114 protein-coding genes, 1 tRNA gene and 1 other RNA gene (2 of these 116 only partly in view) are annotated in these 115,343 nt (G+C 34.6%); 46 read left to right on the top strand and 70 right to left on the bottom strand.

All coding sequences use genetic code 11. From position 1 onward, the window contains the following. A protein-coding gene (locus I5168_RS07645) for an exonuclease domain-containing protein (protein WP_431471396.1) crosses the window boundary here: on the top strand, positions 1-1,123 show its 3' portion. 281 nt of this gene lie to the left of the window's left edge; 1,123 of the gene's 1,404 nt are visible here — the last part of the coding sequence; its start codon lies off the left edge, out of view; its stop codon occupies positions 1,121-1,123. Positions 1,124-1,202: 79 nt separating this feature from the next. Here I5168_RS07645 and I5168_RS07640 read toward each other — a convergent pair whose 3' ends face one another. Beyond that, positions 1,203-1,637: a hemerythrin domain-containing protein gene (locus tag I5168_RS07640; protein WP_431471395.1), complete on the bottom strand. Its 435-nt coding sequence runs from the start codon at positions 1,635-1,637 to the stop codon at positions 1,203-1,205. Positions 1,638-1,647: 10 nt separating this feature from the next. Next, entirely contained in the window at positions 1,648-2,139 is a 492-nt protein-coding gene (locus tag I5168_RS07635; protein ID WP_431471394.1) for a pyridoxamine 5'-phosphate oxidase family protein, read from the bottom strand. A gap of 217 nt (positions 2,140-2,356) precedes the next feature. Here I5168_RS07635 and I5168_RS07630 point away from each other — a divergent pair, with 217 nt between their 5' ends. Then, positions 2,357-2,491 (top strand): hypothetical protein, encoded by a 135-nt coding sequence (locus I5168_RS07630; protein ID WP_258150540.1) that lies wholly within the window; start codon positions 2,357-2,359, stop codon positions 2,489-2,491. A 48-nt stretch (positions 2,492-2,539) separates the two neighbouring features. Here I5168_RS07630 and I5168_RS07625 read toward each other — a convergent pair whose 3' ends face one another. Next, positions 2,540-4,207, bottom strand: a complete 1,668-nt coding sequence (locus I5168_RS07625) for an alpha-amylase family glycosyl hydrolase (RefSeq protein WP_431471393.1) — start codon at positions 4,205-4,207, stop codon at positions 2,540-2,542. Positions 4,208-4,323: 116 nt separating this feature from the next. Here I5168_RS07625 and I5168_RS07620 point away from each other — a divergent pair, with 116 nt between their 5' ends. Continuing rightward, on the top strand, positions 4,324-5,202 hold the full coding sequence (locus tag I5168_RS07620) for a sterol desaturase family protein (protein ID WP_431471392.1): 879 nt from the start codon (positions 4,324-4,326) through the stop codon (positions 5,200-5,202). Here the strand turns inward: I5168_RS07620 and I5168_RS07615 are convergent, their stop codons facing one another. The 3 genes from I5168_RS07615 to ffs form a co-directional block, all read right to left on the bottom strand. Next, positions 5,203-5,679 (bottom strand): hypothetical protein, encoded by a 477-nt coding sequence (locus I5168_RS07615; protein WP_060524408.1) that lies wholly within the window; start codon positions 5,677-5,679, stop codon positions 5,203-5,205. Further along, complete coding sequence (locus tag I5168_RS07610) at positions 5,679-6,482, bottom strand: SDR family oxidoreductase (protein ID WP_431471391.1); 804 nt, start codon at positions 6,480-6,482, stop codon at positions 5,679-5,681. The genes I5168_RS07615 and I5168_RS07610 overlap by 1 nt, the downstream gene beginning before the upstream one ends. 45 nt (positions 6,483-6,527) lie before the next feature. Then, positions 6,528-6,627, bottom strand: an RNA gene (gene ffs / locus I5168_RS07605) — signal recognition particle sRNA small type. 86 nt (positions 6,628-6,713) lie between these two features. Here ffs and I5168_RS07600 point away from each other — a divergent pair. From I5168_RS07600 to I5168_RS07585, 4 genes are read left to right on the top strand one after another with little or no spacing between them, the layout of a single operon-like run. After that, on the top strand, positions 6,714-7,760 hold the full coding sequence (locus tag I5168_RS07600) for a glutaminyl-peptide cyclotransferase (RefSeq protein ID WP_431471390.1): 1,047 nt from the start codon (positions 6,714-6,716) through the stop codon (positions 7,758-7,760). After that, positions 7,760-8,164: an acyl-CoA thioesterase gene (locus I5168_RS07595; RefSeq protein ID WP_235783955.1), complete on the top strand. Its 405-nt coding sequence runs from the start codon at positions 7,760-7,762 to the stop codon at positions 8,162-8,164. The genes I5168_RS07600 and I5168_RS07595 overlap by 1 nt, the downstream gene beginning before the upstream one ends. 1 nt (position 8,165) lies before the next feature. Continuing rightward, positions 8,166-9,701, top strand: a complete 1,536-nt coding sequence (locus tag I5168_RS07590) for a hypothetical protein (protein WP_167342289.1) — start codon at positions 8,166-8,168, stop codon at positions 9,699-9,701. A 27-nt stretch (positions 9,702-9,728) separates the two neighbouring features. Beyond that, on the top strand, positions 9,729-10,601 hold the full coding sequence (locus I5168_RS07585; protein WP_167342290.1) for a DUF6252 family protein: 873 nt from the start codon (positions 9,729-9,731) through the stop codon (positions 10,599-10,601). 46 nt (positions 10,602-10,647) lie between these two features. On the opposite strand, the gene I5168_RS07580 is transcribed toward I5168_RS07585, so the two are convergent. From I5168_RS07580 to pfkA, 3 genes are all read right to left on the bottom strand, one after another. Beyond that, complete coding sequence (locus I5168_RS07580; RefSeq protein ID WP_431471389.1) at positions 10,648-11,520, bottom strand: BadF/BadG/BcrA/BcrD ATPase family protein; 873 nt, start codon at positions 11,518-11,520, stop codon at positions 10,648-10,650. Positions 11,521-11,592: 72 nt separating this feature from the next. Then, entirely contained in the window at positions 11,593-12,597 is a 1,005-nt protein-coding gene (gene gap, locus I5168_RS07575) for a type I glyceraldehyde-3-phosphate dehydrogenase (protein WP_431471388.1), read from the bottom strand. Positions 12,598-12,676: 79 nt separating this feature from the next. Continuing rightward, complete coding sequence (pfkA, locus tag I5168_RS07570; RefSeq protein WP_105019381.1) at positions 12,677-13,663, bottom strand: 6-phosphofructokinase; 987 nt, start codon at positions 13,661-13,663, stop codon at positions 12,677-12,679. A gap of 116 nt (positions 13,664-13,779) precedes the next feature. Between pfkA and I5168_RS07565 the strand changes: the two genes are divergently transcribed. The 3 genes from I5168_RS07565 (at position 13,780) to I5168_RS07555 (ending at position 17,969) form a co-directional block, all read left to right on the top strand. Then, positions 13,780-15,522, top strand: coding sequence for a sodium:solute symporter family protein (locus I5168_RS07565; protein WP_431471387.1), 1,743 nt, complete (start codon positions 13,780-13,782; stop codon positions 15,520-15,522). A 151-nt stretch (positions 15,523-15,673) separates the two neighbouring features. Then, the gene (locus I5168_RS07560) at positions 15,674-17,521 is read left to right on the top strand and encodes a cystathionine beta-synthase (protein ID WP_431471386.1); all 1,848 of its coding nucleotides are present in this window, start codon (positions 15,674-15,676) and stop codon (positions 17,519-17,521) included. Positions 17,522-17,591: 70 nt separating this feature from the next. Continuing rightward, positions 17,592-17,969, top strand: a complete 378-nt coding sequence (locus I5168_RS07555; protein WP_431471385.1) for a hypothetical protein — start codon at positions 17,592-17,594, stop codon at positions 17,967-17,969. Here I5168_RS07555 and I5168_RS07550 read toward each other — a convergent pair. From I5168_RS07550 to pheT, 3 genes are all read right to left on the bottom strand, one after another. Then, positions 17,966-19,135 carry a GlmU family protein gene (locus I5168_RS07550; RefSeq protein WP_431471384.1) on the bottom strand — a complete coding sequence of 390 codons (1,170 nt, stop codon included), beginning with the start codon at positions 19,133-19,135 and terminating at the stop codon, positions 17,966-17,968. The two genes, I5168_RS07555 and I5168_RS07550, sit on opposite strands and share 4 nt — an antisense overlap. A 280-nt stretch (positions 19,136-19,415) precedes the next feature. Further along, positions 19,416-20,135 (bottom strand): hypothetical protein, encoded by a 720-nt coding sequence (locus I5168_RS07545; protein ID WP_431471383.1) that lies wholly within the window; start codon positions 20,133-20,135, stop codon positions 19,416-19,418. Positions 20,136-20,240: 105 nt separating this feature from the next. Then, positions 20,241-22,667 carry a phenylalanine--tRNA ligase subunit beta gene (gene pheT / locus I5168_RS07540; protein WP_431471382.1) on the bottom strand — a complete coding sequence of 809 codons (2,427 nt, stop codon included), beginning with the start codon at positions 22,665-22,667 and terminating at the stop codon, positions 20,241-20,243. A 111-nt stretch (positions 22,668-22,778) separates the two neighbouring features. On the opposite strand from pheT, the gene I5168_RS07535 reads away from it, so the two are divergent. From I5168_RS07535 to I5168_RS07515, 5 genes are all read left to right on the top strand, one after another. Further along, positions 22,779-23,474 (top strand): SIR2 family NAD-dependent protein deacylase, encoded by a 696-nt coding sequence (locus I5168_RS07535; protein WP_431471381.1) that lies wholly within the window; start codon positions 22,779-22,781, stop codon positions 23,472-23,474. Then, on the top strand, positions 23,458-24,024 hold the full coding sequence (locus I5168_RS07530; protein ID WP_431471380.1) for an adenylosuccinate lyase: 567 nt from the start codon (positions 23,458-23,460) through the stop codon (positions 24,022-24,024). The genes I5168_RS07535 and I5168_RS07530 overlap by 17 nt, the downstream gene beginning before the upstream one ends. A 48-nt stretch (positions 24,025-24,072) precedes the next feature. Next, positions 24,073-25,413, top strand: a complete 1,341-nt coding sequence (gene purB, locus I5168_RS07525) for an adenylosuccinate lyase (protein ID WP_431471379.1) — start codon at positions 24,073-24,075, stop codon at positions 25,411-25,413. Positions 25,414-25,661: 248 nt separating this feature from the next. Further along, positions 25,662-25,817: a YqaE/Pmp3 family membrane protein gene (locus I5168_RS07520; protein WP_082586957.1), complete on the top strand. Its 156-nt coding sequence runs from the start codon at positions 25,662-25,664 to the stop codon at positions 25,815-25,817. 50 nt (positions 25,818-25,867) lie between these two features. Further along, a complete protein-coding gene (locus I5168_RS07515) occupies positions 25,868-26,443 on the top strand; it encodes a hypothetical protein (protein WP_431471378.1) in 576 nt (191 codons plus the stop codon). Positions 26,444-26,477: 34 nt separating this feature from the next. Here the strand turns inward: I5168_RS07515 and I5168_RS07510 are convergent, their stop codons facing one another. The 11 genes from I5168_RS07510 to I5168_RS07460 form a co-directional block, all read right to left on the bottom strand. Further along, complete coding sequence (locus I5168_RS07510) at positions 26,478-27,071, bottom strand: hypothetical protein (protein WP_431471377.1); 594 nt, start codon at positions 27,069-27,071, stop codon at positions 26,478-26,480. A 107-nt stretch (positions 27,072-27,178) separates the two neighbouring features. After that, a complete protein-coding gene (locus I5168_RS07505) occupies positions 27,179-27,877 on the bottom strand; it encodes a hypothetical protein (protein ID WP_431471376.1) in 699 nt (232 codons plus the stop codon). 94 nt (positions 27,878-27,971) lie between these two features. After that, positions 27,972-28,100, bottom strand: a complete 129-nt coding sequence (locus I5168_RS07500; protein ID WP_262496541.1) for a hypothetical protein — start codon at positions 28,098-28,100, stop codon at positions 27,972-27,974. Between the two features lie 17 nt (positions 28,101-28,117). After that, positions 28,118-28,825 carry a sulfite exporter TauE/SafE family protein gene (locus I5168_RS07495; protein WP_105019391.1) on the bottom strand — a complete coding sequence of 236 codons (708 nt, stop codon included), beginning with the start codon at positions 28,823-28,825 and terminating at the stop codon, positions 28,118-28,120. Next, on the bottom strand, positions 28,825-29,271 hold the full coding sequence (locus I5168_RS07490) for a FixH family protein (protein WP_085775040.1): 447 nt from the start codon (positions 29,269-29,271) through the stop codon (positions 28,825-28,827). Before I5168_RS07490 ends, I5168_RS07495 begins: the two co-directional genes overlap by 1 nt. 144 nt (positions 29,272-29,415) lie before the next feature. Further along, positions 29,416-30,834, bottom strand: coding sequence for a cytochrome c oxidase accessory protein CcoG (ccoG, locus tag I5168_RS07485; RefSeq protein ID WP_167342303.1), 1,419 nt, complete (start codon positions 30,832-30,834; stop codon positions 29,416-29,418). Positions 30,835-30,959: 125 nt separating this feature from the next. Continuing rightward, positions 30,960-31,931: a cbb3-type cytochrome c oxidase N-terminal domain-containing protein gene (locus I5168_RS07480; RefSeq protein ID WP_431471375.1), complete on the bottom strand. Its 972-nt coding sequence runs from the start codon at positions 31,929-31,931 to the stop codon at positions 30,960-30,962. Continuing rightward, positions 31,928-32,122: a CcoQ/FixQ family Cbb3-type cytochrome c oxidase assembly chaperone gene (locus I5168_RS07475; RefSeq protein WP_042277839.1), complete on the bottom strand. Its 195-nt coding sequence runs from the start codon at positions 32,120-32,122 to the stop codon at positions 31,928-31,930. Before I5168_RS07475 ends, I5168_RS07480 begins: the two co-directional genes overlap by 4 nt. A 6-nt stretch (positions 32,123-32,128) precedes the next feature. Beyond that, a complete protein-coding gene (gene ccoN / locus I5168_RS07470; RefSeq protein ID WP_060524368.1) occupies positions 32,129-34,327 on the bottom strand; it encodes a cytochrome-c oxidase, cbb3-type subunit I in 2,199 nt (732 codons plus the stop codon). A gap of 34 nt (positions 34,328-34,361) precedes the next feature. Then, entirely contained in the window at positions 34,362-34,517 is a 156-nt protein-coding gene (ccoS, locus tag I5168_RS07465) for a cbb3-type cytochrome oxidase assembly protein CcoS (protein WP_082586956.1), read from the bottom strand. A gap of 343 nt (positions 34,518-34,860) precedes the next feature. Next, positions 34,861-37,323 (bottom strand): heavy metal translocating P-type ATPase, encoded by a 2,463-nt coding sequence (locus I5168_RS07460; RefSeq protein WP_431471374.1) that lies wholly within the window; start codon positions 37,321-37,323, stop codon positions 34,861-34,863. Positions 37,324-37,472: 149 nt separating this feature from the next. Between I5168_RS07460 and I5168_RS07455 the strand changes: the two genes are divergently transcribed. Together I5168_RS07455 and I5168_RS07450 are read left to right on the top strand one after the other, a co-directional pair. Continuing rightward, entirely contained in the window at positions 37,473-37,694 is a 222-nt protein-coding gene (locus I5168_RS07455; RefSeq protein WP_105019397.1) for a hypothetical protein, read from the top strand. 109 nt (positions 37,695-37,803) lie between these two features. Beyond that, a complete protein-coding gene (locus I5168_RS07450) occupies positions 37,804-38,505 on the top strand; it encodes a Crp/Fnr family transcriptional regulator (RefSeq protein ID WP_060524360.1) in 702 nt (233 codons plus the stop codon). On the opposite strand, the gene pdxH is transcribed toward I5168_RS07450, so the two are convergent. Then, on the bottom strand, positions 38,502-39,095 hold the full coding sequence (gene pdxH / locus I5168_RS07445) for a pyridoxamine 5'-phosphate oxidase (RefSeq protein ID WP_431471373.1): 594 nt from the start codon (positions 39,093-39,095) through the stop codon (positions 38,502-38,504). The two genes, I5168_RS07450 and pdxH, sit on opposite strands and share 4 nt — an antisense overlap. A 2-nt stretch (positions 39,096-39,097) precedes the next feature. Then, positions 39,098-39,937 carry a universal stress protein gene (locus tag I5168_RS07440; RefSeq protein WP_431471372.1) on the bottom strand — a complete coding sequence of 280 codons (840 nt, stop codon included), beginning with the start codon at positions 39,935-39,937 and terminating at the stop codon, positions 39,098-39,100. Between the two features lie 118 nt (positions 39,938-40,055). Here I5168_RS07440 and I5168_RS07435 point away from each other — a divergent pair, with 118 nt between their 5' ends. Continuing rightward, the gene (locus I5168_RS07435) at positions 40,056-40,328 is read left to right on the top strand and encodes a heavy-metal-associated domain-containing protein (protein ID WP_431471371.1); all 273 of its coding nucleotides are present in this window, start codon (positions 40,056-40,058) and stop codon (positions 40,326-40,328) included. 67 nt (positions 40,329-40,395) lie between these two features. Here I5168_RS07435 and I5168_RS07430 read toward each other — a convergent pair whose 3' ends face one another. Both I5168_RS07430 and I5168_RS07425 read right to left on the bottom strand, forming a co-directional pair. After that, entirely contained in the window at positions 40,396-40,965 is a 570-nt protein-coding gene (locus I5168_RS07430; RefSeq protein ID WP_431471370.1) for a CopD family protein, read from the bottom strand. Positions 40,966-41,014: 49 nt separating this feature from the next. After that, positions 41,015-41,983: an NAD(P)H-dependent flavin oxidoreductase gene (locus I5168_RS07425; RefSeq protein ID WP_060524355.1), complete on the bottom strand. Its 969-nt coding sequence runs from the start codon at positions 41,981-41,983 to the stop codon at positions 41,015-41,017. A gap of 153 nt (positions 41,984-42,136) precedes the next feature. On the opposite strand from I5168_RS07425, the gene I5168_RS07420 reads away from it, so the two are divergent. Together I5168_RS07420 and I5168_RS07415 are read left to right on the top strand one after the other, a co-directional pair. After that, positions 42,137-44,494, top strand: coding sequence for a TonB-dependent receptor (locus tag I5168_RS07420; protein WP_431471369.1), 2,358 nt, complete (start codon positions 42,137-42,139; stop codon positions 44,492-44,494). A gap of 3 nt (positions 44,495-44,497) precedes the next feature. Continuing rightward, complete coding sequence (locus tag I5168_RS07415; protein WP_105019403.1) at positions 44,498-45,295, top strand: DUF4249 family protein; 798 nt, start codon at positions 44,498-44,500, stop codon at positions 45,293-45,295. An 8-nt stretch (positions 45,296-45,303) separates the two neighbouring features. On the opposite strand, the gene I5168_RS07410 is transcribed toward I5168_RS07415, so the two are convergent. Further along, entirely contained in the window at positions 45,304-45,807 is a 504-nt protein-coding gene (locus tag I5168_RS07410) for a thioredoxin family protein (RefSeq protein ID WP_431471368.1), read from the bottom strand. Between the two features lie 60 nt (positions 45,808-45,867). After that, positions 45,868-46,494 carry an NAD(P)H-dependent oxidoreductase gene (locus I5168_RS07405; RefSeq protein WP_060524347.1) on the bottom strand — a complete coding sequence of 209 codons (627 nt, stop codon included), beginning with the start codon at positions 46,492-46,494 and terminating at the stop codon, positions 45,868-45,870. A gap of 147 nt (positions 46,495-46,641) precedes the next feature. Between I5168_RS07405 and I5168_RS07400 the strand changes: the two genes are divergently transcribed. From I5168_RS07400 to I5168_RS07390, 3 genes are all read left to right on the top strand, one after another. Beyond that, on the top strand, positions 46,642-47,028 hold the full coding sequence (locus I5168_RS07400; RefSeq protein ID WP_042277818.1) for an acyl-CoA thioesterase: 387 nt from the start codon (positions 46,642-46,644) through the stop codon (positions 47,026-47,028). Beyond that, entirely contained in the window at positions 47,028-47,684 is a 657-nt protein-coding gene (locus tag I5168_RS07395; protein WP_431471367.1) for a SanA/YdcF family protein, read from the top strand. The genes I5168_RS07400 and I5168_RS07395 overlap by 1 nt, the downstream gene beginning before the upstream one ends. An 84-nt stretch (positions 47,685-47,768) precedes the next feature. Beyond that, a tRNA-Ser gene (locus I5168_RS07390) sits at positions 47,769-47,853 on the top strand. A gap of 65 nt (positions 47,854-47,918) precedes the next feature. On the opposite strand, the gene I5168_RS07385 is transcribed toward I5168_RS07390, so the two are convergent. After that, a complete protein-coding gene (locus tag I5168_RS07385; RefSeq protein ID WP_431471366.1) occupies positions 47,919-50,009 on the bottom strand; it encodes a M1 family metallopeptidase in 2,091 nt (696 codons plus the stop codon). Between the two features lie 108 nt (positions 50,010-50,117). Between I5168_RS07385 and I5168_RS07380 the strand changes: the two genes are divergently transcribed. Continuing rightward, complete coding sequence (locus tag I5168_RS07380; RefSeq protein WP_431471365.1) at positions 50,118-50,639, top strand: methyltransferase; 522 nt, start codon at positions 50,118-50,120, stop codon at positions 50,637-50,639. A 1-nt stretch (position 50,640) separates the two neighbouring features. Here I5168_RS07380 and I5168_RS07375 read toward each other — a convergent pair whose 3' ends face one another. Both I5168_RS07375 and I5168_RS07370 read right to left on the bottom strand, forming a co-directional pair. Continuing rightward, positions 50,641-51,387, bottom strand: coding sequence for a zinc-dependent peptidase (locus I5168_RS07375; protein WP_431471364.1), 747 nt, complete (start codon positions 51,385-51,387; stop codon positions 50,641-50,643). A gap of 103 nt (positions 51,388-51,490) precedes the next feature. Continuing rightward, positions 51,491-52,213, bottom strand: a complete 723-nt coding sequence (locus I5168_RS07370; RefSeq protein WP_431471363.1) for a Bax inhibitor-1/YccA family protein — start codon at positions 52,211-52,213, stop codon at positions 51,491-51,493. Positions 52,214-52,413: 200 nt separating this feature from the next. Here I5168_RS07370 and I5168_RS07365 point away from each other — a divergent pair, with 200 nt between their 5' ends. The 4 genes from I5168_RS07365 (at position 52,414) to I5168_RS07350 (ending at position 54,480) form a co-directional block, all read left to right on the top strand. Next, positions 52,414-52,980, top strand: a complete 567-nt coding sequence (locus tag I5168_RS07365) for an RNA polymerase sigma factor (RefSeq protein WP_085775054.1) — start codon at positions 52,414-52,416, stop codon at positions 52,978-52,980. Between the two features lie 15 nt (positions 52,981-52,995). After that, positions 52,996-53,493, top strand: a complete 498-nt coding sequence (locus I5168_RS07360; RefSeq protein ID WP_431471362.1) for a hypothetical protein — start codon at positions 52,996-52,998, stop codon at positions 53,491-53,493. Continuing rightward, entirely contained in the window at positions 53,490-53,948 is a 459-nt protein-coding gene (locus I5168_RS07355) for a hypothetical protein (RefSeq protein WP_042277805.1), read from the top strand. Before I5168_RS07360 ends, I5168_RS07355 begins: the two co-directional genes overlap by 4 nt. A 187-nt stretch (positions 53,949-54,135) precedes the next feature. Further along, positions 54,136-54,480 carry a hypothetical protein gene (locus tag I5168_RS07350; protein ID WP_042277804.1) on the top strand — a complete coding sequence of 115 codons (345 nt, stop codon included), beginning with the start codon at positions 54,136-54,138 and terminating at the stop codon, positions 54,478-54,480. On the opposite strand, the gene I5168_RS07345 is transcribed toward I5168_RS07350, so the two are convergent. Together I5168_RS07345 and I5168_RS07340 are read right to left on the bottom strand one after the other, a co-directional pair. Continuing rightward, positions 54,477-55,091 carry a DUF4230 domain-containing protein gene (locus I5168_RS07345; protein ID WP_060524334.1) on the bottom strand — a complete coding sequence of 205 codons (615 nt, stop codon included), beginning with the start codon at positions 55,089-55,091 and terminating at the stop codon, positions 54,477-54,479. The genes I5168_RS07350 and I5168_RS07345 overlap by 4 nt on opposite strands. Continuing rightward, positions 55,088-56,005, bottom strand: a complete 918-nt coding sequence (locus I5168_RS07340) for a GSCFA domain-containing protein (RefSeq protein WP_431471361.1) — start codon at positions 56,003-56,005, stop codon at positions 55,088-55,090. The genes I5168_RS07345 and I5168_RS07340 overlap by 4 nt, the downstream gene beginning before the upstream one ends. 83 nt (positions 56,006-56,088) lie before the next feature. On the opposite strand from I5168_RS07340, the gene I5168_RS07335 reads away from it, so the two are divergent. Beyond that, positions 56,089-56,946 carry a glycosyltransferase gene (locus tag I5168_RS07335; RefSeq protein ID WP_431471360.1) on the top strand — a complete coding sequence of 286 codons (858 nt, stop codon included), beginning with the start codon at positions 56,089-56,091 and terminating at the stop codon, positions 56,944-56,946. On the opposite strand, the gene I5168_RS07330 is transcribed toward I5168_RS07335, so the two are convergent. After that, positions 56,936-57,427, bottom strand: a complete 492-nt coding sequence (locus I5168_RS07330; RefSeq protein ID WP_042277798.1) for a DUF6646 family protein — start codon at positions 57,425-57,427, stop codon at positions 56,936-56,938. The genes I5168_RS07335 and I5168_RS07330 overlap by 11 nt on opposite strands. Before the next feature lie 49 nt (positions 57,428-57,476). Then, positions 57,477-59,153 (bottom strand): alkaline phosphatase PafA, encoded by a 1,677-nt coding sequence (pafA, locus tag I5168_RS07325; protein ID WP_431471359.1) that lies wholly within the window; start codon positions 59,151-59,153, stop codon positions 57,477-57,479. Between the two features lie 97 nt (positions 59,154-59,250). Between pafA and I5168_RS07320 the strand changes: the two genes are divergently transcribed. Both I5168_RS07320 and I5168_RS07315 read left to right on the top strand, forming a co-directional pair. Beyond that, the gene (locus I5168_RS07320) at positions 59,251-59,988 is read left to right on the top strand and encodes an MlaE family ABC transporter permease (RefSeq protein ID WP_042277797.1); all 738 of its coding nucleotides are present in this window, start codon (positions 59,251-59,253) and stop codon (positions 59,986-59,988) included. After that, positions 59,985-60,749 carry an ABC transporter ATP-binding protein gene (locus tag I5168_RS07315; RefSeq protein WP_060524318.1) on the top strand — a complete coding sequence of 255 codons (765 nt, stop codon included), beginning with the start codon at positions 59,985-59,987 and terminating at the stop codon, positions 60,747-60,749. The genes I5168_RS07320 and I5168_RS07315 overlap by 4 nt, the downstream gene beginning before the upstream one ends. On the opposite strand, the gene I5168_RS07310 is transcribed toward I5168_RS07315, so the two are convergent. The 25 genes from I5168_RS07310 to I5168_RS07190 form a co-directional block, all read right to left on the bottom strand. After that, complete coding sequence (locus I5168_RS07310) at positions 60,746-61,861, bottom strand: glycosyltransferase (RefSeq protein ID WP_431471358.1); 1,116 nt, start codon at positions 61,859-61,861, stop codon at positions 60,746-60,748. The two genes, I5168_RS07315 and I5168_RS07310, sit on opposite strands and share 4 nt — an antisense overlap. Further along, positions 61,858-62,403: a serine O-acetyltransferase gene (locus tag I5168_RS07305; RefSeq protein ID WP_431471357.1), complete on the bottom strand. Its 546-nt coding sequence runs from the start codon at positions 62,401-62,403 to the stop codon at positions 61,858-61,860. The genes I5168_RS07310 and I5168_RS07305 overlap by 4 nt, the downstream gene beginning before the upstream one ends. Next, on the bottom strand, positions 62,403-63,392 hold the full coding sequence (locus I5168_RS07300) for a glycosyltransferase family 2 protein (protein ID WP_431471356.1): 990 nt from the start codon (positions 63,390-63,392) through the stop codon (positions 62,403-62,405). Before I5168_RS07300 ends, I5168_RS07305 begins: the two co-directional genes overlap by 1 nt. Then, positions 63,389-64,411, bottom strand: a complete 1,023-nt coding sequence (locus I5168_RS07295) for an exostosin domain-containing protein (RefSeq protein ID WP_167342326.1) — start codon at positions 64,409-64,411, stop codon at positions 63,389-63,391. Before I5168_RS07295 ends, I5168_RS07300 begins: the two co-directional genes overlap by 4 nt. After that, a complete protein-coding gene (locus I5168_RS07290; RefSeq protein WP_431471355.1) occupies positions 64,408-65,889 on the bottom strand; it encodes a glycosyltransferase family 2 protein in 1,482 nt (493 codons plus the stop codon). Before I5168_RS07290 ends, I5168_RS07295 begins: the two co-directional genes overlap by 4 nt. Before the next feature lie 3 nt (positions 65,890-65,892). Beyond that, positions 65,893-67,041, bottom strand: coding sequence for a glycosyltransferase family 4 protein (locus I5168_RS07285; RefSeq protein ID WP_431471354.1), 1,149 nt, complete (start codon positions 67,039-67,041; stop codon positions 65,893-65,895). After that, the gene (locus I5168_RS07280) at positions 67,042-68,436 is read right to left on the bottom strand and encodes a UDP-glycosyltransferase (RefSeq protein WP_431471353.1); all 1,395 of its coding nucleotides are present in this window, start codon (positions 68,434-68,436) and stop codon (positions 67,042-67,044) included. It abuts the gene before it with no gap. A 1-nt stretch (position 68,437) separates the two neighbouring features. Further along, positions 68,438-69,307 carry an N-acetylneuraminate synthase family protein gene (locus I5168_RS07275; RefSeq protein ID WP_431471352.1) on the bottom strand — a complete coding sequence of 290 codons (870 nt, stop codon included), beginning with the start codon at positions 69,305-69,307 and terminating at the stop codon, positions 68,438-68,440. 80 nt (positions 69,308-69,387) lie between these two features. Beyond that, positions 69,388-70,623 carry a mechanosensitive ion channel family protein gene (locus tag I5168_RS07270; protein ID WP_431471351.1) on the bottom strand — a complete coding sequence of 412 codons (1,236 nt, stop codon included), beginning with the start codon at positions 70,621-70,623 and terminating at the stop codon, positions 69,388-69,390. A gap of 115 nt (positions 70,624-70,738) precedes the next feature. Then, positions 70,739-71,893 (bottom strand): cytidylyltransferase domain-containing protein, encoded by a 1,155-nt coding sequence (locus I5168_RS07265; RefSeq protein WP_431471350.1) that lies wholly within the window; start codon positions 71,891-71,893, stop codon positions 70,739-70,741. A gap of 13 nt (positions 71,894-71,906) precedes the next feature. After that, positions 71,907-72,812: a hypothetical protein gene (locus I5168_RS07260; protein ID WP_431471349.1), complete on the bottom strand. Its 906-nt coding sequence runs from the start codon at positions 72,810-72,812 to the stop codon at positions 71,907-71,909. Next, the gene (locus tag I5168_RS07255; protein WP_431471348.1) at positions 72,812-74,251 is read right to left on the bottom strand and encodes an MBOAT family O-acyltransferase; all 1,440 of its coding nucleotides are present in this window, start codon (positions 74,249-74,251) and stop codon (positions 72,812-72,814) included. Before I5168_RS07255 ends, I5168_RS07260 begins: the two co-directional genes overlap by 1 nt. Then, entirely contained in the window at positions 74,251-75,129 is an 879-nt protein-coding gene (locus I5168_RS07250; protein ID WP_167342335.1) for a glycosyltransferase family 2 protein, read from the bottom strand. Before I5168_RS07250 ends, I5168_RS07255 begins: the two co-directional genes overlap by 1 nt. An 8-nt stretch (positions 75,130-75,137) precedes the next feature. Next, positions 75,138-76,271, bottom strand: coding sequence for a glycosyltransferase (locus I5168_RS07245; protein ID WP_431471347.1), 1,134 nt, complete (start codon positions 76,269-76,271; stop codon positions 75,138-75,140). Further along, on the bottom strand, positions 76,268-77,434 hold the full coding sequence (locus I5168_RS07240) for a glycosyltransferase family 4 protein (RefSeq protein WP_431471346.1): 1,167 nt from the start codon (positions 77,432-77,434) through the stop codon (positions 76,268-76,270). Before I5168_RS07240 ends, I5168_RS07245 begins: the two co-directional genes overlap by 4 nt. A gap of 1 nt (position 77,435) precedes the next feature. Then, entirely contained in the window at positions 77,436-78,077 is a 642-nt protein-coding gene (locus tag I5168_RS07235; protein ID WP_431471345.1) for a methyltransferase domain-containing protein, read from the bottom strand. Between the two features lie 11 nt (positions 78,078-78,088). Beyond that, the gene (locus I5168_RS07230) at positions 78,089-79,129 is read right to left on the bottom strand and encodes a glycosyltransferase (RefSeq protein ID WP_431471344.1); all 1,041 of its coding nucleotides are present in this window, start codon (positions 79,127-79,129) and stop codon (positions 78,089-78,091) included. Further along, a complete protein-coding gene (locus I5168_RS07225; protein WP_431471343.1) occupies positions 79,126-80,064 on the bottom strand; it encodes an NAD-dependent epimerase/dehydratase family protein in 939 nt (312 codons plus the stop codon). Before I5168_RS07225 ends, I5168_RS07230 begins: the two co-directional genes overlap by 4 nt. Continuing rightward, on the bottom strand, positions 80,048-80,911 hold the full coding sequence (locus tag I5168_RS07220; protein ID WP_431471342.1) for a glycosyltransferase family 2 protein: 864 nt from the start codon (positions 80,909-80,911) through the stop codon (positions 80,048-80,050). Before I5168_RS07220 ends, I5168_RS07225 begins: the two co-directional genes overlap by 17 nt. Then, positions 80,912-81,733 carry a hypothetical protein gene (locus I5168_RS07215; RefSeq protein WP_431471341.1) on the bottom strand — a complete coding sequence of 274 codons (822 nt, stop codon included), beginning with the start codon at positions 81,731-81,733 and terminating at the stop codon, positions 80,912-80,914. Further along, positions 81,733-82,914 (bottom strand): hypothetical protein, encoded by a 1,182-nt coding sequence (locus I5168_RS07210; RefSeq protein WP_431471340.1) that lies wholly within the window; start codon positions 82,912-82,914, stop codon positions 81,733-81,735. Before I5168_RS07210 ends, I5168_RS07215 begins: the two co-directional genes overlap by 1 nt. Position 82,915: 1 nt before the next feature. Beyond that, on the bottom strand, positions 82,916-84,193 hold the full coding sequence (locus I5168_RS07205) for an ABC transporter ATP-binding protein (protein WP_105019440.1): 1,278 nt from the start codon (positions 84,191-84,193) through the stop codon (positions 82,916-82,918). A gap of 3 nt (positions 84,194-84,196) precedes the next feature. Next, positions 84,197-85,051, bottom strand: a complete 855-nt coding sequence (locus tag I5168_RS07200) for an ABC transporter permease (protein WP_431471339.1) — start codon at positions 85,049-85,051, stop codon at positions 84,197-84,199. Positions 85,052-85,063: 12 nt separating this feature from the next. Continuing rightward, entirely contained in the window at positions 85,064-87,520 is a 2,457-nt protein-coding gene (locus tag I5168_RS07195) for a polysaccharide biosynthesis tyrosine autokinase (RefSeq protein ID WP_431471338.1), read from the bottom strand. Position 87,521: 1 nt separating this feature from the next. After that, a complete protein-coding gene (locus I5168_RS07190) occupies positions 87,522-88,352 on the bottom strand; it encodes a polysaccharide biosynthesis/export family protein (RefSeq protein ID WP_042277750.1) in 831 nt (276 codons plus the stop codon). Between the two features lie 231 nt (positions 88,353-88,583). Between I5168_RS07190 and I5168_RS07185 the strand changes: the two genes are divergently transcribed. From I5168_RS07185 to I5168_RS07170, 4 genes are all read left to right on the top strand, one after another. Beyond that, a complete protein-coding gene (locus I5168_RS07185) occupies positions 88,584-90,470 on the top strand; it encodes an ABC-F family ATP-binding cassette domain-containing protein (protein ID WP_042277748.1) in 1,887 nt (628 codons plus the stop codon). 97 nt (positions 90,471-90,567) lie between these two features. Continuing rightward, positions 90,568-91,239: an O-methyltransferase gene (locus I5168_RS07180; protein WP_431471337.1), complete on the top strand. Its 672-nt coding sequence runs from the start codon at positions 90,568-90,570 to the stop codon at positions 91,237-91,239. 48 nt (positions 91,240-91,287) lie between these two features. Continuing rightward, a complete protein-coding gene (locus tag I5168_RS07175; protein WP_042277744.1) occupies positions 91,288-91,980 on the top strand; it encodes an ABC transporter ATP-binding protein in 693 nt (230 codons plus the stop codon). A gap of 3 nt (positions 91,981-91,983) precedes the next feature. Then, on the top strand, positions 91,984-92,160 hold the full coding sequence (locus I5168_RS07170) for a hypothetical protein (RefSeq protein ID WP_157539265.1): 177 nt from the start codon (positions 91,984-91,986) through the stop codon (positions 92,158-92,160). Between the two features lie 146 nt (positions 92,161-92,306). On the opposite strand, the gene I5168_RS07165 is transcribed toward I5168_RS07170, so the two are convergent. From I5168_RS07165 to guaB, 6 genes are all read right to left on the bottom strand, one after another. Then, a complete protein-coding gene (locus tag I5168_RS07165; protein WP_082586952.1) occupies positions 92,307-92,459 on the bottom strand; it encodes a DUF4295 domain-containing protein in 153 nt (50 codons plus the stop codon). Positions 92,460-92,466: 7 nt separating this feature from the next. After that, on the bottom strand, positions 92,467-92,649 hold the full coding sequence (rpmG, locus tag I5168_RS07160) for a 50S ribosomal protein L33 (RefSeq protein ID WP_042277742.1): 183 nt from the start codon (positions 92,647-92,649) through the stop codon (positions 92,467-92,469). Between the two features lie 19 nt (positions 92,650-92,668). Continuing rightward, positions 92,669-92,908 (bottom strand): 50S ribosomal protein L28, encoded by a 240-nt coding sequence (gene rpmB / locus I5168_RS07155; RefSeq protein ID WP_042277739.1) that lies wholly within the window; start codon positions 92,906-92,908, stop codon positions 92,669-92,671. A 64-nt stretch (positions 92,909-92,972) separates the two neighbouring features. Next, positions 92,973-94,223 carry a CinA family nicotinamide mononucleotide deamidase-related protein gene (locus I5168_RS07150; protein WP_431471336.1) on the bottom strand — a complete coding sequence of 417 codons (1,251 nt, stop codon included), beginning with the start codon at positions 94,221-94,223 and terminating at the stop codon, positions 92,973-92,975. Position 94,224: 1 nt separating this feature from the next. Beyond that, complete coding sequence (locus I5168_RS07145) at positions 94,225-94,839, bottom strand: fumarylacetoacetate hydrolase family protein (protein ID WP_105019447.1); 615 nt, start codon at positions 94,837-94,839, stop codon at positions 94,225-94,227. Position 94,840: 1 nt separating this feature from the next. After that, positions 94,841-96,316: an IMP dehydrogenase gene (gene guaB / locus I5168_RS07140; protein WP_085775087.1), complete on the bottom strand. Its 1,476-nt coding sequence runs from the start codon at positions 96,314-96,316 to the stop codon at positions 94,841-94,843. 389 nt (positions 96,317-96,705) lie between these two features. Between guaB and I5168_RS07135 the strand changes: the two genes are divergently transcribed. The 4 genes from I5168_RS07135 to I5168_RS07120 all read left to right on the top strand — a co-directional run bounded on the left by I5168_RS07135 (position 96,706) and on the right by I5168_RS07120 (position 102,949). After that, a complete protein-coding gene (locus tag I5168_RS07135; RefSeq protein WP_338350141.1) occupies positions 96,706-97,908 on the top strand; it encodes a DUF4856 domain-containing protein in 1,203 nt (400 codons plus the stop codon). A 72-nt stretch (positions 97,909-97,980) separates the two neighbouring features. Beyond that, the gene (locus I5168_RS07130; RefSeq protein ID WP_431471335.1) at positions 97,981-99,093 is read left to right on the top strand and encodes an imelysin family protein; all 1,113 of its coding nucleotides are present in this window, start codon (positions 97,981-97,983) and stop codon (positions 99,091-99,093) included. Positions 99,094-99,171: 78 nt separating this feature from the next. Beyond that, a complete protein-coding gene (locus I5168_RS07125; RefSeq protein ID WP_431471334.1) occupies positions 99,172-100,545 on the top strand; it encodes an HTTM domain-containing protein in 1,374 nt (457 codons plus the stop codon). Further along, positions 100,523-102,949, top strand: a complete 2,427-nt coding sequence (locus I5168_RS07120; protein WP_431471333.1) for a TonB-dependent receptor domain-containing protein — start codon at positions 100,523-100,525, stop codon at positions 102,947-102,949. The genes I5168_RS07125 and I5168_RS07120 overlap by 23 nt, the downstream gene beginning before the upstream one ends. On the opposite strand, the gene I5168_RS07115 is transcribed toward I5168_RS07120, so the two are convergent. Continuing rightward, positions 102,946-103,740 carry a class I SAM-dependent methyltransferase gene (locus I5168_RS07115; RefSeq protein ID WP_431471332.1) on the bottom strand — a complete coding sequence of 265 codons (795 nt, stop codon included), beginning with the start codon at positions 103,738-103,740 and terminating at the stop codon, positions 102,946-102,948. The two genes, I5168_RS07120 and I5168_RS07115, sit on opposite strands and share 4 nt — an antisense overlap. Before the next feature lie 227 nt (positions 103,741-103,967). Here I5168_RS07115 and I5168_RS07110 point away from each other — a divergent pair, with 227 nt between their 5' ends. From I5168_RS07110 to I5168_RS07080, 7 genes are all read left to right on the top strand, one after another. Beyond that, positions 103,968-108,866, top strand: a complete 4,899-nt coding sequence (locus tag I5168_RS07110; protein WP_431471331.1) for a S8 family serine peptidase — start codon at positions 103,968-103,970, stop codon at positions 108,864-108,866. Between the two features lie 140 nt (positions 108,867-109,006). Then, complete coding sequence (locus I5168_RS07105) at positions 109,007-109,672, top strand: flavin reductase family protein (protein ID WP_431471330.1); 666 nt, start codon at positions 109,007-109,009, stop codon at positions 109,670-109,672. After that, entirely contained in the window at positions 109,653-109,790 is a 138-nt protein-coding gene (locus I5168_RS07100; RefSeq protein WP_082586950.1) for a DUF2256 domain-containing protein, read from the top strand. The genes I5168_RS07105 and I5168_RS07100 overlap by 20 nt, the downstream gene beginning before the upstream one ends. A gap of 22 nt (positions 109,791-109,812) precedes the next feature. Then, complete coding sequence (locus I5168_RS07095) at positions 109,813-111,138, top strand: DASH family cryptochrome (RefSeq protein WP_431471329.1); 1,326 nt, start codon at positions 109,813-109,815, stop codon at positions 111,136-111,138. A gap of 247 nt (positions 111,139-111,385) precedes the next feature. After that, positions 111,386-112,930, top strand: a complete 1,545-nt coding sequence (locus I5168_RS07090) for a cryptochrome/photolyase family protein (RefSeq protein WP_431471328.1) — start codon at positions 111,386-111,388, stop codon at positions 112,928-112,930. A 112-nt stretch (positions 112,931-113,042) separates the two neighbouring features. Next, a complete protein-coding gene (locus tag I5168_RS07085; protein WP_105019456.1) occupies positions 113,043-113,210 on the top strand; it encodes a lmo0937 family membrane protein in 168 nt (55 codons plus the stop codon). 35 nt (positions 113,211-113,245) lie between these two features. Continuing rightward, positions 113,246-113,386, top strand: a complete 141-nt coding sequence (locus I5168_RS07080) for a hypothetical protein (protein ID WP_431471327.1) — start codon at positions 113,246-113,248, stop codon at positions 113,384-113,386. Positions 113,387-113,456: 70 nt separating this feature from the next. Here the strand turns inward: I5168_RS07080 and I5168_RS07075 are convergent, their stop codons facing one another. Together I5168_RS07075 and I5168_RS07070 are read right to left on the bottom strand one after the other, a co-directional pair. After that, on the bottom strand, positions 113,457-114,023 hold the full coding sequence (locus tag I5168_RS07075) for a type 1 periplasmic binding fold superfamily protein (RefSeq protein ID WP_244895593.1): 567 nt from the start codon (positions 114,021-114,023) through the stop codon (positions 113,457-113,459). 10 nt (positions 114,024-114,033) lie between these two features. After that, positions 114,034-115,343: the 3' portion of a TonB-dependent receptor gene (locus I5168_RS07070; RefSeq protein WP_431471326.1), read on the bottom strand. 1,159 nt of this gene lie beyond the right edge of the window; the window shows 1,310 of its 2,469 coding nt (coding positions 1,160-2,469); its start codon lies beyond the right edge, outside the window; it ends in the stop codon at positions 114,034-114,036.

The raw sequence follows: 115,343 nt of genomic DNA, 5'->3' as shown, positions 1-115,343 counted from the left end.
GAGTTTTGATTACAACGTTTTACGCAATGAATTTAAAAGGTTGGAACTACCATTTACCCGTAAAAAATTATGTACGGTAAGATTGTCTAGAAAAATTATTCCAGGGTTTCCTAGTTATAGTCTAGGACGTTTGTGTAATTCATTAGGTATCGATCTTGTAAACAGGCATCGCGCTGAAGGTGATACTGATGCAACGGTAGAATTATTTAAATTACTGCTTACAAAACCCGATGCAAGCGAGGTAATGCTAAAGGCTCTTAAGCCCAAAAGTCGTGAGGGAACTTTTCCACCACACCTAGACCGATCTCAATTTAATGAGTTACCAGAAGTTCCCGGAGTTTATCTTTTTAAAAATCAAGCACAGAAGGTCATTTATGTAGGAAAAGCAATTAATTTAAAGAAAAGGGTACTCTCTCATTTTTATAACAAACGCAGTAAGTCCTATCATATGTGTCAAGAAATTCATCACATTGAACATATTCCAACTGGTAGTGAATTGGTTGCGCTGTTGCAAGAGGCAGAACTTATTCTTCACTACTACCCAAAATATAATGCTGCACAAAAAAAACCAAGACGTTCCTACCAGATTTTACATTATAAAAATCAAAAAGGCGTAATTCAGTTTGCGGTAGGAGTTATGAAATCCTACGACTCTAGATTAGTTACTCATTACAGTCGAGCACACGCCGTAGAACAACTGGAACAATTGTGTGAGGAATATAATCTGTGTCCTAGGTATTGTAGTTTTAACACTAAAGAACATTGCACCAGCCATTATAAGATAAAATCATGTAAAGGAGTATGTAGAGAAGAGGAACTTGTTCAACTATATAACATACGAGCTAATCAAGCGATTAGGGCTTTACAAGAGACCAATGCTACTTATTTCATTCAAGAACAAGGTAGAACCGAAGATGAATTTTGTTTGGTGATGGTCAAGGATGGTGAGTATGTAGGTTTTGGGTTTGTACCCAATCATGAATCTATAGAATCGGTAGAACAAGCAGAAAGCTATATTGAATCTAAAAAGCCTAATTATCACACCTCTCAAATTTTAAGAGCCTATATAGAAAAAAGGCCTGGTAAACGATTAGAGATAAATAATTGGAGTACTGCTGTTTAAACTATGTTTTTAAAGCTGTTATTTTCAAGTTTACCAAAAAGTAAAACGTCACCATAGCTTTATGGTGACGTTTTTGTATTTACCTATTGCTTTGCATGGCGTCCTTATAGTCTGACGCTAGGCTTTTCTTTTGATTTTCAGAAAGTGATTTTCCTGCAAGTTGAAAAACCTCGTGCTCTTCTTCATCAAGGTGGTGTATTACTTTATCGGCTAGGTTTTTCATGTGTGCCAGCCATGCGCTACTATCAAAGTCTGTGTCATTCAATTTTTCTATTAATTCATCAATTTCATGATGTTCGGCGACGCTGTGTCTGGCTTTATCTTGTGTAAGGTCATCCTTAAATAAAGGAACGTAAAAGTACTTCTCCTCTGCGTCGGCATGGATTTGGAGCTCTTTTTTAAGCTCTTCCCGAATGTTTCTTCTAAATTCACTATCACCAGAGGTGTCTAGTAACTTCTTACAATAATCACGTTGTTTCTCATGGTCTTCTCTTATGGCTTCAAAGATGTTCATAGTATTTTGGTTATAGAGTTAATTTTCCTTTTGTTCCTATATCAGTAGGTGTACCGGTTATGGCTGTAAAACCGAGCTTAATCATATTGCTAAGTGCATTGCTTTTAGTATCCCAATACTGACCTTCAAATGGTTGAAATTTTAAAATAGTAATGGAAGTATCCTCTTCATTTTCAAACCAATTATTATCAATATTTGAGTACAACTCTTTAATCAATTCTCTGTCATGAGAAATTATAGTTTCTCCATATACAATTAGGAACTGGTGGCTTGAAGGATCTGAAAACACAATTTGAGATTCTGCATCAATTTGAATATTCTGATTGTGCTCACTATCCTTTTTGCTAAAGAATAAAACGGTTCCATCGTCCTCTACCCTTTTTAAGGTCATGGGAATTGAGTGAATAGGAAATTTATCAAGTGCGGTTTGTAGGATTCCAGTTTGAATTTCTCTGGTTAATTCTAGGTACTTTTCTCTTGCTTCTCGTTGGGTTAAATTCATGTTGCTAGTTTTTCTTTTAAATCTATTGAACTTAAAAGGGTAAGCGTATTAATGAAATATGAATTAACAGAATTTAAGACTGATTGTTACAAGTTTTCAGAACTTAATTTTATTAAGAAGATTTTAAGTTTAACTCCTTCATTTAGTAATCATTAAATAACAATTCGTTAAGACAAAAACTGTGCTTGCATATTAAATTTGAAAAAAAAAGCAAACAATGAAAGAGTACTATCTAACCAATGGTTATAGTGATTACAAAAGAAAGGTAATGACTGATGACAATTCAACTAAGGAAAAACCCAAAGTTGAACCTCAAGAGCTATTTGATACAAGGTATCAAAGTAAACTTTAAACGGCTGGTAAACCAGCCGTTTTTTTTTATTCTAAAGTATAGTAATACTTAAAAGGACTCTAATAGGATTGTGTTGTTAACCACTTGTATGGACACCATTCCATCTTCCACAGAAAGTATTTTATCGGAATAAGCATCTCTAATCTCAGTTGCATTAGGGAATACTTTTTTAACTTCGATAGTAGTTGGACCGTTAGTTAAACCAGTTCCTACTAGTACGTCGTCTACGACTCCATTTTTATTGTAAAAACGGGCGAACAACACGCCTTGTCCATCGTGTTCTAGTTTAAAATGTTTTCCGGCTCCTACAGCAGGATGATTAGATCTAAATGTTCCTAACTTTTGATAATGCGACAACAAATTGTTGTCGATAGCATTCCAATTCATCATAGAACGTAGATTAGCATCACCCAAAGCTCCGTCAACTATCAATTGTCTTGCAGTTTCATCACCGTAATAGGTTTGTGCCATTCCTGGAGCTAGTAGTAGCTTTGTAGCTGCTTCATACCTTTTTTCTCTTCTAGGATCAAATGGTTGCCCATCATCATGACTGCTTATGTAGTTCATGAAGTAAGCTTTATCATTTGGATCTTCGTTTAGTAAGCTTTCGCGAAAGCTATCATACTTACTAAATAATTCTTCATAACTAGCCTGTGCATGTCTTTTGAAACCAAAATTGATCATGCCGTCATAACCATAATCGAAATAATCTACTTGATTCTCGTCACTGAATGGAAAAGGTCTACCACCTGCTACTTCCCAACCATACAATTCACCTAAAACGAAAAACTCATCGTCATGAATCATTAAATCAGGATGGTTGGACTTCCATTTTTCAAATGCTTTTTTAGATTGATCAATAAAGGTTTGCCATACATCTTCTTCAACATGTTTAACAGTATCTACTCTAAATCCATCTACACCTGTTTCACGTGCATAATCAGTAACCCATTTAATAAGATAATTAGAAGGTGTACGTGGTAAACCTGTTTCCTCAAAGAAGGCATCGATTTCTTGTACTTCTTGTTCATATCTACCTTCTTTTTTCCATTTCTGAATTAAGATTTCTGGTAATTCGACTTCTTTACTACTATTCGTTAAAATATCTGGTAAATTGTTAGTTAGTGTACAGTCAACAGCTGTCGCTTGATCTTGATAGGTACAGGTAGGTGTAGTTCGCACCCAATCTGATGGCCAAACGGGATCTAACTCGGTTACAGGACCTGTGTGGTTAATAACCACATCTAGTAAAACTCTTATATCCTGATCGTGAGCTTTTTGAACTATGGTTTTAAATTCCTCGTAAGTTCCATAGCTGGGTTCAATAGCTGTCCAATCCTTTGCCCAATATCCATGAAAAGCATAAGTGTTTCCTGTTCCTTCATCAACGCTGCCATGAATTTGTTCCCAAATAGGTGTAAGCCATATAGCATTTACTCCTAAATCAGAGAAGTAACCTTCATCTAGCTTTTGTATAATCCCTGCAAAATCACCACCTCTAAAATCTCTAAGTTTTCCTGTCTCTAGGTCTCTTTTTATAATGGTGTCATTAGTGGTATCACCGTTTTTGAATCTATCTGTAAGTAAGAAATAAACATGTGCGCTTGACCAATCAAACACCTTTTCTGGAACGGCAACATCCGCATTATCTTTTGAATTACATGATGTTATAACCAATGCAATTAGCAAAAAGAAAAGTAAATAGATATGTTTCATGAAATAAATTTGAGTACTAAAATACATTCACAATTGTTTTTTATGATGTTATCAGATTTATAAATAATACAACGTTGTAGTTTGTAATCTAAGGACAATATCTTTGTAATCGATTTATGAATAAATATGTAGACGTTTTTATAAGTAGTTTTAAAGGCTATTTTAATTATATAATTCATGAGGTTACACATCCTGAATGGGGTAGCTATTTTTATGGATTGTTATTACTATCCATGGTTGTTTATGTCTTGGAAATAATTATTCCATGGAGAAAAAAGCAGTCGGTAGTTCGCAAGGACTTTTGGTTGGATCTTTTTTACTTACTATTTAATTTCTTTTTGTTTTCACTTATAGGCTATAACGCAGTCAGTGATGTTTTTGTGACGCTGTTTAATGATGGATTGCGAGGTATAGGCATTACCAATCTAGTAGCTATTGAAATACAATCCTGGCCAGTATGGGCACAGTTGCTAACGATGTTCATAATAGCAGACTTTATCCAATGGAATATTCATAGGCTACTTCACAGAGTGCCTGCTTTGTGGCGTTTTCATAAGGTGCATCATAGTGTTAAGGAAATGGGGTTTGCCGCTCAATTTAGATTCCATTTTATGGAAACTATAATTTATAAGAGCTTGCAATATATACCACTGGCAATGATAGGATTTGGAATACAAGAGTTTTTTGTGGTACACATGATTGCTATTTTAATAGGTCATTTAAATCATGCTAACTTAAACTGGGATTATGGACCATTAAAATATGTTTTTAACAATCCCAAGATGCATTTATGGCATCATGCAAAAAAGCTTCCTGAACAACATCCTTATGGTGTTAATTTTGGTCTATCCTTAAGTATATGGGATTATTTATTTAAAACGGCTCATCAACCCTACAATGATCCTTATTTAGAATTGGGATTTGAAGGTGATGAGAATTATCCTGATGACTTTATTAAACAAACCATAAAAGGATTTGATAAAAATCAATCCTAATTAGATTCTTCCTGGACTAAATATTCGTTTTTTAAAGCCAAAAAGATCTGCTAGTTTTTCAGCCTCGTATTGTGCTGCTTGCTCATCTTCAAGTTGTAAAAGTAATAATCTTTGATAATGATTTTCAGTGAGTAAGCAAATTCTAAAAACTTGTTTTTTGGAACTGCTAGTAACCATTGATCTACTTGTCAAGGTCGTTTTTTCTGTAAAGGAAAGTACCGATATATCCGTGTATGGGCTTAATGTTTCCCATGTTCCAAATTTGATAAATAATACTTGAGTGTATGATTTTAATCGATTTTGATTCTTGTCTAATAAAACGCCTTTACGTGAAAGTAATATAGCAAAACCAACAAGTGTGATACAAATTCCAACTACAACATTTGAAGTAATCCCTACCAAACCAATTATGATAAATAATCCACTTAAAATTCTTGTAACAGGTGGAAAAAGCCAACTTGTTTTAAAATTATGCATTATAAACCATAGTGTTTTTTAAGCATGTTCTCATACATTTTTTCAGGTAGGATTTTTTTGAGAACGATGGAGAACTTTTGTAAAAAGCTACCTACTTTATAATGAATTCCGGGATTCTTTGCTTTTAATATTTTTTCGACTGTATATGCAACCTCCATTGGATCATTACCGTCATCCACATGTTCATCTATGAGCTTTAAGGTGTGTGAATAACCTTTTTCATAATCACTACCAGCAACAACGGGTGCGTGGTACCTACCTGATGCGATATTTGTTGCAAAATCTCCCGGTGCTAGATTACTAAAATGAATATTGAGGTGAGCACACTCCATACGATATGCTTCAGTCGCTATTTCTAGCGCTCCTTTTGAAGCACTGTAAATCCCTCGATAAGGTAATCCCATGTATCCAGCGATACTGGTTATATTTATCACTTGTCCCCTTTTTTGTTTACGCATTATTGGTAAAACCGCTTTTAACACCCTAAGAGGACCATAAAAATTAGTTTCCATAGCATGTTTTACCTCATCAATCGGAGTTTCCTCAATTGGTCCTGTAATACCTACACCTGCATTATTAATTAAGACGTCAATGGTAGTTTCTTTTTGTAAAATAGACGCAACACAGTTGTGCGCTGATTCTAAATCATGAACATCAAGTGCGACTAATTCAAAAGGTAAATTAGAATACTTATTAGGATTTCTACTTGTACCATACACCTTATAATCTAGTGATGAAAGATGTGTAGCTATGGATTTACCAATACCAGATGAAGCGCCAGTAACAAGAACCACTTTATTCATATTAGTCTTAATATCAGGTAGTTAAATTTCAATGAAGTGTACAAAAAAAGGCAAGCTACCTACATCACACCGCTACGACCGCTTACCTTTGCTGCGTTCCCGCCCTGGAGGAGTTCAGCAGGAGCTGGTTGTGTAGGACTTGCCCGGTGCAAATATATAATCTTGTATGGCTGTCACAAAGGATTAACTGTATTTTTATGAGTATATTTCGACTGAATTTTAAGTTGTACTATGAAATTAAAATCGATCGCTATAATTGCGACAATAGCACTCTCATTATCAGGATGTAAGACTGAACTGGAAAAATTCTCTTCAAACTACAGTTTAGAAATTTCCAACCCAAAATCGGTATATACACAGAATGATGAAATAAAAATTAGCCTTATCGATGACGCTGGTATAGGTATGGACAGTATAAAATGGTACCGCAATGCTCAACTTTTAAAAGAGGTTTCGGGTAGTACGCTTTCGCGAAAGCTGGCTAACGAACCTTTAGGTAACATTACCTATAAAGCTCGTATTTATAAAGACGGGAAAATAACGGCTGCCACAACACAGGTTACTCAGTATTCAAACAAACAGCCTAATATGATTAAAACTTTAGTGACTAATAGGTTTCCACATTTGACTGAAGCTTATACACAAGGTCTAGAGTTTTATGGAGATAGTTTATATGAAAGTACCGGACAATATCGTGAGAGTGATTTAAGAATCACCAATCCAACTACCGGTGAGGTAATTAAAAAAATCGAATTACCTGCCAATGAATTTGCAGAAGGTATGACCATTTTAAACAATAAAATTTATCAACTTACCTGGCGCAGTAACAAAGGATATGTTTATGATCTTAACTTGAACAAGTTAGATGAATTTAGATACAACGAGAGTAAAGAAGGCTGGGGTCTTACTAACGATGGCAAACATTTACTGAAAAGTGATGGTAGTGCCAAAATTTGGAGGATAGATCCAAACACTTATGAAGAGTTAGGGTACATTGAAGTTACTAGTAATGATCGACGCATTGATAAGATCAATGAATTGGAATTTGTAAATGGTAAAATTTATTGCAATGTGTATCAAAATGATTTAATCATGGTTGTAAATCCAGAAAATGGTGCTGTAGAATCATTTATTAATGTTAAGGATTTACGCAATGAGATACCTAATTGGGATAAAGACAATAACGTACTTAATGGAATCGCTTACCGTAATGAAACTGGTAAGTTCTATGTAACAGGAAAAAGATGGAACACTCTTTTTGAAATTGAATTACAATAGTGAAAGAGGAACTTCCTATCTACTCGAAAGAGCTTTTTGTAACGGACGAACATATAGATCAAAATGGGCATGTAAATAATGTAATCTATGTGCAATGGGTTAATGATATCGCACTGGAGCATTGGTTTTCAAAGTCCAACCAAAAACAACAAAAAGAGGTATTATGGTTTTTAGTAAAGCATACCATTAACTATAAAAGTCAAGCGGTTATCGGTGACCGAATTATTATTAAGACACAGGTAGGACGAGCAACAAATGTGAGATATGAACGTTTGGTAAATATTTACAATGCAGATAGTAATCAATTGCTAGCAAGCTCAAAAACAGATTGGTGCGCTGTAAATCCTGATGGAAAAATTATTAAGATCTCTCAAGAAATTAGAGATTTATTTGAAGTGAAATAGTATGAAGTACTTTTTAGGCGTCTTAGGAATTCTAATTTTATTGATCACAGGAACCTCGTGTAGGGATGATTTTTCGTTTGAACCTAGTACAGGAAATCTAGAATTTTCTCAAGATACTGTGTTTCTAGATACTGTATTTTCTACAATTGGAAGCAGCACTAGAACACTCAAAGTTTACAATAGAAGTTCAGACAACATAGTTATTCCTAGAGTAGCACTAGCCGATGGCACTAATTCAAAATACCGATTAAACGTTGATGGAATACCTGGTCAAGTGTTTGAAAATGTCGAATTACTAGCAAAGGATTCCTTATTTGTTTTTATTGAAACAACTGTAGATATTACTGATTTTACAAACGACACTCAATTTGTTTATGAAGATCAAATTGAATTTGATAGTGGCGCGTTGCAACAAAAAGTAGAATTAGTAACTCTTATACAAGATGCTATCTTCTTATTTCCTGAACGTGATGCCGATGGAGTGATAGGAACATTACCACTAGGAACTACACAGGATGGTGAGGAAATTAGAATTCAAGGTTTTGTTCTAGATGACAGTCAACTCAATTTTACAAATGAAAAACCTTATGTAATATATGGTTATGCAGCAATCCCTAATAATAGGACCATGACTATTCAACCTGGGGCAAGACTTCATTTTCATGCTAATAGTGGGATAATAGCCACTAATGAAGCCACCGTAAAAGCTTTGGGAGATTTCTCCTCAACAGAAGATCTAGAAAACGAAATAATAATTGAAGGTGATAGACTTGAACCATCATTTGCAGACTTACCTGGTCAATGGGGAACAATTTGGCTTACTCAAGGTAGCTTAAATCATGAATTCAATCATGTTACCATCAAAAATGCCAGTGTAGGGATTTTGATGGATAATTCTAATCCTAATTCTTCAGGTGCTACCTTAAAGATAAATAATAGTCAGATTTTAAACAGTTCAAATAGTGCTTTAATCGCAACTACTGCCGATGTTGATTGCTCTAATAGTATTTTTCATAACAGTGGTCAAAGTACCGTAATAGCAAGACTAGGTGGTTCTTACAACTTTAATAATTGTACCATTTCAAATTACTGGCGTAATAGCTTTAGACAAGATGCAACATTATTAATAACAAACGGCTTTCCTAATTCTGAATTAAGTGAAGATCTTATAGAAGCTACGTTTTCTAATTGTATCGTATATGGAGATAGGAATATTGAGATTGCCCTAGCTGATACTGAAAATAGTTTGTTCAATTTTAATTTTAACCATAGCTTGTTAAGAATCAATGATGTATTTAATGATTTAGACGGTAATCCTAATTACGATTTTAACAACCCATTACTTTACGAGAACAACATTCTAAACATCGATCCGGAATTTGAAAACCCTGCCAGATTTTTGATGAGAATTGACAATTCATCTGGTGCTAATGGCATTGCCAATCCAACTACAGCTAGTAACACTGATATTCTAAACATTACGCGAGGAAGCAATCCTGATGCTGGTGCTTATGAAAGTCAAGATCTTAATAATTAACAACTAAAAACAACTAAAAAAATCGATATGTTAAAGAGAACTTTACCTTTTTTAATTTTAATTCTTTCTGTTGTAGCATGTACTACAGATATAGAACCACTGGATCCAGGATTAAATCCTAACGGTGGTAATAATGGTGGTGGTAACTTAAATGCCGTTTTCACCGCAGAAATTGATGGTCAATTCAATGACTATTCAAGTACAGTCGAAGCTGAGGAAACTGAAGATGGTTTTACCGTAGGTACTTTGGGAAATCCTACTCTAGCCATTCAAGTATTTAATCCTGCTGTTGGCTCCTTTAATGTAGACGCAAATAACACAAACACTGGTGCGCTTATACTCTATTCTTCTGGCCCTAACAGCCTCTATGTTCCAATGAGTGGTACTGTAACAATCACTTCCTATGATACTACAAATCAAATTGCAAACGGTACATTTGAAGGTGTCATGTCGGATATTGCAGGAGTAGATCCCGATGTAATAATTACAAATGGTGTTTTTCAAAACATTACATACGACATCACAACCTCTTTTGATGAATGTGAAGCTCTATTAGACGGTAATCAGTTTGTAGCCGACGTTTTTGCATCAGCTGAAATCAATAATCAACTAAGTATTGCTTTCAGTAATAGCTTAAATGAACAAATCAACATTCAATTTCCATTGAATATTACTCCTGGCACTTATGATATAGAAGGTTTAGGAGGCACTTATATCGGTCGTTACACCGACACTAACGGAGTTGATTACACCTCTGTGCCAATGAGTGGTGAATTAGTAATTACTAGTTCTTCTAACCTCATATTTGAAGGTACATTTGAATTTACAGTAGCCGAAGATGGAAATCCTGCTAATGTTATTGTCATAACCGCTGGAACATTTATCTACGACTATAATTAATAAGAATTAACAGTATAAAAAAACCGAGCTTCGAGCTCGGTTTTTTTTATACATTTTGTTGTTGTTTGATTTTGTCAATGTGATAATCCACTAAACCTTCAATTGGCCTGCGCACAATGTTACCCACTTCATAATCAAACTCATTTGCAACTTGCTTGATTCTCTTTTCAGCAAAATGAGCAATACTTCCTACAAAATGAACTTTATACTGTTTTAATTCTTCTTGAAATTGTAAAATCATGTTGCGTGAGAACTTACGTAATCCTTTACGCAACAATTTTTTGATGTATCGTTCTTCTAGATTTTTAAAAATAAACTCAGCGTGCTTTGCTAGATAAGCATTAGGATTAGGTAGTTTATACAAATTGTACTTAATGTAATCCGGATCTGTGTTATATTCTGCGGCAAATCGTTCCATTAATACTCCTGGCATTTTACCGTAATTGTAATCTTTGAGCAACTGCTTACCGTACCAGTTACCACTTGCATCATCCATTAAGGTATAGCCTAATGAAACCACGCGTTGTTCAATATGAGTACCATCGCTAAAACAGCAATTAGATCCTGTTCCCAAAATACAAACAATACCTGGCCTGTCTCCTACTGCGGCATATACGGCAGCTGCAGTATCTTCTTTAACAACGACCTCATCTGCTTGTTGAAAATAATTCTCCAATAAATTTTGAAGCGCCAATCTAGGTTTTTCGGTACCACAACCAGCACCGTAGAAAAAGATTTTTTCAACCTTTTCTTTCGAAGCAATGAGCTCACTTGATTCATTTATGCGATCTTCTAGTTGTTCCAGAGTTAGAATAGCCGGATTCATACCTTTTGTCCTAGACTTGAATAATTGATTTCCATCATTATCAAGAGCTATCCAATCACATTTTGTAGAACCACTATCGGTGATAAGTATCATAAGGGTTAGTTTTAAGGGTAAAACAAAAAACGGCCGCAATCAAATAGTTTTGCAGCCGTTTTCTTTTAATCATTATAATGAATTTACCTTTTCAGCTAGGTCTACCAATTTGTTTGAGTAACCAAACTCGTTGTCGTACCAACTCACCAACTTGAAAAATGTTGAATTAAGTTCGATTCCTGCAGTAGAATCATAAATACTAGTGCGGTCATCACTTACAAAATCCTGAGAAACTACAGCCTCATCGGTATAACCTACTATCCCTTTGTATTCGTTTTGTGCCGCTTTCGCGAAAGCGGAATTAATTTCCTCTAAGCTAGTCTCCTTACTTAGTTTTACTGTTAAATCAACAACCGAAACGTCTACAGTAGGTACTCTAAATGCCATACCAGTAAGTTTACCCTTAAGTTCAGGGATTACTTTAGTAACAGCAACTGCTGCTCCTGTAGAAGTTGGAATAATGTTATTCATAGCACTACGACCCAATCTATAGTTCTTTTTGCTAGGTCCGTCAACAGTGGTTTGTGTTGCAGTTGTTGCATGAACGGTAGTCATAAGCGCCTCTTCAATACCAAAATTGTCATCAAGGATTTTTGCCATAGGTGCCAAACAGTTTGTTGTACATGAAGCATTGGAAACGATATGATGATCCGCAGTAAGTTTATCATCATTTACACCCATTACAAACATAGGTGCAGTCTTTGATGGTGCAGATATTACCACTTTTTTTGCACCAGCATCGATATGAGCTTGTGCTGTATCTAGGTCGGTAAAAATACCTGTACAATCTGCCACTACATCAACGTTAACATCGTTCCATGCAAGATTTTTTGGATCTCTTTCACTCGTTACTCTTACCTCTACACCATCTACGATTAAATTTCCATCCTTTATTTCGATAGTACCGCCATAACGACCATGTACTGAGTCATATTCTAATAAATAAGCTAATTGTTCTACTGGAACAAGGTCATTGATAGCAACTACTTCTACATTTTCTCTTTTTAAAGTTGCTCTAAAAACGATTCGACCTATTCTACCAAAACCGTTTATTCCTAATCTTAATTTTTTACTCATTTTATTGTTATTAAATGTTGTTTTGAAATATTAAATTGTTAGTGCTTTTCCATAGATAATAAACATCTTAAAAAGCATTTTATATTGTCACTATATCACTTACTCTAAGTAATTCTGTGTCAATTTCTGTTTTTCCTTTAACGGCTTTATCTAGTGGACATAAGGCCATTTTATTGTTTTGAATTCCTACCATGTAATTAGTCTTACCTTCCAGTAAACTCTCCACAGCTTTTACACCCATACGGCTAGCTAAAACACGGTCAAAACACGATGGAGTTCCACCACGTTGCATGTGTCCAAGTACTGATACTCTTACCTCATATTCTGGCATATTTTGAAGTACATAATCTTTTAGGTCAAAAACATTCTCACCTGTCGTATCTCCTTCGGCTACTACAACTATACTCGATGATTTTCCGTTTTTACGACTGCGTTTTAAACTTTCTACAAGTCTGTCCTTACCCATATCCTCTTCTGGAATAAGAATCTCTTCAGCTCCAGCTCCTATACCAGCATTTAGTGCAATATGTCCCACATCACGACCCATGACCTCAACAAAGAACAACCTGTTATGTGAACTCGCTGTATCTCTAATTTTATCAATAGCATCAACTACTGTGTTCAATGCGGTATCATATCCCAAAGTAAATTGAGTACCGTATATATCATTATCAATAGTTCCAGGTATTCCCATTACGGGAAAGTCAAACTCCTCGTTAAAAACCATTCCACCAGTAAATGAACCATCACCACCTATGACAACAAGAGCTTCCATTCCCGATGCTTTAACTTGTTCATAAGCTTTCTTACGACCTTCTACAGTGCGAAACTCTTGTGAACGTGCACTTTTAAGAACCGTTCCTCCTTTATTTATAATGTTATTGACACTACGTGGTGTCATTTCCTTGAAATCACCTTCAATAAGTCCTTGATATCCACGGTATATACCCAAACACTCTACTTGATGGTAGGCACATGTTCGAACCACCGCTCTTATTGCTGCATTCATTCCTGGAGAATCACCTCCAGAGGTCATTACACCTATTTTTTTAAAGCTTTTGTTCATTACGTTTTTAATAAAAACCAAGCTAATCTATTAACTTTTCCTAAAAAAATGACCGCTATTAATCTATATTTAGCGTTTAGAGAAAATTCAAACGTTATCGTTAATAACTTTTTTACATGAAACTGGAATTCATAGACTTTACGCTCATAATCAGCTTCTTTTTAATCTCCCTTTTAGTAGGAATTTGGGTCTCAAAAAGCAGTGGAAAAGACAGTTCTTCCTTCTTTTTATCCAGTAGAAATATGCCATGGTGGTTACTAGGATTTTCTATGGTCGCAACCACCTTTGCTGCCGACACTCCAAATTTAGTAGCAGGATTAGTTCGTACCGATGGTGTTTCGGGTAACTGGGTGTGGTGGGCTTTTTTACTAACTGGTATGCTTACTGTATTCTTTTATGCGCGATTATGGCGTCGCAGTGGTGTTACCACCGATTTAGAATTTTATGAATTAAGGTACAGCGGCAAAAGCGCTGCTTTCCTTAGAGGTTTTAGAGCATTATACTTAGGTGTAGTTTTTAATATCATTATAATGGCTACTGTATGCCTTGCTGCTATAAAAATTGGTCACGTTATGTTTGGTTTTGATGCAACCACAACTCTAGTATACGCTTGTGTAGTTACAGTTGCCTATTCGCTTTTAGGAGGATTAAAAGGTGTATTAATAACAGATTTCATACAGTTTATTATAGCAATGGTAGGTTCGATATGGGCTACATGGTATATTCTAGATCTACCTGAAATAAATGGTATGAAAAACTTAATTGCTCATCCTAATGTCCAAGATAAACTAGACTTGATACCCGATTTTTCTAACACTGATATGGTGATGGGTATTTTTCTTATTCCTATCGCTGTTCAATGGTGGAGCACTTGGTATCCAGGCGCAGAACCTGGTGGTGGAGGCTATATAGCGCAGCGCATGCTTGCCGCAAAAGATGAAAAAAACGCTACATGGGCTGTTCTATTTTTTAATCTAGCACATTATGCATTGAGACCGTGGCCATGGATCATTATAGGACTAGCTTCTTTGATTATTTATCCCAACCTCGAATCGTTATCACTTGCATTTCCTAATCTAGACCCTGCATTCATAAAGGATGACCTCAGTTATCCAGCCATGCTTACTTATTTGCCTGCTGGTTTAATTGGGCTAGTTGTTACCTCGTTAATCGCAGCATTTATGAGTACCATTTCTACTCATTTGAATTGGGGTTCTAGCTATGTTGTCAATGATTTTTATGCTAGGTTTTTATATCCAGAAGCTACTGAAAAAGAAAAAGTTATTGTAGGTAGAGTTTCCATGCTAGTAATGATGTTATTAGCCGCCTTGCTTTCCTTTGTTTTGGAGGAAGCAAAATTTGCATTTGATCTTATCATTCAAATAGGTGCTGGATCTGGATTACTATTTATTCTTAGGTGGTTTTGGTACAGGATAAATCCGTGGTCAGAGATAACAGCCATGACCATTTCCTTCCTAGTGGCATTAGTTTTTTTCTTAAACAACAGTGACCTCACATCATTACAATATCAAATATTTGGAGAACTCGCTAGCTGGAAAATGATTTGCATTAATGTTTTAATAACATCTATTGCATGGTTAACGGTTACGTTCTTGACTGAAAAAAGTGACAGCGAAACCTTAAATAGGTTTAATAATCTCATCTATGGCAAAGAATCAAAATTCCATAATTTCCCTGCTAAAACTTTAGGGTTCCTTCTTGGAATAACAGGTGTATATAGTTTACTATTTGCCACAGGAAAACTACTTTATGGTGAGACCGTAATTGGATTAACATTACTATTAATCTTTATCGCCTGTACATTGGGGATTATTTTAATGAGAAAAAAATTGTTTTAAGGCGTGGTGAGTATCACGCTTTCGCGAAAGCGTACTTATAATAACCTCAATTGCATTTCATCAAACTTTATTAAATAGCTATCCAAACTTCCTGTTAAAGGCTTTTTGAACGATTTTTTAAAAACTAAATTTGCACGAGAAACGATAAACAATGCAGAAAGAATCTATATTTTCCTTTATTCAAAAGGTATTGGTAAACATGCCTGAAGGATGGGTAAAAACTACTACACACCGATTAGACATATATAACGAAGCTCTTGCAAAAACCGAGTTTTTAATGCAGTTTGAACAACTGTTTGAAAAAGGAGATGCTTCAAGAAAATCATTAGAGGAATTACCTACAGCATATGATTATATAAGGCTGGGACATCCTTTGTCGTGTGTGCTAGAATGGACTCTAGCAAAGATTAATGACGTTGATGCTCATCAAGTTATTTCCTTTTCCTCTCGTACGGCTCCTATACTAGCCGTATTACGTAAAAACTTACTAGAAAATAAAAACACAAGACTAGTATTTAATAAGGATTTGCCAGCATTCATTGACCTTGAAAAAATAAGAGAGGTTTATGGATATAATTTTGAGGCGATTAAAATAGATAGCTTATCAGCATTAGACAATTACGCTGGTAGTACGGTTCATATAAAACAGGATGGCAACAACTTGTCTACAACTTTAGAATCTGCTGCTGATTTTACTATAACTACTCATGGAAGATTAGGTAGCATCATAAGTATAAACAATGATTCTAATAAACATTATATAGCAGATATTCAACACGTGCGCCGTAGAGAAACTATCGCTATGACGCCTGCTGATTCACTTAAAGTTTTAAAATCTTTAGTGAATAATTATAATCTTTCAATTCCATCAATTGACACTGACGTCAAGAAAAAAGTTCTTAAAACTATACAGGAAGTCGCAGGAATAAATGAAGCTCCTGTTGTAGGATCCAGTGGACTTTCTATTCAGTATGCTATTATGATGGGATTAATTGACCATGCAAATGAAAACCATCCTGGGAAACCCATAAAATTTGTTGTACCACCTAATTGTTACGGTGGTACCAATGATCAAGCTAGAAGAGTTGCAGCAACGCTGGACCATGTTGAAATTATGGATTTACCAGTGGATGGTGAAAACGACATGGTAAATAGTACCGAAAAAGTACTTGTTGAAATCGCTAAACAAGATGCTATTCCCTACATTATAGCAGAAATACCAACAAACCCTAGAGTTGAGGTTCCTGAACTTGATGCGCTCAAAAAAGTGTTATTACAAGAAAGAAAAACACCAACAGGAAGTGTTGCTGTAGATCCGGTTTTTATTCTTGATCAAACTTTTTGCCCCAACATCCAGTTCTTGAAAGCTGGAGAACTCTTAGAAAATGTGCGTAGTATTTCATATGCCAGTGGATCAAAATTTCCTAGCGGTGGAAAATGTACGGCTGGTTATTGTATAGGTAATCCTAATGCAAAATCTTTAATGCTTAAGGTAAGTGAGCATCTTAATTTATGCGACAACGAGGCTACTGACTTGCAATATGAATTACTGGCAGAACAATTACCAGGAATGAATGATCGTATTAAAGGCGCTTATCTCAATACCAGAGAGTTTGTGAATTTTATAGAAGACACACTTCCTGAAGCAAAAATCAACTTTGTTTCCGAAGAATTAGCAAAACGAGGATTTACACCTTCAGTATTTTCCTTAGATCTTCCTACCCAAGGAAACACTCCTGAAGAACGAGAAAATTATAAACGTAATTTGAATCTTAAGTTAATTCACCTTATGATTAATAAAATACCGCATGAAAGTAAGTTTTGTGTAAGCTATGGACAATTGAAAGGTTGTTATTGGACAGTGCCAGCAACTTCAACCCAAGGAACAACTAAGGAAGAGGATAAAGACTATATCGTTCGAGCTTCCTTATCTGCAAGCATGGATCTAGAGCTGCACAAGCAAGTTTTTAAAGAATTTGTTACTACTCACATTCATTAAAATATACCGTTATTTTTAAACTGGACGCAACCAATTAAAAGGTTTTACATCTATTTTAAAAATAACGGTTATGAATAAACTACTTATACTATTTATCATCCCTTTGCTATTTTCTTGCCAAGAAGATGATGAGATCCAGATAGAAACAAATGTAATTGGTGAATGGGAAATTGTGGCAAGATACGCTGATCCAGGAGATGGCAGCGGATCCTTTCAACCTACTACAGGTAAATTTCTCACCTTTAGCAACAACAATGTTCTATTTTGTAACCAAGGATTTTGCTTTGCATCACTCACACAAGCAACAACTACTGGTAGTTTTGACGATAGCAACAAAACCATAACTACAACAGACTGTGATGCTACTTATAGTTTTAACGGCATGTTTTTAGAAGTATCTTATTTATGTATTGAACCTTGTATTGAACGATATATAAAAGTCAATTAATCCTTACGGTACTTTTTTGTGTTTTCAAAAACAGAATCCAAAATACGTTGTTCTACATCGTTAAAACTCAATTTACGCCTTTGCATGACCACATCGGCAACCTCATAAGCTTTAGCAGGTTTGTAAGTCATTGTTCCTTGTGGTCCACCCCATGTGAATGATGGAATAAAATTACGTGGGTATCCTGCTCCATAAATATTAGCACTCACGCCTATCACCGTACCAGTATTAAACATGGTGTTAATACCACATTTACTATGATCTCCCATCATTAAACCACAAAATTGTAAACCAGTTTTAGCAAATCTACCTGTATTATAATCCCATAATTTAACCTCGGCGTAATTGTTTTTAAGATTACTCGTGTTCGTGTCGGCACCTAGATTACACCATTCTCCAAGTACAGAATTACCCAGATAACCTTCATGACCTTTATTTGAATATCCGAGTAATACAGAATTACCAACCTCACCACCGATTTTACTGTGAGGTCCTACAGTAGTCGGACCATATACTTTAGTTCCTAATTTTGTCGAGCTATTATCACATAATGCAAATCCACCTCGTATAATACTACCTTCCATAACCTCAGCATTTTTACCTATATAAATAGGACCATCTGTAGCATTAAGAATGCAGAATTGTAATTTGGCGCCTTCTTCAATAAAAATGTTTTCACTAGCTATTGTTTGAACTCCTTCAGGAATAGGTTGTGAGCTTCTATTTTGAGTTATTCTATTAAAGTCGGCTTTTAATTGATCACCATTTTTTGAAAAAATATCCCAAGTGTGATACAAGCCATCAACATCTTCTTCATAAATCACTTGTTCTAATTCAATAGTAGGTATTGAAATAGTTGAAGATCTGTAAGCAATAATCTCATCATTTGCGACCAATTTTTGATTAGGTTTTAATGATTGTATAGCTTCAATTAACGGTTGTGAGGCAAAAATGTGTCCTGCAATTACCGTGTTATCATCCTTTTCAACAAGAGGATATTTTTCTTGTAAATAATCCTGTGTATAATAACTAACAGAGCTTTTCAAATACGCTTCCCATTTTTCTTGTAAGGTTTGTATACCACATCTAAGTAACGATGTAGGTCGAGTATACGTAAATGGTAATAAGGATAAATGCTGATTAAAGTCGGCAAGAATGTAATTCATAGTGATCAATTATTATTCAAAGGTCGGTAAAAGATTTTGTAATCTCATATCAAAATAGCCCTTCTTCGTTTGATTTTTAAAACTACATGCATCGATACCTTGCTACTGTATTGTTTTAAAAGTAGTAAGAACTTGCCACCTGAAACGAGTGATTTTAAATGCTTACATGAAGTTTACAACCAATACGTAACTATAGAAAAACATTGTGTAAAACAGTGCATAAAAAAACTGCCCTGGGTAACAGGGCAGTTGAATCAAAAACAAAATCTATATCGAGAAACTAAGCATTAAAATACTTACTATTCCATATAGCAACATTAAAATTCTTACCAGTAGCAAAGGAATAATACAAGACTATACTAGCCACTGATTTGAATGTAAAAAAGAATATTAAAAGGTATTCTACAGGTGTAGTATCATTACTAAAAAGACCGTTTGGAATCATGTATGCCAGCAAACCACTTACTACCAATGTAGTTAATATTAAGTTTTCAAAACTCTTTACACACCAAGCCCATGCTTTTCTAAATGGATTTAAGTCATTTCCCCATTTATGAATAAGGTAAAAGTATCCATTACCGATAGGTGCAAAAAGTAAAGGGTCATCCTTATCTTCTAACTTGAAAAGTTTTGAAGGAGCGACAATTTTAAAACCGCTCATCGTCATTTGATGGTCTTTTTCTAATTGCTTGATTTCATTAAGAGCTTCTTGAGGAATCTCGTTTTTAAAATACTTTGTATCTAAAAAACGTAATCTATAATCCACACAAATCTTTCTAATTTGGTCAACGTGATAAATTCGATCAGCATCTAATAAATCAATATCAAATTGATTGCGTGGTGTAGGTTTTTGCGGACTCTTCATCCTAGCTATAATAGCATCTTCCCGTTTATTGTCTTCAGCTAGAATAGCATAAACTTCTTTTAAAACATCTTCGCTAGTGGTTGCTTTATTTCTCACCTTGCGCAATTGATCCTCAATGTTAGTTCTACTAAGCATACTCTTTTAATTCTTAAAATTAGAATTGAAGTTTCAATTTAAAACAAAACTCCTTCACAACCATAGTCGCAAAGGAGTTAAAAACTTTACTTAAAAAAACAAATCTTATCTAAGAACTGCTCCAGTTTGTTTTTCAAGTGATTGCTGTATCTTATTCATTACCTTGTCGATCTGCTTATCAGTTAAGGTTTTATTCTCATCTAATAATGAGAAACTAAGGGCATATGATTTTTTGCCAGCTGGAAGATTTTTACCTTGATATACATCAAATAATTTAACCTCCTTAAGCAATTTACGTTCTGCGTTTAAAGCAACCGTTTGTAATTCTTTAAAGCTTACTTCATCATTAACTAATAAGGCAAAGTCACGTTGCACGACAGGGAATTTTGGTATCGATGTTATCGGTTTATTTTCTGTTTGAACTAATTTAATAACCTCGTCCCAGTAAATATTTGCGTAATGCACCGTTTGATCAATGCCAAACTCTCTGGTGAACTTCTTACTTATCACACCTAGATCAGCAATTTTAGCTCCGCTATTAAGTGAAATACCTTCACCCAGAAATTCCAGTTTAGTAGCTTTTTCATTTAAAGTGGTAATTCCCAATCGATTTAAAACCGCCGTAACAGCACCTTTCAAATAGAAAAAGTCTGCTAGTTGATCTCCACCTATCCATGAATTTGAATGTACGTTACCCGTAGTAAATAGGGTTAAATGTTGTTGTTCTGTAAATTGACCACTAGAATATTGGTGATAGGACTTTCCAAATTCAAATAATTTAAGGTCTTCTTGTCTTCTATTGATATTGTATGCAATAGCCTCTAATCCTCCATAGATAAGACTTTGACGCATTACCGCTAGATCACTGCTTAATGGATTCAACATGCGTACCTCGTTATCAGCCGAAATTTGTTCACCTAAATGATGATATTTTTCAGCAGTAAGAGAATTTGCCATCATTTCATAAAATCCTAATCCAACTAATTGCTGCGCTGCAATATTTTGAATACGGTTATTTTCTTTTCTTGAAGTGGTAGCGATAGTAGCATTAAGTTTAGTCCCTACTTCAATGCGATCATAACCATAAACGCGTAGTATTTCTTCTATTACATCGGCAGGACGAGTAACATCATTACGATAAGCAGGAACGGTGAGTCCGATACCAGCATCGGTTGCGTGATTCACATTAATCTCCAGCGAACTTAATATTGTAGTAATTTCCTCGCGAGGAATTTCTTGACCTATTAAATTATTTATTTGTTCAAAGGTCACGTACACCTCATGATCTTCTAGTTTTACAGGGTAATGATCTACTATATCACTACTTACGTGTCCACCAGCACATTCTTCAATAAGAGTAACCGCTCTTTTAAGAGCATATTCAGTAATATTAGGATCTATACCTCGCTCAAATCTAAAGCTAGCATCGGTATTAAACCCGTGACGTTTGGCAGTTTTACGTACGCTTACAGGATCAAAGTAAGCACTCTCCAAAAATATACTAGTTGTACCTTCTGTTACGCCACTGTTTTCTCCACCGTAAACTCCTGCGATGCATAAGGGTTTTTGATCATCACAAATCATAAGGTCTTCCTCATGTAATTTGTGTTCCACTCCATCAAGAGTAATAAATGGCGTGTCCTTTTCGACTGTTTTGACAATTATTTTGTTACCAGTAATTTTATTGGCATCAAAGGCATGTAACGGCTGCCCTAACTCATGCATCACATAGTTGGTAATATCAACAATGTTATTTTTAGGTGCTAGACCTATGGCCTTTAATCTATTTTTCAACCACTCTGGTGATTCTTTTACCTGTAAGCCCGTTAAAGTTACACCGCAATATCTTGGTGCTTTTTCAGGGTTTTCAACTTCTACATCGATACGTAATGTGCGATCATCAACATGAAAACTACTTACCGATGGTGTGATAAACTCGGTAAGTTCACCAGTTTCTACTGCAAGACCAGCTCTTAAATCTCGAGCTACACCCATGTGTGACATAGCATCTGCACGATTAGGAGTAAGTCCAATCTCAATCACATGATCTTGCTCAATTTTATAAATCTCGCTTAATGGAGTTCCTACTTCACAAGAATCATCTAGTACTAAGATCCCATCGTGAGATTCTCCCAATCCTAATTCATCCTCGGCACATATCATTCCGTGACTTTCCTCACCACGTATTTTACCTTTTTTTATCTTCCACGCCTCACCTTTATCATCGTAAAGTACCGTTCCTATTGTGGCAACAGGAACCTTTTGACCGGCTTCTACATTGGGCGCTCCACAAACTATCTGTACCGTCTTTTCACCTAGGTTGACAGTGGTAATTTTTAATTTATCGGCATTTGGGTGCTTTTCACAAGTTTCTACATGACCTACAACCACGCCATGTAATCCACCTTTTACACTTTCAAATTTCTCAACGCCTTCAACCTCAAGCCCCAGTGAAGTCAATAGGGCTGTATGTTTATCAATGTTGTGAGGTATGTTTATAAATTGTTTAATCCAGTTGTAGGATACTCTCATGTCCTTTGTTTTTTTGGGTCGGTAAAGATAATGCTATGGTCGCTTTCGCGAAAGCGTAACCACCACAATCCACAACAACTATTTTATATATCTTTATCCTAAAAGAAATACGTGAAAAATTTAGTGGTTTTAACTGGAGCTGGAGTAAGTGCAGAAAGTGGTATTTCAACCTTTAGAGATGCTGGTGGTTTGTGGGAAGGACATGATATTATGGAAGTAGCTTCACCACAAGGTTGGGAACGCAATCCTGAGCTGGTACTCGACTTTTACAATAAACGTAGAGCTCAATTAAAAACGGTTGAACCTAATGAAGCTCATCATATTATCGCAGGGCTAGAACGCAATTTTCAAGTTACTGTAATCACCCAAAATGTAGATGATTTACATGAACGAGCTGGCAGTAGTAGCGTTTTACATTTACATGGAGAATTACGCAAAGTACGCAGTACGGTAAATCCAGATGATATCGCACACCATGAGGATGATCTACATCTAGGTGATTGTTGTGCAACTGGTCATCAATTAAGGCCACATATTGTATGGTTTGGCGAGGATGTTCCTGCCATGAGTAAGGCCATCGAAATCACCAGTAAAGCCGATTTGTTTTTAGTAGTTGGAACTTCATTACAAGTATATCCGGCTGCTGGTTTGATAGATTACACTCCTATTAATTGCCAGCATTTTTTAGTAGATCCTAATCCTGCGCTCTCCTCAAAAAATGGTCTTACGGTAATAGAAGATGTAGCAAGTACTGGAATGAGAAAAATCGAAGAATTATTGTTCTTACATCATGATAAAAAAGATTGATCTCGAGACTGAATTAAACGCATTAAAGGCGTACAAAAAAGAGCGTGTGCGTATAGGAACACTGGTTGTAAAAGAAAATTGTATACCAGAGCTTGTCTCATTGTGCACAGTTGACAGTAAAGTAAGTCATCAGGCATGCTGGTGCCTAGAACAGTCTTTTTTACTGTTCCCAGATGCTACTATGAAGCACATTGATGCGATCGCAAACTTATATAACCAAGAGCTCAACTCGTCGGCTATGAGGTCTTTATCAAAAATAGCTTCAGTAATAACTAAAAAGTATTATTCTAAAAGGTCACATCCATTTCAAAAACAATTAACAAAAGAGGATCGTGAACATTTTGTAACGGGTTGTTTCTATACGTTGATAACGCATACTGATTGCACAGCAAATATGGCAATGGCCACAAGCAGCTTGTATGAGTTAGGTAAGGAGTTTGAATGGATTTATCCTGAATTAGTTCCCACAATCGAGAGACTGCTTACTCAAACAAAAACTAAGGGATATCGTGCTAGTGCTGCCAAAGTATTAGATGCTATAAACACCTAATACTCTCGGAAATTTAGCGTACTTTTGCGTGCTTTAAAGACAGAAATTATGCCTACTGCTTTACAAGCTATCTCTCCTGTAGATGGTCGTTATCGATCAAAAGTTGAACCACTAGCCGATTACTTCTCAGAATATGCTCTTATTAAATATAGAGTTCTAGTTGAAGTAGAATATTTTATCGCTTTAAGCGAAAGCGGAATACCTCAACTACAGCCGCTTGATGAAGCGACACAAGAGGAACTTAAAAATCTATATCGCAACTTTACTGAAGAAAACGCTCAAGAAGTAAAAGACATTGAAAAGGTTACTAACCACGATGTCAAAGCAGTGGAATATTTCTTGAAAAAGGCGTTTGATCGATTAAGTTTAAGCGATGTAAAAGAATTTATACATTTTGGTCTGACTTCACAAGATGTAAATAACACAGCCATTCCATTATCCATTAAAGATGCTGTTGAGAATGCTTACTTACCTATATTAGACGAGGTTAAGGATAAATTAAATAATTTATCTATTGAGTGGAAAGATATTCCAATGCTAGCCAGGACTCATGGACAACCTGCCTCGCCTACACGATTAGGTAAAGAATTTTATGTGTATGTAGTTCGTTTAGAAGAACAACTTAACATGCTAGAGCATGTGCAGCACGCGGCAAAATTTGGTGGTGCTACTGGAAATTATAACGCTCATCACATTGCTTATCCAAACATTGATTGGCAAAAATTTGGTGAAGACTTTGTAGAAAATCGATTAGGATTGAAACACAGTTTTCCGACTACACAAATAGAGCATTACGATCATATGGCCTCACTTTTTGATACCTTAAAAAGAATTAATACCATTTTAATAGATCTGGATCGTGATATCTGGACCTACATTTCCATGGATTATTTTAAGCAAAAGATTAAAAAAGGTGAAGTAGGTTCAAGTGCCATGCCTCATAAAGTAAACCCTATTGATTTCGAAAATTCTGAAGGTAATCTAGGAATTGCTAATGCACTTTTTGAACATTTGAGCGCAAAACTTCCTGTATCTAGACTGCAGCGAGATTTAACAGACTCTACAGTTTTAAGAAATGTAGGAATGCCACTAGCTCATACTTTAATTGCTTTTCAAGCAACATTAAAAGGTTTAGGTAAATTATTATTGAACGAGCAGGCGATAGCACAAGATCTTGAAAACAATTGGGCTGTAGTTGCTGAAGCTATTCAAACCATTTTAAGAAGAGAAGCCTATCCTAATCCATATGAAGCACTAAAAGAACTTACTAGAACCAATGAAAAAATAACTGGTAAGAGTATTGCGCAATTTATAGACACGCTTAATGTAGATGAATCTGTTAAGGAAGAGATGAGAGGAATATCGCCATCCTCGTATACCGGTATTTAACTAGTAACATATAAAATCATATATCATTAAACCATCTCATATTGAGATGGTTTTTTTGTGAAAATTTCTCATTAAAGTTTTACTACGTTGAATTAGAAATCCCAGTAATACTTTAATAATTAAAATCACCTTACCTATTTTTAAGTTAATTTATTACAAAATAAGTTAATAGTTTTTCAATTGATTAGATTTTAATAATGTTATCAATATTGGGATAGTAATTTAGAATCGAATCAAAAACAAAAACTATGTCAATTTTAACTATCATCTTAAACATTTTTATCCCACCATTAGGAGTAGGGCTAGCCAAAGGTTTTGGCAAAGATTTTCTTATCAACCTGATATTAACTCTAATATTTTTTATCCCAGGAGTTATACACGCGTTTATCGTAACAAGTAGATAATCTTAATTAAGAAAACAGAAATTAATAATCACATTAAATCAAAAAAAATCATGAAAAAATATTTTATACCATTTTTTATAAGTGCAGCCATATTAACTAGTTGCGATGTAAAAAAAACAGAAAAAGGAAGTTTACCCGAAGTAGATGTTGATGTTGAAGCTGAAGCAGGGAATTTACCAGAGTATGAAGTTAACTGGGCAGATGTCGATCTAACGACAGAAACTAGAATGGTAGAGGTTCCTAAAGTGGTCGTAGTAATGGAAGAAGAAGAAGTTGAAGTTCCCGTTATTGACGTAGATATGCCTGGTGAAGACAAGAATGAACGTACATTACTTGTAGAGGCAGAGGTGTCTGATTATGATCATGAATTAGAAATTAAAGAGGTACGTGCTGCCAATAAAAAATTATATGTTATTGCGTCTCTAGAAAAAACAGAAACTAGTTTAGACGGGAAGACTATAAGAAAACAAGATCAAATAGACCTCAATGCTCCAGCTATGGATGTGGAATACATAATTATTGGAGAACGTCCAGATAGAGTATTTAATAAGAATAATACTTATGTAGCAAGTAAAGCAAATCTTAACGATGCTATTAAGAATGCCACTGTAATTTATTCAGAATAAAGACAGTTAAAATCAGTATGAAAAACGCGCCTTTTTAGGGCGCGTTTTTTTCTTCTACAATTTTTACATCAATACTAGGAATATGATGTTTAAAGAACATTTTAAGCTTCAATAATGAATCCTTTTCAAAATCAAAAAAATATAAATAATCTACTCTATTTTCAATGGAAGTAACAGCTACAAATTTCTCAGACAATCTTATTTCTTTGAAATTAATAATAGTATCAAAGTACTCAATATCATTTTTCCTAAAAATAAGTTGATTCTCATTTATCGCAACTATAGCTTGCTCCTCAATTTGAATTTTATAACTAGCGATAACTAAAATGATTAAGATTACAATAAGATAAAAAATATTATTTTCAAGCCAATCATCGACTCCAAATTCAATTATATCTTTAAATAAAACAATATATAGAAAGACACAAAGCAAGAATAGTAACCATCCAAATTTTGAGAAATGGTTTATTTTTTTTTCGGGTTTTTTAAAGCCAGCTTTATCTGTATTTACTTTATTTATTTTGACTATGATTTGAAAAACCAGAATAAATATTGCAGAAATCAGTATGTAATAAGGTCCATAAACCTCGAAGTGTTTATTGTACAAGATTTGAATTAATAAAATCAAGTATGCTGTATAATGTAAAACCCTTAACCAGATATTTTGTCGCCTCCTTTTTAAGAAGTATCGTTGATCAAATATGCTGTCTATGTACTGTAAAAAACGAGCTATCACTATCTTACATGCTTCAACGTTCTTATAAAGCCGTTAGAATCCTCTATACGTGTAACATAAATCCCTGAAACTAGATCGGTTTTTAACTCATAAGTAGTACCTACTAGAACCTTTTCATCTGCAATCAATTTACCAGTAAGGTCATAAGTCGATAATCGGTAAGTATCTGGTCTAGAAAAATAAAAGGTATCCTCCACTACCCTAACATCAAATTGAGCCATATTTGGACTCTGTTCACTCAGAGTACTTGGTTGCCATCCATAGTCTGACCCTTTCAAATCAGGGCTTTGTCTAGATAAGTCGGTGGTTATAATTAAAAAATACCAATCATTTACTTGTGTTCCAGTTGGGATTGTTGTCAAATTTAAATTAGGCTCCTCTTGATAAGTGCGGTTTGCAATATCAATTTGTGCCACATAAGCGCCTGCAGTAGCGTCATAATTAAATACGACAAAGGTAGACGCGTCACTGAAGTCATCATGATAATCCCAAGTACTAGGAACACCATCAGTTTCTAATCCAGTATAAAGCAGCAAGTTAGGATCTCCCATAGGGTCAAATAATGAATAATCGCCTTGAGCACCATAAGTTATAGTTATCGTACCACTATTTATATCAGCTGGGTTTGGATTCAATTGAATTTGACCGTGAGCAGTAATACTTAGTGTGATGAAAAAGAAAAGTAATTTTAGCTTCATATAAATCTTTTAATGATCTCTAAAAATAGAAAAAACCTAATTGTGAGACAACTAAGTTTTTTATTTAAGCTATAACAAAACCTTCTTAAAGATATTATTTCATTTTATCACCTTTAGCTAAATTCATAACTATGGCAACCATAGCTATACAAACCAGCACAAAGACTCCAATAATTACAGCTCCATAAGTCCAATTCACAAGTGGTAGCATATACATATTCATAGTAAAATATTATAAAATTAATGACATTTATATTGAGAGCTTACCTGCTCTACAGTTACATTTTCTGATGGTGAAACATAGGGTATATCTAACCCTAAACCTCTTAATACAAACAAAGCTCCAATCACTACAACAACCACAGGGATCATTTTAATTACCCGTTTTTTGACCTGTCCAGTTAAAAAATTTCCTAGATAAATAGCCGTAGTCATCATAGGAATTGTTCCTAGACCAAACATCAACATATAGATCCCACTTGCGCTCACACTGTTCATAGCAACAGAAGCAAATACGGCCATGTAAACTAAGCCACATGGTAAAAACCCATTAAGAAAACCCATCATAAAAAAGTTTTCATAACCTCTTTTTTTAAGCTGTTGGGATAAACTAGATTTCACCTTACCAATAAGTAAATAAACTGGTTTTGTTATAGAAAATCTCTGTAAAAATTTAGAAGGTAATACCACAGTAGCGATCATTAATATTCCTACACCAATAGAAATATATTGCTGAAATCCGAATAAATGAGCACCACGTCCTATATACCCAAGCATCATTCCTATCGTAGCATAGGTGAACAATCTACCACTATGATAACTGATTAATTGTCCCCACCTTTTAGTACGGCTTTTTCTATCCAATGGCAGTAAAAAAGCTATTGGACCACACATTCCTACACAGTGAAAACTCCCTAATAGACCCAGTATGAAAGCAGTATATATCATTAATACAAAATAGATTCTTTATACAGATAATCATTATCTTTAGTAGTCCATTCAATAGTAATGTTCCAACGACCGTCCACCAGCTTGTTATCAGGTATGAGCAAGTGAGAACCAGATAATTTCAAATCAAATTGAGTATCTAGTTTTTGGTTGGACGGTCTATATAGAAACACTGTGCCAGAACTATTAATCTCGTTTATTTCTTCAGGGAACTCTATTAACCAACCTTCCTTGGTTCGCTTTCCATTAATTTTTTTGGATAAACTTTCAAGACGCTTTTCCTGATCAATTTCATCTTGATATGCCATCTCCTTTGCGTAGTAATTTTCAGTTACAAGATCGTGATCATAATCGCTATCAGTAAGCATGGTTATTACCATAAACATGATAAAGGCAATAAATCCTATCATTCCTAGAACAATACCGGTTCCCCAATTCCATTTCATATTTTATTCTTTTTAACTCCTATATTATTTGTGCATGCCAGCTACCCTACTTTAGGTAGCTGTCGGGCTATATGTTACAATTCCTCGCTATTAGTTATTGTATAACCATAGCTGCGGGATTTTCACTCCTATCCCTCATGCCTTTTAATTAAAACTTCTAGGTCCCAAAAAGGTAGTTGTTGTAGTTTCAATTAAATGTGAACCACTGTAAATACCTATTTCAACTTTATCTTTTTCTTCTTTAAGTAAGTTTGAGTCAATTTCAATAAACAATGTCCCTTCTGCGAGCTCTTGCGCTGGTACATTAACCTCATCATTCACCACTTTTATAAAACCGTCATGCGATAATAACTTAAAGCTAACATCCTCAATATTTTGAGTGGTTTTATTCACTAATTTGTAGGTAAAAACATTACTTATATTACTACCTTCTTTATGCTCATACAATTGACCAGGTAGACGTAGGATTCTAGCCTCAATATCATTACGTAAAAACAACATACCGACTAGCACCGCAATTAATACACCTAGCACCACACTATAACCTTTAAGCCTAGGAGTAAATTCAAATTTTGTTTTTTTCTCTATATTTTCCTCACTTGCATAGCGTATGAGACCTTTAGGCAATCCCACCTTTTCCATTATACTATCACAGGCATCGATACATGCGGTACAATTGACACATTCCAGCTGTGTACCATTTCTTATATCGATACCAGTCGGACAAACATGAACACACTGTGCACAATCAATACAATCTCCTTTACCACTGGCTTCACGATTTTCTGATTTTTTAAACTTTGCTCGCCCTTTTTCTTTTTCACCTCGCTTATAGTCATAAGCTACTACTATAGATTTATTATCCAATAAAACTCCTTGTAATCTACCGTAAGGACACGCTATAACACATACTTGCTCTCTAAACCAAGCAAAGACAAAGTAAAAAACTGCTGTAAAAATTAATAATGAAATAAATGTGCTTAGGTGGTACTTGGGTCCATCAATCACATACTTAAGCAATTGATCACTACCTATCAAATAAGCTAAAAAAACATTAGCTATTAAGAACGAAATAATAAAGAAGACAATCCATTTAATGACTCTTTTCTTAATTTTTTCGGCATCCCATGGAGCTTTTTTCAGTCGAATTTGCTTACCACGATCGCCTTCAATCCAGTATTCAATCCTTCTAAATACCATTTCCATAAAAATGGTTTGAGGACATATCCAACCGCAAAAAATACGACCATAGGCTACAGTGAAAAACACCACAAATAAAACACCTATAAGCATACTTATGACTACTAGGTGAAAATCTTGAGGCCAGAATGGTTGACCAAAAATATTAAACCTTCTTTCAAGAACATTTATCATGATAAACTGATTACCATTTATCTTGATAAAAGGAGAAATAAATAATATCGTAAGCAGAAAATAGCTTACAATCTTACGCCAATTGTAATACCTACCAGAAGGTTTTTTAGGAAATATCCATGCGCGTTTCCCGTCTTGGGTAACGGTGCTTATACTGTCTCTAAAAACTTCAGCTTCTGGCGATTTCATACTATTTATTTTATTCGTAAGAACTAGGATACTTTTGAGTTAGGGATTGAGACGGCATCCTCTTGTGGTAGCAAGAGATATAGTCGAAAGCCCGACCCAAAGTCCCAAGGACTTTGGGAAACTTCCTAATTAAATTTTGAATTAGTTACTACACTATTTTGTAAACTATCGGTTACTATCGTTTTGTCTGGATTTTCAATTATCATTTTATCAGGAGCATCAGGATTGTTCCATATTTCTCCTTGAGGTTCTTTAGGTTCGGCTGGTGTGGTTCCCTCAAACTGCATGACATAACTGGCTACTTGAGCAATTTGTGCTGGCTTAAGTTCAGTCTTCCATGGCACCATTCCTTTGCCACTACGACCACCTTCTGAAATGGTATTGAAAATATTTTTTATGCCACCACCAAGTATCCAGTAGGAATCTGTTAAATTGGGACCTATTCCACCACCACCATCAACCTTGTGACATGCAGCACAGTTTTGATTAAAAATTTCCTTACCAGCGTTTAAATCACTTGCGTCGGTCAATAATGTAACTGTGTTTACATCTACTAGATCTTTAGCCGTTTTTTTCCATTCTTCTACTTGTGCTCGAGCAATTTCCATTTCAGTTTCAAACTCTGATGCTTGGTCATACTCATTAAATACATGGAATCGCGCCAAGTAAACTACACCAAAAATGATAGTTGCATAAAACATGTAAAGCCACCATGGTGGTAAGTTGTTATCTAATTCTTGTATACCGTCGTAATTATGATCGAGTACAATCTCGTGCTCGCTTTCAATAGGTTTGCTATCTAGAGATTTTTTATACACTCTTTTTATTCTAGCAAATTGATTTTCCTTACGTGTTTTTTCGGCAAGGTCATAGCGCTCTTTTGCTTCTTTATCAAGGGTGTTGTATAGGACCGCTTTTAAAGTTGAAATACTGGCCTCACCGGCGATCATAAGTATTATCAAAAGTGCAACCAGCGGCCAAAACCATACTTTTTCAAATGCTGATAATGGTTGGTCTGGTGAAGCTACAAACATGAGCAAGCCTGATGCAACGACTGCAAAAACACCAACTCTTATATAGGATGATAAGGTTCTCATTGTTTATTAATATTTGTAGTTAAAGAATCATCTAAGGGTATGTTACTCACCTCTTCAATGTGTTGCTTTTTTGCTGTTGCTACCCAAAAGAAGAGTGCTACAAAAAAGACGAAGAATATGAGTAAGGAGATCATGGGATAAATACTTACCCCATCAATCTGTTCTAAATTTTGTTTTACAAACTTGAGCATGACTTATTAATTTGATGCAGTTTGCGCTGCGTTACTTATGACTTTTATATCAGTCCCTAATCGCTGTAAATAAGCAATAAGAGCGGTTATCTCTCGATCTTTAATTTCTACAAATTCCTCACCTTGTTGTTGCTTTCTAGTTTTATCTGCCTGGTAAGTTTTTAAGAAATCTGGATCTTCAGATAGGTTACTTTGTATTTGACTACCTTGTTCGTCCATCCATTCTTGAGCTCGATCTACATCATCCTGTGTATAGGGAACGCCTAGTGAAATCATGGCTTCCATTTTAGCCTCGGTATTTGATTTGTCAAGTTTTGATGTGATTAACCATTTATAAGCTGGCATTATGGAACCATCTGATGTACTTTGAGGATCATACATGTGATTAAAGTGCCAATTATCGTTATATTTTCCTCCTATCCTAAGCAAATCAGGACCTGTACGTTTACTACCCCAAAGGAATGGGTGATCATATACAAATTCACCAGCCTTAGCATACTCTCCATATCGCTCAACTTCACTACGGAAAGGACGTACCATTTGAGAGTGACAATTATTACAACCTTCTCGTATGTATATATCACGACCTTCTAGCTCAAGAGGTGTATATGGTTTTACACTCGAGATAGTTGGAACATAATCATCAACCAGTAAGGAAGGTATAATTTGGACTGCACCACCAATTAAAATTGCTATTGTAGCGTATATAGTCAATTTGACTGGTCTTCTTTCTAACCAAGTGTGATATCCTTCTTTGGCAGTTCTACTAGAGGTTACAGCAGGTAGAGCAGCAGCTTCTGCAAGTTCATCGGTAACTTTTTTACCAGAACGAGCTGTCATAATCACATTATAGACTCCTACTAACGCACCTACTATATATAAACTTCCTCCTATAGCACGCATCCAGTACATAGGCATAATTTCATTTACAGTCTCTAGGAAATTACCGTAAACTAAGGTACCGTCTGGATTAAATTGTTTCCACATAAAAGCCTGTACAAATCCAGCCACATACATGGGTAATGCGTAAAGCATGATTCCTAATGTACCTATCCAAAAATGAACATTTGCTAATTTATTAGACCACAATTTTGTTTTGAACAGTTTAGGCACTAACCAATATATCATACCGAAGGTTAGGAAACCGTTCCAGGCCAAAGCTCCTACGTGTACGTGAGCTACAATCCAATCGGTAAAATGGGCAATAGCATTAACGTTTTTAAGCGATAACATAGGTCCTTCAAATGTGGCCATACCATATCCTGTGATAGCTACCACCATAAATTTAAGTACTGGACTAGTGCGCACTTTATCCCATGCACCGCGTAACGTAAGCAGTCCGTTTATCATTCCACCCCATGATGGAGCGATCAACATTACTGAAAAAGCTACTCCTAAATTTTGCGCCCAATCTGGTAGTGCAGAATATAACAGATGGTGAGGACCAGCCCATATGTAGATGAAAATCAAAGACCAAAAGTGGACTATGGACAACCTGTATGAATACACTGGTCTATTGGCTGCTTTAGGAACAAAATAATACATAAGTCCTAAGAAAGGTGTAGTTAAGAAAAAAGCAACTGCATTATGACCATACCACCATTGAACTAGCGCATCCTGAACACCTGCATAGGCTGAATAACTCTTTAAAAAGGTTACAGGCAGCTCCATGCTATTAACAATATGAAGTACCGCAACGGTAACAAATGTTGCTAGATAAAACCAAATAGCTACATACAAATGTCGTTGCCTTCTTTTAAGTATAGTTCCTATAAGATTTGCTCCAAAAGCTACCCACACAATTGCAATTGCAATATCTATAGGCCATTCCAACTCGGCATATTCTTTGGAACTTGTATAACCTAATGGTAAGGTTATAGCCGCTGCAACAATAATAAGTTGCCATCCCCAAAAATTGAAATTACTTAAAAAATCACTCCACATACGAGCCTTTAGCAGTCGTTGGGTAGAGTAATAAACACCTGCATAAATTGCATTACCTACAAATGCAAATATCACTGCATTGGTGTGAAGAGGCCTTAAACGACCGAAGCTTAGCCATGAAATACCATCGGTTACATTAGGAAAAATGAACATGAATGCGAGTAATAACCCTACACTCATACCTACGACACCCCAAACTAGAGTTGCGACTATAAATTTGCGTACAATCTTGTTATCGTAGTAAAATTGTTGCAGTTCCATACTTGAATTAATTAGTGGTTTTAAAAATTACATTTTAGTCTTGAAGCACATCTTCATCATCAAACAACATGCGAACTGATGGTGTGTACGTGTCGTCATATTGACCGCTGCGTACAGAGATCACAAAGGCTATAAAAAATCCTATAGCAACAACCACGCTTATGGCTAGTAATAAATAAATGATGTTCATACCTGACTTATTTTATACGGTAAAATTAGATCTAGATGCCACCTTGAAATGGTGACTTTTGTCACTTAATACCTATCTTTTTTTGTTGTTTTAAACAAATGCATACATAGCTATAAGTTGAGTTTCATAGCGCAGTTTGGTCCATTGGTTTAACATTGTGACATCTTCTTGGAGTAGCAATGAGTTTTTTATTTGAAGTAGTTCTTGTTGCAGCAAAAAATATTGGGAAGACAGCTGATCCAATTCAGGAACAAGGTCTGACTTCTCCCGAGAAACATAACACTGTGTTCTCAGTGCCTGTATCTTAGATTCGAGTATCGATAATTGGTTATTCATAATTTAATTATGGTTTGATTTTATTTGAAGCGTAATAAGAAAACAAGGTGGTAAACACCACAATGCTTATGGAACTCAAAGGCATTAAAATAGCAGCAATAACTGGTTTCAAATGACCGGTTACAGCAAAACCTAAGCCTATAAGATTATAGAGTAATGAAAAGATAAAAGCGTATGAAATAATAGATCTTGCCTTCTTAGCTAGTTGTAAATACTGAGGTAAAAAATGAAATTGTGAAGCATCGATGATACCATCACATGCAGGAGAAAAAACATTTACATTTTCAGATATGGCAATACCCACATCACTTTGTTTAAGAGCTCCTGCATCATTTAAACCATCTCCTATCATCATTACTTTGCTACCATTATTTTGTAATTCTTTTACAAATCGCATTTTATCATCAGGCCTTTGATTAAATAAAAAGCGAGTACTTTCTGGTAGTATTTTTTTCAAAGCCTGTAATTCACCTTCATTATCACCAGATAAAACCACAATTTGATATGATTTCTCAAGTTCTTTTAAAGTTTCAGCCATTCCAGGGCGATATTCTGTTTGAAAAATGTAGCATCCTTTATAAGAATAATCTGTTGCTATATGAACTGCCGTCTCTTTACTGCCACTTTCATCAATTGAATTTGAAGAATCAATACCAACATATCGCGCCGATCCTATTTTAATAGTTTGAGAGGCAATGGAACCAGTAATTCCTTGTCCTACATGTTCTTGAAAAGTGTCTAACGTTTGAATGTTATTCTCCTGTAAAATTTTATATAAGGATCTACTCAAGGGATGGTTTGATGCCTTAAGAGTACTGGACAATAATTGTTTTTCCATATCATCCAGTGCAATTCCCTCATAATGAACTGTATTTTTAGAAGCGCTGGTTAAAGTACCCGTTTTGTCAAAGATTATGGTATCTAACTCAGACATCTTTTCTATAACATGACTGTTTTTAAGATATAGCTTTACCTTACCATAAAATCGTAATACATTACCTAATGTAAAAGGAGCGGCAAGTGCAATGGCACAAGGACAAGCTACTATAAGCACCGCTGTAAAAACATTAAGCGCCATACTACTGTCATAAAACAACCAGAATAAAGCAGCAATGATCGCTACACTTAAAATACCGATCGTAAATCTTTTACTTATTCGGTCGGTTATAGATTGTAACCGTGTACTATCCTCTCCTTTAAAAATTTCGTTAGACCATAATTGAGTCAAATATGATTGCTCGACTCCTTTAATCACCTCTAGCTCAAGCAAGCCAGATTCCTGCCTACCACCTGCATAAATTTTATCTCCTGATTGTTTAGGCACTGGCTGTGCCTCGCCAGTTACAAAACTATAATCTATAAGCGCCTTTCCCTTTATCAGAATAGCATCCACAGGGATAAGTTCCCCATTCCTAATCAGAATTCTATCACCAGGTTGTAATTCATAAACTGGCGTTTGTACCTCGCAGTCTAGGTTACTTTTGTTAGGTTGATTTATTGTGTTGTTGATCTCGCTTTCGCGAAAGCGTAATTCTTCACATTCCCGAGGTTTTACAATCTTTGTAACACCAATAGGGAAATAGCTTTTGTAATCACGTTCAAACGAAAGATAGGCATAGGTTTTTTGTTGAAAAAATTTACCTAACAAAAGAAAAAAGACAAGTCCTGCAAGACTATCCAGAAAGCCCGTACCCCAATCCATTATAATTTCTATAAGTGACCTTAAGAAAAGTACACTTATCCCTATCGCGATAGGCACGTCTATATTTAAAATCCTTGATTTTACACCTTTAAAGGCCGAAATGAAGTAGTCTACACCACTATAAAACACTACAGGTATTGAAAAAGCAAGCATCAACCATCTAAATACGTGTTTAAATTGATCTAGCCAGTATTCATTGACTTCAAAATACTCAGGAAAGGACAAGAACATTATATTGCCAAATGCAAATCCAGCTACACCTAATTTATAAATCAGACTGCGGTCTTTTACTTTTTTTGACTTTTTTGAATCTTCAAGAGAAATGTAAGGTTCATATCCTAGATTAGATAATAGTATTACCAAAGATTTTAAATTAAGATGCTCTGGTTGATAAACTATCCTTACCGTTTTTTCAGGAAAATTAACCTGAGATTGTGTAACAGCTGGGTTGATTTTATGCAAATGTTCCAGTACCCAAATGCAACTACTGCAATGCATAGAAGGGATAAGGAGCTGTACAATTTGTGTATCTTGTTCATTAAACTCTAAAATGGAATTAACAATATCCTGATTTTCTAAAAAATCAAATTTTCCTTCAAAATCTCTCGGACTCACTCCTGGATGTTGTTCAAGATCGTAGTAATAGGATAAATTGTTTTCATTCAAAATATCATAAACCGTCTTACAACCATGACAACAAAATACCTTGTGATCATGTTCAATAGCACCCGTAATACACGGATCACCACAGTGGAAACATTTTTCCATTTATCTAGTTCTTAAAATTGCTTATACCTGGGACAAAGGTGAGCACAAGACAAGCAATAAAACGGTGACTTTTGTCACCCTAGAACAATAAATTATGAAATGATTAGTAATTAAAAAACTGTATTTCAGTATTTTAAAATAAAAATTCTATGAAAACTAATGCACTATTTTGGGTTTATTTGGTGACGGCAGTATTAGTAATCCTCACCGTTTCTAGTCAACTAGGTACTTCCTTTAAATGGATTTTTACAGGTACCTTAATTGGTCAACTATTATTACTTACTATGGTATATAAAATTTTGACCGATGATTATGAGACTGATAAAACTTTTGAAGATTTCTATGAAGATCGTCCAGACTTGGGTAAATAAAAACTTTTAATTACTGTTATGTTGTTCAAGTAAAGTACGGCTGGTTTTTATTTAATTGAACATTAGTAGATGTTTTATTAATTTTACACATTGTTTGATCAAGTATAATATGAATCATCATAAAGAAAGTCGTTGTGAGAATTGTGTAATAAGACAGCTTAACTCTCTCAAGGCTTTATCAAAGGAACAGCTCAAAGAAATAAGTGACAGTAAAGTAACTAAATCTATTAAAAAAGGTGAAGTCATATTTGCTGAAGGTGAGCGACTACACGGCGTTTTCTGTGTAAGAAATGGTGTTTCTAAATTGTCCAAGACTAGTGAGAACGGTAAGGACCAAATTGTAAAAATTGCTACTAAGGGTGAAGTATTAGGACAGCGATCGGTTATTACCGAGGAATCGGCCAATTTAAGTGCTGTTGCATTAAATGACATGGAAATGTGCTACATTCCAAAAACACATTTAATCAATAATATAAATCGCAACCCAAAGTTTACAAAAGCTGTTCTTATTCAAATGGCCGATGATTTGAAGTTTGCTGATGATGTAATTGTAAATATGGCGCAAAAATCGGTGAAGCAGCGCATTGCAGAAACATTAATGTACTTAGAGAAAAATTTTGGAATTGATCAAGAAGGCTACATTTCTATGACTCTAACCAGAGAAGATATTGCTAACGTAGTTGGTACTGCCAAAGAAGCTTGTATACGTACCTTGACTAGTTTTAAAAAGGAGGACTGGATTATTACCGATGGTAAGCGTATTAAAATTACCGATAAAAACGCTCTCTTAAAATTGAGTAAAGGATTTTAATTGTAACACCACTCATCTATTTTTGACCAAACGTGATTAGGGTCAACCTTGTAAATTTCGCTTTTTTGTATCCTACTCTTTAAGGAAGTAATGAATATAAATTCCTTTGGTCGGATAGTAATTCCACCCCAATGGCTTGGACGCTCAACATCTTTATTTGCATTCATTTGAGTAACCTTATTAAGATTATCAAGTAAACGTTTTCTTGAGGAGATAATAGCACTTTGGTTACTAGCCAATGCACCTAATTGACTTTCTCTAGGTCTTCTGAAAAAATAGTTGTCAGAAATTTCACTTTCTGTTTGAGAGGCTAGACCTTTTACAATAATCCTCCTAGAGATATTAGGCCAATTGAACTCCAAGCTACAATTAGGATTAGATATTAAATCCATAGCCTTATTACTGTTGTAATTAGTAAAAAAAGTAAGACCTTTCCAATCGTATTCTTTTAGAAGCACTACTCGATTACTGATTTCAAGGTCGTTACTTATAGTTGTTAATCTCATGGCATTACACTCGGGAACATGTGGATGATCCCGAGCGGTAACTAGCCATTCATGAAATAATTGTAAAGGGTTACAATCGTCCACTTTTACAATTTCAATGTTAGTACAGGTAAAATTGAATGGTTTGCTATATCTTCACTTACACTGCCTTTAAGTAATCGAGAAACACCTGTTCTTCCATGTGTAGGTATAGCGATAACATCTACTTGTGAAAGCTGTGCATAAGACATGATGCCTTCTTCAATACTGTAATCTGCTATTCGATTCACTTTTTTGATAGCACTCAATGGTTCAGGATGATCAAGCTTTGTAAAGAAATTGAGTAAAATTTCATCCATTTCATTAGTACTCTTAAAGTTTGAGCCAGGTAAATTGACGTATACTAATTCCACTCTTGATTCAAACATTTCAGCTATTTCTAGAACTTTTTTGTAGGCAGGAATCACTTCTTCATCAAAGTTACTAGCCAGTACTATTTTTTCTGGATTGAAATGAAGGTCGTTTTCCTTGACCACCAGAACTGGAACCTGAGAGCTGCGTACCACTTTTTCGGTATTACTACCAGATATAACCTCTTTGAAGCCATTTGCGCCATGCGTACCCATTACTATTAAGCTGGCATCTACATCGCTTGCAAACTCACCTATACTTTCAAAGTTCAATTCTTTTTGTAAAACTGGCTCTACAACTAATCCTTCTAAATACTCCTTATCAGTAAATTCACTAAATTGTTTCTCGGCTAGTTTTAGTTGAAAAATGTTTTGTTGAACAGCTTGTGCTTGGTTTTGATTAATGACTAGTTCTTCAATACCAGCCATGTGACATAACAGTAATTTTGCATTGATTTTATGTGCAACTCGTGCTGCTACTTGTAATGCTTTTTCTGATTCTTTTGAAAAATCTACTGGAATTAAAATGGATTTCATGCTCTACCTGTTTTAAAATTATAGAACAAAATTATTCTTGATATAATTTTATCAAGGTGACAATTATCATCTTTTTCCCAATATTCTAGAATTAATTTTACACTGTAAATTATCCTTTATGGAAACAAGTTTATTGTTACAAAACCTGAAATGTAGCGGTTGTAAAAATGCTATACTTAAACGTATATCAAAATTGGATGGAATCAAAAACATTCATTTAGATATCTCATCTAGTAAGCTTTCATTTGAATACACCAGTCATAATGCATTGGAAGGATTACGCAGTGATCTAGCTGATATGGGTTATCCAATCAGTGGTGAAACTAATACCATTGTTGAGAAAACAAAATCCTACATTCAATGTGCCGTGGGCAGGTTATCCAAAGAGTAAGATAATTACAGGTTAATTTTTAGGGTTTAAAAGCCGGTTGTAAACGTGATCTAGCAACCGGCTTTTATTACGCTTTTCTATATCGTTTGTAGATTTTAAAAAGAATCATAAGAATCACTGCAAGTGCAAATAATCCTATTACTCCATAAATCCAATTGAGTGCACTTTTTAAAATAACTAGAAATACTACTGCAAATAAAACAAGAGTAGCACCTTCATTATATAACCTCATACCGTTTGAAGTCCACTTAACCACATTCTTATCTAACTCTTTGAGTATACTATTTGTCTTAATATGATAAATAATCAATGCAAGTACAAAGGCAAGTTTAACATGCATCCACCCTTGTTCCAGGTAGTAAGGTCTTATCAACAATAGTAAAATTGCAAAAGATGTAGCAAGAATAGCACTAGGCCATCCTATTATAAACCAAAGTCTTCTGGACATGATTTTTAATTGATCTAAAAGGATCGTTTTATTGGGCTCTGGTTTATCATGAGCTTCAATTTGATAAACAAATAGTCTAGGAATATAAAATAAAGCCGCAAACCACGTCACAACAAAAATCAAGTGCAACGACTTAATATATCCATAGAAATTTTCAAAATAATCTGGTAAAACAGGCTCTAATTCCATAGTAGGACAAAGGTAATATGAAAACAGTTACCGATCATTTCAAATAGCTCTATGAGTACTTTTTGAGCGTCTCTATTTGCTTTTCAATAGCCGTTTTAAATTCAGATTTCATTCTATCTATAAGTTCACCAGCTGGTATAGAATCCTTAATAGTTGCAGATCCTTGTCCTGCACTCCAAATAGTTTTCCAGGCTTTTGCCTCAGTATCCATTTCTTTTCCAAAATCAATTTTGGCAGTTGCCTTAAGTTGTTCTTCTGTAATACCTGCAGCTTGTAAACTAGCCCCTAAAAAATTAGCATGCACACCTGATATAGCAGCCGTGTAAACGATATCACTAGCGCCAGATTGAATAATCATCTCCCTATACTCATCAGTAGCTTTAGACTCATGGGTATTAATGAATCTTGTTCCCATATAAGCAAGATCGGCTCCCATTTGCATGGCACTTGCTACATCTTGTCCTGAACTCATAGCTCCAGATAATAAAATAGCTCCGTCATAGAACTCTTTTACTTCTCTTACAAACGGCATAGGGTTAAGAGTTCCCGCATGACCACCAGCACCAGCACATACTAGGATTAAACCATCAACACCAGCTTGAGCGGCTTTTTGAGCATGACGTTTTTTGATAACATCATGAAATACTAATCCACCATAACTGTGCACAGCATTTACAACCTCACTCACTGCACCTAGAGATGTAATAATTAATGGTACTTGATGTTTAACACACAATCTTAAATCGGCCTCTAATCTAGGATTGCTACCGTGAACTATAAGATTTACCCCAAACGGCGCTGCCTTTTTACCAGTTTCTTCTTCCCATTGCTTCAGGCTAGATTTAATCTCAATCAACCATTCTTCAAAACCTTCACTACTACGCTGGTTAAGAGCAGGAAAAGTACCTACTATTCCATTTTTACAACATTCTATAACCAGTTGTGGACCAGAAATTAAAAACATCGGCGCTGCCACCACTGGCAATTCTAATTGATCAATTAAGGATTGTGCTTTCATGAATAGATTTGTTTTGGGTAAAGATAAGTATTATGCATGCATAAAGAAAAGAACCTGTATCAACTTTGTGCTACAATAATAAACTGTGTTTAAGGTTTTACTAACACATTAAATACAAGTGTAGTTTACATTTGTTTTTGAAAAATATAGGTTTTGAAAAAAAATATCCTCCTAGTTTTTTTTGTTCTCGCTTTCGCGAAAGCGTACTCACAAAAAGCTACTCTTTCTGGAACTGTTACCGAGGCAGCCACAAGTGAAACATTGCTCAATGTTAATGTGATTATTAAGGAATTAAAAACAGGAACCATCACAAATGAATATGGTTATTACTCTATTAATCTTCCTGTAGGGTCATACACCGTACAGTTTACCAGTTTAGGATTTACTAGTCAAGAAAAAATTATTTCCTTAAATAAGGATACTGTCCTTGACATAGCTCTAGATGAAGCCAATGAAGAATTAGAAACTATTGTAATTACAGCTGATGTTGAAAAATTAAACACAAGATCACCTCAAATGAGCGTGAACGCTCTAAATATAGATACCGTAAAAAAAATACCAGTCGTTCTGGGAGAGACCGACCTTATAAAGGCACTTACTTTGTTACCGGGCGTGAGTAATGCTGGTGAAGGAGCTGCTGGATTTAATGTACGTGGTGGCGCCGCAGATCAAAATTTGGTTTTACTGGATGAGGCTACTTTATACGGTAGTGATCATCTTTTTGGGTTCTTTTCTGTATTTAATCCAGATGCGATTAAAGATTTAAAATTGTATAAAGGTGGAATTCCTGCTAGATACGGTGGTCGTGTTTCTAGCGTACTTGAAATATACCAACGTGATGGAAACAAAAAGGAAATAAGCGGTACAGGTGGAATTGGGTTAGTCGCTAGTAGGCTTTTATTAGAAGGACCTATAAAAAAAGACAAGTCGTCCTTTTTAATAGGTGGTCGTAGTAGTTATGCTCATTTATTTTTACCTCTTTTTGATATAGATAACAAGGCTTATTTCTATGATTTGAACGCTAAATTAAGTTTTAATTTAAACGATAAGAATAGATTATATTTTTCAAGTTATTTTGGAAGAGACGTGTTTAATGTCAATGATTTATTTGGAAACACCTTTGGAAACTCATTTGTAAATGCAAGGTGGAATCATATTTACAACAGTAAATTATTTGCCAATGCATCATTAATTTTTAGTGACTACAATTATGGCCTTGAATTAGATTTTGTTGAATTTCAATTCGATAGTGGTATTACAAATCTAAATGCTAAATACGACCTCACCCATTACCTGAATGACAAGGTCAAATTACGTTATGGAGTGAACTCAATATATTATGAATTTGATCCTGGGAAAATTGTTCCTACAACACAGGAAAGTGGAGTTAATGAACGACAACTTACTAAAAAATATGCTTGGGAAAATGGATTATATATAGATGGCGAATTCAAAATTAATGACCAATTGAATATTAATGCAGGAATAAGGTATAGTAGCTTTAATCGATTAGGTCAAGATCGTTTAAGCACGTACGATGGTGATCCTGTTGTCTACAATGAAAGCCAGGGAATTTATGAAGGTGCAGAACCTACAGGAGAGACAAGTAACAGCCGTGGTACAACAATTGAATTTTTTGATGCATTTGAACCTCGTTTTTCGGTAGCTTACTCTCTTAATGATGACACGAGTATTAAAGCTAGTTATCAACGTATTGTTCAATACATTCACTTAATTTCAAACACCAATGCTCCTACTCCTTTTGATCTATATGCTCCTAGTGGAACTTATATAGAGCCCCAAGATGGTCATCAAGTTGCAATAGGGTATTTTAAAAATTTCAATACTTATAGTTTAGAGATTGAAAGTTTTTATAAAACCGTGGACAATCGTCTAGATTATATTGATGGCGCCGATTTAATTGCTAATGATGATGTGGAACAAATACTGCTCGCCGGAGAAGCTCGCGCTTATGGACTTGAATTACTTTTTCGTAAAAATGAAGGTGATTTGCAAGGTTGGATAGCATACACCTTGTCTCGCAGTGAGCAACGCACTCCCGGTCGCAATGAAATAGAACCTGGAATTAATAATGGAGAGTGGTACAGTGCTCCGTGGGATAAAACTCATGATATCACCATTACTGCAAATTACGACTGGAATAAAAAATGGGATTTTGGAGCAAACTTTACCTTTCAAACAGGTCAACCTGTAACATTTCCTAACGGTCAATATAACTTTGACAATTTATTTATTCCTACTTATGGCGAACGTAATAGCAATAGATTGTCAAACATTCATAGGCTGGATTTGAGCGCAACCTACACACCAAAACCTGATTTAACAAAGGGATGGCAATCGAGTTGGGTTTTTAGTTTATACAACGTATACAATAGAAGAAATGCAGTGAGTATAAACTTTGGAGAAAATGAAGATACCGCTAGAAATGAAGCAACCAGACTATCGATTTTTGGTATCGTACCTGCGGTTACTTATAATTTTAAATTTTAAACCATGAAGTATCTTTATATAATCATGTTTTTGTTCTTAGGCATTGTTTCCTGTGAAGACGTAGTAGAAGTCGATTTAGACACCGCAACGCCTAGATTAGTTATAGATGCAGCTCTAGAACTCAATGAAGATGGAAGTACCACTAGCACAGTATCACTTTCTAGAACTGCTGGCTTTTATGAAGAAAATAACCCTATAGTTACAAATGCCAGTGTAGTTATTAATGAAAGTAATGGAACAACACACAACTTCAGACACATAGGTGGTGGAGTTTATGAATCTAATACTATCAACCTAATAGATAACGAGGTTTATACATTAATCGTTGAAGATGGTAGTGATATTTATACAGCATCACAAACTTTGGAACGCACGGTACCTATCGCAACGGTCGAGCAACTTGTACTAGATAATTTAGATCCAGAAATTACACGCATTACAGTTCTTTATGATGATCCGGTAGGATTAGGAGATAATTATCTATTCACGTATCAAGATCAATACAATGATGAGCTAGATGTAGGTGATGATGAATTTACTGATGGTAATAGAGCACCATCCATTTTCTTTATGGAGGATCTGCCAGTGGGCACTGTTATCACACTAGGGATTAAGGGTATTGACTCTGATTGTTATCGCTTTTATGAAACACTACTTCAACAAACTGAATCGGGTGGACCATTTGATACTCAACCAGCAACAGTAAGAGGAAATATTGTTAATAGTGTAAATGAAGAAAATTTTCCTTTTGGTTATTTCAGAATATCTGAAGTGTTTTTCACGGAATATACCGTTCAATAAGAAGATTATTAAAATCTAAAAATCTTTTCATTTTCCGCCATGAAGTTCCAGTGGTATCTTGCATCGCCACCTGAAAAGTTTTCAATTCTGTTTTTCTCTTTACCCTTGTGATCTAGCGCAAGAAGCGTAGGGTATCGACTATTGTTATACTTTTCAAATAATTTTTTGTTAGCTTTTTTCTCTTGTGGACTTACAATGTCATCTCTAAAAGGTATATCTAGATAAACCAAAATATAATTCTGACTCTCATTAATAAAACGAGGTGTATTAAAAAATTTTTGTTCTAGATTTTTACAAGGCGTGCACCAGTCACTACCGCTGAAATAAACCAACATAGGTTTCCTTGATTTTTCCGCATGTTTTAATGCCTTATCAAAATCTGTGTACCAATCTAAAGAATCTACGGTAATTTGGTTTTCAATTTCAACTTCGTATTGTGTATTATTCTCATCTTGAGCAATAAGGCCAAAAGTTGCGACTAGGAATAGCAACAAAACAAAATACTTCATCATAATTCAGTTATCAGTTCAAATGTAAACAATAACGACTAAAAGTCAATTATCTTGCCAAACCTACTTAAACATAACCATTTCCTTCAATGGCAGTCGTACTTTCTTTAAAGATGCCATGTAATCCTCACTTGATCTGTAGCCTATAGGAAGCATTAAAACACTTTTCAACCCAAGAGATTCAAGACCTAGCAATTGATCAATTTCCTTTGGTAAAAAGCCTTCCATAGGACAAGCATCAATTTTAAGTTGCGCACATACTGTGAGTAAATTACCTAATGCTATATAAGCTTGTTTTTGAGCCCAAAGTTCAATTTCGTCTTCCTTCTTTTTTGAAAAAGAATCAAGGAGAAATTCCTTGAAAGGATTCAAAATATCATCAGCAGTTCCTCTCACATCCTTCACTGTATTAAAATAAGTAACGATCTCATCTCTCCCTATTTTACGAGTACAAAACACCAGAACGTGACTAGCCTGTTCCACTTGTTTTTGACCGTAACTTTTCTCTACCATCATCGATTTTAAGGCTTGGTCTTTAACCACCATTAATTTAACCGGTTGAAGACCATAACTAGTTGCAGTTAAATTAAAAGCTTCAACGAGAGTCATTAACTTATCATTATCTACCTTTTTAGTACTATCAAATTGTTTAACGGCATAGCGCCATTTTAAATTGTCAATAATTTCCATGCTCAATTAACGTTCTATTAAAAGTATTTTGTGTAATCTCGCTTTCGCGAAAGCATCATAAATACAAACAGTGATTGTAAATAAATACGGATTCAAAGGTACAATCCCTATAAGTTTAAAATCGCCGAAGTCCTATAATTTAAGTCTATGACTCAAACAGAAGAACGTATACAAAAATCTGTTACTCAAATTTTCAAAGCTGTATTTCCAAATACAACAAATCATTATGACACTCTTTTTGGTGGAACTGCACTACAGCTTATGGACGAATCTAGTTTTATATGCGCCACACGTTTCTCAAGAAAAAAAGTAGTCACAATAAGCACTGATCAAATTGATTTTAAAAAACCCATTCCACAAGGAAGTATCATTGAGTTAGTAAGTAAAGTGATTAAAGTAGGGACAACAAGCTGCGTAGTAGAAACCGATATCTTTATGGAAGATATGTACAGTTACAATCGAGAAAAGGTGGTAACAGGTGTTTTTACATTTGTAGCAGTTGATGACGAAAAAAAACCAGTAAGTATTTTATAATGAAACGTTTATTAAACATACTGGTATTTTTAGCTATAGGTGTAATTGTCTTTGCAATAGGGCTACAATTTCATATTAAAAGACTTGCTCAACCTATAACTCACACATCTGTTCTTGAAGCTCCTCACGCATATACTGGGATTGTATTAGGTGCTAGTGTAAAAGCAAATGGTAATTTGAGCGCAATATTACAAGATCGTGTAGATGCTGCACTAATGGCCTATCAAGAAAAAAAAATTGAGAGATTCCTGTTGAGTGGTGATCATGCCCAAAAAGGGTATGATGAAGTAAATGCTATGAAAAAGTACTTGAATAAAAAAGGTGTTCCAGATTCAGTTATATTTCTAGATCATGCAGGATTAGATACATATGATTCTATGTTTAGAGCAAAAAATATTTTTCAAGTTGACACGGCTTTAGTCTTTACCCAAGAATTTCATCTACCAAGAGCGCTATACATAGGAAAAAACATGGGGTTAAATATCAATGGCGTTATAGCAGACGCAAGGATTTATGAAGGAAATTCTCATTTTAAAAGACGAGAATGGGCAGCTAATATTAAAGCATGGATGGAAATTAACATAGAAAACCCACCAAAAATTGACGGTTCTGCAATTCCGATTACAGGAAAATCACATCTCTCTCATGATAAATAAAATTTTTATTGCATTTGCGCTTTTCTAATTAAAAAAAGAAGTTATATTTGCACCCGCAAAAGCAGTTAGCTTTTCGACAAATCTGGAGAAATGGCAGAGTGGTCGAATGCACTGGTCTTGAAAACCAGCGAGGGTCACACCTCCGGGGGTTCGAATCCCTCTTTCTCCGCAACATGAAAAACCCGTTTTCTATATAGAAAACGGGTTTTTTGATTTCTTACTTTAATTATTTTATTACTGACTCAAAACTCGTTCTACTTTTAATTGATCAGTATCAGACATTTCAGTCAATAAATTTTTAATAATCTCACGTCCTGCTTCTGTCTTAAATCCAGTTCTTAAATGTTCTCGCGAAGTCTTATAAAATCGCCAAACATGATGAAAACAGGCCGAGATTAAATCACGATAATTCTCCTCAGACATAATATCCAATTGAATTAAGTAATCAAACGCAGCTTGTCTTGTAATCATACTGTGTTTAGAATCTGTGTAATCACGTAATAAACTTAAATAAAGTTGTTTTTCTGCATTAGTAAATTCTGGTGTACTTAATGCTAGAACTAACCAAGACATATTTAATTCTGGACTTAATGCATCCCAGCGACTTTTTAAATCTAAAAGGAGTTCTTTCTTATTCTTTGTATCCTGCCATAATAAAAACATGGCACTTTCCCTAGTTACATAACTTGGTTCGTCAACTAAAGTTTGAATTACACTACGGTTGTAATCGTTTATTTGCTGGGTACTCAAAACAATTGCTCTATTCACTTCAAGAAGGTCATAATTAGAAACTTTTTTGATCAAGTCATATTTCCTAATATCATCATGAAGCGTTAACTGTTGAATCATCTCAATTAGAGCAGGAATGTTGTCCCTTTCATTTGCAACTTCCTTGAAACTTGTAAAACTCTCATTAAAATTTGAAATACTTCTAGCTTTTAGTTGAAAAAACTCTTCCATTTCTGGATATGATCTTAATATTTGCAGTGCTTCTTTTGCAGGAAAAGATTTATTTAACAACCACCTCTCTCTGAAATCTAGTAAATCTAGCCCAGTTATTTCGGTAACTTTTTCAAGAAAATCAAAAGTAGTTACATTGTCATAGGCATTTGTGGTTAAATAATGTCGTATAATAGTTTTAAAAGCTTTATCGCCTACTTTAACCTTTAATGCGTGTAAAGTCCAAGCACCGTGATCATAAAAAGTTAATGAGCTAGATCCCGGATTAAGCAGCTCGGTAGATTTACCCGTACGTGATTGCTCTACAAGATTTTCTGCTTTGGTATACAGTAGATTTAGGAAATGATTGTCTCCATATAAATATTGCTCGGCTAGCATGGAGTAATAAGTGGCAAAACCTTCATGTAACCAGTGATGCTGTGATTCTGTTTCAGTAACTAAGTTTCCAAACCACTGATGCGCCATTTCATGAGCATTTACCGTAACATAACTTCTGTCGTTTGATCCTATTTCATCGTTAAAAAAGCTATCACTGTAAACTGTTAAACCAGTATTCTCCATTCCAGAATACAGAAAATCCTTTACTGGGACCTGTCTATAAACTTGCCACGGATACGGGTAACCAATTTCTCTTTCTAAAAAATCAAAAATTTCCTTTGTTTTTTTATAGGTAGCAAGTGCTTTATTTTTTTCTCCTTTGTAATAATATAACTCAATTGGAACTCCAGTTTCACTAAATAGCTTATAGCTATCATATTCACCAATCACAATGGCAACTAAATAACTACTCATAGGTTGATCCATGCTATAATTCCATTGTATTGCATTACCTAATTCCTTTTTTTGAGTAAGAACACCATTTGATAAAGAAGTTAAATGATTAGGAGCTGTAATTTGTAAATTCCATAACATTTTATCATTCATATCATCAATACTAGGTAACCAGTTACTGGTATATTTACCTTGTCCTTGAGTCCAAATTTGATTCCAAGATCCATCTCCTGTGGCATCAATAAAATACATGGCTTTTTTAGGCTCACTGGTGAAATTTATGCGTAGGTTGATAGTATCGCTTTCGCGAAAGCGAGAACGCAACAAGATACGCTCACCGTTATAATCTGACTTGACAAGATTACCATTGAGAAATACCTCGTGCTCTTTCAAACTCTTGGCATCCACAAACAAAGAATCAGTTGTAGATGTTATTAGAACATCAAACGATATTTCTCCAGATACATTTTCAGAATCGTTCTGGAATTGAAGTCGCGCAGTTGCAGACAAAAAATCGGCATAGGTCTGTGATGGTGTGTTTTGAGAATAAACCCAAAAGCTTACAAACGACATTATAAAAGTAAGGTATTTCATAGACCGTGAAAGTACAAAAGTCGTGCCTGTATAACTATACAAAGGCTCGAGCTTAACACACATTAACGAGTTAAAATCATTATACTTGCAAGTAGAAATTGACCCAACGTGTACGAGAATAGCTTCCCTAAAAAAAGATTTCAAATAACCCTTGAGTTTTTAGAAAAACATCTAGAAAAAAACAGCAGCATTCTTGATTTAGGAGTTGAAAACCCATTTAGTAAAATAATGATCGATGCTGGCTATAAGGTCGTGAACACAAGTGGTGAGGATCTAGATGATGAACTTACTGCTATTTCTGGTTTTACAGGCGATGCTGTTACTGCATTTGAAATATTTGAGCATTTAGTAGCTCCTTACAACGCCTTAAAAGCCATCAAAACCAAAAAGCTCTTTATAAGTGTTCCTATGAAATTATGGTTTGCAAGTGCCTATCGTAATAAGAATGATGTACGAGATCAACATTATCACGAGTTTGAGTCTTGGCAACTGGATTATGTTTTAGAAAAAGCGGGATGGAAAGTTATCGATAGTATTAAATTCACAAATCCCGTCAAGAAATTTGGAATTAGACCTTTTTTGAGAAGGTTTACACCTAGGTATTACCTAGTTTATTGTGAAAAAAGGTAGTCTATTCGACAGTCCAATCTAGCCATTCATCCTTGTATAATAAGGCTGTTTGATAGCATTTAAAAAGGATAGGAAAATTACTTTTAAACTGTCTAGGTGACTCAATAAAATATTCAGTTAATACCGCCATGAACTCATACTGGTTGGTAAAAGCGTATTCTCTAAAAAACGCTGTGTTATCCAATCGTTTTTTGACTTCTGGATCCATCAATCTACGCAAGATAAGTTGATGCTGTTTATGAAATCTTTGTGCATCAACATTGGTACTATGTTCACTTTCAAAATGCAACACATGGCAAAACTCATGTAATCCTAAATGCAAGTTGTCATTTGAATCGGCCATTCCCTGTAGAAAATCAGGCCAACTCATCGCAAGTACTCGAGCACTTGGGTTATACTCTCCTTTATGCAATGCGTTATTAGTTGGACTAGTAAATGGCTCTGGAAAAAACAATAGAGTATCCAGCATTCCATATGTGTACTGTCTTCTACCAAAAGTGAGCTCACAAGCTACACATGCAGGAAGGACAAATTGTTCATCGGTGACGCTCTCACCGTATCGATTTTTAAAATTCTTTTGACTTATAAAATGAGCTACTCGATGCTCAAATTGCTTTTGATACTTACTGGACAATCGTTTATAGAAAGGATAGTTTTCTAGAATACGCTTTCGCGAAAGCGGTAACTTCTTATACACAAACATTTGCCTGTACCAGATGAAGTCTTTTTTGCGCTGTAATTTTATCAATATTAATTGTGCAAAAAACAGTACAATCAACAATCCTAAGGTTCCTAGAACATACGGCGCAAGCCACTCTGAGCTTTTCTCAATTAATATGTATACCTTTAAGTTAATCGCGAGAAAGGAAAATATTAATGATATACCAGAATAACAACATAAGGCTAGCAAACAATCCAAGTGCTGCGCCAATGTACTGATCCGTATGATATTTGTGAACTAAATTTGATGTTTGATACAATATCGATCCTGCTGCTAGAATAACCATAGCACCAGAAAATATCAAGCCTAAATCAAATCCAAAAATCATAGAGGCTATAATGATTCCTATAGCTACAAAAAAACCTACTATTAGAATACTACGTAAGAAGGAAAAATCTTTTTTTGTAAATAAAACAACCGCACTCAATCCAGTAAATAATCCTAAAGTCACTACTGCAGCTTGATTGAGTAAATTTGATTGTTGTAATTCACCCACGTAAATTGCAACTGTGATTAGAGGAACAAAAATAACAGCCTCGGCAACGACAAATAGTAGTAAAGCCAAATATTGCTGTGTTTTATCATGACTAGTATGCGCAATTTTTTCGGCATAGTTTGTTGCAAGCATAAACACTCCTAGAACCAGTAACCAACGCCAGCCATTAAGCATGCTCATCATAAATTCAACAAGCGGAGTTATTCTGATAAAAACAGCTTCAACTATAATAAAAAGCAATACTGCAAGGGCAACATGCATGTAAGTTTTTCTGTAAAAAGTGGCTCTAGTTGAGTCGTTGACCTGAATTAATGATTCAAATTGAGAATCGTACTGCTCATTGTGTTGTGATTCCATATATCTGTGGTTGGTATTTTTAAGATTACTAAAATAATGATTAATAATTATGGATATCGTATTATACTGAAATATTTAAGCATATTTTGAAAGGACAACGTTTTTGAAATTCAATTTTAAAAATTGTACTAATTTAAATGCGGTAATAAATAATTTTTAATCGTTAAACCTTTGAAACTTTCTATAGTCAAAGAGTAAGTATGAGGGCAATTTCTGATCAGGAAATTTTAGAGAATATCAACAATCCACAGCGCATGCAGTTAGGATACAAGCAACTTGTGCAGTGCTACAGTAAAAGAATATACTGGCAGGTACGTAAACTTGTAATAACTCATGAAGATGCTGATGATGTTGTACAAAATGTTTTTATCAAAATATTTAAAGGTATTAAGAATTTTAAAGGAGACAGTAAATTGAGCACTTGGATGTATCGTATAGCTTATAATGAAAGCATGACCTGGTTAAATAAGAAAGCTCGTTCCATGCAAATTACTAGTGAAGAATTGGTTCAAAAGCTCACACAAAACCTAACAGCCGATGTATATTTTACTGAAGACGAAGTATTGATAGCTTTACAAAAAGCCCTAGCAAGTCTACCAGATAGACAACGTGAAATTTTTAATATGAGGTACTACGACTCAATAAAATTTAGTGAGATCGCTCACATACTAGAACTGTCAGAAGGTGCTGTGAAAAGCAGCTACCATCTCGCAGCAAAAAAAGTAGAACAGTTTATAAAGACTCATCAAACTATTGAGTTGGATTAAAGTCTAAGAAATAGAATGATAAAGAAAAATCAACATAACGGCTTTAATATCCCTGATGGATACTTTGACAATCTAGAGCTTAAACTCCATAAGATTGCCGAAGATACAGATAGGGAACAATCCATGCACGGTGGTTTTCAGGCTCCTGAAGATTATTGGGAGCAACTGGATAAAAAATTAATGAATCAACCGCTTCCTATTAATGATGAATCTAAAAGAAGTAAGGTAATTTCATTACTTACTCCTTTACTGGCTGTAGCTGCTACCATTGCAGTATTATTATACCTATTCCCAACCACCAATGAACCTAGTGATGAATTAGTGACTACCGATGGTTTAACCGGGACCGAGCTTGCTGATTATCTTGCTCCAGATGACATATTATCATCCGACTATCAATGGGCAGAGATACTTACCGATGATTTTATAGAACAAGTTGAAGTAAATGTGCAAGATGATGACCTGCATGAATACTTAAACGATGTAGAACTACAAGAACTATTTATAGAATGAAAAATATTATAATCCTGGCTGTGCTTTTAATAAGTACAACCGCTATTGCACAACGAGGTGATAGATCAAACAGAGAAGAAAGGGAAAATCGCATTGAAACTTTATTCATTGCCTATGTTACCGATAAATTAGAACTCACTACTGATGAGGCTGCAAAGTTTTGGCCCATCTACAATGAAATTAAACAGGAGCGTCGAGCTCTTGAAAAGAAAAAACGAGCTCTAATCAATGAAATTGATGACAACATGCAAGCAATGAGTGATCAACAAGCACAATCCTATGTAAACAAGGTAATTGCTCTTGAAAAAGAAATAAATTTAAAAAGTTTTGAGAATCGCAGTAAGGAAATAATTGCTGTTATCGGAGCAAAAAGATTTTTACTACTCAAAAAAAGTGAAGTAGAATTTAGACGTAAAATGATATCTGAATTTAAAAAGAAACGACGTCGGGACTAGGTTTGAGGATATATATTTTGGTTTTCATTTGGATTGAAATTAAACCCGATGCCTTTAAAAACTCTCAGAGCTACCTGAGAGTTTTTTTCATTAGATAAAATTCTGCTACTACAATCTTACCACTTAAAAGAAATTGAAATTAATCAAGTTGATTCCTATTTTTACGACCAATTAAAAAACAAATCAAATGAGAAAATTAATTTTTATTCTAGGATCATTTTTAATTCTTTCATGTAACCAGGATAGCAGTAAGCAAAGTGATCAAACTGTTCTTAATGAGGTTACCCAAAGTGCAGATTATCAGAGGTACGTTCAAGCCTATAATGAATATGCAGCTTGTAAGCGAGAACGTCCTAAAATCACGGAAGATTACATATCCAATAAAATAGACGACAAGGAATTTAAAAGGAGGATTGAAGTTAATAGTCAGACATGTGCCATTAAGAAGGATATTTTCAATAAATACTATCAATTACTCGAGGCACAATTTGATAAAGAGCTTGTAGTCGCTCACAAAATAATGCCTAATTAAGGTATAACTACCTCTAGAGCATCTAGTGATTCAACTGGATTCTCGTTATATATCAAAGTCCAACCTAGCGAATTGCTCAAAACATAGATTTGTGTGAGTTCACTCAACAATCTGTTTTGAGCATTTTTCATAGCATCAGAATTTTGAACCTGGCGTTTAATATCTGCTTTGACACTACGTTGAATTTTATTCAAATCCCTAGCAGTAAATTTATTTAAGATTCCTTCCTCAATATCATAATAGGTTAAATTTGGATCTACCTTAATTTCAGGTTCAGGAATTGATGTAATTCTTATTTCTTTTAGGCTTTCGTTAATTTCAACCTTTAGGTCACTTAAATCATAAGCAATTTGAACTTCTGCATTTGAAATAAGCAAGGCCTTTTTCTTACTGTAAAAAAGGTCCAATCCATACTCTTTAGTATCCTCATAATTAAAAACCTTGGCATAATTAATTTCAGTAACCACCAGTTTACTCACATGATTAATTTGCTCTTGAATTAAAGAGGTTTGCGCGATCAATTGTTCCCTTTCAGAGTTTCTTTGGTTCCAATAATAAAAACACCCAACTAGGATCGCTCCCAATAAAACACCTAATACATATTTTCTCATTTCAATTGTACCTTTGGATATAAGGATATCACTTTATCCTTCATTTCTTTTACCATTTCCTCGTGTTTCAATTTATTTTGAGGTTTGTGAGCTTCCAACCTTCTAAATTTCTCAACAATAGACATTTGTTGATCGAGTTTTGTATCTATTACGCTTTCGCGAAAGCGAGACCACACATACTCTATTCCAACTTCATTTAAGTGAATCATATCCGACTTAAAAAATCGATAGTCTCTTAACTCATCAAGTACAACCTCATAAGCTGGGAAGTAGGATACGTCGTTTGATACGTGTCCCAAAACACCTTCATGCAAACGGGATTTACTACGGGTATTTTCCACCATTCCATCTCGTGTATGACGTACTGGTGAAACAGTATATATAATGTTCACATTTGGATTGTGAGTTTTAGCTACTTGCTCTATCGTGTCAAGTGCCTGATTAATTTCTTGCATGGATAAAAGCAGTTTTTCAAATATATACTGTGGTTGTTTATGACAATTTGCAACTATTTTTTTTGATTCTTTATGCTTGTAAACCCATGCGGTTCCCAGTGTCACAAATAAATGTGAGGTGTTACTAAGCTGTTTTTTAAGTTGTTTTAATTGATGATTTAAATTTTCAAGTAATTGTGTTTCATCCTCATGATTCATTTGAGAATGGACCTCGTAACAAAAAGGTGTTTCAACATCGGTTGATTGATACCATCTTTCATCTCGTACTCGTTCAAAAATTCTAGCTATGCTCACTGGATTAAACAAAATACCCATGGGATTTATCAAGGTAGGGAAACCATAGTAAATACATTTTTCACCAATATTTTGAGCAAAACAACTTCCTATAAATATCAATTGTGAGTCATTATTTATAGGTGTTGATGCTGGTTTTATTGTAACTGGTGTAGTAAGCTGCATAATAGTCTGTATCTATCAAAAATAGCAATTTTAGTAGCAACAACTTCATTAGGATAAGTAGGTTTCCATTATTTTTGAAACTTGTGAAAATAGCAATCATCATACCAGCCCATAACGAGGCAGACTATATCAAATCAACCCTAATAAGCTTAAAGAATCAATCTCATAAGGCTTCAAAAATTATTCTAGTTGATGATAATAGCACTGATGATACCAGCAATATTGCTCATGAATTTTCTGCCGACTTACCCTTAGAAATCTTAACTAACAAATCAAGCGATCAAAATATACCTGGAAGTAAGGTTATACGTGCCTTTGAAAAAGGTTTATCGCGATTAAATTTAGATGAATTTGACGTTGTTTGTAAGTTTGATGCAGATCTCATCTTCCCTACAAACTACTTGAAAACTCTGGTTTCAACATTTAAATCAAACGAACAAATTGGTATGGTAGGTGGTCATTGCGTTATCCAACAAAAAGGACATTGGATACTTGAAAATCAAAATAATCCAGACCATATACGTGGAGCATTAAAAGCTTATCGAGTTTCTTGTTTTAAGCAAATAAATGGTTTACGACCATCGATTGGATGGGATACTATTGACGAAATGCTAGCGCGATATTATGGCTTTAAGGTAATCACGGTGCCAAACTTACATGTGAAACATCTTAAACCTACTGGAGCAGCTTATAGAAAAGGGTCTTGGCAACTTCAAGGTGAAGCATTTTACAAAATGCGTTACGGTTGGTGGTTAACGATGATTACGGCTCTAAAAATGAGTTTAAACAAAAAGAAGTTCTCTTTGTTTTTCTCTTACCTCTCAGGATACCTATCAAGTAAAAAAAACAACCTTGATCCAATTGTAACAGAAGATCAAGGTCGTTTTATACGCCAGTATAGATGGCGTGGAATTAAAAAGAAATTGAGGTTTAAAAATTAAAACTCATTCCTATATTAAATACAAACTGATTGTATAATTCTTCGGCTGGAGTAAGATCTTCTGTTTTATACTTAGCAAGAGGAAATCCAGCTTCAGTATAAAGACCAAATCCATTTGTAAAGAAATAACGTGCACCTACGTGTCCGCCAAAATTCTTTGTAGAGAAATGAAGACCTGGATAAAAATCAAAGTTCTCATCAAGGTTAATTACATTTCCAATATTGGCATTAAATCGTAATGCAAGAGTAGATCTCTCATCAAAATCTGCATCTACCGCATCGTCTAGACCAAGTGCATAATTTGCAGCTAGACCTAAAGAAAAGTTCTCTCCTACTCCATAATCATAGGTTACACCTATTCCAGTAGCATTTTCCTGAAAACTAGCACCTACTTGTATTTTTTGATCTCCTTTACCGCGATATGCTTGTGCATAGACAGTAGTTCCTGCAATCAACGCTAAAATTAAAAGTATGTTTTTCATTTTGTTTGTTTTGAATGACAAATATATTAGAGTTCTCGAATTAACTCCGTTATTTTTCAAATAAAGCTTCGTTAATTGGAGTTCCTGTACAGCCATTAGGAAAAGCTATACCTAACAGTGTTGAAATCGTAGGTGCTATATCTGTTATAAAAATAGGCCTTGCTGTACGACCAGCATTTATTCCTGCTCCATAAAAAATGCAAGGCACATGTGTATCGTAAGCATGAGCACTTCCATGAGTAGAACCTGTTTTTGAATAAGATATTACCGCATTATCTAGTACATACATGATATCACCACTACGTTTTTGATGAAATCCTTTTTGTATGAGAGCTGCTGTACCTTCTGTAAAACTACCTTGTGTCATCTCATACCTAGTAAACACTTTTTGTACGTTATCTAATCCCAAAAGATAATCGGCAATGTAACGTTGGATGTACTTATGATCAATATTTATATCATTTAAAACTTTATAATTTAAAAAGACTTGCTCGTTGGATACATTTTCAATGATGGCATCATTACCAAACTCTTTTTTTACTTGATCCTTAAGTTTTTCCCTTAATGTTCTAGAGTCAAAATAACCTGCTTGTAAGCCTTCATCATGTAAGTAAGCTGGAACGTGTACTGCACCGTGATCGGCAGTAAGAAATAAAGTATAATTTCCTACACCTACTTTATCATCTAGTTCTTTCAAAAATCTTGCTATTTCCAGGTCTAGTCGCAAATAAGTATCCATTACCTCGACAGAGTTAACACCATATTGATGGCCTATATAATCTGTACTAGAAAAACTTACTGCAAGAAAATCTGTTACATCATCCTTTCCTAGTTGTTCACCTTCAAGAGCTGCAATAGCAAGATCTGCAACCACAGTATTTCCAAAAGGTGTTGCTTTGAGTAAATCGTAATTTCCGTTTTCTGCTGCTAATTCTTTTAAATCATAAGGAAACACAGCTTTTTCTTTACCTCTAGGTGGTTTTTCATAATTATTAAGATCGGTACCGCTAGCTTTATAAGTTTCTATTGGATAAAGCGTGTTCCATTCAGTTAAGTATGATTTTGCCTTACCACTATCATTATAGTCTGCTACCCATTGTGGTAACTCTTCTTTGTAAAAGTTACTGGTAATAAATCTAGCCTCATCTTTTCCTTTAAACCAGAATGCAGCATCGGCTAGATGACCTGCAGGTAAAATAGCTCCACGGTCCTTAATGCTTATTCCAATAACCTTGGCACGATCTTGTGTATGTAGTTTCAATTCGTCGGTAACGGTTGATGTCAACAAACGTTCAGGTGACATTTTACCGTCTTCTCCATTAGTTCCAATAGAAACACGATTATTATCATAAACGTTGTAGATGGACTGTTTTGCTACCTTATCGTACCAATTGTTTCCAATTATTCCATGATTTGCAGGTGTTGTACCCGTATAAATACTTGCATGACCTGGAGCCGTATAGGTAGGTACATAATTAAAATGATGATTAACGGCATTAAATCCATTATTCATAAGACGCTTAAAACCATCATCTCCATAGTAATCATAAAATTTAGTGAGATAATCGTACCTCATTTGATCTACAACGATTCCAACTACTAATTTAGGTTGTTGAATTCCTGTAGATGATGTTGACGATACTTGGTTTGCATCACGCTTTCGCGAAAGCGTACTACAACCTATAACCAGTGTTAACAATACTAAAAGAACTGATTGTCGTTTCATTTTTATCATTTTGCGCAAAGGTACAAAGTGAATTTTCCATTAAGTTTAAGAAGGCATTAAATCACAAGGTTATTTTTTTAGCTACTTTTACCAACGCATGAGATTTTTAAGGCATATAGGTACATACATGATGATGCTTTTAGGTGTTTTTAAAAGACCTACGAAAGCTATCGTTCTTAAAGAATTGATTTTAAAGGAAATAGATGATCTAGTAATAGGATCCATAGGTATAACCGCCTTTATTTCTTTATTTATGGGTGCGGTTGTAGCATTACAAACAGCGCTCAATTTAGACAATCCTTTAATTCCTAAATCATTGATTGGATTTGCCACGAGGCAATCTATAATCCTAGAATTTGCGCCTACATTTATTAGTGTGATTATGGCTGGTAAAGTAGGCTCTTACATTACATCGAGTATAGGAACCATGCGAGTTACTGAGCAAATTGATGCCCTTGAGGTGATGGGAATTAATCCTTTGAACTATTTGATATTTCCTAAAATTGTAGCGCTTGCATTCTATCCATTTTTAATTGCTATTATCATGTTTATAGGAATTTTTGGTGGGTTTTTAGCCAGCGTTTATGGTAATCTAGTTAGTCTAGAAGAATTTGTAGTTGGTTTACAGGATACTTTTATACCGTGGCATGTTGCCTATGCTTTTATAAAAACAATCGTTTTTGGGTTTTTGCTCGCAACCATTCCTAGCTATCATGGTTATTACATGAAAGGAGGCGCACTAGAAGTTGGGAAAGCAAGTACGACAAGTTTTGTGTGGACCTGCGTCTCGATTATAATTGCAAACTATTTACTCACTCAATTATTATTGACATGATAGAAGTTAAAGGTTTAAAAAAAGGCTTCAATGGTGAGGAAATTCTTAAAGGAATAGATGCTACTTTCCTTAAGGGAAAGACGAATATGATAATAGGTGCCAGTGGTTCGGGAAAGTCGGTTTTCCTTAAAAATATGCTGGGGTTATTTGAGCCTGATGCTGGTGAGATTATTTACGATGGCGAGCGTTTAGGAGAGATGGAAATTGAACGTAAAAGCGATTTACGTAAAGAAATGGGTATGCTATTTCAACATAGTGCTCTATTTGATAGCATGACGGTAGAAGAGAATGTTATGTTCCCGCTGCGCATGTTTACTAAGATGAAGAAGAACGAGCGACAAGAAAGAGCAAATGAAATTTTGGAGCGTGTAAATCTTCCTGGACTTAATAAAAAAATGCCTAGTGAAATTTCTGGTGGTCAGCAAAAACGTGTTGCACTTGCCAGAGCTGTTGTTAATTATCCTAGATACTTGTTTTGCGATGAACCCAATAGCGGTCTGGATCCAAAAACAGCAACAATAATCGATAATTTAATACAGGAAATCACTCATGAACGTGATATCACTACAGTGATTATTTCCCACGACATGAATTCCGTAATGGAAATAGGTGAAACTATTGTGTTTTTAAAAGATGGGCTTATTGCTTGGGAAGGAACGAATAAAGAAATATTTAAGACCGATAACAAAGCTGTAACCGACTTTGTATATAGTTCTGAGCTATTTAAAAAGGTACGTATCGCTCAAAACGAAGGACTTTAAAGAAGTTTTTCAATCTCATAATCAAATTTATCTAGTGTGTATTGCCTAGACCAGTTTGCCGCATTGTTAGACATTTCATCAAGTTTATTAGTACGATTTAAATACTCTTTAATAATTTCACTTGCGTTGGATAACTCTTTGATTAAAATTCCTCTTGTTTGATTATCATCACCTGTTAACATCCAAGGCACGCAACTTACAGCTGTCGCAATTGGAATACAACCCCAAAACATAGGTTCGGCAACGGCTTTGGGCCATCCTTCACTACGCGATAATAAAAATGCAAAATGTGCTTTTTTATACGCCTGAGTAACGGATGACAATGGTTGGTTTCCATGTAAGTGAATAAATGGATTCAGTTTATTTTTTTTGACATAATCATTCAAAGATTCAAAAAGCGGTCCATTACCATAAATATCCAAGGTGACTGGCACACCTTCATTTCTTAAGTCTTCTACGATTTGGACAACTTTTAAAGGCCTTTTGTTTTCACTAAGCGTGCCAACAAATAAAGCATTCAATTCACTGGTATAATCCCTTTTAACAATAGGTTCTTTATCTTTTTCATAATAAGATGCTGTGAAAAAAGGCTTTATATTTTTGGTTTGATTGACATAGTTCCCATACGCTAAAACCGTAATATTTTTACTTAAAAAGGTGTTGGATAATATTAGTTTCTGCCATCTATAAGCCATGGGTTGTCGTGCTTTAGGATCCCAATTTCCGGCATATTTCACTGTTTTCTTTTTTCTAGGAAAAAGTATTTGAACAAGACATGAAAGTAGTGCCAGATTCCCAGGACAACGCAAGTGAATATGGTCTGCTTTCGCGAAAGCGAAAATCAAAACCACCAACTGGTATGGCATAGTAAGAAGACTTACAACAGCCATACTTATCCTGTGGAATTCCAACCGACGCAAGCTAGTCACTTGAATATCCTGACGATCAAATGGCTGTAAAAGAAGAGGTTTATTATATCGAGTAGGTGCGATGATTTGTACCTTATCTACTTTACTGAACCATAAATTCATCTCCTTGACGTAGGGTGCGTAAGCTTGTTTTTGATCTTTATGTTTAATTATTGGCGCGTCTGATACTACTACTAACTTCATACGTATCCAGAACTATCGTTATTACTAACCTTAACAGCTGGCACTCCAAGAACTGTCGAACTAGGGTCAACATCTTTAATTACTAAACTATTGGCTCCAATAACAGCGTTATCACCTACTTTAATTTTACCAGCTACCGTGGAATTTGCACCTATATAAACTTGATCACCTATTATGGGAACTCCTCTTTTGTTCGAACGGCCACTAACCCCAATAGTAACACCTTGCGATATGTTACAATTTTCTCCAATCACCGCGTTTGCATTTACAATGATTCCTGAATGGTGCCCTATATACAATCCTTGACCAATTGTTGCGCTATAGGGCAAGGTTATACCGGTTATTATTTCAATAAATTTCAGTTTTATTGCACCTATTAATAAAATTGGGAGTTTAATTACTCCAGGCAAATTTGATCGGTAAACTTTGTTGAATAATCTGTAATGAAATAAAGCCCATAAGCCTTGTTGAGTTAACAACATTAATAATGCTGGTTTACCACTGTAATTGGTGTACCTCTTTATGTCTTTTAAAAACTTCATTATTTAGGCCGTGAAAAAAATAAATTTACCCAAGAAACTATTCTACCTAATGATTCGGTAAATGCCTCTTTACGATTACTCGTGGTAAATATATTGAGAATCCGGATTAAAATAAGAATAAGCGTAATGCTATGCCACTTCAATTTATTTTTAAAACTTGGATTAGGATATTTTGTACGCCATACAAACCATCCATTACGAACCACCATTTTACCATATTTGTAATGATTAGGTCTACCATCAGGTGCATGAAAGTGCTGACAGGTTGCTAGTGTATTCACATACAAGCTACCTTCATTGCTCAACCGCAAGGTATACTCGGCATCTTCGTACAATCCATAGCCTTCAAAAAAAGTTGAAAATTTATGAGCATCTACAATTTGTTTAGGGTAACTAGCTACACCACCCATAAATAAATCTACTTTATAGGTTTTTCCGGATGGTGGTAAAAACCCTATAGATCTACCGTGACCAAATGGTGGATAAGTGCCTGGCTGTGTATGATGATCCAGACCTAACTTTTTACGTAGCTTATACCTACTACTTTCTTTTCTTACGTAACCATCAAAATTATAAAAATCTGTTGCATTACTGTTTTCATTTTGAAGTTGCCATGCTACCTCATTAGTTATGTAGCCACCTACTCCAAGAGCATTAGGATACTCTTGATACGTTGATGCTAACTGTTTGAAGTATTGATTATCTAATACAACATCATCATCTAAAAATGCAACAATATCTATATCTTCAGAAACTCGATCAATACCAAAATTACGTTGTTTGGTCAAACCGCGATCTTCATTTCCTACCTTAAAGTATTCTAATCCATTAAAAGAAAAAGATTTTAGTTCATTTAAGGAATCATCGTTCAAACTTCCATCTACAATTATTACTTGAGACGGAAGTAATGTTTGAGATCGTACACTGTGTAACAACCTCATCAAAGGCTGTGGTCGCATGTAGGTACAAACAATTAGAGCAAATTTCATACGTCAATTTGATTTTTTACGTGGTAAAAGAAATTATGCCTGACTAAATAATTTTCAAACAGTTTACGATTATTCTGCTGTAGTTCTATAAAACGTTCCTCTGAGCATGAATTATGAAATTGAACTAATTTTTTAATCATACTCTCATCCTCTTTTATAAGGCATACATGATTAGACCAATTAATCTCGTTTACTAGTGGTAGCACATTATTGGTTTCAATCAAAACAGGGATTCTTCCTAAAGCCAATGCTTCGTAAAATCTTACAGAAAAATTTCCTGCTCCTCTCATGCAAAAGGCATAAGGTGAGTTGTTCAAGTTATCAAAAAACTCTTGAGAGGTTTGTTGCCTTTCCTGTTCTGAGGTCGCTCCTGCCCTATATCGTTCTCTATAAATGAATCGAGTCGCGATTTGTTGATCTCTCTCTAACGCCTTTAATTTGAGAAATCTTTGTTTTGCAGCATTAAAGAATATAGGCCTATCAGGATTGAAAGATCTAAATGATGTCATCAGGTTTTTTAAATAGCTTAAGTTGTATCTAAAACGTTCCTTCCTACTGTGCGTGGCAAATCCAGTAAATGAAATTTCAGGTTTTTCTTTCTTTGTAATCCATTTTAATTGTCTAATATGAATTCCAATGGGATCTGCTATAAAACTAGGTATGATTATGGTGTCTTTTTGATTAGTATTTCGATATCCTGAATTACGCCAAGTTACTATATAATCCTTGCTAAATGTTTTACCATAATCACCACCTGTATAAACGTGAAGCTTCTTACCGTTTGAAATAGCTAAATGATTCAAAAACTTCCAAGACTGCTGTTCTTCCTTCGTTTTAATTCTTAAATAATCGATAGGAAAGACAATTATATCTGCCTTTTCTACGGTGTTTACCAGTTGGTAATACTTGTGAACTATTGGATGGGTATGCTCAAGATAATGTAAGTCAAAAAGTAAGGGATGAACCTTGCCTCTATTTTTAGTTGACAGGATCTCAATATCGGTAAAAACGCTTATCATAAACTATTTGCATACTTTTTACTTGATTCCCATGCTTTATTAAAGAGTTTATTATGTCCCCAAGGCAAAATCGACCCTAGTTTACCATAATTTTTAAACCATTGTACCAATTTATAACCTTTCAATTGATTTACAGAATAGTTTTTCTTTCTAAAATACATGATATGAGGAGATGGTTTGGGCTGAATGTTATCAGTTGACCAGGGAAAAATACGTTTCTCTCTAAATCCACCTACAGGCGCTTTTAAGTGTAGAATTTGAATTTGTGGTGCATAAATCACGTCATATCCTGCTCTCCTAATTTGCATTCCAAAATCTACATCTTCGCCGTACCCATGTTCAAGAGCTTTGTCAAATTTACATCGATCCACTATTTCTCGATGAATTAAGGAACAACCAGAACCAAAATAGGGCCATTGTTTCCATGTTTTTTGATGTTCGTGTTCCCCTTGTTGTAAATAAGCAGCATTGATACACTTTACGTTTAAATTTTCTGCTAGGCTAACCATGTTCTCCAAAACATTGGGTTTTAGTCTCGCATCATCATCAAATAGTAATACCCATTTTGCCCTTGTTTTTTCAAGTGCAATATTTCGAGCATTACAAGCTCCTGTTTTGTGAATGAACTTGTGATCAATTGAAAAGGGCCAATTACCATTTAAAATCCTATCCAGCTCTGTACTTGCCTCTTTATTAGGATTTTGCTCTACAATGTAAATGGTTTGTGGTAATAAGGTTTGGTTAGCTAAATCATTAATTACATCATACAAATAACTTGCCCTACCCATCGTTGGGATTATAACATCATACTGCGTATTTATAAATGGTTCAACCTGATTAATTTGTAATTCCAAAAAGTCTACAACAGGAACTATCTTTTTAAGAAATACCGCTTTCGCGAAAGCGAAAAAAGGAAATCTCTTGTCATACTTAAGGTGACACAACAGCAGAAACGGTAACCACCCTTTTTTCATCGTGTGCCCCACTAATTTGTAGGCCTTAAAGTAGTTAGATCGAGTTGGGTTCTTCTTAAGATTGGAATAACAAAGTATTCCTTGATGTTGAAATATTCTAGCCAACAAATTAATATCATATTCAAAGTCGGCCGAACTTCTAAAGTGCTTGATTTTATTTAGTACCGTTGCGTGAATCATTCCCTGATCTGCACTCATAATCCATGTAGGATACCAATGATTCTCTGAATAATTAATAAAAGGAGTATCTTCTACATATCCCAATCCAGTATCGATAAAATTTGGTGCTTTACCAGAACTCAGCATTTTATAAGTCACTGATTTTTTAGAATCAAAGTCTTCCCAATCAATAGATGTAGAGTTTTTCCATGCTATCCAACGATTTGGAAATTTTTTAGCCAATTCAAATAAAGAATCTAATACTTTACCCGAGGATGGTTGAGTAATAAGTATATCACTCTCAATATCAGTGATTGTATTTTCTATGTAATTAAAAACAATCATTGATTAATTTAAGTTTTCAATGACGCTTTTGTAAAAAGCAAGGTTCTTACTTGCTATTTTTTTGATGTCAAATTTACTTTCTACCGTTTTTCTAGCGTTAATGGCCACATTCAGTAAAGTATCTTTACTTTCAAAAAGTTTAGTTATAGACTTAATAAAACTCTCTATATCATCTGGATGATGCATGTAGCCGTCATGTCCATGCTCAATTAAATCCTGTGCCCAGCCAATATTTGTATTTACCACTGCTTTTTTAAGTGCCATACTTTCAATCGTTACCATACCCAAGGTTTCTGCAAGAGAAGGAAAGACACAAATATGTGCTTTTTTAATAAGGTCTTGGGTTTGATTATAGGGGACTTTTCCCTTATAAGTAACGTTGAGTAATGCTGTTGGACTAAAGGTTTGTTTTACCAATTCCCAAGTAGAATTAGAACCCGTAGAAACATCAGCACTATCAGAACCAATTAGTGTCAAAGTTGATTTAGGGTAGGATTTGTGAATTTCATTGAATATTTGAGCCAATTGAAATAAACCCTTTTTACGAATTATAGTACCTATGTTAAGTATATTAAAAGCAGTAAACTGATCGGGATTGTTATTTACAAATTTTTCTAGTTGTAAACCATAAGGTATAATTTTCAACTTATTTACATCAGCCTTAAATAATTGAACTGATTTCTCTCCTGCAAAGGTTGTGGGAGCGATGTAAGCTTGTGCCTTTTTAACAGCCCATTTTTCAAAAAGAAAGTTTTTTTTCTTTTGTGGACGTTTCTCGATGTGACAGAAATAAGTATCACTACCATGAAACCTTATCACCAGAGGTTTTTTCAAGTTCATAAAAGCCGTTATCCCAGTCCAATCAGGAGCTTCTATTATATCGACAGTATCGCAGTTTAAATTTATATAGCTTTCTATATGTTTACGATAAAAGTAAAATCCTCCAATAGGATAGTTGATTTTCTCAATTTTATGAAAGGTTATTCCTTTTTCAGTGAATACTTCGCTACGATTTTGTCCATAAATAAAGACACTGACTTTATGCCCTATGATAGCCACTTGTTCTGCTAGATTTTTTATACTAGTGCCCATTCCACCAGCGTGGCCAGTACGTTTATGAGGAAATTCTGGTGTTAGGTAGGCGATGTGCATTTAATTCAAAATTTGTCCTATCCCATCCCAAATTCGCTCACTTGCTAATTCTGGTTGCTTAGGATGATTAATAACGCCGTACCATTTTTTACAATCCTGCACGGGATTTACCACATTTTCAAGTAAATGCTTGATTCCAGTCTCAATATCAGCTTTTTTATGAGCCCAAACTACAGCCGTATCAGGCATCGTTCTAAAATGGACATATTTGTAATTTTGTCCGATATCTCGTATACCTTTTTTAAGTTCTGGTTGCTCATAGTTGGGGTAAATGGTCGGTTTACCATGTATGACAAAATCAAAGACCATACTGCTGCAAATATTAACTACCAGTTCACAGTGTCTGCAAGTATTTACCAATAGTGCAAAATCATCCTTAGTAGGCATCATTTGATTCCAAGAATTACCCATTGGTTTCCATAAAGGTTTTATAGTGGTAATAACATCAACATGTTCTTTCAAAACCTCATCGTATCTATTAGAATCATCTACTGGTACTGGTCTAAATATTATTCCCAAGTTATAACCACGAGCGTTGAGATTTTTAACGGCGATAGCAGTATCCCTTAAATAAAGATGATCCAGTGGCGAAGTGGTAGTATCATCACCAGAAAAACAAATGTATTCCTTGTTTTTATCTAAATTATGCTCGCTCAAAAACTGTTCGCGAGAAATATAGAGTTCTTTACTATAATGTGGCTCAAATTGAGGTGTTCCAGTCACATAAACTTGATTACTTTTTATTTTTGGATAGTAGTGTAGCAACTGCTCCTTCATCAATTCTGACCATACAAAATAATAATCAGTCTCAATAGTAGACATCCCTTTAGGTAAGTTATCCCAACTATAAACCCAGCACGCTGTAGGTATTCCTAGATCTTGAGCTGCTAGTACCGGTGCTATTCCTTGAGTAGCACGTTGAGTCGTACAAAAAACTAAGTCTGGTTTGTGTTTCGTGAGCTGTTCTTTTAATACCTTATAGCGATTTGTACTCCTTTCAGCCTCATACATTTTATTCTTCAGGTTTTCCCAACCCGAATCAGTAGATGAAAAAATTTCATGAAACTTTACAAAGCTACTTTTAACACAATTCTTAAGGCTATTCCATTTTAAAGGAAATCTATATGTTGAATACACATTATCGTTATCACGCTTTCGCGAAAGCGCTAACTCTACCCTTTTCCTTGCGTGATTAATTACTGGAGTTTTAGGGTGAATTTTGGTACTAGGAATGTTGATTTGTGCAAATCCAAATTCCTTTTCAAGATCAAAAACTGAATTGTTCCAATAGGTAATGTCATAACCTAATTTATCACCAATATTTTTGAAATTTGTGAAGGCAAAATTGCGTAATCCAACACCGTCAGGAAATAAGATCCAAACTTTTTTTGACATTTTACTTTCTATATTTCAGTTTATCCCGTTGAACTTGTTCAATAGGCAATATATCTTGTGATTTATGAGTCAATGCCCTGTGTACAGCTCTTAAATCTCTCGCTAATTTACGCAAACCATTAGGCTCTAATGAGGCACTGTGATCTGTACCTTTCCAGGTGCGATCCAGTGTATAGTGACGTTCTACTATGGGAGCACCCAATGTATAGGCAGCAACATCGGCAGCTATGCCTAAATGATGACCAGAGAATCCAATTTGTTTTATCCTGCTTTGATATTTTTCTCTAAGTGTAATAATATCCAACAAACAAATGTCTTCAAAAGGTACTGGATATCCACTAGTACAATTGTATAGTACGAGATCTTGGGCACGACCTTTACGCTCAAAGAATTGCACTAGTTGTTCTATTTCATCGGGTGTTGTCATTCCTGTAGAACAGTGTATTTCACCCTTATAATGATCACACAACCATTCTAGCATTTCAAAATGATTATTACAAGCACTTGGAATTTTTATAAACTCAGGATTCAACGAGGCTATTTCTTGTGCGCTACTTGTATCCCAAACGCTAGTACTGTAAGTAATTCCCATTTCTTCACAGTAATCCATCAATTCTTGGTGCTGCTGCACATTGAATTCTAGATATTCTCTATGTGCTCCATAGGTATCACCATAACTATTGACAGGATTGGGATGTGGTGCGTTATATTGCTCTTCAGTTAATAATTCTTTGTTATTTCTTTTTTGAAATTTAACTGCATCGGCTTTACAAAAAATTGCAGCAACTTTTATAAGTTCTTTGGCGATTTCCATATCACCTTTATGATTACATCCAATCTCTGCAATTATATAGGGTTTGTGATAGTTCATTAGGAGAAAATTAACTATCGCAAGGTAAGGAAATGTGATTATTTAGAAAGTATATTTCTCAAATTGAGGTAAGTTTTTGGTTATTTGAGTTGGTCAGTAGTTGTATAATATTCATAAACCTCTAAATCAAAGAATTTTACCGACGCAAGCACGTGATCAAAAATATCTCCCATTATATATTCATAATTGACCCATCGTTGATCTTTACTGAAACAGTATATTTCTAACGGTATTCCATGTGGTGTTTGTTCTAGTTGCCTGACCATATAAGTCATGTCTTTATGAACCGCCGAGTGGTTTTCAATGTAAGTTTGTAGGTACTTTCTAAATACACCAAAATTGGTCATGTTACGGCCGTTAATTAATGCCTCTTTATTAATTTGATTTTGTTCATTGTGTGCATTAATGATTTCGTCCCTTTGTTCCAGATAATCCGTAATTAACTGAATATCCTTTAATTTTTGAATTTCTATAGGAGTTAAAAACTTAATTGTGGACGCTTTAATAATTACAGATCGCTTAATCCTTCTTCCTCCAGATGCTGTCATTCCTCTCCAGTTTTTAAACGAATCTGAAATCAAGGCATAGGTAGGAATAGTGGTAATAGTTTTATCCCAATTTTGAACTTTTACTGTAGCTAGGGTAATTTCTATTACATCACCATCGGCACCGTATTTTTCAAAGGTTATCCAATCGCCTATACGCACCATGTCGTTCACAGTAACTTGAATACTGGCAACAAATCCTAAAATACTATCTCTAAATACCAAAATTATAATTGCCGATGCCGCACCTAGTCCGGTTATGAATTTCCAAAAAGAAACTCCCGTTATTGTTGCAAAAATGGAGAAAATCGCAAGCAACCAGGCCACGATCATAAAAACCTGTATGTAGCTATAGATAGGCTTATTTTTATAACGATCAATAGTTTTAAGGTAATTCCTTATGGATAACAAAAAGCTTTTAATGATGTATAGACTAAGTAAGATACCTAGTATTCTAATTGATTTTTCAGCTAGATTGGACACATAGTCAAAATCTGTAAAAATATAAGGGACAGCTTCATAAACTAGAAGTAACGGCACTATATGAGCTGCATAGGTAGGTAACTTGTTATCGATTAAAATATCATCAAAGTTTGTTTTAGTCCTAGTAGCAACTACATTGGATATTCTCCTAAAAATTAAGGTAAATATGAAGTCAAGTATTAAGGCTACAACAAGTAACAGAAGCAGAAGTGCCAGCATATTTAAATAACTCGCAACTTGAGGTGTAAATCCACTTTCAATAAGAAAATCATAGATAATGTGCTTCATAACTTACGTTTAATAATCACACAAAAATAGGAGTACTACGCTAGACAGCCTTTGTATTTAGAATAACATTAAAGGTAATCTTGAGTCTGGATAAAACTGGATCTTTTTAAGTTCACTAAAACCTGTTATTGTATCTCATGATGAATTCGCATACCTCACGTATAGCACCCGATGCACTATCGTTGGATAAAGTAACATCAGCGTGTGATTTGACTTCTCTAGTTGCATTGTGAGGAGTAAAAGACCATCCTGCTGCACAAATGTTTGCCAGATCATTTACGTCATCACCTACATAGGCAATATTTGAAAAAGCAATTCCTTTATCGCTGGCGATTCTAGATAAAAGACTGTATTTATCCTTGACGCCTAAATACGTATTTTCAATTTTAAGTTTTTTCATCCTACTTGCGACTATGTCTGAATCTTCTGAAGTCATCACCATGACCTCAACTTCGTTTTGTCTTAAAATTTCTAATCCCATACCATCTCTCATGTCAAATTTTTTCATGAGTTCTCCCTGACTATCGTAATAAACGCAGCCATCGGTAAACACGCCATCAACATCCAGTACTAGGTGTGTTATAGGTTGGGTTTGCTTGTTTTGTTTTAGCTTTCGCGAAAGCAGTAATTCTACAACATCCCAATCGGACTTACTATCAATTTCGGTTAAAGAATCCTCGTGCATATGAACTAAACCTATTTCACCAGAAACACGATTTTTAGTCTCAAACCACTTCTCTTTTACAGTCACATATACAGCCCCATTTTCAATCAACAGCCCTTCAAAATCCTGACGTCTAGGTCTATTAAACACATCATAATTTTGAGGCTCACCGTTTGAACTCCAGGTAAAACGATGTGTATTTACCACTGTCATAGCGCTGTGCTTGCCGTTTTTAATTTCTTGTAAACAAGCGTTGATATCTACGGCAGTAGTAAAAGGAGATGTAGCTTGTAGCAGACATATAATATCAAAATCAGGATCTTCATCTCTAATAAAATCGATCATTGCACTTTCTGTACTGGCAGTATCCGTGGCGTTTGAGCTTAGGCGTTTGACTGCTTTTATTTTATCTGTCCAGTGGTATTCTCGTTTAACAAAGTCTAAGATATCTGAATCATCAGTATACACATAAACCTCATCTAATTGAGAAGCTATTGCAGCTCCTAAAGACCAACAGAATAATGGCCTACCTAACATTTTCTTTTTGTTTTTTCCAGGTATTCCTTTTGATCCTGCTCTTAGTGGGATAAAGCCTATGGTTTTCATTTTCCTTTAAGTATTAATTGGTCTTTAATAAAGATTCTGCCACTTCTTGAGTAAAAATACGAGTTCCTCTATGGTTTAAATGGGATATATCATAAAAGTTCGAAGCATTCTTGTATTCAGTATTTTGAATCGAGTATTTTATAAAATTTGCTTTAGAGTTAAACTCTGTTTTAAACTCATTGTAAAATCTTTCGTTAAACTGATAGTAGTCTGGTGAAAAAACGAAATATAATTGAATATCATTTTTCAAACATAATCTTTGAATTTCTTTAAAGGAGTCAACCTTTGCCGAATCAATATTTTTATTTGAGTAGTTTACTGTAGTTTCAAAAGTTAGATTGTTAGAAGAGGTACTTCTATCTGGCAAAAGCTGTGAACCTCTTGAATTAAAAGGAAATTTTGATTTCTGTTTTTCTTTATTAAACACTAGTTGATTGGGATGAACTCTAAGGAAATACAAAAATGAAGATACCCATGAATGTTGATTTTTCTCAATTAATATGGAATTCACTTCATTGTAATGAGCTAATGGGTAAAGTCTATCATAGCGCATGCCCAAAGTAGATTCTTTTAAAATTGCATAAGGATTATCAACAACCAATAAAACTTTCTCTGGCGCACTGTGATGCTCTAGGTATTTTCTGAAAATTAATTCTTGAAATCGCACATCACTACCACGATACGATAAATTATAGGTAGTTTTTTGTAAGTGTTTTTCTAATTGAAATGCATCAATATTGCTAGCTCCACGGGAAGAACCCAAGACGATAATATCATGTTGAAGCTCGCCATTCAAAAGCAACTCCAACCTATTGTCTTCTTGAATTTTAGCATAACCTGATAAAATAAAATAAGCTGCTTTATCAAAAACAAAAAAAGCGATTAAAAGTATAATACTATGTAGTAAAAACCTCCTCATTAGAATTGAAAATATATAAATTCTTCTGGAGTACCATTACTATGAATAAGTATAAGCGCCATCAGTATAAAGTATAATGGATATTTAAACCAATTATAAGAATTGAAAAATCTATGATTTAATACATGTTCCCGTTCACGACCTATCCATTCAAATAAAATAAAGAATAGCAAGTATAAAAACATATTAAATGGCCTTATTTCAGGTAAAACAATTATAGAGCTAGAGAAAATCTTAGAAATATAGGAAACAGCGTGAGATAAATTATCTGCTCTAAAAAATATCCAAGCTACCATTGTAAGAAGGAATGTTATGAATATCTGAAAAACTTCCTTTATATGAGGAATAAATCTCCCGGATGCTACAGTATCCAGGTTACTTCTATTACGGTTGCTTAAAAGTAGTGGCAAGAACAAGATTGCATTGAAAGTTCCCCATATGACAAATGTCCAGTTTGCTCCATGCCAAAAGCCACTAACAATAAAAACAATAAAGACATTTCTCACATTGAGCCACTTACCTACTCGACTTCCTCCTAAAGGAATGTATAAATAGTCTCTAAACCATGTTGATAGAGAAATATGCCACCTACGCCAAAATTCGGCTATATCTCTTGAAAAATAAGGGGTTGCAAAGTTTTTCTTCAAATTAAATCCGAATAATTTTGCTGTGCCTATTGCGATATCTGAATATCCTGAAAAATCCCCATAAATTTGGAATGTAAAGAAAAAGGCTCCTACTACAAGTGTACTACCCGAATATTGATCGTGATTGTTAAAAATATCATTTGCATATCGAGCGCATTGATCTGCTATTATCACCTTTTTTGCTAGGCCCCAAAGAATTTGTTTACAACCATCTGTAGCAGTAGCGTAATTGAATCTTCGCTTTTTAAAAAACTGAGGTAGTAAATTAGTTGCTCGTTCAATAGGTCCTGCAACCAGCTGTGGAAAAAAACTTACAAACGCAAAAAAAGCTACGATGTCTTTCGTTGGGCTTAGCTTTTTCCTATATACATCTATAGTGTAACTTAATGTTTGAAAGGTATAAAAACTAATTCCTACTGGAAGGATGATATCCAATCGTGATGGGTTGATTTGAGCGCCAAATAAACTATAAGCCTGAGCAAAACTTTCAATGAAAAAATTGAAATACTTGAAAAAACCAAGCAAACCTATATTCATAAGTAAACTAAGTGATAAAAGTAGTTTTCTATATTGGGGCTTAGTAACACGAGATAAGGAAATTCCTATCCAATAATCAACTAATGAACTCCAAACAATTAACCCTAGAAAACGTATATCCCACCAGCCATAAAACAAATAACTAGCAATTAATAAAAATAGATTTTGAATCCGTAAATTTCTATTAAGTAATATCCAGTAAATCAAGAATACTACAGGTAGAAAAACCGCAAAATCAAGTGAATTAAACAACATTAGTACTGTATTCCTTGTAAATTGTTACGCCTGATAACAGTAGATCCTTTTACAGGTTTTCGGTTCTTTATGAACATTGGCACTCTACCTATCGCTTTAAAAACAGCTCGAAAATAACATTTTAAATAAGTAGCATCTTGAAAGGCATACTTTCTACCATTGTGCCAGATAACCTTAAGTATTTTTTTAATTGGCTTTGGGTAGTAGATTATGTATAAAGCAATGGTATTAATTAATTGTTTTTCAAATCTAAAATAGTTGGCTCCTGTTTTTCTACGAGCTAGGGAATCCTTTCTGTGATTCACAGCTATATCATAAGAGTAAAGAACGTCAAATCCTCTATCTAACACCTGCAAAGCGACTGCAGTCTCTTCACCATAAATATCCATCCATTTGGGAAAACCAGCTATACTATCATATACTTCTTTCCTAATCGCAAAACCGCAACCTACAAACTCATTAGTGTAATAATCAGCTCCTTTACGCTTTTTTGAAAGAGCATCAAGATCGTCTTTAAAAACCCCAGTAATTTCCTGAAAAGCGATGATAGCTGTTTTCTCGCTTTCGCGAAAGCGAGATATCACTTTTGATTTAAAGTCTACCTCTAAAGGATGAGCATCGTCGTCCAAGCCTATTAGAATGTCATTTTGAGCCAAAGAGTAAAGCTTATTCCTAGCAGGAGAAGCTCCTAACTGAACCTTAGAAATTGTCCATTTCACCCATGGAAATCGATTTTTGAGATATTCTGTCTTACTGCAACCATCAATAAATACAAGAACTTCGTCAAAATTAGAACGAACTAGTTCCTGAAGCTTCCCTAAGGTAATTTCCAAATCATTAGGTCTATTTCTAGTAACGATTAAATAGGAGAATGTCATTATTGATTTTAGATAGATGAATAAATCTCTTGAATTGATGCTCGCAATTTACCACGATTGTAGTAAGTATCAATATAACGCGTGTTGAAGTCCCTAGCTTTTTGAATCAAATTTGTTTTTTTTAAAGCTATTTCAATTGCTTTTTTAACCTCTTCAACATTTTTAGGATCATGAATTATAAATCCGTTTTTATTATGCTCTATAACTTCTTGAGTAGATCCACCAGGATTAGATTGAATAGGAAACGCACCCATTCCCATAGCTTCTAACAAGGAATTAGGCATTCCATCACTTGTGCTTAAACCTATATGTAACAGTGCTCTTCCCATCTTTTTAAGCAGTTGATCATTGGGTATAAAATCTCCTCTCTTGATAAGAGTATTAGAAACGGTTTGAAATAAGGGTGATTTATCAACGTATCTCAACACTAGCTCATCTGCACTGTAAATAAATATCTTATAATCAGCAATAAGCTCTTTATTAACAAGCTCTAGAGCTTGTAGAGCTACTCGAGCTTGCCCAACTCCATCGTCATATCCTTTAATCATTATTAAAGAACGCTCTTCAATAGCCAAGCTATTTTCTAAGGGTAGGTTAATACCACCATTACCAGGTAAAACACCAAGAAAATTTCCAGAAAACCCTAATTCTTGAGCTAATGAGTAATCCCTTTTACAATCGGTAATTAAAAAATCGACCCTTTTTAAAAAGGTTGTTACCTCACTTTGAGATAAACCTAAATTTTTAAAATCATACACATCGCTACCCCAAGAACTATAAATAATTGGAGTGTTTACTGAGTCCCATACTTTTTGAAAAGGAACACCTGAAAGCCTCATTTCAAAACAATGAATTAGATCTGGTTGTAACTTTGAGATTATTGATTGAAGTTTTTCTTCTGCACTACGTTCATTGTATTTATTTAGGAAACTATATAATCGTTGAGCATGTCTCTTAAGAAACGTGCGTCCAGGATAATCTTTTTTTAGACGCCAGCCAGTAATTTGATTTACCCAAGGAATTCTAGGGCTGTATCCAGAATCGGTTACATCCATCCAGTATACCTCAATATCGCTATCTTCCAATTGATTGATCCATTGAAAGAAATGATGATTAGGGATAGAAAGGGTAAGTAGTTTCATTCTAATAACAACTTCTTATATGAATCATTAAACTTTTCAATATCAAAATTTTGACTTGCATAGCTTGCTGTTTCTTCCGAAATTTTAGATATTATTTTTTGATTTTGATACAAATAAGAGATTAAATTTACCATTGATAAGACTATATCCTTATTTTGTTCCTCGTTTATCAAAAAACCGTTGACTTCATGGTTAATATGCTCGTGGATTCCACCCACATCTGTACAAACAGGAATAACCCCAAAAGGCATAGATTCCATCATAACCATGGGAAAACCTTCGTACGTAGAGGTTATTATTAAAAAATCTAAGGATTTATAGATATTCTTTAGCTTTTGTTTGTCCTTAATACTTCCCAAATTTTTCACACCAGCTTTAGTAATTTCTTCATCATGTAAATTCATAGCACTACCAGCCATTACGAACTCCAAATGAGGAAAATCGATTTTAAGTTTTTTTGCAAGCTCTAGAAATAGTTCAGGTCTTTTTTCTAAGGACCATCTTCCTATAAATCCTATTCTATATTTAAGGTCATTATCACTTAAATAATTATTATTTATTTCAACGCCATTTGGAATAACATTAATCTTATTTTGTTGAGTGATATTTCCAGTATGAGTTTTTACAATTTCATACAATTGATTTCTTGTATAATTATTAATAACTATACGTTTTGAAAGTAAAGAATCAGCTTCAGCAAACATCGCTTTTCTAGTGTCGTTGGGTGCAATAGAGTGAATTAAATCTATAGCAGGTTTATTTAACAGCGGTAATATTTCGTAAAAATAATCTGTGTTACAACCCAAAACCTTAGTTATACTTTCGCTTGAATTTATTGCTCTCGCAATAGTTTTAAATAGTTTTTTATTGAGAAAAGAACTTTTTTTATTAATAATTGAATTTAATTCAATTATATAAGCATGACTAGAAAACTTTTCTTTAAAATGATTGGTTGCAGATAAATGGGTAAATATTACAGTTACTTGTTTATTGGATATAGCTTTAATAATATCAAGGTGAACCTGTTCAGCTCCACCTAAATGATAATAAGGTAAAAAAAAGATTATATCGGAATTTACAATTTTTGGAATCTTTTTCGTTTTAAAAGACAGAAATAAGAAGTAACCAAACAAAAATTTTATTCTTTTTTTTAATGAGCTCATCTTACCTCTTCTGAACTGCTTTGCAACACACCATAGTATCTTTATATAATAGAAAAACTTCTTCAACTTGAAGTGTAGAATATTTCTCTATTACGTTTTTAAGAGTATAAGGACTGTACCAGCAATTATGATCTGGATGTACTACTTCCTTTATTGATGTTTCTAAATAGTGATTACGTTGCATGTGAGTTTGTGCAAAGCAATTAGGTGCTGTAATATAAAAAGTACTTGCTTGAACTTTGGATATGTTTTTTAAAAATTCTGCTACATTGTCTACATGTTCTATAGTTTCAGGAACCAGGCAAACATCGTAGCTCTCTTTTACCTCTTCGATTTTGCTGAAATAAGGTTGGTTTACGTACTTTTTCAAGTTTTCAATACCATCGATATCTATATCAAAACCATGTAATTTATTTGCAACTTTTGATAATTTTATATGCAGATTGTAAGATGGTTCAAAAATGGGCCAATCTGTACAACCAAAATGAATTACATTTTTTTGATCACAAATATTTAGAAAGAAAGAAAAACGATCTTCAATTTTCGAAAAACCGACATCCTGAACCCAGAAATTATCATGAGATAAGTATTGAGGTTTTTTAGGTGAAAACCATAAAACAATTTTTTTAAAAACTCTCTTCATCAAATATTATTTTAATATTTCCTATCAAGATAATTAAATAACTGAGAGTTATTTAAACCCTTGCGCTTTAGCACCCATTTTAATATACTTTTTTTCTTAAATATTTTTTTAAAAATAACGTTATCCAAATAATAAGAAAATGTTGAAGTTGATATATTACTTAAGTATGTGTAGTCTATAAATTTATTATCTTTTTCAATGAGTTGTTCGAATTCTTTTTCCATCCATGATTCATGCACATTACCCAAATGAAACGCATTATTCGAATATGTGGATAATCTATATCCGCCTTTTTTGATAACTGGTAAATCCAAATATAAAAGCTCGCTATCTCCATCAATTAGATAAGGTGAATTATTGATTGGTAATTCTTTAAAAACCTCACGCTTGTAAGTAGCTACGAAATGGGAACAACCTACTACTGCCTTATGACCTGAAGTTGATTCTAGAGTCGCAATAGTATCTCCAAATTCCTCTGGTAAATGCGTCCAACCTATGCTTGTAGCGAATTTTTCAAGAGCTGGCAGATCTTTAACTTTAGAAAACTTAAGTTTATTTGAAAAAAAATAATTTCTCCAAATATTATAGGTGAGATCAAATTGCTTTCTGAATACAGGAACTGGACAAACTGCTCCAGCTTTAGGAAATTCTTCAAATACTTTTACAACCTCCTTTTCCCAATTTTGAAGAAAGAGTACATCTGCATCTGTAATAGTAATTAATCTTTCTTCTACCGTGCGAAGAGCTTTTAGTAAACTATTAATTTTACCTATACCTTCACGTTCGATAATCAGTTCATCGATTTGCTTGTCTTTGTACAATTTTAATAAACGTTGGTTAACGGCGTCACAACATTTATTACTAATTATAGATACTTTTACTTTTGAGTTTGCGGTTTTTAAGATAGACTCTAAACAAAGTATAAAAATGCGATAAGCATCCTTAAAATAGTCTTCTTCGTGAGGAATGAACAAAGGAATAAGAACTCTATGATCACAAGGTTCCTTAACCACTGGCTTTCCACCTTTTACAGGATTTACACCTTTCCTCATTCGCTTTTACTACTGTAGAAATTAATCAATTTTTGTATCCCTTCTTCCAGAGGAACTAACTCACGATTTAGAATTGCTTTCATTTTTGAGATATCTGGTTGCCTTCTGGTCATATCACCTTCTTCAAGTGCCGGTAAATGAATGAGCTTAGAATCACTACCCGTTACCTTAACTAATAATTCTGCTAATTCCTTCACCGAATAGACTTTATCACTACCTATATTATAAACATCATTTGAAAACTCATCGTTAAAAAAAATAGCACAACTAGCTTCTATATTATCATCTATATAACAGAATGTCCTACTTTGGCAACCATCACCATATACTGTAATATCTTTACCGTGTAGTGCTTGTCTCAATAATTTAGGAATTACAAAATCCTCACTTTGATTTGGACCATAAGTGTTGAAGAATCTAAAAATCACATAATCCAAACCGTATTCTTGATGATAAGACTTAAAATAAGCCTCACCAACATTTTTGACCACTGCGTAAGGTAATTTAGAGTTTAAAGGCGTTATATTTTCAATTTGCGGTAAACTTACAGGTTCTCCATATACCTCACTGCTTGAGGAAAAGGCCACTTTTTTTACTCCTGTGTTTTTTGATAATTCCAGAATATTCTTAATTCCTTGAATATCATTTAAGACGTTTATCGGATTATCTAAAGTGCGCTGTACTCCTACTACTGCAGCATAATGAAAAACATAATCAAATTGTCTAGACAACATGACTTGAGATAATGCCTGAATATCATTTACATCAAGTTTTACAAAAGTAAAATTATCATGAACAGGTAATTTTGAGATAGCTCCAGTAGATAAATTATCCACACCTACTACCTCATATTTATTAGCAAGTAAATAATTGGCTAAAGCACTACCTACATTTCCAGCTACTCCTGTAATTAAAATCTTATTTTTTTCTGACATATTTTCGATATAATACGATACGATTGAGAAAGCCCAAATTAATTTTTTGTAAATGAGATGCCAATTTAATTCTTTTATTTAAGACTCTTGGATTACCCCATTTTTTATGATAGCTGATTAAACCCCTTACCATTCGTTTATTTTGTATTTTCCAAAACTCATTTCTTTTTAAAATATAATCAGGTATTTGATTATAAAGAGATCCTAGCTTGGATTGCAAAAGATCTATTTTTTTTAGCTCAAGTTCTTTGATTTTATCAAGATGTTTGACTCTAGAATTTAATGCAACACCATGTCTTAAATTGGCTCTTAAAACTTCAAGAATAAAATCATTATCAGCCCAATAAAAATCAAAATCTTCGTCAAAACTTTCGATTTTCTTAAAAACACTTTTTTCTGCTACAAAGCACCAACCTTTAAAATGCTTTTGTATTTCATACCCTATTATACAATCTACTCCTTTCTTATCGTACATCCATAACTTATCATCAGTAGGATCTACAGGAGATGCCAAATGCAAATGATAATCAACCATCACTTTGCTTAATGTGGAATACCAATTACTATAGAATACAACATCATTATTTGTGAAGCATATTCTTTTCCCACTTGCCATTTGTAAACCTTGATTAAGAGCTCTATGAAAATTAAAAGAATCTCCTATATATTGTTTTAAGATAACTTCCTCTGGCACTATAACTTTAGCTTTTTCTAACTCTCCACTTTCAATTACGATGATTTCATAACTAACTTTAGTATGGTTTTGAAAGCTATTAATCACATTAGCTAAAATAGCGCTGGAATTTACATCCGTAGTAAAGGACAATATAACTAAAGAAAGTTCCATTTATTTTACTTTACTCATAAGCTTACTTAAGGCTAATTGCATCCTTTTATCATCTGATCTTAACTTGTTTCTGCCTTTTTCTCCTTCTATGTACAAATTTGGTAAATGATGTATTAGATTATCTTCGAACTCTGAAATACAGATTAATTTTTTCTTACCCGCAAATTCATATAAATCCGTATTAACTTTACACTTAACACTATAGTTTTGATCATTTAAAGGTTTTAAGCCTAACCACTTTTTAAACTTTTTCTTGACTTTAAAAAATAAAGACGGTTCTTTTATTACTAAATGATTAAAGTTAATTTTTTCACCAATTTCAATTAATTGTGTTTTTGTAATAATAAAACTCGCTTGATGTAGATTCGTAAAGTGTGCAAATACCTTATTTTGGTATACTTCAACAGAATTATAGTCCCATTCAAAATCAAGATGATAACCAGGGTAATAATAATTATTAGACTTATCTTCTTCGTATTGAATAAGGCCCGATATTCTATTTTTGGGTAGAATTTGTAAATATTCAAGATGCTTATCTACATGATGCTCTTTAAATAAATGATCATTTTCACCGTATATAAAAATATCGAAATCATTTCGACGGTTCCAAATTTCTTTACGACAAGTCAATGGTAGCAATTGGTAATCATTTAACTCAACAACATTTACTATATCTACATTTTTAATAGATAATTGAATATTGGATTGGACGATGATAGAAACCTCATACTTTGTAAAAGAGGAAAGTTCCCTTACCACCTCTTCTAGATACTTTAACTGTTCTTGTCCATAATTAACAAGTACCGCAAGAATTTTTTTCATCAATTAAAAGATGTATTTCTAAACTTCCCATACAAACCTCTCCATTCGCTTGAAATGTTTGTTGTCCCAAATATTCTATCTAATTCTTTATGTAATTGTAATACATCGTGAGAAGGTTTCAAAACGTTTGAATTAATTATACCTGGTATTTCAGAAAATTTATTGAAAAACGATATTGGAAAATTTTTATTATGGTAAATTGAATAAGGCAACCAATTACCTGCTAAAACCGGAATATTAGCATACAACGACTCTGTAACTGTTCCAGACATTGCATCACTTATTGGAGCATAAATCATTAAATCCATTTTAGAGCGATAGTCAATTAAATCTTTATCCTCTAAGAAATCCAATTGTAAGAATATTTTTAATTTAGATGTTTCCTTGAATTTTAATATTTGATTTAAATAATCATTCTTCAACCCATAAGTCAACAATAGGTGAACATTAATTTTACTTGAAGCCAAGTTTTCTAATTGATGTAAGATTTTAATGTGATTGTTCTCTTTATGCCCGTTATGTCCCACCAGTATATTAAAACCTTCCTTTCGTTGCAAATTTTTAAAACTTAATGATTTAAATTTCTCTATGTGACAAGTCTTAAATGGAAATTTTATAACTATAATTTTTTCTGATAATTGATTGCCGAATCGTGATATGATGATCTTTTTTAAATCATCATTTTGAATCGTAATATATTTTGCTCTTTTGAGAAGTATAGCCACAACCTTATCATAACCTAGATGTTCCGTACGAAGTAAGTCAGATCCCCAAAAGGATATTAATAATTTTTTTGGAGAGATACCTAATGTCGCCACGAGATTCTCCAGCGTAGCAAAATGTAAATGGTAACAATCTACATCTTTCTTCAAAATTTGATTATTACGATAATAACGTAATATTTTGCTTATAGTTTTAAAAAGAGACTGTCTCTTGTTTTGATATTTATAGGTTAAAAAAACAATTTTAATAAAATTGATATTAAACAAAAATATCATTAAAACATAAAGCTTTGATTTTTTTTTAATCTCAATTTGTTCAATAAAATTCGGTGCTTGCTTTGATCCTATTTTTTGAGAGCGTGCATGCAAAACTGAAATATTATTTACATGACTAAAGATAACTTCATACCAATTGTAAATAAAATTTGTTTGGATATTTCCAAGAAGGAATATATTCATATTAATCACTAAATTTGGCTTTTAACAAAACACCACTACCCGGCCTGGCCAATCTACCTTCTGTATGCATCTTAGTATTTAATACAGTAAATGTAAAAACATTGTCAATTCTGTCTATATAATTAAGTGTTTCAGTGGTAGTGTCAAAACTCAAAAAGTTAATGGTATAGCTTGAGGATCTAAAATTCATCATTTCAATGTTTAATCTAAAGCTATTAGAATTTGTGTTGAAATCATAACAATATTCATCGCTTGGAAATGCTGCAATGATATTTTGATTGGCATCAATTATTTGTATACTTATTAGAAGTTTTTTGATTTCAATGCTTGTATCTCGTTCGTACTCAAATACTATACTGAATGGATCAAATGGACCTATTGCTTCAATTGAACGTTCATTCGTATCTACTATACGTACTTTTTTTAGTTTGATAGCCTGATTACCCAAACGATCCGTTCTTGAAGCCAAATCCTCTTCTGAATGGGAGTTGGATGACAAGTAATGAGAAACAGAGTCATTTGTACTTCCATCAAAACGTAAAATCCCATTTTCAATTACTATTGCACGAGTACATAAGTCTCTTATAGCTCCCATATTATGACTTACGAACAGCACTGTTCTACCAGTAGTGTTAGAAATATCTTTCATCTTTCCTATGGCTTTCTTTTGAAACTCTGCATCGCCTACCGCAAGCACCTCGTCAACCACAAGAATATCCGGCTCTAAAAATGCAGCAACCGCAAATCCCAATCGTACTCGCATACCGCTGCTATATCTTTTTACCGGTGTATCTATATACATTTCACAGCCTGAAAAATCTACGATCTCTTCTAGTTTACTAGCTATTTCGGCTTTAGTCATTCCTAGAATAGCTCCATTTAAATAAATATTTTCCCTTCCGGTGAGTTCTGGATGCATTCCAGTACCTACTTCTAGTAAACTGGCTATTCGACCTTTTGTTTTAATACTACCAGTAGTAGGTGCAGTGACACGTGACAAAATTTTAAGTAAGGTAGATTTACCAGCCCCATTTTTGCCTATAATTCCTAAAATTTCACCTCGTTTTACTTCAAAGTTGATGTCACGCAATGCCCAAACATAATCACTTGATGCTTTTTTACTGCGATCATTAACCGTACCTACCTTTAGATAAGGATCTTCTTTACCTCGTATTTTATGCCAAAACCTATTTAAATCATGACTTAGGGTTCCAGTACCTACTGTTCCTAGACGGTATTGTTTATTAATATTTTCTACTTTTAATATAACCTCACTCATAATTTAAACGGTATCAATAAAAGTTTTTTCTGTACGATTAAATATCACTAGACCTACAAAAAGGGTAGCGATGCTTACAACAACCGCAATTAATAGTTGCCACAAACTATCCTGCCCTACATCGAGTAACATATTACGGTATAGCTCAATAAGTTGGGCTAGCGGATTGTAGGTTACCACCCAAGCATACTCTCCTAATTCTTCACTGGCAAACTGCAAAGAATACATAACAGCACTGATATACATTAATAATTGAATACCAAAATCTATTAAAATACTTAAATCTCTATATTTGGTAGTCAAGCTACTTAAAATCATGCCTACTCCAAGACCCAGCATAGCAACACTAAAAACTGGAATTGGTAATAGGTACCAATAAGGTCCGAACTGTAAATCTTCTCCATTCCATAAAAAGAATAAGTAAAACACAAAAAAGATACCTAGCTGAATTACGTATTTAAGCAATCCAGATAGGACTTTACTAGCAGGAGCAATAACTCTAGGAAAATATACTTTGCCAAACAAACTACTATTGGTAAGGAATGTCTTGCTTGTAGTAGATAATGATTCTTTAAAATAACTCCATAGTGTAATACCCGATAAATTAAACAAAAAGCTGGGCACACCATAAGTATTTATTCCTCCTAGTTTATTAAATACCAACGTGAAAATAACTCCTGTAAATAATGGTTGTATTAAAAACCAAAGTGGTCCTAAAACTGTTTGTTTATATACTGTAACAATATCCCGTTTAACAAAAAGAATCAATAAATCACGGTATCGCCATATCTCTTTTAAATTTAGATCAATAAATTTTCCTTTAGGCTTTATTTCGTATAACCAATTGTCCGATTTCACTGTTGCTCTTTTTTATTTACGCTTTCGCGAAAGCGTATAATCCAGTATTTTTTTATACCATGGTTTTTTGATTTTGTTTACGTGATATCCATTACCGTAAGCTCCATATCCGTAACCATATCCGTAACCATATCCATAACCGTACTTACCTCGATCATCGTAGTAATTAAAAACAAAACTCACATTTTCTATTTCATTTTTGGAGTACTTATCGTTTATAACTTCTATCATTCCCTTTTTTGTGTATCCTTGACGTACCATATACAAAGAAGCATCAGCATGTTTAGCGATCTCCAAAGCATCAGCTACCAAACCTAAAGGTGGTGTATCCAAAACTATATAATCATAAGATTTTTTAAGCTCTTCAATCAGGTTTCCTGCGCGCTCACTCAAAATAAGTTCACTAGGATTAGGTGGTACAGGACCCGATAGTATTAAATCTAGATTATCAACTCGAGTATTATGAATTACTTGTTCCAAGCTGGCATCATTAACCAAGTAATTAGAGACACCTACTGTATTCTCTATTCCGAAATCATCAAAAATTTTGGGCTTTCTTAAATCTAGACCAATAAGCAAGGTACGCTTACCACTCATAGCATAAACCGTAGCAAGATTTATACTCATAAAAGTTTTTCCTTCACCACTTACACTACTTGTGACCATGATTGTTCTACATCCATGAGACGCTTCTCCTTTGTACATAAAATGTAGACTAGATCGTATTCCTCTAAAGGCTTCTGCAATTGTGGATTTAGGCTGATCATTTACAACAAGATTACTTGGGTGATTCATTTTACCGATAACCCCAATTAACGGCACATTCGACATGCGTTCCAAATCCTTTGGTACATGTAAATAGTTATCCAGTAAAGTAAGAAAAAAAGCTAACCCAACGGGTAATGCTACTGCCATAAGCAAGGCAATTAGGTAATTGATATTACCGTCACGTCTGGATCCACCACCTCCTGTGTCTCTTGCTTTGTCTATGACAAATACATCACTTACATTGGCTGCTTTTACCAGTTCTGCTTCTGCTTTTTTTGCTTTAAAAATATTGAAAGCATCTTGCTCAATTTCTAATTGTCTTTGTTTGCGTAAAAATGCTTGCTGTTCTTTAGGTAATTTTTTAATTTCTGATTCAATTCGATTGATTTTTGAATATAAATCATTCAAATCTCTATTTAACAAAGACTTGGAACTTCTGATGTTTTCAAAAATCACTTCTTTCACCGTATTAATATCTCTATCAATTTGCTGAAAAACTGGTGCGTCCGCACGCATTGAAAATTCTCTTTTTTTCCGTTCTTCTGACAAGCTAACCAATCTTGCAACGGCGCCACCAATACTGGATTCTTCAATTCCAACAATTGATGGGGCTTGAATTAAAGTATAGTCACTTTTATTTTTTAAGTAATTTTCTAAATTTTCATAATAATCTAGCTGTCTTTTGATACCTGTTTCCTGCTTTTCATAATCGGTTAATCTTAGATTAAGATCTGTAGATTGTTCATGAGCATCTAATAATGTGGTTTTTCCTTTAAAGTCTTCTAGGTCGTCCTCAGCTGCTTTAACCGACTTAATTTGAGCTACTAAACTGCTATCAATGTATTGTATCGTGGCTGTAGCAAATTTGTTTTTAAGCTCTAATTCTTCTGTTTCAAGTACAATAGAACTTGTATTTATATAATCAATGAGCCTGGCTTTATTAGTTCCAGATAGGGATAATTCAAGAATAGAACTGCCTTCTGGCTTCTGCATAATACGGATGCCCTTGTAATTATTTACAGTTGCCCAATAATTACCGAAGTTAAATAACCATTGCCCAGTTTGTATGTTTTCACTTGTCTTTTCAATGACTACATTAAGAAAAGGTAGTTGAATACTATCACCAAATTTGAATTGTTGTGACCATTCTCCAACAGGCGTTTTCACCTGTTCATGCACTTTATTGGCATAATCATAGGCCAAAGAAGTTTCTGCTGAAAAGGAAGCGCTTAATTCAAAACTATCCTGATCTAGCACTTTAATACGAATGTTCTTCCCGTAAAGTTGTGCTTTAGCGGTATCAGCATAAATAAAGAAAGGTGTCGCTTTATAAGCGTCAATATTGAAATACTCGCCTTCTTTGATATAGTTAATGTAAAACTGTAATTCATCTACAACACGCTCGGCATGTGTTCTCGATTTAAATTTTGTAATGACAGTGGTTACCTTGTCTGTCGTTCCACCCCAATTAAATGTGAGACTTTGATTACTTGTAAATAACGGATTGGTATTATCCTTTATACTTATTAACGAAGAAGCACTATAATAAGTTTGAATAAATTGATTTTTATAATAAGCATAGGATAATCCTATTATCAAACATAGTAGGAAAAACCACCACAATTTAATCAACTTATTTAAAAATTGGCTAATGTCGAAAATCCCAGACAAGCCATCTAAATCTTTAGCTTCTTCAGACATATTAGTTGCTTAAACTATTGATTAATAAAACAGTTCCTACTGTGGCAGTAAAAACACTCAATATAGTGGTAAAAGTTGACAGTCCGGTTGTTCCAGTCCCTATTGATTTTTGAGGCAATGGATTTACAACAATCATATCGTTAGGTCTTAAAAAGTAATAAGGTGAATTCACAACATCTAACCTTGTTAAATCTACTGTATGAGTGCGAACTCCTTCTGGGTATTGTCTTACGATTTTGACATCTGTTAAATCGCCTGTAATAGGCACTCCACCACCATCAGCTATTGCCTCTACAATACTTATTTGTTCTCTGAAAATTCGTTTTTGACCAGGACTTGTAACTTCTCCAACCATAGTGTATCGTAGCCCATCCAGTTTTACTGTTACAAATATTTTAGCCTCAGGTTTAAAGTATTTCTCTGTTAATTCTTTAGTAATGTAATCTTGCAATTCTTCCACCGTCATTCCTATTGCTTTAATTTTACCCAGCTCTGGAACACGTATATCACCATGAATATCAACCGTATAACCATTGAAATACAATGAACCAGGTTGTTGGGCAATATTACTTTGATTATTGTTTTGATTATTATTATTTGAAATAGTAAACGAACTTATAAGTTCTGCATCCACATCTTTATCTGACTTTATTTGTATTGATAAAACATCGTTAATTTGTAGTCGATAAGGGGATTGTACACGTCTAACTTCTATTAAAGAATCATTTTTACTAGTTCCTGATTCCTGAAGATAGGTAATTTTTGAAATAGGCACGCAAGAGGCAGTTGCAATCACTACAAATACTAGCAATAATAGGCTTTTACTGTGCATAGCTGGGATTTAACACTATTTTTACAAATATACTCCTTATTAAAAACTGACAAACCTTTTAACGAAGATACTTCACGCTTTACCTTGATTTAAGTCTTTAGTCTTTCATACTCACTTTTTTAGTTGCTCATTTTTGTTGATATTTTAAACCTTCTTTTTTACTGCTCAATAAAAGAGTTATTAAAAAAATGGCAGTGTCATACAGATTATATTTGCAACAAATAAACACCTATGAATTACATCACTGTTGAAAATGTTTCGAGAGCCTATGGAGAACGTGTATTGTTTGAAAACATTTCACTAGGGATTAATCAAGGACAAAAAATAGGGTTTGTTGCCAAAAATGGTCTAGGTAAAACATCATTACTTAACATTATTGCTCGACAAGAACAACCCGACAAAGGTCAAGTGAATTATAGAAATGGCCTTAAAACAGCATTTCTATCACAAGAACCTAATTTATCTGGAGAAATCACTATTGAACAAGCTATATTAGAAAGCGATATTCCTACTATTCGTATTACCAACGAATACGAGAAAGCCCTTCAAAATCCAGAAGATACAGAGAATCTTCAGAAGTGCATGGATGCAATGGATGCCGCAAACGCCTGGGATTTTGAAACCAAATACACGCAAATCTTAGCTAAACTAAAACTCAATGACCTAGATCAAAAGATTAAAAAATTGAGCGGTGGCCAAAAAAAACGAGTTGCAATGGCCATAGCTTTATTATCAGATCCACAACTTCTTATACTTGATGAACCCACTAACCATCTAGACCTTGAAATGATAGAATGGTTAGAAGAGTTTTTTAAACAAGAAGATTACACTCTTTTAATGGTAACCCATGATAGGTATTTTTTAGATAGAGTGTGCAATGAAATTATAGAACTAGATCAAGGGAATTTGTACACATATAAAGGAAACTACGGGTATTATGTTGAAAAAAAGCAAGAACGTTTAGATCTAGAACAAACTACTCAAGAAAAAGCTCAGCAGTTATTTAAAAAAGAACTCAATTGGATGCGCAGACAGCCTAAAGCTAGAACCACCAAATCCAAAAGCAGAATTGACGATTTCTACAAGATTAAAGAAGTAGCTCATAAAAGACGTAAGGATCACAATGTTGAGTTAGAAATAAACATGCAGCGATTAGGCACCAAGGTTGTCGAGCTACATAAAATATCAAAATCCTTTGGTGACAAGCGTATTTTTAACGAATTCTCTTACAACTTCAAGCGTGGTGAAAGAGTAGGTATCATTGGAAAAAACGGAACAGGTAAATCCACCTTTTTAAACATGCTTACTGGAAATCTTCCTACTGATTCTGGCAAAGTGGTTATTGGTGAAACTGTAAAAATAGGATACTACACACAGGCTGGTATCAACATCAAGCCAGGACAGAAGGTTATTGATGTGATTAAAGAATATGGCGAGTATATTCCCTTGAATAAAGGAAAAATAATAAGTGCCAGTCAACTACTTGAAAGATTCCTGTTTGACAACAAGAAAAAGCACGATTTTGTAGAAAAACTTTCTGGCGGTGAACGTAAAAGATTGTACTTGTGTACCATTCTTATTCAAAACCCTAATTTTCTAATCCTTGATGAACCTACAAATGACCTGGACATACCTACCTTGAATGTTCTAGAAAATTTTCTTATGGACTATCCAGGATGTATTCTTGTTGTTAGCCATGATCGATATTTTATGGATAAAATTGTTGATCACCTGTTTGTTTTCAATCCATCAGGAACGATAACAGATTTCCCTGGTAACTACAGCGACTTCCGCACTTATGTTGGTTCCACAGATATAGAATTAGACAAAGAGAAGAAAGAAAGTGAACCTGCCCTTATAAAAGAGACCTCAACTAGATCAAATACAGAAAATTCAAAAGGACCTAGTCGAGAACAACAAAAACAACTATCCCGATTAGAAAACAAGATCAAGAAATTAGAAGAACAAAAACAACGATTACAAAACAGTTTCTTGGATCCAGAAATCACTCCAGAATCCATGACTGCAAACTCTATTGAGTTGGAAAAAATCAAAGAAGAACTCGAGGAAATAGAGATGGAATGGCTTGAGTTAAGTGAGGAAATCAGTTCGATGTAGTTTAATGGTGTTTCTTAACTACATTCCTCATTTGCTTAAATCCGTTCATTTACACGGGATTCATTCTCCTTTTATTTTCGATTTTCAGCATCAATGTTTGTATGACAAAAAAAGATACCAGGAGTACGATGAGCTTTTACGCTTTCGCGAAAGCGTAAAAAACCACAAACAAATTTTAAAAGTTGAAGACTTCGGTGCAGGAAGCAGGATTTTTAAGAATAATATTAGGAAAACGGATGAAATCTTAAGACACAACTGTAGCACAATAAATAAAACAAAAATTCTTTTTAGAATTGCTCGTTATTTCAAGATTGAAAATGCACTGGAATTAGGTACTTCCTTGGGTATAGGATCTCACGCCCTTTCTACAGCACAACCTAAAGCCTTAATAGATACAGTAGAAGGATCAAAAGAAGTATCACAATTTGCGAGTGAACGACTTAAAAATCACCTTAACGTTAAGGTTCATAACAATCAATTTTTAGATTTTCTACACAGCGATCAGTGTAAACCTAAATACGACCTTATCTTTTTAGATGGTCATCATGATGGAGCAGCTACCGTAACTTATTTTAACGAGCTATTAAAACACAGTCATGATCAAACTATTTTTATATTAGATGATATCAATTGGTCAAAAGACATGAATGCCGCTTGGAAAACACTACAAAAACATCCTAGAGTAACAGCAAGTATTGACACTTTCAAATGGGGTTTTATCTGGACAAGACCAGAACAGCGACAGCAATCTTTTCATATATTTTTGTAACAACATTTTCCTATATACGTCCTATATTTAGCAGTAAGAAAAATACATATGAGTGAAAATGTCATTGAGGTAAAAAATATAATACGTGATTTTAAACTAGGTCAAGAAACCGTTCACGTTCTTAAGGGAATAAATTTAGATATCAAAAAAGGTGATTATGTCGCCCTTATGGGACCATCAGGTAGTGGAAAATCTACCTTCATGAATTTGTTAGGTTGTTTAGACACGCCTACATCTGGAGAGTACCTTTTAAATGGCACCGCTGTTTCTAGCCTTAATGACAATCAACTAGCAGACATACGAAATAGTGAGATAGGATTTGTTTTCCAAACCTTTAATCTACTGCCACGTACCACAGCTCTTGACAACGTAGCTCTTCCTATGGTGTATGCAGGAAAATCTAAAAAAGATAGACACGCACGAGCTAGCGAAGTGCTTAAAAGTGTAGGTCTTGAAGATAGAATGGATCACAAACCCAATCAGTTATCCGGTGGACAAAGACAAAGAGTAGCAGTTGCCCGCGCTCTTGTAAATAAACCTTCCATCATTCTAGCCGATGAACCTACAGGTAATTTAGATTCAAAAACCAGTGTTGAAATCATGGCTTTATTTGATGAAATTCATGCTAATGGTAACACAGTTATTCTAGTAACTCATGAGGAAGACATTGCAGAACACGCGCATCGAGTGATACGTTTAAGAGACGGATTAATTGAAAGCGACATTAGAAATCCTAAATAAAAAATGGAAGATTTTTTCTCAAATACGAAAGACTGGATCTACATAATAGCAGTAGTAGTTGCTTTCTTCATTTTTTTAGGCTGGAATCGCAAACAGCAAGCAAATAGAAATTCTAGAAAAAGAAGGGATTTTAAAAAATCCTTTAATGAAAAGAAGAAAGATCGAGACTCTTTAAACTAACGTGGATACTATTCTTGGACAAGAAAGATTATTCAATTTGCTTAGTAAGCTTGACAATAAATACAGCAATCTATATTTAATAAAAGGAAACATAAAAAGCCCGTATAATTAGCATTATACGGGCTTCATCATCTTAACTAACCAACTTATTTCTTATTCAAGAAATCGTTTACTTGTTCTGGTGCCATGATAGCACTTACAAAAGTATAGGCACCTGTCTTAGGCGATTTAACCATTTTGATCGCCTTAGTTAATCTTTTTGACCCAGTTTGAAGAGTCGCTACTGATTTCTTTGCCATGTCTTACTTATTTAATTTCTTTATGAACAGTCATGCGCTTTAAGATCGGGTTGAACTTTTTAAGCTCTAAACGATCTGGCGTATTCTTTTTATTCTTTGTAGTGATGTAACGAGAAGTTCCAGGTTGCCCAGTAGCCTTGTGCTCAGTACACTCTAGAATTACTTGTATTCTATTACCTTTCTTTGCCATCTTATCTAATCTTTATGAATTACTTAGTTAAGATTCCCGCAGCACGAGCTTCTTTCACTACTTGAGTAATTCCTTTTTTATTGATATTCTTAATTGCCTTAGCAGAAACTTTTAAAGTAATCCACTTATCTTCCTCTGGTAGATAAAATTTCTTCTTGAAAAGATTAACGTTAAACTTGCGCTTAGTCTTATTCATAGCGTGAGAAACATTGTTTCCTACCATCGCCTTCTTACCAGTAAGTTCACAAACTCGTGACATGATTATCTGTGTTTAAAATCGGACTGCAAAATAACGAATATTTATTCAATCCCACAAGTATAATTTACAAGCTTTTTAATATTTCCTGCTGTAACATCTCAAAAGCTTTATTTACAGACTTTTGCACAACTCGTTCTCTATGATTTCCCATAAAAAATTCCATTGCATAGGTATTAGTTGGTGTAGCGATTCCTATAAACACTGTTCCTACTTGCGCATCACTATCTCCTTTGGATGGACCAGCATTTCCTGTAGTAGCAATTGCATAATCACTTTTGAAAATCTTCTGAGCTGCAGCTGCCATAGCTTGTGCAACAGGAGCACTCACAACAGAATGTTTTTCTATAATAGATGCATCTACACCTAACACATCAACCTTGGACTGAGTAGCGTATGTTACGGTACTTCCTTTGAATATTTGGCTCGCTCCAGGAATTTCAGTCAATAGATTAGCAATTTTACCACCGGTACAACTTTCGGCAGTGGACAATGATTTTCCTGACTTTTTAAATAATTCGGTTACTTGAACTGCCAGTGAATCATCATTCCGTTCACCTACTACAATATCTCCTATAAGCTCGTATAATCGCTCTACCTGTGAATCAACTCGTTGTTTAACCTCTTCTTCTTGCGCTCCTACACATGACAACCTTAACCTTACAGTACCTAGTGATGGTAAATAAGCCAGTTTAATATCTATAGGTAAAGCATTTTCCCAATCTGCAATTTTAGTAGCAATGGTGCTCTCTCCTACTCCAGCAGTAATTATAGTACGATGATAAATAAATGGTAGGTTACCTATTTTTTTAATTTCAGGTAACACATGCTCACTCATCAAGTGCTTCATTTCAAAAGGAACTCCAGGCATTGAAATAAATATAGTATTATTCCTTTCTAACCACATACCAGGAGCGGTCCCGTAACTATTTTTAAGCAGTTTTGCTTTTGATGGTACTAGTGCTTGATTCTCGTTTAAAGCCTCCATCGGCTTTTTGACATAGTGCTCAAACAAATACTTGACATGCTCCAGCACTTCTTCATTTTTGACTAGAGTGTCATCAAAATACTCAGCTAGTGTAAGCTTAGTCACGTCATCTTTAGTAGGACCCAAACCACCAGTAATGAGTACGATATCTGATTGTGATTCCGCTTTCGCGAAAGCGGATATCATAGAATCCTTATCGTCACTAGTAGTTATTATCTCATTGACTTGAACTCCAATTTTATTAAGTTCTTGTGCCATCCAAGCAGAATTAGTATCTACTATTTGACCTATTAAGATTTCATCTCCAACTGTGATGAGCGTTGCCAGCATATTATTTTACTTTAATGCGGAACATTTCTTGACCTGCTAATGTTCCTGTAAGTACGTCGTTCTCTTGAACTCTAGAAACTCCTGCTGGAGTTCCAGTAAAAATCAAATCGCCTATTTTAAGAGTGAAAAACTGAGATACATAAGCTATGAGCTCATCTATTTTCCATAGCATGTGAGACGTATCTCCATCTTGCTGCAGTTGCTCATTTTTATATAACTGAAATTTTAGATTATCGAGATCTCCTAGATTTTCCTTGTTTATAAAATCGCGTGATACCACAGCAGCTCCATCAAATGCTTTAGCCTTTTCCCATGGTAGTCCCTTTTTCTTGCAATTGGATTGTACGTCACGAGCTGTAAAATCAATTCCCAGTCCCACTTCGTCATAATATTTATGAGCAAATTGAGGTTCTATATACTTACCTATTCGATTGATTTTTACAACAACCTCTACCTCATGGTGTACGTCGTTTGTCCATTCTGGTATAAAGAAAGGTTGTTTGTGTAATAAGATTGAAGTATCTGGCTTAAGAAACACTACAGGCTCTTTAGGCTTTTCATTTTCGAGCTCGGCGATGTGTTCCGTATAATTTCTCCCTATGCAAATAATTTTCATATTACTTACGACTATAATTAGGAGCTTCTTTAGTAATTGTCACATCATGAGGATGACTTTCGTGAACACCGGCGGCAGTTATTTTAACGAACTTCCCACTGGATTTAAGAGCATGGATATCTCCTGCACCACAATAACCCATTCCAGCTCGCAAGCCTCCTATAAATTGCGTCATGCTTTCAACTAGATCTCCTTTAAAAGGAACTCTTCCTACAATTCCTTCAGGAACTAGTTTTTTAATATCATCCTCTACATCTTGGAAATATCGATCCTTGGAACCGTGTTGCATAGCTTCAACCGATCCCATTCCACGATAAGATTTAAATTTACGTCCATCGTAAATAATGGTTTCACCAGGAGACTCTGTCGTTCCAGCTAGTAATGAACCTAGCATTACACAGTCTGCTCCTGCTGCGATAGCTTTTGGAATATCTCCTGTATAGCGTATTCCACCATCAGCAATAACTGGAACTCCTGTTCCTTTTAATGCATGAGCTACTTCCATCACCGCACTAAGTTGAGGAAAACCTACACCTGCTACCACACGAGTGGTACAAATAGAACCTGGACCTATACCAACTTTGACTGCATCGGCACCAGCATCAGCAAGATATTTAGCAGCCTCACCAGTAGCTACATTACCGACAACCACATCTAGATCAGGAAATTGCTTTTTTACAGTTTTTAAAACTTCTACTACACCTTTTGTATGCCCATGTGCTGTATCAATTACAACAGCGTCAACTCCTGCTTTTACTAATGCAGCAGCTCTATCTACAGCATCATGTGTAACACCTATTGCAGCTGCCACTCTTAACCTACCGTACTCATCCTTATTGGCATTAGGTTTTAATGTAAGTTTTGTGATATCTCTAAAAGTAATAAGACCGATCAATTTATTTTCATCGTCAACTACTAGTAGCTTTTCAATTTTGTGTTCTTGTAGAATTTCCTCAGCATCTTCAAGGCTTGTACCTTGTTTTGCAGTAATTAAGTTTTCTGAAGTCATTACCTCAGTTACAGGCTTTTCGTTATCCTTTTCAAACCTTAGATCTCGATTAGTAACGATTCCTTTTATAAATCCTTGTTCATCAACAATAGGAATGCCTCCAATTGAATGCTCACGCATACTCGCTTTAGCATCGCCTATTGTTGCTTCAATAGTTAATGTAACAGGATCGATAATCATTCCGCTTTCCGCACGTTTCACACGACGTACTTTTTGAGCTTGCGCTTCTATAGTCATGTTTTTATGCAATACTCCGATTCCTCCTTCTTGCGCCATTGCAATAGCCATGCGGCTTTCAGTAACTGTATCCATAGCAGCACTTACAACTGGAGTATTGAGCGATATGTTACGTGTAAATTGGGTTTTAATACTTACCTCTCTAGGTAAAACCTCACTGTATGCCGGAACAAGAAGAACATCGTCATAAGTAAGTCCTTCTCCTAAAAATTTTGAATCGTGGGAAATCATGCAATTAGAATTAATTGCATGCAAATATAGTTAATTAATTTGTGCTTTAGATATGTAAAGAAGGTCCTTTTAGTTGTTTGATATTGTAGAAGATAATTAACTTTTATAAGCTAATACAATAGACAACAAATCTTGACAGTTACTGGTATTTTGGAAAAATTGATCGTCCACAACTATCAAAATAGATAACAATTTGACGGGTATGAGCTTTACAAGTTCTAAATATTAATGCAATTAACGCCTTTACTAGAGCAAAACACTGAAATTAAAACACTGCATACTAACGACTTAAAAATTAAACTTAAAAAAACCTAAATTATCTTTATTTATTCTAAATAAGGGTAATATTTTTGCATGCAATTATTTTAATTAAGTCTAAATTATATTTAATGAAATTTATCCCTAAACTTCTTCTTGCTGCTGCAACAGCTACGATGATAATAAGCTGTGATAATGATGATGATACAATCACAAGTGTAAACGCTCCTAGTAATTATTCGTTTGAAAGAAATGGACAAACTAGTGTTTCATATTCTGGTCAAACTGATAGAATACTTATGGCCGAGGAAGTTCTAGATGGATTGAAAGACCCTTCTACTTCTTTAAATACCTTACAGGCTCAATTTGACCATACTCAAGGGCAAAACAACTTTTCTGACCCTGCTTTAAATTCCAGTACAAAAAGTGTGCGTTCCAAAGTAGCCGCTAGTTCTGACTATTTCTCTTCTAACTCTGTAGATCAATCTAGCATTAGAGCTGATTTTGATGGTTGGATTTCAAGTCAGGTAAACGAATTATACGATAACGGCGCATGGGTAAGCACAACGGCTAGCCCTGGTGTAGCTGGACAATTACAGGAAGCTGGTGGTGGAACCGTTAGATACTTCAATGAAGATGGTCTAGAATACGATCAAGCAGTAGCTAAAGGTTTAATAGGTGCTTTGATGGCCGATCAAATGCTTAATAATTATCTATCAACATCTGTATTAGATGCTGGAACAAACCGCGAAGACAACACTAACGGTGTATTGGTAACTGATAAGAACTACACCAATATGGAGCATAAGTGGGATGAGGCGTTTGGATACTTGTATGGTGTTGACAATGCGTTAAACCCAGTTCTAGATGTGGATTCATTTTTAAATAAGTATTTGGAAAGAACTGAAGGAGATGCAGACTTTACTGGTATCGCTCAAGATATCTATGACGCGTTCAAATTAGGTAGAGCTGCCATCGTAGCTGGTGATTATGATCTTAGAGATCAACAAGCCAATATAATTAGAGAAAAAGTTTCTACAGTGATTGCTAGAATGGCTGTTTTCTATCTAATTGATGGTAAAGAAACTCGAGGTGCAAATCCAGCTGCTGGACTACACGATTTATCAGAAGGATTTGGTTTTATCTACAGCCTACAATTTACTAGACAACCTAATAGTGAAATACCATATTTCTCAAAAACAGAAGTGGATGCATTTATTAACACATTGCTAGACGGTAATGGTTTTTGGGATCTAACAGATGCTGAGATTGACGCTATGGCAGCTGATATTGCTTCAAGATTTGACTTTACTGTTGAAGAAGCACACAATTAATTAGATTATTAGTAATAACTCATCTATCCAACCGACGTAGAATTAAAATTTAAAAAGTACCATTATAACAATATGAGAAAAATTGGAATTTTATTCATTACAATGATTGCTTTTATATCATGCGATTCAAGTGATGATTCTAGTGATAACGGTAATCAAAATAACTTTGACAGGTCTGGAATGATGACGAATATTGCTGATAATTTAATCATTCCTGCATTCACAGATTTAAACAATGATTTAGCCACACTGGAAAATGAAATAGCGAGCTTTAGTACTTCGCCAGATCTTGCTGGTTTAAATGCAACTAGAACAGCATGGTTAAATGCCTATACAACCTGGCAGTATGTTGAGATGTATAACATTGGAAAAGCTGAAGAGGTTCAACTAGCTTTTAAAATGAATGTTTATCCAACGAATGTAACAGATATTCAAAACAACATTTTAGATGGAAATGCCGATTTAAATGCTGTAAATAATAATGATGCTGTTGGTTTTCCTGCTGTTGAATATATGATATACGGAACAGGAAATGATGACCAAGAGATCATAGACTTTTATACTACTGATAGTAATGCTAGTCTTAACATACAATACTTAATTGATCTGTCGGCAGCAATGAAATCTCTTACTCAGGAAGTTCTTGATGATTGGAATAACGGTTTTAGAGATTCATTTGTGAATAGTACAGAAAATACAGCTACTAGCGCATTGAACAGACTGGTTAATGATTACATTTTTTATTATGAAAAAGGATTGAGAGCAAACAAAATAGGGATTCCAGCAGGAATATTTTCTAGCAGTTCTTTACCAGATCGTGTAGAAGGTTTATACAGTGAAGTATACAGTAAACAACTAGCGACAACAGCTTTAAACGCTGTTAGACAGTTTTTTATAGGACAACACTATAACAGCTCAACTACAGGATTAAGCCTTTCAGATTATGTTACGGCTAGTGAAACCGATGCCAACAATTCTTTGTCTACAGAGATAAGTAATCAGTTCGAGACTGCACAAAATCAATTAAGTACTCTTGACGCTAATCTTTCATCTCAAGTGAACACCAATAATACTGCAATGTTGCAAACTTATGATGAATTGCAACGAGCTGTAGTATTACTAAAAGTTGACATGCTACAGTTATTAAACATTAATGTTGATTATGTTGATGCCGATGGTGATTAACAAAATGTAAAACTACCAAGTGATAAAAGCTGATTTTCTTTCAACAAGTTAGGAAATCAGCTTTTACTTTTGCAGCCCATGAAAGAACAGATTAAATCCTATTTATTACAACCTACAAATTCAGCGCCACTGGCTGTTTTTAGGATAGGATTTGGTATAATGATGTTTTTAAGTATTATCCGATTTTGGAGTAATGGCTGGATTGAAAAGCTATATCTAGAACCAAAATTTCATTTTTCCTATTACGGGTTTGAATGGGTAAAACCATTGGGTAATTTTACCTATCTCATTTTCTTCATTTGTGGTTTAAGCGCTCTCTTTGTAGCGTTAGGCTGGAAATACAAATGGGCGATCATCACGTTCTTCCTGAGTTTTACTTACATAGAACTTATGGACAAAACTACTTATCTCAATCATTATTATTTTATTAGCGTAGTCAGTTTTGTACTTATTTTTTTGCCTGCTGGTAGACGATTTAGTATTGATAATTACGCTTTCGCGAAAGCGAATAAAAAACCATCACCACACTCCATTCCTCGATGGACTATATTGAGCTTAAAAGTATTGATATCGATAGTGTATTTTTATGCTGGTCTGGCCAAAATTAATTCTGATTGGTTACTGCGAGCAATGCCATTAAAAATCTGGCTAAAATCTAAATATGATCTTGCGTTTATCGGCGAAAACTTAATGCAGCAGGATTGGTTCTATTATGCCATGAGCTGGTCTGGTATGTTATACGATTTAACCATTCCATTCCTTCTACTATATAAACGAACAAGGTGGTTTGCTTATATATTGGTTATCATTTTCCATGTATTCACACGAGTTTTATTTCCAATCGGCATGTTTCCTTATGTAATGATTGTGAGTGCTCTCATCTTTTTTGATGCATCATTTCAAGAGCAAGTACTCGCTTTAATCAAGAACATAATACCTGAAAAAATAAAACACTGGATCAAACCTAAACCGATATCTTATAAACCATCACGAGTAAACTTGATCATTGTGAGCACGGTTATAGCTATACAACTGCTACTACCATTTAGACATTTACTATATCCCGGAGAGTTATTCTGGCATGAACAAGGTTTTAGATTCTCATGGCGTGTGATGTTGATTGAAAAGGTAGGCTACACCTCTTTTAAGGTCGTAGACAAAAAATCGGGAGAAAGTTTTATGGTGGATAACACTGATTTTTTGAGTTCGTTCCAAATTAAACAAATGAGTTTTCAACCTGATTTTATCTTGGAATACGCTCATTTTTTAGAGGATCATTTTACCAAACAAGGCCATTCTAATATTGCTATCTATGTAGATAGTTATGTAGCACTTAATGGTAGGAGAAGCACTAGGTTTATTGATCCAGAAATAGACTTGACGAAGGAAAAAGAATCATTTAAAAACAAAAACTGGATAATTCCATTTAATGATGAGATTAAAGGCTTATAGTTATATCATATCGTTGTTGTTACCTCTTGCAGTTATATCACAGACAACTGTAACTGGTATCATCACTTCTGTTGATACTGGTAAACCTGTTGCAGGTGTTACTATCTATGAAAAAACAGGAAAAACTCTTGCTACTACAAATATTAAGGGTGAGTATAATTTCACAACTGAGCAACAAGTTCTTGAAGTGGTTTTGTATGCATTTGAATATGAAAGTGTTGAGACAACGATCGACCTCAATCAAAAAAGCACATTAAATTTTACCCTATCTCCGTTAGGATCTACACTAACTGAGGTTGAAATCAATGCACGAAAAGCGAAAATTTTTGAGCTTCAGCGTCTTAAAGATGTTGAAGGAACTTCCATATATGCTGGTAAAAAAAATGAGGTGGTTTTAGTTAATCAATCAACCGCTAATCTGGCATCCAACAACGCTAGACAAATATATGCTCAAGTAACTGGATTAAATATTTATCAAAATGATGATGCAGGATTACAATTAAACATTGGTGGTCGTGGATTAGACCCTAATAGAACATCAAACTTTAACACGAGGCAAAATGGTTATGATATAAGTGCTGATGTTCTAGGATATCCAGAAAGTTATTACGCACCACCGGCTGAAGGTCTAGAGCAAATTCAAATTATAAGAGGAGCCGCGTCCTTACAATACGGTACTCAGTTTGGTGGATTGGTTAATTTCAAAATGAAATCTGCTCCTAAGAATAAAAAACTTGAACTAGTTACCAGAAACACAATAGGTAACAACGGCTTGTACACCAATTTCACAAGTGCCGGTGGTACTACGAATAAGCTTAGTTATTACACCTATTTTAATTATAAAGAAGGTGATGGTTTTAGACCAAATTCCGGTTTTAATTCTCGTAATCTATTTACAAAATTAGGTTATGACTTTAATGATAAAACTAGTGTTACTGGTGAAGTAACCCTATTGAATTATATTGCCCAACAAGCAGGTGGACTTACCGATGCCATGTTTGAAGAAAATCCGTATCAAAGTAATCGAAGTAGAAACTGGTTTGAAGTAGATTGGTTACTTTGGAATTTGAGAATAGATCATCAATTTTCAAATAGTACGAGGTTGAGTGCTAGTCTTTTTGGATTGGATGCCAGTAGAGATGCGTTAGGTTATCGCTCTAATAGAGTGAGCTCCATTGATCCTGGTGAGGAAAGAGATTTGATAAAAAACGATTTTAAAAATTATGGGATAGAACTAAAGTTTTTGACTGAATACAAATTAGCTGGAAAAAAGTCTATCCTTTTGTTAGGTTCAAAATATTACAATGCAGACAACAGTTCGCAACAAGGTCCTGGAAGTGAAGGCAGTGATCCAAATTTTGAATTTCAGACAGACCGCTTTCCTAATTACCCTAATCAAAATGCCTACAGTAACCCTAATTTAAACCTGTCATTATTTGGTGAAAACATCTTCTACATTAATGATAAATGGTCTGTGACTCCAGGTTTTAGATTAGAATACATTAAAACAGAAAGTGATGGATTTTTTGAAAGAATCAATACGGATGCTGCAGGAAATGTAATATTGAGAGAACGAGTAAGTGAAGACTTAACTAACGAACGTAGCTTCTTATTAGTAGGATTAGGTTCCAGTTACAAGCTTAATAAAAACATCGAGTTTTATGGAAATCTATCACAAAATTACCGATCTGTAACCTTTGCCGATATAAATACTGTCAATCCAGCATTTACAATTAATCCCAATATTTCTGACGAAAAAGGATTTACTGGTGATCTAGGAGTAAGAGGAAATTACAAGAATGTTTTTTCATACGATGCCAATATTTTTACCCTTTTCTACAACGACAGGATCGGATTTGTTCAACGTGCTCAAAATGATGGTAGTGTAAAAACAGAAAGAGGAAATGTAGGTAATGCCATCATATATGGTATAGAATCATTAGTTGATTTTAATCTAAACGAACTCTTCATTAAGAACAATTCTTATGTAGCAAATCTATTCTTCAATACATCGCTTATTCAGTCGGAATATGTATCTAGCGATGTTAATGGAATTGAAGGCAATGAACTAGAGTTTGTTCCTAGTTTAAACTTTAAAACCGGATTAAAATTTGGCTACAAAAACTTTACCTCTAGTATTCAGTTTACGCATTTATCACAACAATTTACCGATGCATCAAATGCTCAAGAAGGAAATCTTAGCGGTGTTATAGGTGCTATCCCTAGTTACCAAGTAATGGATGTATCAGCTAGTTATAAGTTAGGGCGTTTCAAGCTAGAAACAGGAATAAATAATCTATTTAATCAGGCGTATTTTACAAGGAGAGCAACAGGATATCCAGGACCAGGAATTATACCTAGTCCCAATCGCAATTACTATGCAACACTCGAGATTAAATTTTAATTTGGTTTGACGGCTTTAATCTCAAATATTAAAGGATAAAGTTGTTCGTTTAAATAAAACAGTTCATCACTACCTTTATACATATTGGGAAAGACTTCATAAGGACTTCCATCATGTTCATTAAAATAATCAATAGTCAACCCTGCATTTATAAGCGCTTGTATAACCTCACTTAATGAATGATTCCAGCCGTACTCTTTAGAAATCATATCAGATTTTGAAGAGCCATAGGTTCCTTGATATTCCTCGTAAATTACGTCTTGTTGACTATAATGATATTTCATAATTGCAGGTTTTGTGGTGTAGTCAAACATCCACGCAATGGGATGAAATTCTACGATATAAAAAACACCACCTTTATTAAGCCGCTGTGCGATCATTTGCGCCCAAGGCTTTAAATCTGGCAACCAGCCTATCACACCATAACTAGTAAACACAATATCAAATGTGTCATTCACATAGGTACTCGTGTCTAGAACATTACATCTTATGAAATTAGCTGGTAAGTTCAAATTTGCACTTAAATTTTTAGCAATTTCAATAGCCTCGTCCGATATATCTATGCCAGTCACATTTGCTCCTAGATGAACCCAGCTCAGTGAATCTTGACCAAAATGACATTGTAAATGAAGCATCGATTTCCCTGTTACATCACCTAGTGCTTTGATTTCATAAGAGTTCAATGAATTTTTCGCTTTCGCGAAAGCGTCCCTATCATAAAAATCTCCTTCATAATGTGCAATAGCCTTCTTATTCCAAGTGGCTCTATTCACATCAAAATATTCTTTCATATTGATAATATCAGACCTCTAAACTACAATATTTCAAGGTTTTAACTGATGTTAAAAAATCGTTAAACTACACGGTTTAATTACAATTTATCCAATTTAATAACCATTCAATAAATTGAAAATCAACATATTAAAAAGAAAAGAAAATATTTTAACGCATTTCGTCCTAAATTTAATTGCGTTTATCGTGTTTCTTGGATATTATTGAATGTCAACTAATAATCCCTATGAAACAAACAATTACTCTATCTATACTGCTCATATTTAGTTTGATGAGCTTCCTTAGTTTTTCCCAAACTCTTAAACAAAAAGAGGTTATTGTTAGAAATTCGAATCAGCAAGCACTAGAACAACTCAAAAAACAAGCTATTGCTGAAAACGAAAAGCAAAGCGAAACCGTACAAAATTTCATAAACCAAAATAACCTGAAAGTAAAAAACCAAACTGACGATGGTAGGTTATTCGAGATACAAAGAATCATTAATGGAGTTCCTGTTTATTACACCACTTACAACACCGATGCAGCACGTAGTACAAGAACCAATTTTCTACATGCCAATGGTGGTATTAACCTCGATCTGGATGGTCAAAATTTAGTAGCACACGTTTGGGATGGTGGAGTGGCAAGGACAACACACGTAGAATACGATGGACCTGGTGGATCAAATCGTTTCTCTGTAGGAGACGCTACGACCTCATTAGACTTTCATGCAGCACATGTTACAGGAACCATAATCGCCTATGGAGCTCAAGCAGATGCAAAAGGAATGGCACCTAGTGCTAGCGCAGTAGGCTACGATTGGAACAATGACTATGTTGAAGCACTAACAGCATCACAACAAGGAATGCTTATATCAAACCATTCCTATGGATATGCAGCTAGAGATCAAAATGGAAACGCACAGTTACCAGATTATCTTTTTGGAGGATATATAGATGTTTCTAGGGATTGGGACGATTTACTTTACAATACACCATACTACTTGATGGTGACAGCTGCCGGTAATGACGGTAATGATAACACAGCAAATAACGCTCCTCTTGATAACAATGGCCAATATGATAAATTAACAGGATTCAAAACTTCAAAAAATAATTTGGTTGTAGCCAATGCTCGAGACGCAATTGTGAATCCCGATGGTAGTTTATCTAGTGTTTCCATAAACACTAGCTCTAGTGAAGGACCTACAGATGATTTACGCATCAAACCAGACATTACAGGAAATGGTACAGGTGTTTACTCTACTTTTGAATCAAGCGACAATGATTACGATAGTATAAGTGGTACATCCATGGCATCACCTAATGTTGCTGGTTCTCTTTTATTACTTCAAGAACACTATAACGATGTAAATAATACATTCATGCGTGCCGCTACTTTAAAAGGACTGGCATTACACACCGCAGATGACGCAGGCACTACTGGACCAGATGCAGTATTCGGTTGGGGATTATTAAATGCTAAAAAAGCTGCAGAAGTTATTACCGCAAACGGTGACACATCTATAATTTCAGAGCTTTCATTAAGTTCAGGGCAATCGTATCAAATAGTTGTAAATTCTAACAACTTTGACACGCTACAAGCATCAATATCTTGGACTGATTTACCTGGTACTGCAACAACTAATGTTAACGATAATAGTCCAAAATTGATTAACGATCTTGACATAAGAATTACTCAAAACAACGATACATTCACTCCATGGAGATTAACAGGAGTAACCACAAATGGTAAAGGCGATAATGACAGAGATCCATATGAGCGTATTGATGTTGATAATCCTTCTGGCAGTTACACCATTACAGTAACGCACAAAGGCTCTCTTGCCACAGGTAGCCAGAATTTCTCATTAATTGTCACTGGACTTGCAAGTAACGCACCTTGCGTAGCAACTACTCCTACTAATGTAACCGCTGTAAACGCTACTCATTCAAGTGCTTTTATAAATTGGGATGTTATTCCTGGTGCTGGCTACGAGGTAAGCTTTCGCGAAAGCGGAACATCAACATGGAATACCGCAAGTACAAATAGAGCAGAATATTTACTTACAGGATTGACATCATCTACCAATTATGAATTAAGAGTAAGAAGTGTATGTAGTAGTTCACAAAGCTCTTACAGTTCTGTCATCACTTTTTCTACAACTGTTGTGACGTACTGTGAATCCTATGGTACAGATCAATCAGATGAGTTTATAAGTCGCGTTCAATTTAGTTCTATCGATAATTCTACAACTGCTGAAGCTGGTGGTTACGGCGATTATACTAATTTAATAGCTAATGTTGATCCTGGTTCTAGTTATCCAATTACTATTACTCCTACTTGGAACGGAGCTGCCTATACAGAAGGATATGCTGTCTTCATAGATTTCAACCAAGATGGAGATTTTGATGACCAAGATGAAACTGTGTATACGGAAAGAAACACCACAGGCACTCCTGCTTCAGGAACCATTACAATACCTTCAAACGCATTATCTGGTACTACAAGAATGCGCGTTATCATGCAATATGATACCATTTCTACTTCTTGTGAAACCTTTACGTATGGTGAAGTTGAAGATTATACCATTGCGGTTTCAACGCCAGGCTGTAGTAATATTTCTAATCTTCAAACCGATGCTATTACATCTGATTCAGTTACCATAAGCTGGTTAGAGAATAATAATCCTGCAGGTAACCAATGGGAAGTAGTAATCGTGAATTCTGGAGCCGCTGTACCTGCAGTAGGTACTGCCAATGTATTTTCTATTCCACATACTCTTTCTAACCTTAGTCAAAACACTTCTTATGACATCTATGTAAGAGCAAATTGTGCAAGTAGTTTTCAAGTTTTAAACGTAACTACCAGTGCCGATTGGTGTGGAGCAAGTCTTGCTGATTCAGGAGGAACTGGTGCGGAATACGGTGATAATGAAAATCAAGTATATACAATCTGTCCAAACACACCAGGAGAAAAGGTGGTTATCAACTTTTCTGAATTTAACATTGAAAATAATGGATCTGGATGTTATGATGGTTTAACAATTTATGACGGAGATTCTACTTCAGGAACTATAATCGCACCGCCTAATGGAGGAAACGCGTGGTGTTGGGATCGTAATGACTCTCCTGCAAACGGTTCTGGAGACCTATTGCACACTTCAATTGCCGCAACAACAACCAGCGGTTGTATAACCTTGGTGTTCACATCTGATGGATCGGTAACAAGAGATGGATTTACCTTATCAACCTCTTGCGAATCCGTAGTTTATCTTTGGGATGGAACATCCTGGACAAATGATCCATCGTCCTCAATAAGCAGCAGTAATAATCTTTATATCAATGATGGTAATACTGCTATACTTAATGACGTAGCAGAATTTAATAATCTTTATATGGATGATGAGTCCACACTCATGGTCAATAATAACACAGTAAGCATTAAAGGAAATGCAGATGTAAATGGTGAAATTATTGGTGAGTATTCTATAGAACTCGATGCAAATGCCCAGCAATTTATAACTGGTAATGGATCTATTGACCATTTAAAAGCAAATAATACTGGTGGTGTAGAATTGTTAGGAACTTTAGAAATACAAAAATCATTGGAAGTTCTTAACGGAAACTTGAATACCAATAATAATCTAGTATTTAAGAGCAATGCACAACATACCGCGGTTTTTAATACACTAGGCACAGGAGCTTCAATAACAGGTGAAGTTACAGTAGAACAGTTTATTCCAGCTGGTAATAGAGCTTTCCGATTTATAGGTCCTACTGTAAGTGGTTCAACCGTTTTTGACGGGTGGCAAGAAAGCGGTTCGGCTCTATCAGGGTTTGGTACTCATATAACCGGAACAGCTGGAACGATAGGAACGGTTAACTCAACTACTGGATTAGATGAAACGTCAAGTGGTAACCCTAGTTTATTCAAATGGATAAGTAATTCTCAAACTTGGGATGCTGTTTCAAATACTAAAACAGAACAGTTTGTTCCAGGAACCTTTTATCGCATAATGATTAGAGGTGATAGAAATACAGATTTGTCCAACAATACTGCTGCAGTAACAGCAACTACCTTAAGAGCTAGAGGAAATCTACATACAGGCTCTTTTACTAGTAGCCCAACATTAAACACGGGAGAGTTTTTCTCAATGGCAAATCCTTACCAAGCAAAACTTGATTTAAGTACTGTGACTAAATCTGGTGTAGGAAATGACATGTATTACTGGGATCCAACAATTGGACCTAGAGGAACTTACTCTACTATTGACATGACTTCAGGAGTAGGAACTGTAGGAAATACTACCCAAGTACTAGAGCCTGGACAAGCGGTATTTATTACTGCTACTACAACAAATCCAAATGTAACGATCGAAGAAACTAACAAAATAATAGGTTCCTCAAACGCAGGTGTCTTTAGATCTAATTTAAATTCTGAATTTGTGTTTGTAAAGCTTTATCAAACTTCAAGATTACAAGCCAATCAATCAGAAAGTGATGGTTTATATATTGAATTTAACGATCAATACGATAATAATATAAATCTTGACGATGCCGTAAAAGTAAATGGATTAAATGCCAACATAAGCATTGATAAAGGTTCTCAAAAATTAAGTATTGAAAGACGTGTTCTACCTACATTGGATGAAGTTGTTCCTTTGCACATATCAAACTACTTAGTTACTGATTATACTTTTGAAATATCAGTTGATGACTTAAATGGAAATCAAGTTTACTTAAGAGATACTTATACTTCTCAACTTCATCCATTAAACATGAACAATCGTACATTAATTAATTTTCAAATTTCACCATCAGATAATGCTAGTGTAGACAGCAATAGATTTGAGTTAGTTTTTCAAAATTCAACATTGACACAGGGCGACATTACGAATAGCAACGCTCTATCAATATACCCTAATCCATTAAGTTCAGGAATATTAAATGTAGAATTGAACTCTGTAGAGTTTGAAAATGCACAACTTAGTATTTATGACGTGTCAGGAAAATTAGTTAAATCTGAAAAAATTGACTCTAACAAAACTCGTGTACTAGGTTTAGATTCAATAGCAAAAGGTGTTTACTTAATTAAAGTACAGACCTCTAGTCACAATTATTCTGCCCAGTTCATAAAAAATTAGAATATCAATTTCTCATATTAAAACCGAACTAGTTCAACTAGTTCGGTTTTTTTATATACCAACTTTGCATTTAAACTTTAAGTTTTTATAAAGTACCCTAAGCAATATTTGTTTTACTTTTGATTACAATAGTTAAACAAATGAAACACATTTCATCGGAAGATATAGCTGAAATGGATCGGTTTTATCGAGGAAACTTGATAACAGGTCTTACCGGATTCAAGCCTGCTCATTTGATTGGCACTCGATCAAAAGAAGGAATTGACAACCTAGCAATATTTAGCAACGTAACCCATTTAGGAAGCAATCCTGCTCTCTTTTGCTTCATACTTAGACCGTTGGGATATGGTGCTGGTCACACTTATGAAAACTTAAAAGCAACGGGTTACTTAACATTAAATCACGTTAATTCATCACTTATAAAGAAAGCTCATAGCACAAGCGCTAAATTCCCTGTTGACATTTCAGAGTTTAAAGAATTAGACATAGAAAAAATAGAACGAACTGGTTTTAAGGCTCCTTTCGTTGCAAATTCAAACATACAAGTTGCTGCTAGTTATGTGAATGATATTCTTATTGATGAAAATCAATGTCGACTAGTTATATGTAAAATCACTGACGTTTTTCTGAAGGAAGATTACATCCTTGAAGATGGGTTTTTGAATCTTGAAGAAGCAGAAAGTACTATAATTAATGGTCTTGACGCCTATGGCAAAGCTTCTCTCACTAATCGGTATTCTTACGCTCAAATTGAAACTGATGTAAAACCAATCACCTATAATAAAAATGAAACAAAAAGCTCGTAATCCACATGGTTTGCCTACTAAAGTTTGTCCTTCTTGTGAACGAGAATTTACATGGCGTAAGAAGTGGGAGAAGAACTGGGACAACGTAGTGTATTGTAGTAAGAAATGTAGAAAGTAGAAATAAGTAAAACAAAACAAGAATGAATTTAATCTGGTATAGAAACGATTTACGTATTCAGGATAATGTAAGTCTGAAAGCAGCTTGTGATAATAAAGGTGATGTAATAGCTGTATACTTTTTTGATCCACGGTATTATCAAGAAAGTGATTTTGGAATGAACTTACCCTTTAAAGTACCTTTCGGAAAAACAGGAAAATACAGAGCACAATTTATTCGTGAAGCGTTAAACGACCTGCGTAAAGGATTAGAAGAGCATGGAATTCCCTTATTACTATTTCACGACAAACCAGAAAATATCATTCCGCAATTAGTAGAAGAGTATGAAATAACTGACATCTATCTGCAAAAAGAATGGACGCGTGACGAAGTAGAGCAAGAAGAAGCTCTAGGTAAAGCACTTTCGACCTTGGACCGTAAACCAAAAGGTCATCGCGTTTATGATCAATTTTTATTTCACCCAGAAGACGTTCCTTTTGACAACTGGCAACAAATTCCCAAGGTATTTACCGAATTCCGTAAGAAGTGTGAGAAACAAAGTGAAGTGCGTAATACAGTAGATATTGAAGGTTACAAACAAGAAATGCCCAAAGTAACCTTCACTCCTATTCCGTCCCTTGCTGATTTGGGACTTGAGGAGTTTAAAAAACACCCTAACAGTGCTTTTCCTTTTGAAGGTGGTGAGATTGCAGCATGGGATCGTTTAGACCACTATTTCTGGGATACTGAAAAATTGAAATACTATAAGAAAACAAGAAACGGATTATTAGGAACTGATTATAGTAGTAAATTCAGTCCATGGCTAGCCTTAGGATGCATAAGTGCCAGACAGATATATTGGGAAGTAAAACGGTTTGAAAAAGAAGTAAAGAAAAACCAAGATACTTACTGGTTAGTTTTTGAATTGATTTGGCGTGATTTCTTTAAGTATGTTTCATTAAAACATGAACATAATATTTTCAATCTAGGTGGAATATTACACAGAGATTATGAATGGAAAGCTAGCGAGCGAGAATTAGAAAAATGGATCAATGGTGAAACGCATGAAGACTTCGTAAACGCAAACATGAAAGAACTAGCAGCGACAGGTTTTATGAGCAATCGTGGTAGACAAAATGTAGCCAGTTACTGGAGCATGCATCGTGAACAGGATTGGCGACTAGGTGCTGCTTACTTTGAGCACATTTTAATAGACTATGACGTGCATTCAAATTATGGAAACTGGATGTATAATAGTGGTGTAGGTAATGATCCTAGAAATAGAACTTTTAATATTAAGCTACAAGCCGATCGTTATGACAATGAACATAAGTATCGCAAAAAATGGTTGCAGGAAAAGTTATTTTAATTGGAAATGTTGAATTCATTAACAACAACACTTCTTCTTAGCATATTTTGGAAGAAACCACGCAGTTAAAAATCCTTGACCTATGGTATAAACAATCAACAAGGTTGTTAAACCGACTTTAGTAAAAAAGCTGAGATAAGCCAGTAATAATAACCAAATAGCCGTTACAAACAAAACAAAATAGTTAGACCTTTTCATACTTAAATCTTTGCTAAATAGGTGTTCAAATCTTTAAAAACGTTACATCATGCCCAAAAAAACATTACGTCTTATTCTAGGAGATCAACTTAACTACAAGCATTCATGGTATAACGGCGATCAAGATCACATTATCTATCATATGGCAGAAATGCGCCAAGAAACAGATTATGTAAAGCATCACATTCAAAAAGTTGTAGGATTTTTTCAGGCGATGCGCGAGTTTTCATCGTGGTTAGAGGATCGTGGAATGCAGGTAGAATATTTCCGCTTTCGCGAAAGCGAGAACAAGCACAACCTTGTAGACAACCTCAACCATATTATTGATAAACACGGCATTGAAAAATTTGAGTACCTAGCTCCTGACGAATACCGATTGGACCAACAATTGCGAGACTTTTGCAAGTCCTTAGATATAGAATGGGAAGGATATGATACTGAGCATTTTTTTACCAAAAGAAAGGATGTAGAAAAGTTTTTTGAAGGAAAAAAACGCATGACTATGGAATATTTCTATCGTGACATGCGCAAGAAACACGATATCATGATTGTAGGTGACAAGGAACCAGAAGGCGGAAAATGGAACTACGATAAAAGCAATCGAAACAAATGGGATGGCGATACTGAAATCCCGAAGGAAAAAGGATTTCGTAAGGATGTAAGTGATATTGTAGAAATGCTAAAAGAGGAAGATGTTTCGACTTTTGGACGTATTGATAGTAGTAATTTTAACTGGCCTACTTCACGAGCTGATGCACTTAAAGTACTCAATTATTTTTGTGATGAGTTACTCGTTCATTTTGGCGATTATCAGGATGCCATGCATACCAATCAGGAGTATTTATACCACAGTAGATTAAGCTTTGCCCTGAATTCTAAGATGCTTCATCCTAAAGAGGTTATAGAAAAAGTAGTTGATAAATGGAGAGAAGACAAACGCAAGATTGACATCTCACAAGTTGAAGGATTTGTAAGACAAATTTTGGGCTGGCGTGAGTTCATGCGTGGAATATATTGGAAAGAAATGCCAAGTTACGCTAGATCAAACAAACTTGACAACCAGAACGATCTACCAGACTTTTACTGGACTGGTGAAACTGATATGAATTGTCTTAAACACAGCATTAATAACTCACTAGACAATGCCTATGCTCATCACATACAGCGATTGATGATAACTGGTAATTTTGCACTGCTTACACAAACTCATCCCAACCAAGTTTGCGATTGGTATTTAGGAGTTTACATTGATGCAATTGAATGGGTTGAAATAACTAATACTAGAGGAATGTCTCAATGGGCTGATGGTGGGATTGTAGCGACTAAACCTTATGTTTCTAGCGGTAGTTATATCAATAAAATGAGTAACTATTGTAAAGGCTGTAAATACAAAGTAAGTAAGAAAAATGCTGAAGAGGATGCTTGCCCCTTTAATTCGCTATACTGGAATTTTCTAGATGATAAACAAGAGTTTTTCAAAAACAACCAGCGCATGAACATGATGCTGGGAACTCTAAATAAAATGGATAAAGAAAAATTAGAACGACATAAACAACGAGCTCAGGATGTGATGAAAAATCCATCTCAATATTAAATTTGACTTTCTATTGATTTAACATAAATTAATCGTAATTATTAATTTATTTAGAAATCAACATCAAAATCATAAGTACTTTTAGATTAATCAAAAACAAAAACTATATATTATGAGAAGTATTTTATGGTTAGTAGCCGTCATTTGTGTTATCGTTTGGGCATTGGGTATGTTTGGAATTGTACCGGGCATGTCAACTGGCGGATTACTACACGTTCTATTAGTAATTGCAGTAATTGTAATTTTAATTAATATTATAAGCGGTAGAAAACCTTTATAATAGAATAATCAACACTAACTTTTAAAATCATTATTATGTTAAAAAAAATTTTAATTCTAATAGCTGTTGCAACTTTTACGTTAAGTATTTCAAGTTGTAGAGAAAAATCAACAGGAGAAAAAGTAGAAGATGCAGTAGAAGATGTTGCAGACGATATTGAAGATACTGTAGATTAATTAAATATCACATATTAAAAAAACCCTTGCTAAAACAGCAAGGGTTTTTTCATTCAATAAATCTAATAAACTACTGTACTGTAAGTGGGAATGTTACTTCAATATCACTTTCACCACCAGCTCCAGTTAGAGTACCGTCATTAGGCTTAGTAGGTTCGTGACGTAATACGATAGTAAAGTTACCTGAACCAGCAGCTCCAGTAGTAACTGTAGTATCCAATCCTAATGGATTACCACCACCATCTACATCATTTTTAGCAATCGCTACACCAGCAACATCAGTCACGTAGAATACTTCATGCTCATCTGCTTCGTCTCTTACTTCAATAGTAATATCCTCAACATCTGCCGGATCACTGGCATCTAAAAATCTTACCATACCTGAGTAGGTTGCATTTGCCGTAAGGGCACCATTTTGACGAACTACTGGAGCGATAGGACCTTCTTCCCCATCCTCATCAAATGCTTCAAGCACAACAATATCTGTCGCATCATTGTCATTTGTTAGAGTTAATTCAACCGTAGTTATTAATTCCTCTGGATTGATGATATCTGGGTTATCATCGTCATTGTCACAACTTACAAATAGTACAGCTGTCATCATTAAAGCGGTTGTAGTTCTAAGAACTTTTTTCATAATTAAAAATTTAAAAATTATACAAAATTTGTGCGATGAAATTCCTACCTATTTCATCTGCGTAAAAACGTTGTCGATTGAGATAATCTCTGTACTTGGTAGAAAGTACATTGTTCACTTGAAGTCTAAAACTCAAGTTAGGTTTATTATTTTGTGACTTAATGGAGTAAGCTAGACCTAGGTTCCATAAGTTGTAAGCATCTGGAGATTCTGATATTTCTACAGTTTCAGTAACTGCGTTCCCATTATCTGCGGCATAAGTGATTTCATAATCGTTGTCAGGAAATCTGTTTTGTTTCCATACTTGCTGATTTGCAATTTCTACCTGCAAGCCTTCCGTAAAAACATTCTCAATTTCGATTTTAGTTAATAACTGAGCTGGTGGAATATCGATTAAGGGTTTATCGTTTTTCACATCCTCTCCATACACGTAAGAGAACTGTGCACCTAACGATATCCAGTTCTTAGTAACGTTGATTGTTCTATTATATGGAGATCGTTTTATCGTTTCTTTCCTTTTTATATGGTAACTAGCACTTATATCAACACCAGCAAGAACAGCATCTAATTGTTCATATTCATAGACTGCAAACGCACCTCGATTAGTAAGCTGTACTCCATTAGGAACTAATTGTATAAAGTCATTAATACGATTGTAATAAGGTGCAAGTTCTACATCCCAGTTATTATAGTTAGCATGAAAACTAGCACTGATCTTATTTGACACTTCTTTATTTAATTCTAAACGACCTATTTCGATAGTTGCTAGAGCGTGATGCAATCCTTCACTAAAAAGCTCTCCTGGGTTTGGAGCGCGCTGTGAGTGAGACACATTAAAGGTTATATCAAAGTGATCTTTAAATGAGTATTGAACACCACTTGAAAATGCGAATAAATCAAAATCCAATTCTGGTTCAGTATAAACCTGTATAGATTCTCTAAATCGTTCAAACTGTGCAAATCGCACATCATATCCCAAAGATTCCCAACGAGAGGTGATATAAAACTTTTTAGCGTCTATTGAATAATGATCGTATCTAGCACCAGCCTCAATCATTAGTCTATCTGTAAATTGATATTGAGTTCCTACAAAACCACCTACCTTAATGGAATTATAATCGGGAATAAGACGACGCACACCAGTTGTTGCATCTGGTGAATTGGTTTGTAAAACGGCATCCAATCCTAGTTCATGATTCCATTTATCGCTAGCGTCAATATTTAGATATCCTTGAAAATTGTGTGTTTTTAAATCAATATCTAGTGCAGCACGTTCAGAAAGCGCACCTCTACGTACATCAAATTCTTTTCTGTTATTAA

The sequence above is a fragment of the Nonlabens sp. SCSIO 43208 genome, assembly GCF_050703575.1.
Taxonomy (GTDB): Bacteria; Bacteroidota; Bacteroidia; order Flavobacteriales; family Flavobacteriaceae; genus Nonlabens; species Nonlabens tegetincola.
This window is presented reverse-complemented; position numbering and strand designations above follow the sequence as displayed.

Coding starts and splice junctions, on each gene's coding strand:
- I5168_RS07255 (WP_431471348.1), bottom strand. CDS start 74,251: ATGTTGTTTAATTCACTTGATTTTGCGGTTTTTCTACCTGTAGTATTC.
- I5168_RS07355 (WP_042277805.1), top strand. CDS start 53,490: ATGAAAAATATTATAATCCTGGCTGTGCTTTTAATAAGTACAACCGCT.
- I5168_RS07195 (WP_431471338.1), bottom strand. CDS start 87,520: ATGTCTGAAGAAGCTAAAGATTTAGATGGCTTGTCTGGGATTTTCGAC.
- I5168_RS07460 (WP_431471374.1), bottom strand. CDS start 37,323: ATGGAAAAATGTTTCCACTGTGGTGATCCGTGTATTACGGGTGCTATT.
- pafA (WP_431471359.1), bottom strand. CDS start 59,153: ATGAAACGACAATCAGTTCTTTTAGTATTGTTAACACTGGTTATAGGT.
- I5168_RS07500 (WP_262496541.1), bottom strand. CDS start 28,100: ATGAATATGTATATGCTACCACTTGTGAATTGGACTTATGGAGCTGTA.
- I5168_RS07220 (WP_431471342.1), bottom strand. CDS start 80,911: ATGGAACTTTCTTTAGTTATATTGTCCTTTACTACGGATGTAAATTCC.
- I5168_RS07580 (WP_431471389.1), bottom strand. CDS start 11,520: ATGATACTTATCACCGATAGTGGTTCTACAAAATGTGATTGGATAGCT.
- I5168_RS07185 (WP_042277748.1), top strand. CDS start 88,584: ATGAATTACATCACTGTTGAAAATGTTTCGAGAGCCTATGGAGAACGT.
- I5168_RS07555 (WP_431471385.1), top strand. CDS start 17,592: ATGAATAAACTACTTATACTATTTATCATCCCTTTGCTATTTTCTTGC.
- ccoN (WP_060524368.1), bottom strand. CDS start 34,327: ATGGAACTGCAACAATTTTACTACGATAACAAGATTGTACGCAAATTT.
- I5168_RS07350 (WP_042277804.1), top strand. CDS start 54,136: ATGAGAAAATTAATTTTTATTCTAGGATCATTTTTAATTCTTTCATGT.
- I5168_RS07120 (WP_431471333.1), top strand. CDS start 100,523: ATGATGAGATTAAAGGCTTATAGTTATATCATATCGTTGTTGTTACCT.
- I5168_RS07135 (WP_338350141.1), top strand. CDS start 96,706: ATGAAATTTATCCCTAAACTTCTTCTTGCTGCTGCAACAGCTACGATG.
- I5168_RS07385 (WP_431471366.1), bottom strand. CDS start 50,009: ATGAAATACCTTACTTTTATAATGTCGTTTGTAAGCTTTTGGGTTTAT.
- gap (WP_431471388.1), bottom strand. CDS start 12,597: ATGAGTAAAAAATTAAGATTAGGAATAAACGGTTTTGGTAGAATAGGT.
- I5168_RS07635 (WP_431471394.1), bottom strand. CDS start 2,139: ATGAATTTAACCCAACGAGAAGCAAGAGAAAAGTACCTAGAATTAACC.
- I5168_RS07435 (WP_431471371.1), top strand. CDS start 40,056: ATGGAAACAAGTTTATTGTTACAAAACCTGAAATGTAGCGGTTGTAAA.
- I5168_RS07550 (WP_431471384.1), bottom strand. CDS start 19,135: ATGAATTACATTCTTGCCGACTTTAATCAGCATTTATCCTTATTACCA.
- I5168_RS07640 (WP_431471395.1), bottom strand. CDS start 1,637: ATGAACATCTTTGAAGCCATAAGAGAAGACCATGAGAAACAACGTGAT.
- I5168_RS07530 (WP_431471380.1), top strand. CDS start 23,458: ATGATAAAAAAGATTGATCTCGAGACTGAATTAAACGCATTAAAGGCG.
- I5168_RS07480 (WP_431471375.1), bottom strand. CDS start 31,931: ATGAGAACCTTATCATCCTATATAAGAGTTGGTGTTTTTGCAGTCGTT.
- I5168_RS07290 (WP_431471355.1), bottom strand. CDS start 65,889: ATGATTGTTTTTAATTACATAGAAAATACAATCACTGATATTGAGAGT.
- I5168_RS07165 (WP_082586952.1), bottom strand. CDS start 92,459: ATGGCAAAGAAATCAGTAGCGACTCTTCAAACTGGGTCAAAAAGATTA.
- I5168_RS07475 (WP_042277839.1), bottom strand. CDS start 32,122: ATGCTCAAGTTTGTAAAACAAAATTTAGAACAGATTGATGGGGTAAGT.
- I5168_RS07340 (WP_431471361.1), bottom strand. CDS start 56,005: ATGCAGCTTACTACACCAGTTACAATAAAACCAGCATCAACACCTATA.
- I5168_RS07250 (WP_167342335.1), bottom strand. CDS start 75,129: ATGACATTCTCCTATTTAATCGTTACTAGAAATAGACCTAATGATTTG.
- I5168_RS07130 (WP_431471335.1), top strand. CDS start 97,981: ATGAGAAAAATTGGAATTTTATTCATTACAATGATTGCTTTTATATCA.
- I5168_RS07095 (WP_431471329.1), top strand. CDS start 109,813: ATGAATTTAATCTGGTATAGAAACGATTTACGTATTCAGGATAATGTA.
- I5168_RS07280 (WP_431471353.1), bottom strand. CDS start 68,436: ATGTCAAAAAAAGTTTGGATCTTATTTCCTGACGGTGTTGGATTACGC.
- I5168_RS07100 (WP_082586950.1), top strand. CDS start 109,653: ATGAAACAAAAAGCTCGTAATCCACATGGTTTGCCTACTAAAGTTTGT.
- I5168_RS07450 (WP_060524360.1), top strand. CDS start 37,804: ATGAATCATCATAAAGAAAGTCGTTGTGAGAATTGTGTAATAAGACAG.
- I5168_RS07240 (WP_431471346.1), bottom strand. CDS start 77,434: ATGAGCTCATTAAAAAAAAGAATAAAATTTTTGTTTGGTTACTTCTTA.
- I5168_RS07230 (WP_431471344.1), bottom strand. CDS start 79,129: ATGAGGAAAGGTGTAAATCCTGTAAAAGGTGGAAAGCCAGTGGTTAAG.
- I5168_RS07235 (WP_431471345.1), bottom strand. CDS start 78,077: ATGAAGAGAGTTTTTAAAAAAATTGTTTTATGGTTTTCACCTAAAAAA.
- I5168_RS07620 (WP_431471392.1), top strand. CDS start 4,324: ATGAATAAATATGTAGACGTTTTTATAAGTAGTTTTAAAGGCTATTTT.
- I5168_RS07275 (WP_431471352.1), bottom strand. CDS start 69,307: ATGAACTATCACAAACCCTATATAATTGCAGAGATTGGATGTAATCAT.
- I5168_RS07330 (WP_042277798.1), bottom strand. CDS start 57,427: ATGAAAAACATACTTTTAATTTTAGCGTTGATTGCAGGAACTACTGTC.
- I5168_RS07395 (WP_431471367.1), top strand. CDS start 47,028: ATGAAACGTTTATTAAACATACTGGTATTTTTAGCTATAGGTGTAATT.
- I5168_RS07615 (WP_060524408.1), bottom strand. CDS start 5,679: ATGCATAATTTTAAAACAAGTTGGCTTTTTCCACCTGTTACAAGAATT.
- I5168_RS07150 (WP_431471336.1), bottom strand. CDS start 94,223: ATGCTGGCAACGCTCATCACAGTTGGAGATGAAATCTTAATAGGTCAA.
- I5168_RS07430 (WP_431471370.1), bottom strand. CDS start 40,965: ATGGAATTAGAGCCTGTTTTACCAGATTATTTTGAAAATTTCTATGGA.
- I5168_RS07245 (WP_431471347.1), bottom strand. CDS start 76,271: ATGAAACTACTTACCCTTTCTATCCCTAATCATCATTTCTTTCAATGG.
- I5168_RS07075 (WP_244895593.1), bottom strand. CDS start 114,023: ATGAAAAAAGTTCTTAGAACTACAACCGCTTTAATGATGACAGCTGTA.
- I5168_RS07405 (WP_060524347.1), bottom strand. CDS start 46,494: ATGGAAATTATTGACAATTTAAAATGGCGCTATGCCGTTAAACAATTT.
- I5168_RS07425 (WP_060524355.1), bottom strand. CDS start 41,983: ATGAAAGCACAATCCTTAATTGATCAATTAGAATTGCCAGTGGTGGCA.
- I5168_RS07125 (WP_431471334.1), top strand. CDS start 99,172: ATGAAAGAACAGATTAAATCCTATTTATTACAACCTACAAATTCAGCG.
- rpmG (WP_042277742.1), bottom strand. CDS start 92,649: ATGGCAAAGAAAGGTAATAGAATACAAGTAATTCTAGAGTGTACTGAG.
- I5168_RS07090 (WP_431471328.1), top strand. CDS start 111,386: ATGCCCAAAAAAACATTACGTCTTATTCTAGGAGATCAACTTAACTAC.
- I5168_RS07365 (WP_085775054.1), top strand. CDS start 52,414: ATGAGGGCAATTTCTGATCAGGAAATTTTAGAGAATATCAACAATCCA.
- I5168_RS07285 (WP_431471354.1), bottom strand. CDS start 67,041: ATGCACATCGCCTACCTAACACCAGAATTTCCTCATAAACGTACTGGC.
- I5168_RS07600 (WP_431471390.1), top strand. CDS start 6,714: ATGAAATTAAAATCGATCGCTATAATTGCGACAATAGCACTCTCATTA.
- I5168_RS07105 (WP_431471330.1), top strand. CDS start 109,007: ATGAAACACATTTCATCGGAAGATATAGCTGAAATGGATCGGTTTTAT.
- guaB (WP_085775087.1), bottom strand. CDS start 96,316: ATGATTTCCCACGATTCAAAATTTTTAGGAGAAGGACTTACTTATGAC.
- I5168_RS07455 (WP_105019397.1), top strand. CDS start 37,473: ATGAAAACTAATGCACTATTTTGGGTTTATTTGGTGACGGCAGTATTA.
- I5168_RS07085 (WP_105019456.1), top strand. CDS start 113,043: ATGAGAAGTATTTTATGGTTAGTAGCCGTCATTTGTGTTATCGTTTGG.
- I5168_RS07520 (WP_082586957.1), top strand. CDS start 25,662: ATGTCAATTTTAACTATCATCTTAAACATTTTTATCCCACCATTAGGA.
- I5168_RS07560 (WP_431471386.1), top strand. CDS start 15,674: ATGCAGAAAGAATCTATATTTTCCTTTATTCAAAAGGTATTGGTAAAC.
- purB (WP_431471379.1), top strand. CDS start 24,073: ATGCCTACTGCTTTACAAGCTATCTCTCCTGTAGATGGTCGTTATCGA.
- I5168_RS07370 (WP_431471363.1), bottom strand. CDS start 52,213: ATGGAATCACAACACAATGAGCAGTACGATTCTCAATTTGAATCATTA.
- I5168_RS07505 (WP_431471376.1), bottom strand. CDS start 27,877: ATGAAGCTAAAATTACTTTTCTTTTTCATCACACTAAGTATTACTGCT.
- I5168_RS07410 (WP_431471368.1), bottom strand. CDS start 45,807: ATGATGAAGTATTTTGTTTTGTTGCTATTCCTAGTCGCAACTTTTGGC.
- I5168_RS07175 (WP_042277744.1), top strand. CDS start 91,288: ATGAGTGAAAATGTCATTGAGGTAAAAAATATAATACGTGATTTTAAA.
- I5168_RS07260 (WP_431471349.1), bottom strand. CDS start 72,812: ATGAGGAGGTTTTTACTACATAGTATTATACTTTTAATCGCTTTTTTT.
- I5168_RS07205 (WP_105019440.1), bottom strand. CDS start 84,193: ATGAGTGAGGTTATATTAAAAGTAGAAAATATTAATAAACAATACCGT.
- I5168_RS07295 (WP_167342326.1), bottom strand. CDS start 64,411: ATGATAAGCGTTTTTACCGATATTGAGATCCTGTCAACTAAAAATAGA.
- I5168_RS07585 (WP_167342290.1), top strand. CDS start 9,729: ATGTTAAAGAGAACTTTACCTTTTTTAATTTTAATTCTTTCTGTTGTA.
- I5168_RS07345 (WP_060524334.1), bottom strand. CDS start 55,091: ATGAGAAAATATGTATTAGGTGTTTTATTGGGAGCGATCCTAGTTGGG.
- I5168_RS07415 (WP_105019403.1), top strand. CDS start 44,498: ATGAAGTATCTTTATATAATCATGTTTTTGTTCTTAGGCATTGTTTCC.
- I5168_RS07440 (WP_431471372.1), bottom strand. CDS start 39,937: ATGAAATCCATTTTAATTCCAGTAGATTTTTCAAAAGAATCAGAAAAA.
- I5168_RS07225 (WP_431471343.1), bottom strand. CDS start 80,064: ATGTCAGAAAAAAATAAGATTTTAATTACAGGAGTAGCTGGAAATGTA.
- I5168_RS07625 (WP_431471393.1), bottom strand. CDS start 4,207: ATGAAACATATCTATTTACTTTTCTTTTTGCTAATTGCATTGGTTATA.
- I5168_RS07630 (WP_258150540.1), top strand. CDS start 2,357: ATGAAAGAGTACTATCTAACCAATGGTTATAGTGATTACAAAAGAAAG.
- I5168_RS07080 (WP_431471327.1), top strand. CDS start 113,246: ATGTTAAAAAAAATTTTAATTCTAATAGCTGTTGCAACTTTTACGTTA.
- I5168_RS07305 (WP_431471357.1), bottom strand. CDS start 62,403: ATGAAGTTTTTAAAAGACATAAAGAGGTACACCAATTACAGTGGTAAA.
- I5168_RS07110 (WP_431471331.1), top strand. CDS start 103,968: ATGAAACAAACAATTACTCTATCTATACTGCTCATATTTAGTTTGATG.
- I5168_RS07490 (WP_085775040.1), bottom strand. CDS start 29,271: ATGAAATGGAATTGGGGAACCGGTATTGTTCTAGGAATGATAGGATTT.
- pfkA (WP_105019381.1), bottom strand. CDS start 13,663: ATGAACAAAAGCTTTAAAAAAATAGGTGTAATGACCTCTGGAGGTGAT.
- I5168_RS07265 (WP_431471350.1), bottom strand. CDS start 71,893: ATGAAAACCATAGGCTTTATCCCACTAAGAGCAGGATCAAAAGGAATA.
- pheT (WP_431471382.1), bottom strand. CDS start 22,667: ATGAGAGTATCCTACAACTGGATTAAACAATTTATAAACATACCTCAC.
- I5168_RS07190 (WP_042277750.1), bottom strand. CDS start 88,352: ATGCACAGTAAAAGCCTATTATTGCTAGTATTTGTAGTGATTGCAACT.
- I5168_RS07565 (WP_431471387.1), top strand. CDS start 13,780: ATGAAACTGGAATTCATAGACTTTACGCTCATAATCAGCTTCTTTTTA.
- I5168_RS07610 (WP_431471391.1), bottom strand. CDS start 6,482: ATGAATAAAGTGGTTCTTGTTACTGGCGCTTCATCTGGTATTGGTAAA.
- rpmB (WP_042277739.1), bottom strand. CDS start 92,908: ATGTCACGAGTTTGTGAACTTACTGGTAAGAAGGCGATGGTAGGAAAC.
- ccoG (WP_167342303.1), bottom strand. CDS start 30,834: ATGAAATCGCCAGAAGCTGAAGTTTTTAGAGACAGTATAAGCACCGTT.
- I5168_RS07210 (WP_431471340.1), bottom strand. CDS start 82,914: ATGAATATATTCCTTCTTGGAAATATCCAAACAAATTTTATTTACAAT.
- I5168_RS07145 (WP_105019447.1), bottom strand. CDS start 94,839: ATGAAAATTATTTGCATAGGGAGAAATTATACGGAACACATCGCCGAG.
- I5168_RS07270 (WP_431471351.1), bottom strand. CDS start 70,623: ATGAAGCACATTATCTATGATTTTCTTATTGAAAGTGGATTTACACCT.
- I5168_RS07315 (WP_060524318.1), top strand. CDS start 59,985: ATGATAGAAGTTAAAGGTTTAAAAAAAGGCTTCAATGGTGAGGAAATT.
- I5168_RS07515 (WP_431471378.1), top strand. CDS start 25,868: ATGAAAAAATATTTTATACCATTTTTTATAAGTGCAGCCATATTAACT.
- I5168_RS07360 (WP_431471362.1), top strand. CDS start 52,996: ATGATAAAGAAAAATCAACATAACGGCTTTAATATCCCTGATGGATAC.
- I5168_RS07115 (WP_431471332.1), bottom strand. CDS start 103,740: ATGAAAGAATATTTTGATGTGAATAGAGCCACTTGGAATAAGAAGGCT.
- I5168_RS07590 (WP_167342289.1), top strand. CDS start 8,166: ATGAAGTACTTTTTAGGCGTCTTAGGAATTCTAATTTTATTGATCACA.
- I5168_RS07170 (WP_157539265.1), top strand. CDS start 91,984: ATGGAAGATTTTTTCTCAAATACGAAAGACTGGATCTACATAATAGCA.
- I5168_RS07545 (WP_431471383.1), bottom strand. CDS start 20,135: ATGCTTAGTAGAACTAACATTGAGGATCAATTGCGCAAGGTGAGAAAT.
- I5168_RS07300 (WP_431471356.1), bottom strand. CDS start 63,392: ATGAAATTTGCTCTAATTGTTTGTACCTACATGCGACCACAGCCTTTG.
- I5168_RS07310 (WP_431471358.1), bottom strand. CDS start 61,861: ATGAAGTTAGTAGTAGTATCAGACGCGCCAATAATTAAACATAAAGAT.
- I5168_RS07320 (WP_042277797.1), top strand. CDS start 59,251: ATGAGATTTTTAAGGCATATAGGTACATACATGATGATGCTTTTAGGT.
- ccoS (WP_082586956.1), bottom strand. CDS start 34,517: ATGAACATCATTTATTTATTACTAGCCATAAGCGTGGTTGTTGCTATA.
- I5168_RS07495 (WP_105019391.1), bottom strand. CDS start 28,825: ATGATATATACTGCTTTCATACTGGGTCTATTAGGGAGTTTTCACTGT.
- I5168_RS07400 (WP_042277818.1), top strand. CDS start 46,642: ATGACTCAAACAGAAGAACGTATACAAAAATCTGTTACTCAAATTTTC.
- I5168_RS07215 (WP_431471341.1), bottom strand. CDS start 81,733: ATGAAAAAAATTCTTGCGGTACTTGTTAATTATGGACAAGAACAGTTA.